Source organism: Kaistia soli DSM 19436, from assembly GCF_900129325.1.
Taxonomy (GTDB): Bacteria; Pseudomonadota; Alphaproteobacteria; order Rhizobiales; family Kaistiaceae; genus Kaistia; species Kaistia soli.
On record NZ_FQUP01000002.1, the window covers coordinates 415,184 to 529,745 of the forward strand.

Sequence of the window (114,562 nt, forward strand, 5' to 3'; positions counted from 1 at the left end):
CGCCGTCGCGGTTGCCGGCGTGCTCGCCGTCGGTCCGGACCGGATCGGGGCCCGCTCGTCGCCGCACGTGGCGCGCATCTCGATCGACGGCTTCATTTCCGACGACCGGGCCGAGCTTGAGCTCATCGATCGGCTCGCCAAGAGCGATGCCGTGCGCGCGGTGATCGTCTCGATCGATTCGGGCGGCGGCGCCACGGTCGGCGGCGAATCGCTCTACGACGCGCTCCGGCAGCTTTCGGCCAAGAAGCCGACAGTGGCCTCCATCAAGACGCTCGGCGCGTCGGCGGCCTATATGACGGCGATCGCGACCGATCAGATCTTTGCCTACCGCACCTCGATCACCGGCTCGATCGGCGTGCTCTTCCAGTCGCCGGAGGTCAGCGAGGCCATGGCCAAGCTCGGCATCAAGCTGACCGAAGTGAAATCCTCGCCGCTCAAGGCCGCGCCCTCGCCCTTCACGCCGCCCTCCCCGGAATCGCTCGAGGTGGTCAAGAGCCTCATCGACGACAGCTACAACTGGTTCGTCGACATCGTCGCCGAGCGACGCCGCCTCGACCGGCCGACGGCGCTGAAGCTCGCCGACGGCCGTGTCTATTCCGGCCAGCAGGCGAAAGCGGCTGGCCTTATCGACGGCATCGGCGGCGAAGGCGAGGCGCGCGACTGGCTATCCAAGGAAAAGGGCATCGATCCGGCGCTCTCCGTCATCGAATGGAAGAAGGAAGAGCCCTCGCGCGGTATTTCCTTCGCCGATGTCGCCGTTCGCCTCGTGGCGCGGCAGCTCGGATTCGCGCCCGACGCGCTCGATGCCGGCGGAATCGCGCCTTGGTTGCCCCGGCTTAATCTTGACGGTCTGCTTTCCGTTTGGCAGGCTCCCCAGGAGTTCAACGCTGGGGGGTCGGCGCGATGATCAAATCAGAGCTGGTCCAGCGGATTGCCGAGCAAAATCCTCACCTCTATCAGCGTGACGTCGAGCACATCGTCAACTCGATCCTCGACGAGATCGTCGATGCGCTGGCGCGGGGCGACCGGGTCGAGCTGCGCGGCTTCGGCGCCTTCTCGGTCAAGAACCGCCCCGCCAGGCAGGGTCGCAACCCGCGCACCGGCACCAAGGTCGATGTCACTGAAAAGTTTGTGCCTTTCTTCAAGACTGGCAAGGAGATGCGTGAGCGTCTCAACGACAGCGACTGACAGAGGCAGGGACACCGCATGAAGCGCGTGATCGCGATCATCATTCTCGTTCCGCTGGCGGTGCTTCTCGTCGCGCTGGCCGTTGCCAACCGCCACGGCGTCGTGCTGTCGCTTGATCCCTTTAATGGCGATGCGCCGGCTGCCGCGATCACGCTGCCGCTTTACTTCGTCGTCTTCGCCGCGATGGCGTTCGGCGTTCTGCTGGGCGGCGTCGGCACCTGGCTCGGCCAGGGCCACTGGCGCCGACAGGCGCGTCGGCTGAAGCGCGAGGCGAGCGGCCCGCGCCGCGAGAAGGATGGCTACCGAACCGTCGCCGTTACAGGTCCGACCGCCGGACTGCCTGCCCTGCGCCGCGACGCAGCCTGACATGCGCCTTATCGACGGCGCGGCGCTTGATGCCGTGCTCTCGCGGCAGGAGCTGGTCGAGACGCTTCGTGAAGCCTTTCGTGCCGATATCACGGTGCCGCCGCGCCAGCATCACGCGCTCGATTCGTCCGGCGACGCTGCATCGCTGTTGCTGATGCCGGCCTGGTCGGGCCCGTCAGCAGCTGGATTCGGCCATGTCGGCGTCAAGATCGTCACTGTATTCCCCGGCAACGCCGCCAAGGGCCTCGCGACGGTAGCGGGTGTCTATCTGCTGCTCTCAGGCGAGACCGGCGTACCGCTCGCAATGATCGATGGCACTGCGCTGACGCTCTGGCGCACAGCGGCGGCCTCTGCGCTTGCCGCCTCTTATCTTGCCCGACCTGATGCCGCGCATCTCCTGATGATCGGGGCCGGCGCGCTGGCGCCACATCTTGTTGCCGCCCATGCCGCCATGCGGCCGATCACCCGCGTGACGCTCTGGAACCGGGACAGGGCCCGCGCCGACCATCTGGCGACGCGGCTCGCCGATGGCGGCTTCGACGTCCGTGTCGCGACCGATCTGGTCCGCGCCCTGCCTGAGGCAGACATCATCTCCTGTGCGACCTTGTCGAGCGAGCCGCTGGTGCGTGGCGACCTCGTCAAAAGTGGCGCCCATCTCGATCTCGTCGGCGGCTTCACGCCGTCGATGCGCGAAGCCGATGACGCGACCATCCGACGTTCGCGCATCTACGTCGATGGACCCGGCGCGATCGTCGAGGCGGGCGATATCGCGGTGCCCCTCGCAGCCGGAGTGCTCGCGGCCGCCGATATCGCGGGTGATCTCGCGGGGCTCTGCGGCGGCACCGCGTCCGGACGGCAGGCGGCGGACGAGGTGACGCTGTTCAAATCGGTGGGGATCGCGCTCGAGGATATTGCCGCCGCGTCACTGGTCTGGCGCAAGCACGGCAGCTGACAAGGCGCGCATTGCAGCGGTTGGACTCCGGCCGCCTTTCATGGCAAAGCTCACCGCACATGACCGAACGAACGACATTGGCAACCGGACGCAGTCCCGTCCTCGTGAAGATCTGCGGCCTTTCAACCGCGGAGACGCTTGAGGCTGCGCTCGATGCCGGCGCTGACATGATCGGCCTCAACTTCTTTCCGAAAAGCCCGCGCTCCGTTTCGATCGAAACCGGCGCGGCTCTGGCGGCCCAGGTGCGCGGCCGGGCCGAGATCGTCGCGCTCACCGTCGACATGGACGATGCCGGCCTCGCCGCCATCGTCGAGGCCGTGCGGCCCGACTGGCTGCAACTGCATGGTCATGAGGATCCCGACCGGGTCGCTGCTTTGCAGCGTCAGTTCGGCCTCGGCGTCCTGAAGGCGATCGGTATCCGGACAGCTGACGATCTTGCCGAGGTCACACGGCATGCGGGCATTGCCGATCACCTTTTGATCGACGCGAAGCCGCCTGCCGGCGCGGTGCTTCCGGGCGGCAATGGCGTGCCGTTCGATTGGGCTTTGCTGGATGGCATCGAGCCAGGCCTGCCCTATATGCTCTCCGGCGGGCTCAATCCGGGCAATGTGGCCGAGGCCATCGCGCGCACCGGCGCGCGCGGGATCGACGTCTCCTCGGGTGTCGAGGCGGCGCCCGGCATTAAGGATGCGGCGCTGATCCGGGCCTTCATTGCTGCGGTGCGCGGCGGATCAGAGAACGAGGATGGCCGGTCCGTTCCGGCGAGAGGATAGTGACGTGACCGCTCCGATACTGCCCAATTCCTTCACCACCGGCCCGGACGAGCGCGGCCATTTCGGCATCTATGGCGGCCGTTATGTTGCCGAGACGCTGATGCCGCTGATCCTCGAACTGCAGGAGGCCTATGAGGCGGCGAAGGCCGATCCGGCTTTCGCGGCCGAGCTGTCCAACCTCTCGAACCACTATGCCGGCCGGCCGTCAAAGCTCTATTTCGCGGAAGGGCTGACGCGCCATCTCGGCGGCGCGCGCATCTTCTTCAAGCGCGAGGACCTCAACCACACCGGCAGCCACAAGATCAACAACTGCCTCGGCCAGATCCTGCTCGCCCGCCGCATGGGCAAGACCCGCATCATCGCCGAGACAGGCGCCGGCCAGCACGGCGTCGCTTCCGCGACGGTCTCTGCCCGCTTCGGCTTCCCCTGCGTCGTCTATATGGGCGCTACCGATGTCGAGCGGCAGAAGCCGAATGTCTTTCGTATGAAACTGCTCGGCGCCGAGGTGAAGCCGGTCACCGCCGGCAACGCGACCCTCAAGGACGCAATGAACGAGGCGCTGCGCGACTGGGTGACCAATGTCGAGGACACCTATTATATGATCGGAACCGCGGCCGGACCGCATCCCTATCCGGAGATGGTGCGCGACTTCCAGTCGGTGATAGGCACCGAGGCCCGCGCCCAGATGCTGGAGCAGCAAGGTCGCCTGCCCGACATGATCATCGCCGCCGTCGGCGGCGGTTCGAATGCAATCGGCATGTTCCATCCGTTTCTGGATGACAAGGATGTCGAGATCGTCGGCGTCGAAGCCGGCGGGCACGGGATCGACGTCGAGAACGGTCATGCCGCCTCGATGACCGGCGGACGTCCGGGCGTGCTGCATGGCAATCGCACCTATCTGCTGCAGGATGCCGACGGCCAGATCCTCGAAGGCCATTCGGTTTCGGCCGGTCTCGATTATCCTGGTGTCGGTCCCGAGCATAGCTGGCTGCGCGATACCGGCCGCGTCAGCTATGTGCCGATCCTCGACAATGAGGCGCTCGATGCCTTCCAGGTCTGCACGCGCACCGAAGGCATCATACCGGCACTCGAATCCGCCCACGCCATTGCCGAGGCGATCAAGCGTGCGCCGAAGATGAGCCCCGACAAGACGATCATCGTCAACCTCTCGGGCCGCGGCGACAAGGACATCCACACCGTCGGCAAGCTGACGGGCATCGATATCTGACCGACTGCGCCTAACCTTGCCGGCGCATGGCGAGTTGCGACGACCCCATCGAATCGAGATTGAACGCATGACCGAGACCCGTATCGATCGACGCTTCGCGGCGGTGAAGGCCGAGGGGCGGCCTGCCTTCGTGACTTTCCTGACCGCCGGCGACCCGGACCCGGCGACCACGCTGGCGCTGCTGGCGGCCCTGCCGAAAGCGGGCGCGGACGTCATCGAGCTTGGTATGCCCTTCTCCGATCCGATGGCCGATGGCCCGGCGGTCCAGGCGGCCGGGCTGCGCGCTTTGAAGGGCGGCATGACGCTCAACAAGACGCTCGATCTCGTTCGCGAATTCCGCAAGACCGATGACGTCACGCCGATCGTCCTGATGGGCTACTACAATCCGATCTATTCGCATGGCTCGGAAGCGTTCGTGGTCGATGCCAAGGCCGCCGGCGTCGATGGCCTGATCATCGTCGACCTGCCGCCGGAAGCTGATGACGAACTTTGCCTGCCGGCATTGAAGGCGGGTCTCAACTTCATCCGCCTCGCGACGCCGACCACTGACGACAAGCGCCTGCCGACTGTGCTGACCAATACGTCCGGCTTCGTCTACTACGTCTCGATCAACGGCATCACCGGTTCGGCCGCGCCGGACGCCAGCCGCGTCGCGGAAGCGGTTGATCGCATCAAGCGTCACACGCCGCTGCCGGTGGCCGTCGGCTTTGGCGTGCGCACGGCGGAGCAGGCCGCTGCCATCGGCGCCAACGCAGATGGTGTGGTCGTCGGATCGGCGATCGTGCAGGCGGTCGCCAATTCGCTCGATGCCGAAGGCCGTGCAACGGCCGCCACGGTTCCCGCGGTCGAGGCGCTGGTATCGACACTCGCGCGCGGTGTTCGCGCCGCGCGGCGGCCGGTCGCGGCCTGACAGGAGACACTATGAGCTGGATCAACGACGTCGTTCGCCCGAAGATCAAGAGCCTCCTCAACAAGCGTGAGGTGCCCGAGAATCTCTGGATCAAGGATCCGGAATCGGGTGAGCTGGTCTTCCTTCGCGATCTCGAGGCCAATCATTATGTGGTGCCGAATTCCGGCTACCACATGCGAATGTCCGCGCCGAAGCGGCTCGCGCATTTCTTCGATGCCGGCCGCTACGAGACCATCCCGCTGCCCGAGGTCGCGATCGATCCGCTGAAGTTCCGCGACGAGCGTCGCTACACGGATCGCCTGAAGGACGCCCGCACCAAGACCGGGCTGCAGGATGCCGTGTTGGTCGGTGCCGGCTTCGTCGAGGGCGTGCCACTGGTGGCAGCGGTACAGGATTTCGATTTCATGGGCGGCTCGCTCGGCATGGCCGCCGGCGAAGCGGTGATTGCGGGCATGGAAGCGGCGCTGCAGCGCCAGCAGCCCTTCGTGATGTTCGCGGCCTCGGGCGGCGCACGCATGCAGGAAGGCATCCTCTCTCTCATGCAGTTGCCGCGGACGACGGCCGGGGTCATCGCGCTGCGCGAGGCGAAGCTGCCCTATATCGTCGTGTTGACCAACCCGACCACCGGCGGCGTCACGGCGTCCTATGCCATGCTGGGCGACATCCAGATCGCCGAACCCGGCGCGCTGATCGGCTTCGCCGGTCCGCGGGTGATCGAGCAGACCATCCGCGAGAAGCTGCCCGAGGGTTTCCAGCGCTCCGAATACCTGCACGCCCATGGCATGGTCGACATGGTGGTTCCGCGCCATGAACTGCGCCCGACCATTGCAAGGCTCTGTGCACTCCTCGGCCCCAAGGCAGAAGCCGCGCCAGAATCGCAGCGCGCCATCTCCGTGGTCGCATAGTCGAGACTGGCGCGTCCGCGCGCCAGCCGCTATCCACGCATCTGATCCTGTCTTCAGCGAGGGCCGCGGCGACGCGGCCTTCGCGCGTTCGCCTGAAGGTTCCCGTCATGGACGACAGCTCGGCAATCCTGCAGCGCCTGTTCCTTCTCCATCCCAAGGAGATCGACCTTTCGCTCGATCGCCTGTTGCCGCTGCTCGAAAAGCTCGGCCATCCCGAGCGAAAGCTCGGCCCCGTGTTCCATATCGCGGGAACCAACGGCAAGGGATCGACGACAGCCTTCCTACGCGCCATGCTGGAGGCCAGCGGCCGCACCGTGCACGTCTACACGTCGCCGCATCTGGTGACCTTCCATGAGCGCATCCGCATCGGCCGCCCGGGCGGCGGGGCCTATGTCTCCGAGGCCGAACTCGTCGAGACGCTGACGGCGATCGAGCGGCTCAATGACGGTGCGCCGATCACGCATTTCGAGATCACAACCGCAGCGGCGCTCGTCCTGTTCGCCACCCATCCGGCCGACGTGACATTGCTTGAAGTCGGCCTTGGCGGGCGCTTTGACGCGACGAACGTCATCGACACGCCCGAAGTGTCCGTCATCACCTCGATCTCGATGGATCACGAGAAGTTCTTCGGCGATTCGCTCGACCGGATCGCCTGGGAGAAGGCCGGCATCATCAAGCGCGGCCGCCCCGTGGTATCGGCGCCGCAAGTTCCAGAGGTGATGGCCGTCATCGAGCACGAGGCCGCGCGCGGGCGGGCGCCGCTCTTTGTGGGAAATCGGGATTGGGTTGCCCATGCCGAACGCGGAAGGCTGGTCTTCCAGGATGAGGACGGCCTTCTCGATCTGCCGGCACCGCGCCTGCCGGGACGTCACCAGTTCATCAACGCCGGCAATGCGGTTGCCGCGCTGCGGCGATCGACGCTCGGCGTGCCGACATCCGCGATCGAGGCAGGGCTGCAGTCGGTCGACTGGCCGGCGCGCATGCAGCGCCTCGCAGCGGGCGCGCTGGTGGAAAAGGCGCCGCATGATGCCGAGATCTGGCTCGACGGCGGCCATAATCCCGGCGCCGGCGCCGTTATCGCCGAGGCGTTCGCCGATCTCGAGGAGCGGGTTCCGCGCCCGCTCTATCTGATCGCCGGCATGCTGCAGACCAAGGACCCGGTCGGCTTCTTCCGGCCGTTCGCCGGGCTTGCGGCGCATGTCTTCACGGTTCCGATCGCCAGTTCTGCTGTCGGCCGCGATCCGGGCGAACTCGCCGAGGCTGCGCGCGCGGCCGGTCTCGAAGCCGAGCCGCAGGCCGATGTCGCAACGGCGCTCGCCGTGCTCTCGCGTCTCTTGCCGCCCGGCACGACGCCGCGCATCCTGATCTGCGGCTCGCTCTATCTCGCGGGTGATGTTCTCCAGGCCAACGGTACGCCGCCGAAATAGGCCAGCGACGAGGCGCACATGCCGGACGAGCGACGTCGAAACATCGCATCCCTCGATCTCGTTCGCGCCGCTTCGATGGCCTACCTCGTCGGCTTCTGGCACCTGATGAACTATGTCGATGGCTATCCGGGCTACCAGAACGAGGTCACGACGCGCTTCACCGTGATCGTGCTCGCGACCTTCACGATGCTGTCCGGCTATCTGCTCGGACGACGGCCGCTCGAACCGTCGCTGGCTGCCATCGGCGCCTTCTATCGCCGGCGCTTCTTGCGTGTCTATCCGCCGCTGGTCGTGGCACTGATCGTCTTCGGGGCGCTCGGCATCGCCGGCTGGACGGTCGTCCTCAAGAGCGTCGTCCTGGTCAGCCTGTTCTCCGGGCCCTCGGTCTGGACGATCTGGTATGTCTGCATGATCGCGCTGTTCTACCTCGTCGCGCCGATCCTGCTTGTCGATCGGCCAATGACACTGTTTGGCAAGCGTCTCGCGGCCTGGCTCTGGGGCGGCGTGCTGATCTGGCTGGGCCTGCTCGCAGTCGATGCGAGCGGCTGGCTGGCGATGGAACCACGGCTCGCGCTCTATTTCCCCTGCTTCATCGCCGGGATCGGACTCGCGCGTCTAGCGTACGACGTCGGCGTCACGGCCCTCGTAACTGCCGCCCTGCTGGCTTCCGTCGGTGTGGCGCTGACCTCCGGGCTGCCGCTGCCCGCAATCGAGATGTCGCTTCGTTCGGCCCCGATGGCGGTGTTCGGCGGCGCCTTCGTCATGCTGGCGGCTGTGCTGCTCCAGCACCGGATTCCGTCCCATCCGGCCGTCGCGGTCCTCGGCTATGCCGCCTTCTTCATGTATCTCGCACACCGGCCGGTCTATGTCGTCGCCACCGGGCTTTTTCCGCTTTCGGCGCCCGCGGCGCAGCTCGCCTTCATGCTGCTGGTCGCACTGCCTTGTGTCATCGCCATCAGCTGGTTGCTCCAAAGCCTCTACGATGCGGCGCTGAAGCGGCTCGGCTCGTGACAGCGGAACGGAAAACGGGGCCCGAAGGCCCCGTTCGAAAGCAGTATTGAAAGCGCTCAGATCGCGTTCTTGATCCAGTCGGCCAGCCGGTTCTTCGGCGCGGCGCCAACCTGGATCGAGGTCGGCTCGCCGTCCTTGAACAGGATCAGCGTCGGGATCGAGCGGACGCCGTATCGGACGGCGATGTTCGGATTCTCGTCGATATTGAGCTTGGCGATCGTCACCTTGCCGCCCATCTCGGTCTGAATCTCTTCGAGAGCCGGCGCGATCATGCGGCACGGACCGCACCACTCGGCCCAGAAATCGACGACGACCGGGCCCGTGGCGCCCAGAACGTCGGTGTCGAAGGAACTGTCAGTCACTTTGGCGGTCGCCATGAGAGCCTCGCGCGGATTGAGGGGGAGTTGATCCGAAGGTAGGGAGCGGGGGTCGGCGGGTCAAGCCTTGGTATGTCACGACCCGGTGATACGCGAGATATGCTCGTCCATGAGCTCGGCTGGCACCACAATGAGCCGCGGCGCTTCGGTGAAGACCAGCACCGCTTCGACCCGCCTGCCGGGATAGAGGCGGGCGATAACGGCCCGATAGAGCGCGAGCTGCGCGACATGAGCGTCGGCGACGCCGGTAATATCGACCGGCGGCGTGGCATTGGTCTTGAAATCGGCAATGACGATGCGCCCCGGCTCGGCGACCAGCCGATCGATGCGGCCTGAGATGGCGAGCCCGCCTTTCACCGTCATCAGCGTGCCCGCGATCGCCACTTCCGCCCGGCTTCCCGGCCCGAAAAGTGGCGCGAAGTCCGGCGCATCGATCATCGCGGCAAGGTCGGCCGCCAGTGCGCCGCGTTCCGCCTCTCCCCATCCGCCGGCCGCGGCGTCGAGATAGGCGCGTGCCACGTCACGTCGCGCCCCCGCTGGATGCTCGGGAAGCGCCTGCAGCAGGCGATGGACGATCACGCCACGCGCAAGAGCCTGTTCCGCGGCGGCGGCTCCCGCGCCGGACAGAGCGGCGGCGGGCGCATCCGACGGCTGGATCCGTTCTGCGACGAGGGGCGGTGCCGGCGGAGGCGAAGCGAGAAAGTCCGGCAGCGCTGCCGCCGAGCGCGTCGGGGCAACCGCGACCTCCGCCGCCGGCGTCGTGGCGATCTCCCACTCGCGGCGCCATTCGAGGCTGTCGAATGTCTCGGTGCCCAGCGTCACCGGCACGAGGCGCGCGCCGGGTTCAAGCGCAGCGAGGGCGAGGTCCTGCCAGAGCGGATCGCTGCCGGAGCGTGCTTTGCGCGTGCCGCATATGATGAGGCGGTCGCGCGCGCGCGTCATCGCGACATAGAGCAAGCGTCGATATTCCTCGCCCGCCTTGTCGCGCAGCCTTTCCAGCGCGGTGTCGATGCGCTGCGGCCGCCGCGCGCCCGGTGGGACATAGGCGAGCGGCGCCCCGCCGGCATCGTCGGGGTCGTCGGCGAGCGCCACGATCTTGGGATCATGACTCGCATGCACCGCTGCCGAGCCGGTATCGACCAGGAAGACGATCTCGGCCTCCAGTCCCTTGGCGCCGTGCACGGTCATGACGCGGATCTCGTCGCGGCCGACATCGGCATCGCGCTTGATCTCCGTTGCTGCTTCTCGCATCCAGGCTGTGAAGCCCTGCAGCGAGGGAGTCTCGCTCTGCTCGTAAGCGAGTGCCCTTGCCAGGAATTCGTCGAGAACTTCGTCGGCCTCCACCCCAAGCCGCTGCAACAGGCGTTTGCGGCCCCCGTCCGGGCCGAGGATGCGCGCGAAGAAGGCGTGCGGCCCCATGAAGTCGGCCCGGCCACGCCAGGCGTCGAGCAGCGCCGCCGCGCCGCGTGCGGCGGCCAGGGGCGCATGATGCACCGCCTGCCACAGCGATCCCGGCCGCCCATGTGCCACCGCGAACAACTCGTCCTCGGAAACACCGACCAGGGGGCTCTTGAGCAGCGCAGCGAGGGCGAGGTCATCGTCCGGCTGCAGCACGGTCTCGGCCAGCGCGACGAGGTCCATGACGGCGATATGGCCGCCAAGCTTCAGGCGGTCGGCGCCGGCGACCGGCAGGCCGGCGGTCTTCAGCGCCCGGTTGATCGCATCGGTCTGGGGCCCGCGCTTGCGGGTGAGAATCAGGATGCCGCCCGGCCGGATCGGCGCCCCGGTCGCCTCGATGCGTTCTCCCCGGTCGATCCAGTCGCGGATCGTGAGCGCGATGCGGTCGGCGAGCCGGATCTCGGGGCTGCGCGTGTCGAGCCGATCGAGCGGCGTGTGCCAGTCTTCCGGCTCCTCGGCCGGCTCGGCGACGATCGGCGGCCACAGCGTCACGCGTCCGGCCTCGCCGCGCCTCGCCGCTTCATGGGCGGTCGCCTGCATTTCCCGGGTTAGGCCGCGATGGGCATCCGGTGCAGCGAAGACGGCGTCGACCGCGGCGAGAACATCGCCCGTCGAGCGGAAGGAGAGGTTCAGCTCGAGCGCGCGGAATTCCGAGTCCGCCGCCCGTGCGGCACGGCGGAAGCGATCGCGCTGGCGGGCGAACCAGGCGGGAACCGCGCCTTGGAACGAATAGATCGACTGCTTCTCGTCGCCGACCGCGAAGAAGGTGCGCCCCTTGGCGCGCGCGCTTTCTCCGGCGAAGAACTCGTCGGCGAGTCCAGCGATGACCTGCCACTGCCGCGGGCTGGTGTCCTGCGCCTCGTCGACGAGAATATGGTCGAGACCGCGATCGAGCTTGTAATGCACCCAGCTCGACGCGCCGGAGCGGGTCAGGAGATCGGCCGTCCGCACGACGAGATCCTGAAAATCGAGCGCGCCGCGCAGTTGCTTGCCGCGTTCGTAAGCTTCCAGGACGGCCGTGCCGAGGATCAGCAGCGCTTCCGTGGCGTCGAAGGCTCGTGCCGCCGCGATCCGGTCGAGGAGGTCTTCGATGCGCAGCCGCTCCGCTTCCAGCGTGCCCTCGAGCCCCGGCCAGCCGGTCAGGACGCTCTTGGGGGCGAGGCTCGACAGTGCCTTCACCTTGCCGGTGCCGGTCAGCATATAGGCGAGCCAAGCCCCGCTGCGCCCCGCATCCGTGGTGGCAGAGAGGAATGGCGCAAGCTGTTCGCCGGCCGCCTTGTGCTTCGGTCCGCTGGCGAGCAGCGCCTCGACGAGCCGCTTGATGGCCGCCAAGGGAAGCGGAAGCGCCGTCACGATCGCGGCGCCGAGGCTTTCCTCGGTGTCGTCGCCGGAGAGTCCGAGCGCGTCGCGCAGCGCGGCAAGGCCGTTGTCCAGCGAGCCATGGCCTTCGATCAGACCGACGAGCGAGTCGCGGCGGGCAATGATCTCGCCGAGCGCGGCCTCGATGCCCTGGTCGGAAGCGGCGTCGAGCAGCCGGGCGAAGGCGCGCCCGAGCCGGCCGTCCTCATCGGCGCTGGCACGGGCGAGCACCTGGCGCTGCGCGCTCTCGATCAGGATGGCGGCCGCACGGTCGTCCAGCACCTCGAAGGCGCCTGCGACATTGGCCTCGAATGGGAACTGGTGCAGCAGCTTTTCGCAGAAGGCATGGATGGTCTGGATCTTCAGCCCGCCCGGCGTCTCCAGGGCGCGCGCGAACAGTCGCCGCGCGCGGATTCGCACGGCCTCGCTCGCAGGAACATCGTCGTAATCGGCCAGCGCCTTGTCGAGCGCCGCGTCGGGAAGCGTCGTCCATTCGGCAAGGATCGAGAAGACGCGCGCCGCCATCTCCGCTGCCGCCGCCTTGGTGAAGGTGAGGCAGAGAATCGCGCCGGGATCGGTTCCGGCGAGCAACAGACGGATGACGCGCCGCGCCAGGACGTAGGTCTTGCCCGATCCGGCATTGGCCGACACCCAGACCGACGCGGTCGGATCGGTGGCCTCGGCCTGTACGCGTCGGGTATTGGCATCGACCGTGATCACGCCTCGTCCCCCTCGCCGAGCGCCCATTCGGCGACGCGGGCCAGATGGTCATAGGGGCTGCCGAAGCGGTTTTCGAACATCGGCCGTGCCCGCGAGACATAGGCACGCTCCGGATCGGCATAGGCGGCGACGAGGGCTGCGAGCCGCGCCGCGGCATCATCGCCGAGCTCGTCGGCCGAACAATCGCGGACGGCTGAGGAGAAAGGTTCGCCCTTGCCGACGCGGCCGAGCCCGATCCAGCCGAGAACCGCGACCGAGGCACCGGCCGGAATGTCACCGAAGGCGCCGCGCCGGAGCATCGCCGCCTCCAGCGCGAGCTGCGGCGCGAGGCCCGTTGAAAGCTGTTTCGGCGAGGGCGGCGTCCCCGTCTTGAAGTCGAGGATCTCATAGCTGCCGTCGCTGCGGCGGTCGATGCGGTCGGCGCGGCCGGTCAGCATGAAGTCCGGCGTCACCACCATCCGGCCGTCGATTTCGGCGTGGCGGGCCTCGATTTCCGTCCGCGCCGCCTCCCAGCGTACATACCAGTCGGCAATAACGAGGAAGCGCGGCCACCAGAGCGCGTGCACGGCCGGGAACGCCCTGATATCGCGGAACACCTCGCGGCCGGCTTCCACCAGCGTGCCGAGCGCCGCCGCATCGAAAGGCGGCTGCCAGAGCGGCGCGAAGCGGCCGAGCGCCTCGTGGATCAGCGTGCCGCGCAGCGCGCTGTCGGGCACGACGTCGATCGGGTCGAGCGGTTCGAGCTTCAGAACGCGGCGGGCATAGATCGCATAGGGGTCTCGCACCAGCGTCTCGATCTCGGTGACCGACAGGCGCTTCGGCCGCGCCGCGACCGGCGGCTTCGGTCGCGGCCTTGCGATCGGGGCAGGCACCGAACTCGCATCAAGCGCCCGGGCCCAGTCGAGATAACGCTGGCCCCGGGCCGCAAGGGCCGCTGCCTTGGCCTTGCCGAGCCTTGCGGCGAGCCGCTGCAGCCAGCGCGCGGCGATCGTGGGTGCGCCGCCGCGTCGCTCGGCGCGGCTGATGATGACGCGAGGATTGCCGAGTGCGCTGGTGAAGTCATGCGCTGCCTGCCCGAGCCGGCGCTCCGGCGCCTCAAGTCCAAAGCCGGCGCGCATCGTGCGCGACAGCCAGGGATCTGTACGCGCCTCGGTCGGCCACACGCCCTCATCCAACCCGGCCAGGATCATGAGATCGGCAGATTGCAGCCGCGCTTCGAGCGTGCCCCAGATCACGATGCGCGGGTCGGTGCCGGGCCGGATCGATACCGCGACGCCGGCCATGGCTGCATCGAGAAAGGCCGGGAATTCCGGTCCGGTGACCGATAAATCGGCGGCGTCGCCGCTGGCGAGGCCGTCGAGCAGCGATCGCAGCGCCGTGCCGGCCTCATCAGGGGGAAAGGGAGCGGGTCCTTCGTAGTCGGTGGCAAGGACGTGACCGAGCGTCGTGGCAAGCAGGGTCGAGAGGGTCGCGACATCACTCTTCGCGCCCTCGGCGAGGAGCGCGGCGAGCGGATCGAGCACGGCGAGCAGCCTCTCGGCGAGGAATGTTGCGCCGTCCCAATCCGCTGGCTGGAGCCGCTTCACCGCCGGATGGAGCCGTTGCGACGTGTCGGCGGCATCGCGGCGCGCCTTTGCGAGGGCTGCGGGCAGGCCGCCAAGACCGCCGGCAACCAGCCGGCCGCGGAAGAGGGCGAGGTCGAGCACGCCGATGGCGTCGCGGCAGGCGGTGCGTGCCATGCCGAAGGCGGCGAGCGGATGTTTGGCGAGCGCCAGCAGATCGATCGGCGCGCCGTCGGACCGCGCCGCTGCGGTGATGAGCCGCGCCAGCGTGCCCGGCGGCGTCAGGCGCAGCGGCCGGCCGGCCGAATCATCGACGCGGAGGTCGAAACGTTCGAGCTCGATCGCCACGCGCGCCGCAATTGTCCTGTCAGGCGTCACAAGGGCGGCGGTCGCGCCTTCGGTCTCGACGGCCTCGCGCAGCGCCAGGGCGAGGGCCAAGGCCTCCTCCTGCTCGTTACGGGCGACGAGCAGGGTCAGTCCTTCGGTCGCTTCGGGTGGCACGGGCGCCGCATCCGCCCAGGCCTCGGTGGTCTCGGCGGGGCGCATGGCCTCGGAAACCAGCCTTGCGCGGGCGACGAGCGGCGGCGTGATGGCGCCGAGCGCGGCGACGTCCGCACGCGTGATCCCAGCCCGGCCGAGCCATTGCCTCAGCCCGTATTGTGGATGGCCCGGCGTCGATGCGATGCCCTCGCCGCCGCCGATCGCGGTCCAGGCCGCGTCGTCGAGAGCGGTGTCGAGGTCGGGCAGGACGACGGCGCCGTTCGGCAGCCGGGCGATCGTCGCCAGCAGTTCGGCGGTCGCGGGGATCGAGCCGGTCGAGCCGGCTGCGATGACGAGACCTCGCGGAGGCTCGCTTGCAAGCCGCCGTGCCTCGTCGCGGATCAGCCTGTCCCGCCGCGTCGCCGGATCCGCCAGATGGCGTTCATCGAGAAGCGCTGGCCACGCCTCGCCGACGATCTTCAGGAAGTCGAGCGTGATCTGCCAGTAACGCGCGAGGTCATCCGGCACCAGCTTTTCGAGCGCTTCCCACGTACAGCCGGCGGTGGCGACGTCGTCGACCAGACGGGCGAGATCGCCGGCGAGATGGAAGGCGTCGGCGGCCGAAGCCGGGATCAACACCGGCGCGCCCTCGGCGAGGCCGAGCCGGTCCGGCTTCAGCGCTTCGCCCCAGGCGCGGGTGAAGCGCGCGAGAATGAGCTGCCGGTCGAGCCGCGAGATAGCGGGCGGCAGAACGAGGCGTTCGGCGGGCTCCTCGATTGGCTCCAGCAGCAGGTCGTCCTCGTCGACATCGCCGATCGGCCGGATGCGCGGCAGGATTGCGGCATCGCTGCCAAGGCGGTCGACAAGGGCTGCGGCGAGCGCTCGCGCCGCGCGCCGTGTCGGAAGAAAGATGCGGATATCGGCGAGCGCCAGCGGATCGGCCGCTGGATCGGGTAACGCGCCGAGCCGGCCGGAAAGCAGCGCCTCGGCGAGGGTCGGCAGGAAGCGGGCGCCGGCAGGGATGGTAAAGACGCGCGGGGCCGCCGCCATCGCCGGGTCCAGTCTCCCTACGCGGCGCTCTCGGCGACCGAAAGCTCGGCCTCGCGAATCGATTCCGGCGTGCCGACATGCAGCCAGATGCCGTCCATGCGCACGCCGAACAGCCGTCCGCCGGCAATCGCGCGGTCGAAAAGCACGTTGAGGGAGAACGCGCCTTCCGGTGCGTTGTCGAACAACCGCGGCGAGAGGATAGCTGCGCCCGAATAGACGAAGGGGGCGATCGTACGCTCCGGCCTGCGGGTCAGGCGGCCTTCCTTGTCCATCAGGAAGTCGCCCGGGCCGTGATAGCCGATCGAGGCGACGGTCGGAGCCAGCATCAGCAGCGCATCCATGGTGCTGTCGTCCCAGCCGGAAATCAGCCAGTCGAGATTGGGCCGCGGCCCCTCGATCCAGAAGCTGTCGGAATTCATGACGAAGAACGGGTCAGGGCCGAGCAGCGGCAGCGCCTTGGCGACACCGCCTCCGGTTTCGAGCAGCGCGCCGCGTTCGTCAGACACCACGATTTTCGGGTTCTTGCGCTTCCTGACATGCGTTTCGAGCAGGTCGGCGAGATAGTGGACATTGACCACTACCTCCTCGACACCGGCACGGCTGAGCCGGTCGAGGGCGCGGTCGATCATCGGGCGGCCGGCGACTTCGATCAACGGCTTCGGCACCGTCGCGGTCACGGGGCGCATCCGCTTGCCGATACCGGCCGCGAGCACCATGCCCCGCCGGGGGCCGGCGGGCTTACGGAAGGGGATTGGATCGGTCATCGATCGTTCTTCTTCTTGCAAGGGCTCCCGGATGGAGCCCGGTCATTCATCGAGCGGCAGGTGGCGATCATACCAGAGCGCGAGGTCGGACAGAACCTCATGCGCCAGATTGCGCCGGAGATAGGCCCTTACACGCGGAATGTGACGGAGATATTGGGGCTTGCCGAAGGCGGTCGCGAGGCGCGCGAAGCCGCCAAGGACCTTGGTCGTGCGCTGGGCCCCCGAAATCGCATAGGCAACCGAGAAGGCGTCGCGGTCAAAGGGACCCGCAGCCTCGCGCGCGGCCACATAGGCGGCGACGACATCCGCTTCGAAAGCGGGCGAAAGCGTGATGCGGACGTCCTGCGCCAACGCAGCAACGTCATAGGCGGCGGCGCCGATCATCGCATCTTGGTGGTCGAGAACGCCGATCCGGCGAATGCCGTCGCGTTCCGGAAGCCACAGCAGGTTCGGCGAGTGATAGTCGCGCAGCAGCCAGCTCTGCTCGCTCGCCTGAAGGCGGGCATGCAGCGCGGTCCAGATCGCGGCATAGCTCTCTTCCGCCACTTCGGACAGAACAAGCCCGGCATATTCGCGCGCATACCAGCGCGGCATCAGGTCGACCTCGATGAGGAAGGCATCACGGTCGAAGGCCGGGATCTGGTAGCTGCCGCCGCCCGGCAGCGGCAGCACGTCCAGGCGCGGCACGGCATGCAGCGTTGCGAGCAGTTCGGCCGCGACACGCCAGCGCTTGGGATCGGGTTCCCCATCATGGATGATGAAATCGTCGCCGAAGTCCTCGAGCAGCAGCAGGCCGCTCGGAATGTCGGTCGCGAGCAGCGCTGGCGCCGAAATGCCGGCCGCGCGGAGCCCTTCATTCATCGCAACGAAGGGCGCGACCGTAGTAGCCCGATGCGCGACTTCGTCATAGCTGCGGCCATCCCAGACCGGCGGGCCGGGCAGGCGATCGCGCGCGTCCATCAGCACGGCGCGAATGCCGTCTGCTCCGCCGATGCGCTCGTAGCTGCGGCCCGAGGCGTCGCCGGCGAGGTGTCGCCGCGTCGCGCCGGGAAAGCCCGCCTGGTCCAACCAGGAGCGGATGGCGATAGTGCGCGCCAGGCGATCGGCCCAGCCGGCGCCGCCGAAGAGATCGGCCCGGCGGCCTTCGCCCGCGATGGCGAGGCGGATGATCAGCGCGTCCTCCGGCAGGCGGCCTGCGGCACGTTCGGGCCATTCGACGAGCACGGCCCCGGTCTCGATCGCTTCGTCGAAGCCGATCTCCTCCAGCTCATCGGGTTCGCTGATGCGATAGAGGTCGAAATGCGCGATGGCAACGCGGCCGGGATAGGTCTGGACCAGCGTGAAGGTCGGGCTCGGCACCTCCAGCGCCGCGTCGTCGGCGATCGCCCGGATCAGCGCGCGGGCGAGCGTCGTCTTGCCGGCGCCGAGATCGCCCTCGAGCGCGATGACATCGCCCGGCGCGAGCTTGGCGGCCAAGTCCTCAGCGAGGCGCATCGTTGCCGCTTCATCGGCGAGCGAGAGGCTGAGAAGCGGCGCGCTCATTCGGCGGCGACGTCGAGCGCCGTCGGACGCAGCGGCATGCGCACAGTGACGGCGGTGCCATGGCCGATCTCGGAGGCGATGGAGACCGTGCCGCCATGCAGCTCGACGAAGCTCTTGACGATCGCGAGGCCGAGGCCCGCGCCGCCGCGTGCCGCACCGGATGCCCGGCTCTCGAAACGCTCGAACACGGCGTTGATGAAGTCCGCCGAAATACCCGGACCCTCGTCGGCGACCACGAACTCGATCGCCTCGCTGCTGCGCCGCGCCGTCAGGCGGATCGTCGAGCCTGCCGTCGAGAAGCCGACCGCATTGGACAGGAGATTGTAGAGGATCTGGCGGATGCGCTTCTCGTCGCCGACGAAGGAGCCGAGATCGGGCGGCAACTGCGCCTCAAGCTTCAGCCGCGATTCGCGCAGCCGGTCGCGTACGCCTTCGGTGGCGGCGGCAACGGTCTCGGCGACATTCACCTCGCCGAGATCGAGCGTGATGATGCCCGCATCGACCGTGGCAAGGTCGAGAATGTCGTTGACGATCGCCAGCAGCGAACCGCTGGAGGAAAGGATATAGCCGGTATACTCGCGCTGCTTGTCGTTGAGCGGCCCGACCGCGACATCCGCGAGCAGCTGCGTGAAGCCGATGATGTTGGTGAGCGGCGAGCGCAGCTCGTAGCTGACATGCTGGATGAAGGCGTTCTTCAGCCCGTCCGCCGCTTCCAGTGCTTCATTGCGATCGGTCAGCGCGCGCTCGACCTGCACGCTGTCGGTGACGTCGACGAAGGTGACCATGGTCTGGCCGTTCGGAAGCGGCACCGTCGCATAGTCGATGACGCGGCGATCGCGTCGTTCCATGCGGCCATGCGTCGGCGCGCGGCTGTCGCCGAGCCCCGCCACTTCCGCCGTGAAGCGGGCCCATTCGTCCGGCGAGGCGCTGAGGGCACGGCAGGCGCGCGCGATCTCACCGACATGCGGCCGCCCCGCGAGGAGCTTCGGATCGAGCCGCCAGATCCGCGCGAAAGCCGGGTTGTCCAGGCGGAGACGACCGTCCGAGCCGAACACGGCGACGCCCTCAGCGAGATGGTCGAGCGTCTCGCCCTGCACCTGGATCAGCGCGTTGTAGCGGCTTTCGAGGTCGAGCCTGGCGGTGACGTTCTCGTAGATCCACGTCATGCCGCCCTGCGGATGCGGGTTGGCGATGACGCGCAGCGTCTGACCATCCGGTAGATGCCACCAGAATTCGCGTGCATCGACCGACTGATAGGCGGCGAAGAGCTCCTTGCGCCAGCTCTTGAAGTCGACCTGTTCCGGCAACCGCCGTGCAGCGCGCATGCGGTCTAGGACGGCGCTCTCGTCCGGAAGCTGGTCGAGGAAGGCTGCGTCGAGGCCGAAGAGTTCGCGGAAGGCCGCGTTATAGGAGCGCAGGCGGCGATCCTGCCCAAAGACGGCAACGGCCGTCGCCAGCTGGTCCAGAGTGCGGGAATGGAACTCGACCAGCCGCTTCATCTGCGTCTGGACCGCTTCAAGCTCGGTGACGTCGGCGGCGATGCCGGCGCTGCCCGTCTCGGAGGCGACATCGATGATATCGAGCATACGCCGCTCGCCGGCCATCACGACCGGTAGGCGGCGGGTGAATGCGCTCCCCTCGGCATGGCTGCGGACGATGGCCTGCCGGCCTGCGGTATCGACCAGTTCGAGCCGCCGGCGGACGGCATCGGTGGCGTCCGTGGCCTCGACGGCGCGGACATAGGCCTGGTTGACCCATTCCAGCATCCCGTCGCGGTCGCGAATCCAGCAGGGCAGTGGTGCAGCCTCGATCAGCGCCCGCATCGCCGCGACGTCCTGCATCAGCCGGCGGTGGCGCGCATCGAGCTCGGCCAGCGCCAGACGATCGCCGGAAAGGTCACGGAACCGCGCAACGGCGCGGCCGGCGGCCGTGCGGCCCGCAACCTCGACGAAATTGCCATTGGCCGTCTCGATCGCAATGGTGAACGTCTCGCCTTCGCCGCGCAGTCTTTCGAGCGCTAGGTCGAGCCGGCTGGCGCTCGCGCCGGTCAGCCAGGTGCCGAAGGCGAGGAAGGCAGCGCGGTCGTCCGGCGCGCCAGTGGTGCGCGGCAGGCGGCCCATGACAAGGGGTGGCTCCTCGGGCCCGCTCCAGGCGACGAGCCGTTGGTCGTCCGCATTGACGAGGGCCTCGGCACGGTCCGCGATGGCGCGCAGATCAGCGACGCGCCCGCGCAGGTCTGCATTGTCGGTGTCGGCCCGGTCGCGTGCCCTGAGCAGCACGGCGATCGCGACGAGCGAGAAGGTGAGGACGCCAAAAATGGCGCTGAAGCTGACGATACGATCGGGCGCCAGGAAATCGGCGGCAGCGGCCGGTCCGATCGAGAGGGCAAGGAGTGCGACGGGGGGAAGGGCGTGGCGGACGGCAGTGACGGGGACTCGCCCGGCTCGGCCGGCTCGAATCCATCCCGATATCCTGCGATGCCAAAGCATGTGGCAGGCCCTTCCGCCGTCAGAGAACTGGAATGACCCGCCTGCGACGCCGACCAACTCTTCCGGCAACGCGCTCGAATCACCCTCAATGTAACGGTTCGGGGAATCGCGAGGGAAGCCGCTGGCGACGAGAAAAGGGCCATGCGATCGAACATCGCATGGCCCCGGAGTGTCAGCCAGACATGGTTAACCCGCGGTTAAGGCGATCCTGCCTTCGGGCACCTGTCTCAGTAGCGATAGTGTTCCGGCTTGAACGGGCCGTTTTCGGCGACGCCGATATAGGCCTGCTGCTTCTCATTGAGCTTGGAGAGCTTCACGCCGATCTTGGCGAGGTGCAGCGCTGCGACCTTCTCGTCGAGATATTTCGGCAGCGTGTAGACCTTGTTCTCGTACTGGCCGGGCTTGGTCCAGAGTTCGATCTGCGCCAGCGTCTGATTGGTGAACGAGGCCGACATCACGAAGCTCGGATGTCCCATGGCGTTGCCAAGATTGACCAGGCGACCCTCCGACAGGAGGATGACGCGCTTGCCGTCCGGCAGCTCTATCTCGTCGACCTGCGGCTTGATGCTGTGCCACTTGTAGTTGCGCAGCGCCGCAACCTGAATCTCGCTGTCGAAGTGGCCGATATTGCAGACGATGGCCCGGTCCTTCATCGCGCGGACATGCTCGATGGTGATGACGTCGACATTGCCGGTCGCGGTGACGAAAATGTCGGCTTTCGGCGCGGCCTCTTCCATCGTGACGACTTCATAGCCTTCCATCGCCGCCTGCAGGGCGCAGATCGGATCGACTTCCGAAACCATCACGCGGCAGCCGGCCTGGCGCAGCGAAGCCGCCGAACCCTTGCCGACATCGCCGAAGCCGGCAACCATCGCGACCTTGCCCGACATCATGACGTCGGTGCCGCGGCGGATGCCATCGACGAGCGACTCGCGGCAGCCATAGAGATTGTCGAATTTCGACTTGGTGACGGAGTCGTTCACATTGATGGCCGGGAAGAGCAGCGTGCCTTTCTTCTGCATCTCGTAGAGACGATGCACGCCGGTGGTGGTCTCCTCGGTGACGCCGCGGATCGAGGCGGCGACGGCCGTGTACCAGCCCGGCTTGTGCTTCAGGCGGCGCTTGATCGCGGCGAAGAAGACTTCTTCTTCCTCATTGCCGGGCGTCTCGAGGAAGGCCGTGTCGCCCTTCTCGGCGCGGAGGCCGAGATGCACCAGCGCCGTCGCGTCGCCACCATCGTCGAGGATCATGTTGGGCAGCCCGCCATCGGCCCATTCGAAGATCCGATGCGTGTAGTCCCAGTAGTCCTCGAGGCTCTCGCCCTTGATGGCGAAGACCGGCGTGCCGCCATCGGCGATGGCAGCGGCGGCGTGGTCCTGCGTCGAATAGATGTTGCATGAGGCCCAGCGCACATCGGCGCCGAGGGCCTTGAGCGTCTCGATCAAGACGCCGGTCTGGATCGTCATATGCAGCGAACCGGCGATGCGGGCGCCCTTCAGCGGCTGCGACGGACCATACTCCGCCCGTACGCTCATCAAGCCGGGCATCTCGACCTCGGCGATGTCGAGTTCCTTGCGACCCCAGTCGGCAAGGCCGATATCCTTGATCGCGTAATCGTGCTGTCCGGTCATGGCGGATGATCTCCGTGAGAATGGCTGTGCCGCGCTTATAGCGGAGACAACATCTCGCGGCAATCAGGATATAAAGATATCTTTATGTGATGGCAGAGGCTGCGGTCACTCTTCTTCGCCGAAGCGATCGGCGACGAGGCGAGCGATGGCGTCCAGAGCGATCGCCGCGTCCGGTCCGTCGGCAGCCACCTGGATCGAAGAGCCGATGCCCGCGGCGAGCATCATCAATCCCATGATCGAGGTGCCGCCCACCGTGTTCTGGTCTTTGGACACCGTGATGGTGGCATCGAAGCTGTCGGCGAGCTGCACGAATTTCGCGGACGCGCGGGCATGCAGTCCTCGACGGTTCACGATCGCCAGTTCGCGGCAGAATTCGGCCTTTGTTTCCGTCGGCATGATCGAAGTCTCACTGCCCCGCCAGAACCTGGCTCGCGACATTGATATATTTGCGGCCGGCTTCCTGCGCACCCTGGATCGCGAGGGCGAGCGGCTTCTCGACGCGCACGCTGGCAAGCTTCACCAACATCGGCAGGTTGACGCCCGCGATGACCTCGATCCGCCCGGCTTCCATGACGGAAATCGCGAGATTCGACGGTGTGCCGCCAAACATGTCGGTCAGCAGGATGACGCCGCTGCCGTCGTCGACGCTCTGCACGGCATCGACGATGTCCTGGCGGCGACGCTCCATATCGTCGTCCGGGCCGATCGCGATCGTCTCGATCTGGCTCTGGCGTCCGACGACATGTTCGAGAGCGGCGCGGAACTCTATGGCGAGTTGGCCGTGGGTGACGAGGACGAGCCCGATCATGCCCTTGGTTACCTGTTGTTCTTGTTGCCGGCCCGCGCGGCCGCCTAGTCTATGTATGACGAGGATATGCCCCGACCAGAGGCTCCCTCCCCGCGGGTCCGCATCTTGACCGAACGATTCCGCAACGCAAGAAAAAAGCTCACGGCTCCTTCCTGGCATTCACGTTTCGTTGACCATGCCGAGGCCCCCAAGCAGCACCGCTCGCACGCGAATCCACCCCTCCGGATGGCCGGCAGGCAGCGTGAGCCGCGGCAGCATGACGTCTCCCAGCCATGCTGTCCGCTCGACCTCGGAAGGCAGGCGCGCGATGTCTTCGATCGGCTTGAGATCGACAACAAGCCCGATCTTCTGCGGCGCAACATAGGGCAGGTTGATAATGCCGTAGCCGCGCATCTCGATCCGCCCGGCGAGCGTTTCGGGCGGCGCCGCCGCAATGCCTCCGCCGATGCTCGTCAGGACGACGCGATCGTCCGCGACAAGACGGTTGCGCTCGGGACTGGCCATGATCAGCGCAAGCACGAGCGACGACTTGCCGCTCCCTGACGGGCCGCGCACGAGGACGCCGGTGCCGTCGACCAGCGCGGCGCTGGCATGAATGGTCGGCGGCGCCGCCGCTGTCATCCGGACAACCCGGGCAGGCGGACGGTGAAGCGCGCCCCGAGCACGACCGGCTCTGCGTCTCGGTTCGCCTTGGGCTTCAAACGGTTCTCGGCCCAGATCCGGCCGCGATGGGCCTCGACGATCTGCTTCGAAATCGAGAGGCCAAGCCCGGAATTCTGGCCGAACGCCTCCTGCTCCGGCCGGTCGGTGTAGAAGCGCTCGAAGATGCGCTCCATCTGCTCGGCCCGGATACCTGGTCCGTCGTCCTCGACGATGACATCGACGGCGGGTCCGTTACGGCGGACCAGCACATGGACGACCCCGTCCTTCGGGCTGAAGGAGCGGGCGTTCTCGATGAGATTGGTGAACACCTGGCCGAGGCGGCTGTCATGACCGAGCACGACAAAGGCGTCATCCTGGTCGACCGTGGCGACATCGAGGACGATCGACGGCCCGTCAGGGGCCGCGATCTCACGCGAGATCGAAACAACCGCGTCGACGATCCGGGCGACGTCGATCGGCACCGCATCCTGCCGCGCCAATTCAGCATCGAGGCGCGAGGCGTCGGAGATGTCACTGATCAGCCGGTCGAGCCTGCGGACGTCATGCTGAATGATCTCCGTCAAGCGCGCCTTCGCCTTGGCCGTCTTGGCCAGCGGCAGCGTCTCGACGGCGCTGCGCAGCGAGGTCAGCGGGTTCTTGAGCTCATGGCTGACATCGGCAGCGAAGCTTTCGATCGCCTCGATGCGATTGTAGAGCGAGGCCGTCATGTCGCGCAGCGCCTGTGAGAGGTGGCCGATCTCGTCCCGGCGCGAGGAGAAGTCGGGGATCTGCGGCCGCGAGGTAACGCCGCGACGCACACGGTCGGCCGCGTCGGCAAGGCGGCGCAGCGGTGCCGCGATCGTGCCGGCGAGCAGGATCGACAGCACGACGACGACAGCGGCCGAGACCAGGAACACGCGGACGATCGCCATGCGCTCGGCATGCACGATCTGGTCGATATCGCCGCCCTGGGTCGAAAGCAGCAGCACGCCGAGCACCGAACGATAGCGCTGGATCGGCACGGCGACCGAAACGATCAGTTCGCCGCGGTCGGTGATGCGCACGATCGAGGACGGGCTGCCATCGAGGGCCGTCGCGACCTCGGGATAGCCCTTGCCATTGAGGCCGCCGAGCTCGTGATAGATCGGCAGGTCGTCGCGCTGCAGATGGATCTTGACCCATTCCCAGATCCGGTCGAACAGCGCCGGTTCGTCGTCGGTTCCCGGCGGCAGGTCGAAGCGGAGAATCTGGCCGCGGGAATAGAGATGGCGCGAATCGAGCACCGGGATGCCATCGCGGTCATAGATGCGGGCCCGCGTGCGGGTCGGCGAGATGAGGCGGCGCAGAACGGGTGCGACCCGTTCTGGATTGATGGGGAAATCGAGGCCTTCGACTGAGTTGAGCCCGGGCGTCAGGCTTTCACCGGCCTGCAGTTCGAGCAGCTTGTCGGGATCGATGGTGAGATTGTTGGTCTCGACCGTGGCGGAGGCCGCGATGGCGCCCGCGATGATCTCGCCTTGCGTCAACAGGCTCTCGAGCCGCGCATCGATCAGTCCGGCCCGGAACTGGTTGAGATAAAGAATACCCGAGACGAGGACGATCAGCGCCGCGAGGTTGAGGATGACGATGCGGCGGGTGAGGCTGGAGAAGGCATGCGGCCCGATCGAGCGCACGAAGCGCGACGTCAGCCGGCGCCAGTGCCGGAGGCGGACCCGGCGCGGCGTGGCGCGCACCGGCGCCTGCTCCTCGATAATGACGGTCATCTCTCCGTCCGAACCCGCGCGGCGACCGCCGCGTCAGGCCTCCTTGAAGCGATAGCCGACGCCATACAGCGTCTCGATCATGTCGAAGCTGTCATCGGCCTGCTTGAACTTCTTGCGGAGCCGCTTGATGTGGCTGTCGATGGTGCGGTCGTCGACATAGACCTGATCGTCATAGGCCGCGTCCATCAGGGCATTGCGGCTCTTCACGACGCCGGGCCGCTGCGCCAGCGCATAGAGGATGAGGAATTCGGTCACGGTCAGCGTCACCGGCTGGCCGTTCCAGGTGCAGGTGTGCCGCTCCTGGTCCATCGACAGCGCGCCGCGATCGAGGTTGCGTGCCGCGTCGGGAACCTTGGCCGTCGCCGAAGCCTCGCGCGGCTGGAAGCGCCGCAGCACCGCCTTGACCCGCTCGACCAGGAGGCGCTGCGAGAACGGCTTCTTGATGAAGTCGTCGGCACCCATCTTGAGGCCGAAGAGTTCGTCGATCTCGTCGTCCTTCGAGGTCAGGAAGATCACCGGCAGATCGGTGCGCTGGCGCAGGCGGCGCAGGAGTTCCATCCCGTCCATGCGCGGCATCTTGATGTCGAGGATCGCGAGGTCCGGTGCCGACTGCTGAAATCCGTCCAGCGCCGAGGCGCCGTCCGTATAGGTCTGCACGCGGTAGCCTTCCGATTCGAGCGCAATCGACACGGAGGCCAGAATGTTGCGATCGTCATCGACGAGAGCAATCGTCGGCATTGAGGGGCATCTCCCAGAGTTTGGCTCTGTTCCGTGGCGCTGGTTGCGCCCGTGCCGCGTGGCTTCGAGACCCCGCGCCTTCCGTCTTAAGGTCGCAGGATTACGCGGAAAATATGGCGTGCAGTCTAGCCGAGTTCCAGAGCCGGCGCCATCGTCACTGCGGGGAGACGACAATCAAACATGACTATGTTATTCCGCTTTGCAGTCCAACTGCTGAAAGGGGAGCCCGTCTTGTCCGCCCATCCGACCGCCGAACCGACCTTTGATCCCGTCGCCGCCGCCCGTGCCGTCCTGCATTCCGCGCGCACGGCCAGCCTTGCGACCCTCACGGGCGAAGGACATCCGTTCGCCAGCCTCGTGACGTTCGCGACGCTGCCGGATCTCGCTCCTGTGCTGTGGCTGTCGGATCTCGCGGTGCACAGCCGCAATCTCGCGCGCGAGGCGCGGGCGTCGCTTCTGGTGGTCGCGCCGGGCGGTGAGGGTGGTGATCCACTGGCCGGTGCCCGCGTCACGCTGACCGGAACGGTTGCTCGTACCGAGGATCCAGCCGCGGCCCGCCGTTTCGGCTGGGTTCATGGCAGCGCCGGCCGACCCGACTTCGCCGATTTTCATGCCTATCGGATGGAGGTCGCATCGGCCCATCTGGTTGCCGGGTTCGGGCGCATCGTGACACTCACGGCCGACGATCTGCTGATCGATCTCGCTGATGCCGAGGGCCTGCTCTCCGGCGAGGCCATGGTGGTCGACCATATGAATGAAGATCATGGCGACGCCATCGGCCTCTACGCGACCGTGCTGCTCGGCCTCCCGCCCGCCGACTGGCGCCTTTCCGGCTGCGATCCCGACGGCGTCGATCTCGTCGCGGACGGGATCCGCGCGCGTCTGCCGTTCCCCGGCCGCGCGGCCACCGTCGCCGAGGCCGGCGGTCATTTGAAGAACTGGGCGAAGCTCGCGCGTGAACGCATGAGCGCGACGAAAAACTAGGCATTTGCCCTGGCCAGAGGCTTTTGTTCGGCGCAATTATTTCTTCGGCAGTCTAATTATCTGTAAAGCCGCATCCGCGTTACTTGGTCGCATCGATGTAAATCGATTAGGGCAATCCAAAGCCCTTTGGGACCGCAGCTTTTACTTGCTTGGCTGAGTAAAGCCGCCATAGGGTCGACCGTCGGCATATGTCCTGCCGGCGGATCGACGCTTCCGTTGCGTCTGAGCGAGTCTTGGTCGGGCTTCGCGCCCGCCAACTGAGGAGATTGCCCCTGTGAGCGAGACCGGCCTTCGCAACCCTTCCTTCGGTGCCGACGCCTTCGGCTTGAAGTGGCTGTCGGCGCTCTATTGGAACGATGGCGCACCGGCGCTTTACGAACAGGCGCTGCGCCGCGGCGAGGGCGTCCTGACCGCCGATGGTGCGCTCTCGGTCGAGACGGGCAGTCACACCGGCCGTTCGCCGCAGGACAAGTTCATCGTCCGCGACGCCCTCACCGAGGACCAGGTCTGGTGGGACAACAACAAGCCGTTGTCGCGGGCGCATTTCGACCGCCTCTATGAGGACATGCTGGCGCACGCCGCCAATCGCGAATTGTTCGCGCAGGACCTCCATGCCGGCGCCGACAAGGCCGAGCAGGTCAATGTTCGCGTCTTCACCGAGAAGGCCTGGCATTCGCTGTTCATCCGCAACCTGCTGATCCGGCCCGAGACGGCGGCGCTTGCAGGCTTCGTGCCGAAGCTGACGATTCTCGACATGCCGAGCTTCAAGGCGAGCGCCGATCGCCATGGCGCCCGCACGGAGACGATGATCGCCTGTGATTTCACGCGCGGCATCGTGCTGATCGCCGGCACGTCCTATGCCGGCGAGATGAAGAAGGCGGTCTTCACCTATCTGAATTTCACGCTGCCGGCCAAGGGCGTCATGCCGATGCATTGCTCGGCCAATGTCGGACCCGAAGGCGATACGGCGGTTTTCTTCGGTCTCTCGGGCACGGGAAAGACCACGCTGTCGGCCGATCCCGGCCGCACGCTGATCGGCGATGACGAGCATGGCTGGGGTGAGGCCGGTATCTTCAATTTCGAAGGCGGCTGTTACGCCAAGACGATCAAGCTCTCGGCCGAGGCCGAGCCGGAGATCTTCGCCACGACCAAACGCTTTGGCACGGTGCTGGAGAATGTCGTCCTCGATCCGGTTACCCGTCGGCCGGATTTCGACAACGGCTCCAAGACCGAGAACACGCGTGCCGCCTATCCGCTCGATTTCATCTCGAATGCGAGCGCGACCGGCTGCGCTGGCCATCCGAAGGCGATCGTCATGCTGACGGCCGACGCCTTCGGCGTCATGCCGCCGATCGCCCGGCTGACCCCGGCGCAGGCGATGTACCATTTCCTCTCCGGCTACACCGCCAAGGTCGCCGGCACCGAAAAGGGCGTGACCGAGCCGCAGGCGACGTTCTCGACCTGCTTCGGCGCCCCCTTCATGCCGCGTCATCCGGCGGAATACGGCAACCTGCTGCGCCAGCTGATCGCGGAGCACGGCGTCACCTGCTGGCTGGTCAACACCGGCTGGACCGGAGGCGCCTATGGCACCGGCCGTCGTATGCCGATCAAGGCGACCCGCACGCTGCTCACGGCGGCGCTGGACGGTTCGCTTGAGGGCGCGCGCTTCTACACCGACCGCAATTTCGGCTTCCAGGTGCCGACCGACGTCGCCGGCGTCGAACCTCATCTGCTTCATCCGCGCAAGACCTGGCAAGACAAGGCCGGCTATGACGCGCAGGCGGCCAAGCTCGTCGCCATGTTCGTCAAGAACTTCGGCAAGTTCGAGAGCCATGTCGACAAGGACGTTGTGGACGCCGCGCCCGGCATGGTGGCGTAAGTCGTTGTGCGCGATGCGGCCATGGCTGTCGCATCGCGCCGTTGCGGCATCGGTCAGCCTTCGCCGACCACGGCCGCTACCGGCCGACGCAGCGATCGCGGCATGTCGGGGCCATAGCCGATCCGAATGATCAGATCGGGGCGCTCGCTATCGGCGAGGCCGAGATCGGCTGCGAGCTCCCGCCGTATTTCGGGGACTTCGACTGCCTGGTTGACGAAGGACTGCTTCAGGCCGAGCGCGGTCGCCTGAAGCAGCAGGCGCTGGCAGGCCCGGCCTGCGTCAACCCAATGGGCGCGATCATCCTGCTCCGAGATGATGATGACCAGACACGGCGTCGTGGCGAGCTGCGCGCGATAACGTTCATTCTCGGACCCGGCGCTGACAACCCAATCGAACAGGAGATTGCCGAGCAGCGGTGGCAGGCTGGGGTTTCCGCTCGTCGCGGCGAAGAGCCCGTCGCCGGTTGCGATCGCCTGGCTGGGACTGAAGCGGAGCCAATGCTTCAGCTCGGCCCGAAAAGCCGTATCCGTCATCTGTATGGTGTTGCCGGCAATGATGCGGTCGGCAACGGCAGCGATCTTGGCCGGTTCGCTCAACGTGATCAGGCGCACGCCGGGAATCGCCGCCGACTCCACGAGGCGCTGGATCACGTCGGGTGCGAGCGGCTTGCCGTCGAAAGGCGCTCGGGTCGACCTGCGCTGCGTAATGGCGGCGAACAGCGGCGACGCGGCTGGCGGCGCCGTGGCGAACTCGAACACGACGGTCCCGTCGCCGCCGTCCTCAAAGCGGAGCGTTCCCGGCAGGCCGTTGGCCGCCGCTGCGATGGCCAGCGTTTCGGCGGCGGCGCCGAGGCTCACGAAGAGATGGTGATCGTCCGGATCGACGGCTGGCGTGCGCCGCTTGAAGTCGGGACTGATCGTGATGAGGCCATCGCCGAGCGTGAAGCGCCAAGGCTGCGTGTTGTGGCTGTTCGGCGCCAATGACGCGAGCCGTACGAGGTCGATCGCAGTGGCCGGCTGCGGAAGCGGCGCGCGCTCACGGAGCGCCAGCGCGTCATAGTCGGCCATGGAGCCGGTGCTCCGGAGAGCGAGCACGGAGCCGATACCGATTGCGGCAGCTGCGCTGCCGAGAGCCAGAACGTCCCGTCGTCTCATTGCGTTCGCTCCATCAGTGCCGTGAGGCAAAAGCATAGGCGCGTCGCGGCGGGTGCGTCGTGATCGAGATCACGCCGACACGAAAAAGCCCGGCGATCGTTCGCCGGGCTTTCTTCGTTTGACGGGCTGAGCCGGCCGATTACTCGGCGACGGGCTCGGCCTTCTCTTCCTTGATTTCCTGGCCGGTCGCCTGGTCGACGACCTTCATCGACAGGCGGACCTTGCCGCGCTCGTCGAAGCCCAGCAGCTTGACCCAGACCTTGTCGCCTTCCTTGACAACGTCCTGCGTCTTGGCGACGCGCTGGTTGGAAAGCTGCGAGATGTGGACGAGGCCGTCGCGGGCGCCGAAGAAGTTGACGAAGGCGCCGAAATCGACGGCCTTCACCACGGTGCCCTGATAGATCGCGTTCACTTCCGGCTCAGCGGCGATGCCCTTGATCCAGTTGAGCGCAGCGGTGATCGCCTTGGCGTCGGTCGAGGCGACCTTAACGGTGCCATCGTCCGAAATGTCGATCTTGGCGCCGGTCTTCTCGACGATCTCGCGGATCACCTTGCCGCCCGAACCGATCACTTCACGGATCTTGTCGGTCGGGATCTGGATCACTTCGATGCGCGGGGCATGCTCGCCGAGCGACGGACGGGCTGATGTCAGCGCCTTGGCCATCTCGTCGAGGATATGCGCGCGGCCGCCCTTGGCCTGGTCGAGGGCGACCTTCATGATCTCCTCGGTGATGCCGGCGATCTTGATGTCCATCTGCAGCGAGGTCACGCCTTCGGCGGTACCGGCCACCTTGAAGTCCATGTCGCCGAGATGATCCTCGTCACCGAGAATGTCGGAGAGCACTGCGAAGCGCTCGCCCTCGAGGATGAGGCCCATGGCGATGCCCGCCACCGGACGCTTCAGCGGAACGCCGGCGTCCATCAGCGAAAGCGAGGTGCCGCACACGGTTGCCATCGACGAGGAACCGTTCGACTCGGTGATCTCCGAGACGACGCGGATCGTGTAGGGGAACTCGTGATGCTTCGGCAGGATCGGGCGCACGGCGCGCCAGGCGAGCTTGCCATGGCCGATTTCGCGGCGGCCGGGCGAACCCATGCGGCCTGTCTCGCCAACCGAATAGGGCGGGAAGTTGTAGTGCAGCAGGAAGGTTTCCTTGTAGGTGCCTTCCAGCGCGTCGATGAACTGCTCATCGTCGCCCGTGCCGAGCGTCGCGACCACGAGGGCCTGCGTCTCGCCGCGGGTGAACAGCGCCGAACCATGCGCGCGCGGCAGGATGCCGACCTGCGATTCGATCGGGCGGACCGTCTTCAGGTCGCGGCCGTCGATGCGGCTGCCGGTGTCGAGGATGTTCCAGCGGACGATCTTCGCCTGCAGTTCCTTGAAGACGGCGCCGATCTTCTCCTTGTCGAAGCGCGGCTCCTGCCCTTCCGGGAAGAAGTGGCCCATCACCTTCGCCTTGACGGCGTCGACGGCGGCGTAGCGGTCCTGCTTGACCGTGTTCTTGTAGGCGTCGCGCAGCTCGCCTTCGGCGATGCCGAGCATCTCGGTTTCGATGGCCGAGAGATCCGGCGCCTGGAAAGCGCGCGGCTCCTTGGCGGCCTTTTCGGCGAGCTGGATGATCGCGTCGATGACGGGCTGGAAGCCGGCATGGCCGAACATCACGGCGCCGAGCATCGTATCTTCCGAAAGCTCCTGCGCCTCGGACTCGACCATCAGCACGGCGTCGGTTGTGCCGGCGACGACGAGGTCGAGCTTGGAGTCAGCGGCCTGCTCGAGCAGCGGATTGAGCACGAAGGCGCCGTCGATCAGGCCGACGCGGGCACCGCCGACTGGGCCGTAGAACGGCACGCCGGAAAGCGTCAGCGCCGCCGAGGCGGCAACCATCGCAACGATGTCGGGATCGTTCTCGAGGTCATGGCTGAGGACGGTGGCGACGACCTGCGTCTCGCAACGGAAGCCGTCGGCGAAGAGCGGGCGGATCGGACGGTCGATGAGACGCGAGGTCAGCGTCTCCTTCTCCGACGGACGGCCTTCGCGCTTGAAGAAGCCGCCGGGAATCTTGCCGGCTGCGAAGGTCTTTTCCTGATAGTTCACCGTCAGGGGGAAGAAATCGATGCCGGGCTTCGGCTGTTTGGCGGCGACGACAGTCGCCAGCACGCTGGTCTCGCCATAGGTGGCGAGCACGGCGCCGTCGGCCTGGCGGGCAATCTTGCCGGTCTCGAGCACGAGCGGGCGTCCGGCCCATTCGATCTCGACACGTTGAATGTCGAACATGACAGTTCCTTTCCGCCGCGGATGCGTCGGAGGAGCCATGGACAAGACGGCGGGAGGCTCTCTACGCTGCGCACTGGGCGGCGAAAGCATCCGGCGATCCTGCCATGGCTCGGGCGTACAACCGCGAGCACATCAGCGCGGCGACCCCATGCCGCCGCGCGCTATTATGCGTCTTCGGGGGCGGGCGCTCGGCCCGACCCGCTCAGCGACGCAGGCCGAGACGCTCGATCAGGCTCTTGTAGCGCTGCTCGTCGATCTTCTTGACATAGTCGAGAAGGCTGCGGCGCTGGCTCACCATCTTGAGCAGACCGCGCCGGGAGTGATTATCCTTGGCATGGCCCTTGAAATGCTCGGTCAGGTTGGCAATCCGCTCCGACAGAATGGCAACCTGGACTTCCGGCGAACCCGTATCATTCGGGACCGTCGCGTATTCACTGATCAGTTCCTGCTTGCGAGCAGCGGTGATCGACATCGGGGATCCTTTCGAGAGTGACTGGACCGGGCGACATGCCCGGCCGGATTGGCGCCGGCATGATCCGGAACCCTTGCCCGGTTGCGGTCGGCCTGTGCCGGGATGTCGTCCAGCACGGTCACCGCTCCATAGGGCTTTGCCCTGAGGGCCGTTCGGCCTTCAGGGCGCGGGCGACATATGCCCGAAGATCGCCGCCAAGACCAGCGGAAAGTTGCGCCGCGTCTGCTAGGCCGCCAGCGCCTTCTCGATCTCGGCTACCGTCATGCCCGTCAGGTCCTTGGCGATCTCCGCTCGAACAAGATGCGCGGTCTCCTTGGAAATCGCCTTGCGCAAAGTGCCGAGGACCAGCGGCGATGCGACGATGACCAGCGATGCCAGCGTGCCGGCCTTTGTGCCGGCATCGAGCCGCTCGGCGATCGAGGCGGCGAAGCGCTCCTTGCCGAGACGGTGCCAATCCGTCTGCTCCATGCCGCTCTGGGCGTTCGGCGAACCATTGGCGCCTGATGCACTGATGGCCCGGCCGGGCTGGTCGGTTCCCTGTTCGCGGGTCGGCGGGTTGTCGTTCTCGAGCACGGCCTCGACTTCGAGACGGTAATCATTGCTAAGGCTTCTATTGCGCAGGAACAGCGCCTTGGAGCCGTCAGCGACCAGGACAAGATGGGTCGGACGATGGGTCTTGGCGGTCATGTCGTTCTCCCTTGCTATAGAGGGAACGGCCTGCCTGCGGCCCGGTTCCGCCTATTCGCCGACGAAGACGCGCAGCGGCTGGAAGCTGCCCTGCTCGATTGAGCCGATCGCGATGAGTGTCCCGGCCTGTGTCGCGAACACGGTTTCACCTGCGAGTGGCGCGTCCCGGCCGCGCAGAATGAACGGCTGGCCGTTACGGAGCCGCGCCGCCTCGACCTCGCCGATCCGGATTTCGCGAAGGTCCGACAAGGCAGTCTCGACCGGGGCCAACATGGCGTCAGTCGCTTCAAGGCCGCCCTCCGCCTGTGCCTCGCGCAGCGCGTCGAGCTTCACCATCGAGGCCTCGTCGAAGGGGCCGACCAGCAAACGGCGGAGATTGGCAACATGGCCGCGCGTGCCGAGCAACCGTCCCATGTCGCGGGCCAGGGCCCGCACATAGGTGCCCTTGCCGCATTCGGCGGCGAAGACCGCGGTGTTGGCGTCGGGCATGTCGACGAGGTCGAGCCGGTGAACCTCGATCGGTCGCGGCTCCAGCGTCACTTCCTCGCCGTCACGGGCGAGATCATAGGCGCGCTCGCCGTCGATCTTGATCGCGGAGAAGGCGGGCGGCACCTGCATGATCGTGCCGATAAACTGCGGCAGCACCGCTTCGATCGCGTCGCGCGACGGCCGGAGGTCGGACTGTGCGACCACGGCACCCTCCGCATCATCCGTCGTCGTTTCCTCGCCCCAGCGTACGGTGAAGCCATAGATCTTGCGCCCGTCCATGACATAGGGGACGGTCTTCGTCGCCTCGCCGAGCGCGATCGGCAGAAGTCCTGTCGCGAGCGGATCGAGCGTACCGGCATGGCCGGCCTTCTGCGCACCGAAAATGCGCTTCACGACCGAGACGGCCTGCGTCGAGGTCATGCCGAGCGGCTTGTCGAGGATCAGCCAGCCGGAAACCGGCCGGCCCTTCTTCTGGCGCTGGCCCATGGTGTCTTTCCTGTTGGCTTAGTCGCGCGCGTCGTCCGGACCGTCCTCGTCCGCATCGGGCGAGGGAGCGTCGATATCCTGCCGCACGATCGGATTTGAGCGCAGCAGGGCGTCGATCTTGGAACCCTCCTCGAAGGAAGTATCGACGCGGAAGCGCAGGTCCGGCGCGAATTTCATATTGATGCGATGGGCGACTTCACCCCGCAGAAACTTGCGATGGCGATCGAGCGCGGCCACGACGCCCTCGGGATTCTGCCCGCCGAGCGGCATGACATAAGCCGTTGCGATCTTGAGATCGGGCGAGAGCCGCACTTCGGGAACGGTCACGACTACGCGTTCAAGATCGGGTTCGCGGAGGTCGCCGCGCGCCAGGATCTCCGAAAGCGCGTGGCGGACCAGTTCGCCGACGCGCAGCTGGCGCTGTCCGGGCGTTCCGATTTTCTTGCCGTTGGCAGCAGTCCTCGCCATGGGAATTCTCCTTCTCGATGCCGGAACGTCGACATCTGCCGGGTTCGGACCGGCTTCGTCTCAAATCGGATGATCGATGTGCCACGCGTCGCCCACGCCATGCGAAGGCAACTCTGGAGCCTTCCCGCGAGCGATCGCGGGGAAGATGACGGCAGGCCTTCCCGCTCCGCGAGGGAGGGGAAGGCCTGATTGCCTGTCAGGTCAGAGCGACCGCTTGATCTCTTCCACGCGGTAGCACTCGATGACGTCGCCGGCGCGCATGTCTTCGTATTTCTCGAAGGCCATGCCGCATTCCTGGCCCGCCGGCACTTCCTTGACTTCGTCCTTGAAGCGCTTGAGCGTCGAGAGCTTGCCCTCGTGGATGACGACGTTCTCGCGGATGAGGCGAACATTCGCCCCGCGCTCGACCGTGCCGTCCGTGACGCGGCAGCCTGCGACCTTGCCGACCTTGGTGATGTGGAAGATCTCGAGGATCTCCGCATTGCCAAGCATCGTCTCGCGCCGCTCGGGCGTGAGAAGGCCCGACATCGCCTGCTTCACGTCGTCGACGAGATCGTAGATCACGTTGTAGTAGCGGATCTCGATGCCGTCGCGATCGGAGACGTCGCGCGCCTGCTTGTTGGCGCGGACATTGAAGCCGATGATCGCGGCGTTCGAGGCCGCGGCCAGCGTGACGTCGGACTCGGTGATGCCGCCGACGCCGGAATGGATGATCCGGGCCACGACTTCCGAGGTGCCGAGGGCATCCAGCGCGCCGATGATCGCCTCGACAGAGCCCTGCACGTCACCCTTGATGACGAGCGGGAACTCCTTGAGGCCGGCACTCTGGCGCTGGCTCATCATTTCGGCGAGCGAGCCGCGCGCCGTCGTCTGGCGGGCAACGGACTTCTCGCGCTTCTGACGGGCGCGGTAATCAGCGATCTCGCGGGCACGGGCCTCGCTCTCGACCACGGCGAAGCGGTCGCCCGCCTCGGGTGCGGCCTGGAAGCCGAGAACCTCGACCGGCATCGAAGGCGGAGCCTCCGAAACCGTCTGGCCCTGATCGTTGATGAGCGCGCGCACACGTCCCCATTCGGAGCCGGCGACGACGATGTCGCCCGGATGCAGCGTGCCACCCTGGACGAGCACAGTCGCGACCGGGCCACGACCGCGATCGAGCTTCGCCTCGATGACGACGCCGTCGGCGACGCGACGCGGGTCGGCCTTGAGATCGAGAACTTCCGACTGCAGCAGGATCGTCTCGAGGAGACGGTCGAGATTGGCGCCGGTCTTGGCCGAAACCTCGACGTCGAGCGTCTCGCCGCCCATCGATTCGACGAACACCTCGTGCTGGAGCAGCTCGGTGCGGACCCGCGTCGGATCGGCGTCGGGCTTATCCATCTTGTTGATGGCGACGATCACCGGAACCTTGGCGGCGCGGGCGTGATTGATGGCCTCGATCGTCTGCGGCATGACGCCGTCATCCGCCGCAACCACCAGAACGACGATATCCGTCGCACGGGCACCGCGCTGGCGCATCGCCGTGAAGGCGGCGTGGCCGGGCGTATCGATGAACGTGATCTTCTGGCCGTTCTGCTCGACCTGATAGGCGCCGATATGCTGCGTGATGCCGCCCGACTCGCCTGAAACGACGTTGGTCTTGCGAATCGCGTCGAGAAGCGACGTCTTGCCGTGGTCGACATGGCCCATGATCGTGACGACGGGCGGACGCGTGATCTGCTCGGCCTCGGCATCCTGCCGGTCGAACAGGCCTTCCTCGACGTCGGACTCGGCAACACGGCGCACCGTGTGGCCCATGTCCTCGGCGATGAGCTGCGCCATGTCGGCGTCGATCACGTCGGTCGCCTTGAGGAGCTGCCCCTGCTTCATCAGGAACTTGATGACGTCGACAGCGCGCTCCGCCATGCGGTTGGCGAGATCGCCGATGCTGATCGTCTCGGGCAGGATCACCTCACGCGAGATCTTCTCGCGCGGACCCTGCGCCATGAGGCGGGCACGCTCACGCTCACGGCGACGACGCACCGAGGCCAGCGAACGCTCGCGCTCGGAATCATCGAGCGCGTTCGACAGCGTCAGGCGGCCGCGCGGCTTCGCATCTTCCTTCTTGACCGGCTTCGGGTCGATCGTCTTGGGACGCTTGGCCGTCGACGGACGCAGGCCGCCGGAGCGGTTGTCGTCCTCGTCGGCGCGCGCCGGGGCGCGGGCAGCGCCAGGCGCCGCCGTGCGGGCGGCCGGCTTCTCGGAAGCACCAGGAGCGCGTTCGCCAGCGGGAACGGCCGGAGCGCGCGGCGCCTCGTCGCCAAGGCGGCGGCGAGCCGCTTCCTCCGCACGTTCCTTGACGGCCGCTTCGGCGGCACGGCGGATATCTTCCTCGGCCTGGCGCTTGGCCGCCTCTTCGCGTTCCTTGGCGAGACGGATCTCCTCCTCGGCACGGCGCTTGGCGTCCTCCTCGGCCTGGCGACGCTCTTCCGCATCACGGACACGGGCATCGGCCAGGGCGCGGGCGCGGGCATCGAGCTCATCAGTCGAGAGCTGGCGCAGGACCATGCCGGAGCGCTGCGGCTGGGACCGCGACGGCTGCGACGGCGCGGTCGGCGTTGGCCTTGCCTGCGTGTTCGACTGAATGGTGCGCGTCTGCGACACCGGCGGGGCAGCCGGGCGTGGTGGTGCAGCCGGGCTGGCGGCAACCGGCGGAGACGCCGGCTCGCTCTTGCCCGGGATCAGCACCCGCTTCTTCTTCTCCACGACGACGGTATTGGTGCGCCCATGTGAGAAACTCTGCCTGACGGTGCCGCGCTCGAGGTCACGGCCCTTAAGGCTCAGCGTCTTCTTCGCGCCGCCAACATCCTTGTCGCCGCTATTGCTCGTATCGTTCATTCGGTCTTCTGTCCTGCGGGTCTAGCGCCCTTTCACGGCGCGGTCTTCTCGGGCACTTCCGGCGGTTCGATCTCGCGGCCGTCGTCGCCAATGCCAGCGGGCCCGTCTTCCCCCAGAAAACGGGCGAGCGCGGCGACACGCTCAATAACATTTTCGCTCGCCCGGCCGGCGAGCAGTGCAGCATGTATCACATTTGACCGGCCCAATGCCAAATCCAATTGTTCGGATCGGAAGATACGAATAACGGGAACCGCATCGGTGCGTCCGAAGCGGCGCTTCAGCGCCGCCGCGATCTTCGTTCGGCCGTCATCGGCCGCCTCGCTGGCCTGCACGATTGCAGCGAGCTGCTCCCGTGCAACGGCCGTCTCGACCTTGGTGAAGCCGGTGACGACCTCGCCTGCTTTCCGCGCGAAGGACAATGCCTGAACGGCGCCATCCTCCAGCAACATGCCGACGCGGTCGGCCAAACCGGGCTCGACCGTGACAGCGGCCTTGAAGCCCTTGGCAAACAGCCGCTTCTTTTCGGCCGCCGCCACGATCTCCTTGCGCGCCGTCACCCAGACGCCGCGGCCGGGCAAGCGCCGGCGTAAATCGGGAACCACTCGCCCCTCGGGATCGAGGACGAAGCGGATCAACTGGTCCGACGGCATAGCCAGCCGCGAAACGACGCAGCTGCGGACCGTCGGTTCGCTACGGCGCGACATGATGATCGACCCGCGACCAGAGCTCAGCTCAGGCCTCGGTCTCCTCGGTTTCGGTCTCGACTTCCGCCGCGGCCTCTTCCTCGGTGATCCAGCCGACCTTGACGCGCGCCGTCATGATCATCCGCTCGGCATCACCACGCGTCAGCCCGAACTTGTCGAGCAGACCGCCATGGCGCTTGGTCTCGCCTTCATTCCGTTCCGCCCAGCCGACGAGATCGTCGGGCACATAGCCCGCGAAATCCTCGACGGTCTTGATCCCGTCCTTGCCGAGCGCGACCAGCATCGAGGTCGTCATGCCCGGCAGTTCCTTGAGCTCGTCCGAGACACCGAGCGTCTTGCGTTCCTCGTCATGCTCGGCTTCGAGCTTGTCGAGATAATCGCGCGCGCGCTGCTGCAGCTCGGCCGCCGTCTCCTCGTCGAAACCTTCGATCGAAGCCAGTTCTTCCTGCTCGACGAAAGCAATTTCCTCGAGCGAGGCGAAACCTTCCGAAGCGAGCAACTGGCCGACGACCTCGTCGGCGTCCAGCGCGGTGTTGAACAGGGTCGAGCGCTCCTGGAATTCCTTTTGGCGGCGCTCGGACTCTTCCTGTTCCGTCAGGATGTCGATGTCCCAGCCCGTCAGCTGCGAGGCGAGGCGGACATTCTGTCCACGACGACCGATCGCAAGAGACAATTGGTCATCGGGGACCACAACTTCAATACGCTCGGCCTCTTCGTCGAGCACAACCTTGGCGACTTCGGCCGGCTGCAGGGCATTGACGATGAAGGTCGCCGGATCACCGGACCATGGAATGATGTCGATCTTCTCGCCCTGCAGCTCGTTCACGACCGCCTGAACGCGGCTGCCGCGCATGCCGACGCAGGCGCCAACCGGATCGATCGAACTATCGCGCGAGATCACGGCGAGCTTGGCGCGGGAACCCGGATCGCGGGCGACCGACTTCACCTCGATGATGCCGTCATAGATTTCCGGCACTTCCTGGGCGAAGAGCTTCGCCATGAACTGCGGATGTGTCCGCGACAGGAAGATCTGCGGGCCGCGCTGCTCGCGGCGAACGTCATAGACATAGGAACGAATGCGGTCGCCGTAGCGGAACGTCTCGCGCGGGATCAGTTCGTCGCGACGGACGATGCCTTCGCCGCGGCCGAGATCGACGATCACATTGCCATATTCGACCCGCTTGACCGAGCCGTTGACGATCTCGCCGATGCGATCCTTGTATTCGTCGAACTGCCGGTCGCGCTCGGCCTCGCGCACCTTCTGCACGATGACCTGCTTGGCCGACTGCGCGGCAATGCGGCCGAAATCCATCGGCGGCAGCGCCTCGGCGATATAGTCGCCGACACGGGCGGCCGGGTTCTGGTCGGTCGCGATCTCCAGCGAGACCTCGACGGCCGGGTTATCGACGGTCTCGACCACCTGCAGCAGGCGCTGAAGCCGGATCTCACCGGTCTTCGGGTTGATTTCGGCGCGGACATCCGTCTCGGAGCCATAGCGCGAGCGGGCCGCCTTCTGGATGGCGTCCTCCATCGCGGCAATGACGATCTGCCGGTCGATCACCTTCTCGCGGGCGACCGCATCGGCGATCTGCAAGAGTTCGAGGCGGTTGGCGCTGACTGCCATCGTCCTGTCTCCGTTACTCTTCTGAACGATCCGCCGGCTTTCAGGCGTCGGAGGATTCGTCTGTGATGTCGTCAATGTCGGAAACCTCACCGCCCGATAGTGCGGCGTGGTCCCGAAGCGTGTCGTCGATCAGCGCGTCGGTGAGGACGAGCTTGGCGTCGCCGATCGCGGCGAGCGGTATCTGCACCCGGTCCGGCGCGCCGGCCGGCGCGTCCTCGAGCTTCAGCGAGGTCGCGTCGCCCTCGACGCCGAGCAGCGTGCCGCGGAAGCGGCGCCGCCCGTCGACGGGAAGACTCGTCTCGATCCGGGCGATATGGCCCGACCAACGCTCGAAATCCGAACGGCGGACGAGCGGCCGGTCGATGCCGGGCGAGGAGACCTCGAGATGGTAGGCCTCGGTGATCGGATCCTCGACGTCGAGCGCCGGCGAGATGTTGCGGCTGATCTGCTCGCAGTCATCGACCGTCATGCTGCCGTCAGGCCGCTCTGCCATCACCTGCAGCGTCATGCCGTTGCGGCGTGAACTCTTGACCCGCACGAGGCGGTAACCGAGATCGGCGACGATCGGCTCGATGATGGCGGCAACGCGCGCATCGACGCCTGTTTCGACGACGATGCGGGGTTCGATGGCGGCTGTGGCGGGATCGGCCAAGACAATCCGTCCGAAGGTTTGATCGGCCTGGCAGGCGCCAGACAGGAAAGGAACTCGCGCGATCGGCCAAGAAGTCTTACGAGCGGGCCCCGGGGGTCCACCCTCTAACGAACCGATCGTTTGAGATGAATGAGAGGCGTATAAGCCGATGGGCCGCCAATTGCAAGCGGAGTCGCCGTTGCGCTCCCTCGGCGCGAACGAGGCGGCGTGACTGCAACGCCACCAGCCGCATTTTTTTCAACTTGGTGCCACCGTATCAATACATTGCTAAGCAGGACCTTCGCAGTCTCGGCACGTTCGATCCCCGAACATTCCGGTGTTGCGTATCATGAAGTCCATCGCCCTGCGTTTTGCCGCCTTCCTTGTCCTGACGGCGGCGAGCACCTCGCTGCTCGCACTTCCCTATCTCGTCGGTCCCTGAGGCCCTGCGCCCTTGCCGGTGATCGATCGGCGAGGGCGCGGACTGGGCGACAAGCGTGGGTCAAAACGGATCTGTGCATGCCGGTCCGCGGGAGCGATTGTGCTCACTTTGCGCGGCGCGTGGATGTTCTAGATCCGGCTGAACGTCAGATAGGTGCCGCGGCGGCCCTCGCGGATCGCCTTCTGCTCGTAGCGCGTGCCCGGCCAGCCAGGGAACGGCAGCCGCCAATCGTCGGCGTCTTCGGCCGTCCACGCGAAATGCGGATGCGCCATCACCGCGATCAGCGTCCAGTCGACATAGGACGGGATATCCGAGGCGAAGCGGAACAGCCCACCGGGCTTCAGCACGCGTGCAATGCGGTCGAGATTGGCCGGCGAGACGAAGCGGCGCTTCCAGTGGCGGCGCTTGTGCCACGGGTCGGGATAGAGCAGGTCGACGACGGAAAGGCTTGCCGATGGCAGCCAGTCGAGCAGTTCGGCCGCGTCGCGGTCGAAGAGACGGAGATTGCCCGGTCGTCCGGCGTCGATCGCGGCCGCCGCCTTTGCCATGCCGTTGACGAAAGGCTCGGCGCCGATGCGGCCGGTCGCGGGTTCCGCCGAGGCGCGATGCAGAAGATGCTCGCCGCCGCCGAAGCCGATCTCGAGCGCAACGTCGTCGACCGCGGCCTCGAACAGGTCGCGGAGATCGTGTGGTGCCGCAATCGCGGTATCGACGCGCAGGGCATCGAGCACGCGGGTGAGCGTGTCGGCCTGGCTGGCGCGCAAGGCATGACCCTTGCGGCGGCCATAGAACGAATCGCGGCGGGTCGCCGCGCCTGCCGTGCTCAAAGGAGTTTCAGCAGCGTGTCCGAGAGGTCGGTCTTCTCCCAGGAGAAGCCGCCATCCTCTTCCGGCGCGCGGCCGAAATGGCCATAGGCCGAGGTGCGCGCATAGATCGGGCGGTTGAGCTTCAGATGCTCGCGGATGCCCCGCGGCGAGAGGTCCATCGCCTTGGACAGCGCTGCCTCGACAGCGGCCTCGGACACCTTGCCCGTGCCATGCAGGTCGACATAGATCGACAGCGGCTGCGATACCCCGATGGCGTAGGAGATCTGGATCGTGCAGCGCTCGGCGGCACCCGACGCGACGACGTTCTTGGCGAGATAGCGCGCGGCATAGGCCGCGGAGCGATCGACCTTGGTCGGGTCCTTGCCGGAGAAGGCGCCGCCGCCATGCGGGGCCGCGCCGCCATAGGTGTCGACAATGATCTTGCGCCCGGTCAGGCCCGCATCGCCATCGGGACCGCCGATGACGAACTTGCCGGTCGGGTTGACGTGCCAGATCGTCGACGGCGTGATCCAGCCGTCCGGCAGCGCCTCGCTGATATAGGGCTCGACGATCGAGCGCACGTCGTTGGACGACAGGTTCTCGTCGAGATGCTGCGTCGAGAGCACGATCTGGGTGACCTCGACCGGCTTGCCATTGTCATAGCGAACCGTGACCTGGCTCTTGGCGTCCGGGCCGAGCGCATGCGTCTCCTTTGCGCGGCGCGCTTCCGACAGGCGCTTCAGGATGCGATGGGCGTAGAAGATCGGGGCGGGCATCAGCTCCGGCGTCTCGGTGCAGGCATAGCCGAACATGATGCCCTGGTCGCCGGCGCCCTCGTCCTTGTTGCCAGCCGCGTCGACGCCCACCGCGATGTCGACCGACTGCGCATGCAGATGCACGTCGATCTCGGCCGTCTCCCAGTGGAAGCCGGCCTGCTCATAGCCGATGTCGCGGATCGCAAGGCGGGCGACATGCGAGATGAGGTCGCGCGTGATCGTCGCGGGGCCCCGCGTCTCGCCGGCGATCACCACACGGTTGGTGGTCGCCAATGTCTCGCAGGCGACGCGGAGATGGCTCGGGTCCCAGCCCTGCTCCGGCCCGAGACGGAAGAATGTATCCACCACCTCATCCGAAATCCGGTCGCAGACCTTGTCGGGATGGCCTTCGGAGACCGATTCACTGGTGAAGAGATACGACGCCCTCGACACTATTACCCCCGCACTTCTGGAGTTGAGCAGGTGACCTGCAAGATGCCGGAAACGGTATTGATCGGATCGGAGGGGCGGTCAAGCGGCGATGAGCCGCCATGCGCTCGCATGACGGCTCAATGAAATAATCAACTCGAAATGCGTGCCCCGGCGAAGCGTTCAGTCCGCGACTTCTTCACCGGCGACTGCACGCACGAGGTCAACGATCTTGCGGCGGACCTTGGGGTCCTTGATTCGCACGAAGGCACGGTTAAGTTGCAGGCCTTCGGCGCTTGAAAGAAAATCGGTAACGAAGGCTGCAGGCCGCGCTTCCTCAAAGCCAACATCCGAAGGCGATCCGGGGGCGTCCTCGAAGAAGAACGAGACCGGAACCTGCAGGACCGAGGAGATATGCTGTAGCCGGCTCGCGCCGATCCTGTTGGTCCCCTTTTCGTATTTCTGAATCTGCTGGAATGTGATTCCGAGACTCTCGCCAAGTTTTTCCTGGCTCATGTTCTGCATCATGCGACGCAGTCGAACACGCCCGCCCACGTGTACGTCGATGGGATTAGGGACTTTCTTATTGACCATCGAAAGCTCTCTTTCCAGAAGCAGCTCAGGGCTACGGTGAGCTTGGTCGTTGCCATGCCCCCGCAATAAAAAATTACAATGACTGGACGGTAATATCCCGGCGCCATCCACCCGGCCCACGCCGACAAAATGAAGCGCAATACGTGGGCTGTCAATTCCGGGTTTTAGCTGGAGTGAAACCGGCAAGAACCGACAACAAAAAGCTGAAGAAAAGCGCAACCGCGAAAGGAAGATCTCCGAATCGCTCATAGGGCGTCGATGCAAGCGCCTCCGGAAGGGGGCCATCGACAATGCCTTGCTTTTCCAAGGACAGTGAGGCGACAACGCGGCCATAAGGATCGACAATCGCGGAGATGCCGGTATTGGCGGCGCGAGCGAGTGGCAACCCCTCCTCGACGGCGCGGACGATCGCCTGCTGCAGATGTTGATGCGGGCCCGGCGTGTTGCCGAACCACCCATCATTGGTGACATTCACCAACCATCGCGGCCGCAGGCGACGATCCGTCGCGGCTCCGGGGAAGATGATCTCGTAGCAGATCAGCGGTCCGAAGGAGGGCGCGCCTTCGAGTGGCAGTGTCCGCAGCCGGCGCCCGGCGTCGAAACCGCCGGGCAAGGCGACCATTTCATGCAGGCCGAGCTGCGACAGCAGGCCGTCGAACGGCAGATATTCGCCGAACGGCACCAGATGCACCTTGTCATAGGCATCGCGGATGACGCCGTCATCGTCGATGACATAGATGCTGTTGAAGACGTGCCCCGCGGCATCTTGATCCGCGGCCGGCTCGCTGCGCGCGGCACCGGTGATCAGCGTCGTGCCCTTTGGCAGCATCGCGCCGATGGCTGCCAGCGCGTTCGGCTGGTCGGTCAGGAAAAACGGCAGCGCCGTTTCAGGCCAGATCAGGATCGAGAACGGCGACGCGCCGCTGTCGGTCATGCCCTGGGCGCTGAGCGAGAGATAGCGCTGGAGCACCGCACTGTCGCGACCGGGCGACCATTTTTCGTCCTGCGCCAGAACAGGCTGCACCAGCCGCAACTTGATGCCGGGAACCAGGGCACCATCGGCCGAGGCAAGACGCGCTGCGCCATAGCCAAGATCGACGAGGAAGAGGCCGAAGATCACCAGGAAGGCGATGCGCCCGCCCCGACCGCCCATTCGATCGCCGAGAAGCAGCACGGGCGCCATGAAGACGAGGAAAGCGAGCAGCGTCATGCCCCACAGCCCGACAACCGCAGCACCCTGCATCATCAGCGGCATCGGCATCAGCGTGTAGCCGAAGGCGTTCCACGGGAAACCTGTCAGAACATGCCCGCGCAGCCATTCCGCGAGCGCGAGGCTGGCAGCGAGGACCACGACCCTTCTCCAACCCTCGGGCCAGGCGAAACGGGCAAGCGCCGTGGCAAGCCCCCAGAACAAGGCGAGGCCAGCCGGGAGCAACAGAACGGCGAACGGCATCAGGAAGACGACACCCGCGCCGGCGTCGGCAAGAAAGGCCGCGCCGATCCACCAGAGGCCGCCGAGGAAATAGCCGAAGCCGAACATCCAGCCGACCCGGAAAGCCGGCGCAAGTCGCTGCACCACGCCGGCACCGGGCCGCGGCGTCGCGCCGTCCAGAAGCAGGACGAGCACCGGCATGGTCAGGAAAAGAATCGGGAAGAGGCCGAAAGGCGGCAGCGCCAGGGCCGAGAGCGCGCCCGCGCTAATGCCGATCAGAGCGCGCCGCCATCCCCATGAAAGGAGGACGGCATCAGCGAGCGCGGAGAGCCCTGCGCGTCGGGGGCGCGATCTCGAAATGGCGTGGCTCGCGAATCAGGGCCTGAAGACGGGATGCAGCCTCGCGGCACCCCGCCGTCCGGTCAAGCCGCCGCGGCGTTTTCGCGGCTGACGCGCAGCCGCTTCACGCGGCGCTGGTCGGATTCGAGGATCTCGAAGGCGAGACCATCTGGCAGCGCGATGCGCTCGCCCGCCTGCGGAATTCGCCCGAGCAGGGTGAAGACCAGCCCGCCGATCGTATCGACATCGTCATGGCCGTCGCCAAGCCCGAGTTCCATGCCGAGCGCAGCCTCCAGCTCCTCAAGGTCGGCGCGCGCATCGGCGAGGAACGTGCCGTCCGCCTCGGGTGTGATCAGCGGCGCCTCGTCCTCATCGTGCTCGTCCTCGATCTCGCCGAACACGATCTCGACGACGTCCTCCAGCGAGACCAGCCCGTCGGTCCCGCCATACTCGTCGATGACGACGGCCATCTGCACATGGCTGGCCTGCATGGTCGAGAGCAGGGTTGCCGCCGGCATTGACGGCGGAACAAACAGCACGCTGCGAATGATTTCCGTATCGGCGAGCTTCAGCGACAAGTCGACCTTGGAGAAGTCGATGTCGCCATTGGCCATTGCCGCGCCGGTGATGAGGTCCATCAGATCCTTGATATGGACCATGCCGACCGGGTCATCAAGCGACTCACGATAGGCCGGCATGCGCGAATGGCCGGATTCACGGAAGGCGCCGATGACCCCGCCGAGCGTCATGTCGACGTCGAGCGCCAGGATGTCGGCGCGCGGCACCATGACGTCGTCGACGCGAACGTCGCGCAGCTTCAGGATGTTGCGGAGCATCAGCCGCTCTTCGGCGGTGAAGGCCGTCGCGGCTCCGTCGCCTTCGAGCGCCTCCTCCATCTCCTCGCGCAGCGAACCAGTCGGCTTGAAGCCGACGGCATGCCGCAATCGGTCGAACCAGCTCTCCGAAGTTTTCTCCCCCTCGCGCGAATCCGGCGCGAAGGCGGAGATACTTGGGGGTTCCTGGGCGTTCTCGGCGCCCGTGCCGGGCGTGTCTGTGTCAGTCATCGGTCCAGATATTCGTGTGAGCAGCGCCTGCCCCGATACTCAAGGGGCGCGTTCGGCATAGGGGTCGGCAATTCCGAGCCTGCCGAGAATGGCTGTTTCCAGCGCTTCCATGCGTTCGGCTTCCACGTCCTCTATGTGATCATGCCCGAACAAGTGAAGCAAGCCATGGACGAGAAGATGGGTGAGGTGATCGTCAAATGAAATCCCCTCGGCGTCCGCCTCGTTGCGAACCGTCTCCACGGCCACGACGACGTCGCCGAGCATTGGTCCGAAGCGGCCGCGCCCGGGCGGGCTGCCGGGAAAAGACAGCACGTTCGTGGCCTTGTCCTTCTGCCGCCAGGCGTCGTTCAGCTCGCGGATATGCGCGTCATCCGTGAAAACGACCGAGAGCTCGGAGCCCTCGACGGCCTCGAGCCGCCCTTCGGCGAAGCTGGCCTCGACGGCTCGGGCGAGCAGGGCGGCAAGGGCCTCTTCAGCCGGCCACGAACCCGCCTCGATCATGATGTCAATCGTGATCGGCAGGGCGGAAGGCGCTCGTGTGTCCGGGGCGGCCTTCACGGACCGCTCCCGTGACGGGGCGGGCGCGGCTGCTGCTGGGCAGTCTTGGGTGCGCTGTCATAGGCGCGGACGATCCGGCCGACTAACGGATGGCGGACCACGTCGACATCGGTGAAGCGGATCTGCACGATCCCCTGCACGTCGCGCAGAAGATCAGCGGCTTCCGCAAGGCCCGAAACCTGGCCGGCCGGAAGATCGACCTGGGTCGGATCGCCGGTGATGATCATGCGCGAGCCCTCGCCGAGGCGGGTCAGGAACATCTTCATCTGCATCGAGGTCGTGTTCTGGGCCTCGTCGAGGATGACGACGGCATTGGCCAGCGTGCGGCCGCGCATGAAGGCGAGCGGCGCGACTTCGATCATGCCGGATGTCAGCCCGCGTTCGACCTTGTCGGGCGGCATCATGTCGTAGAGCGCGTCATAAAGCGGCCGGAGATAGGGGTCGACCTTCTCCTTCATGTCGCCAGGCAGGAACCCGAGCCGCTCGCCCGCCTCGACAGCCGGTCGCGACAGGATCAGGCGCGAGACGTCGCCCCGCTCGATGAGTGCCGCCGCATAGGCGACGGCGAGATAGGTCTTGCCGGTGCCGGCGGGGCCGATACCGAACACCATCTCGGCGCGGTCCATTGCGCGGATATAGGCATCCTGCGCTGGGTTGCGGGCCATGATCGTGCGCCGGCGCGTCGAGATCTGCGCCATTGCGAGCCGGCCCTTGGGTTCGAGGCTTGGCAGGGTCAGCTGTTCATCGGCCGTCTCGGCCATGCGCACGGCACCCTCGACATCGGCGGGTCCGATCTCGTGGCCCTGCTGCAGGCGCAGATAGAGAAGGTCGAGCGCCAGCCGCGCCTGCGCGCAGGCCTCGGGCCGGCCGCGGATCGTCAGTTGATTGCCGCGGGCCACCGCCTCGATGCCGAGGCGCTTCTCGATGATGGCGAGGTTCTGGTCGAACTGACCGAACAGTTCGCTCGCCAGGCGGTTGTCATCGAAACCGACGACGACATGGGCAAGGTCTGAGGCGTGCGACATTTCGGAAACGCGCCCGGCGGGCGAGCCCCCCGGAGTCGTCGAGCGTGCACTCAAGGGGCGGTCTCCGCTGCTGTTGCGTTGCGTGCCATCGGCGCCTCCGGGCGTGGCTGCGCGCCGGCAAGGCTGCCGAAGAGGGAATTCGTGCCGAGGCCATCGATCGCGACACGGCCTATGGTGCCGATCCGCTCGGGCCCCGCCTCGACCGCCACCGCCTGAAGATAGGGGGTGCGGCCCATGATCTGGCCCGCCATGCGCCCGGGCTTCTCGAAGAGGACATCGACGACCGTGCCGACGGCCTGGCGGTTGAAGGCGGTCTGCTGCGCGGCAACGAGGGCCTGCAGCCGCTGCAGCCGCTCCGACATCACAGCTTCGCTCACCATGTCGTCGCGCAGCGCAGCCGGCGTCCCCGGGCGTGGGCTGTATTTGAACGAATAGGCCGCCGCATAGCCAACCGTCTCGATCAGCCGCATGGTCGCCTCGAATTCCGCATCGCTCTCGCCGGGGAATCCGACGATGAAGTCAGAGGAGAGAGCGATGTCCGGCCGCGCGGCGCGGATGCGATCGACGAGACGGAGATAGTCGTCGGAGCCATGTTTGCGGTTCATGGCCGCAAGAATTCGATCGGCGCCTGACTGCACCGGCAGATGGAGATAGGGCATCAGCGCCGGCAGGTCGCCATGGGCCGCGATCAGCGCCTGGTCCATGTCGCGCGGATGGCTGGTCGTGTAGCGGAGGCGATCAAGCCCCGGGATTTCGGCAAGCCGATAAAGCAGTTCGCCGAGTCCCCAGGAACGGCCGTCCGTTCCGTCACCATGCCAAGCATTGACGTTCTGGCCGAGCAGCGTCAGTTCGCGCACGCCGGCATCCCCCAGCCGCTGCGCCTCTTTGAGGATGGCTTCAGCGGCTCGCGAGACCTCGGCACCGCGCGTATAAGGCACGACGCAGAACGTGCAGAACTTGTCGCAGCCTTCCTGAATGGTAAGGAAGGCGGTGACGCCGCGGGCGCGTGTCTGCGCTTTCGTTGCGGCCGGCAGGGTGTCGAATTTCTGCTCGATTGCGAATTCGGTCTCGATCGCGCGGCGGCCGCTTGCTGCCTCCTTCAGGAGGCGCGGCAGGTGCTGATAGGATTGTGGCCCGACGACGAGATCGACGACCGGTGCGCGGCGGGCGATTTCCGCCCCCTCCGCCTGCGCCACACAGCCTGTGACGCCCACCATCACCTGGCGACCGGAACGCGCCGCATCTTCCTTCATCACGCGGATGCGGCCAAGCTCGGAATAGACTTTCTCGGCCGCCTTCTCGCGAATATGACAGGTGTTGAGGAGAACGAGATCGGCCTCCTCGACCTTTTGCGTCGACACATAGCCGTCAGCCGCCAGCGCGTCCGTCATCCTCTCGGAATCGTAGACGTTCATCTGGCAGCCATAGGTCTTGATGAAGACGCGCTTCTTTTCTTCTGCTGCGGCCATTGATCCCGCTGGGGGCTTGCGGCAGCTCCGGCTTCGGCCGTGCCGCCACGCGGTTTGGAATCCTTTCCTACCCTCTTTCGGCTGCGCTGAGAAGCGTGGCCAGACCAAGCTCAGGTCGGCGTTGCCGCCATGCCACGCGCAGCGCGGATCTGCCTGACCATGGCGCGCACCTCGCGTTCGGCTGTGGCCGTCGCCGCCTTCCTGTCCGCACCGGGTGTGAAGACGATCGGCGAGCCGAAGGCCACGACCGCATCGATTGCTCCGATGCGCACCAGATTGGAGAGATGCGGCGCGAGATCCATGTCGCCATGCCAGGCGACATCGGCTGTCCTGAGCCGGCCGATCGGCAGGCCGTGCAGCCCGACATAGACGAGCGCCACCGGCTGGATGGTGATCGAACCTGCCAAGCTTTCTCCGGTTTCGTCCTCAGCTGCCGCGCTTGCCTTCGCGGCGGCGCCGACAAGCGCGCTGCGGAAGGGCAGCACCGAGACGCCGTCGCCGGTCGTGCCCTCGGCGAACAGCACCAGTGCGTCCCCGCCTGCCAGCCGCGCGGCGATCGCCTCACCGGCTTCCGAGGTTGCCGTGCGGCGGGCGCGATCGATGAAGACGCTGCGCTGGAGGCGGGCCAGGCGCCGCACCACCGGCCATTCCGACACTTCGCGCTTCGCGATGAACGACATCGGCATCAAGCTGCCGAGTGTCACGATGTCCAGCCAGGAAACATGATTGGAGACCAGCAGCAGCGGCCGGTCAGCGGCCGGGGTCCCCTCGACGCGGACCTTGAGGCCCAGCATCGCGGCGGCGATGCGCTGCCAGAGCAGTGGCAGAATCCCGGCATGGCGCGGGGAAAAAGCCATTGCGAGAAGCTGGAACGGAAGAAAGAGCAGCGTCGTCACTGCAAGGACGACCACCAGCACGACGAGCCGTCCCGAGAATTTCAAGATGACGAAGCTTTCACGAGCGGTCCTTGTCCTTCGCATCGATCGGAACGGCATAGAGCTCCAGCCGGTGATCTACCAGCCGGTAGCCGAGCCGTTTGGCGATCACCTCCTGCAGCGCCTCGATTTCCTCGCTGCGGAATTCGATCACCGCGCCGCTGCGCAAGTCTATCAGATGATCGTGATGTTCCTCAGACACCGTTTCGTAGCGGCTGCGGCCGTCGCGAAAATCATGTCGCTCGATGATGCCGGCATCCTCGAACAGCTTCACGGTGCGGTAGACCGTGGAAATCGAGATGCGCGGATCGATCGCCGAGGCGCGGCGGTAGACTTCCTCAACGTCCGGATGATCAGTGGCAGCGTCCAGCACCCGCGCGATCGTGCGGCGCTGGTCGGTCATCCGCATGCCCTTGGCGGCGCAGGCTGCCTCGAGCGTCTGGTTCTCATCCGTCACTAGCTGACTCATGCCGCATCCCCCGGACGCCACAACTGGCCGATCGCCGCTTAGCGAAGTTGCAGGCGCATGACAAGCGCAGTGCCGCCTTGCCCGCCATCGGCATAATAGCCCTTGCGGCGGCCGACTTCACGAAAGCCCAAACGGCGATAAAGCGCGAGCGCCGGCGGATTGCTCTCGCTCACTTCGAGGAACATTTCGCTCACCCCTTCGGCATAAATGCGGCGCAGCGCCTCTTCGAGCAGCTTGCGGCCATAGCCATGGCCGCGTCGTGCAGTGGCGACCGCGATCGTCAGCACCTCGGCCTCTCCGGCGACGCTCCGCATCATGATAAAGCCGAGGATCCGGCGCGTGCCAAACACCGTCTCGCGGCGCAGCAGAAGGCAGCGAACCGTGCGATCGGCCAGCAGCTTCTCGATCTCGTCAATGCCCCAGCCGCGGCGAAAGCCCTCGGCGTGGATGGCTACCATCGCTTCGATGTCGGTTTCGCCTCGCACCTCGTCGAACATGAGCCGCGACTGTGGAAACAGCGAGATCATGGAATAGATCATCGGCGCGCAATCCTCGCCCCCGCCTGCGGCACGGCGTCCGGCGCCTTGACATAAAGCGGCTTCGGGGGATGGTCCGCTGGATCGAGCACGGCGCCCAGCGTCAGCAATGTCGAGATGTCCGGGGCTGAATCGAGATGAAGCGGCGAAAATCCGGGCCCGAGCAGCGCGGCGCCGGCGCCGGCGACCGCGAAATCCTCCGCTGAGGCGCGCGCCGCGAAATCTGTGACGGCGCCGTTCGACGCAGCTTCGAGCGGTTCGGCTGCAGCTGAAAACAGCTGCCCGAAAGCCTCCCCGCCCCGCCCCGGCAGGAGCGTCAGGATCGGCCGGCCGTCCTGCGACAAGAGGCTCGCCCGATAGGCATGGGCGGCAAGGGTCGAAATGCCGACAACTGGAAGATGGCGGACGAGGGCGAGCCCGCGCGCTGCCGCGATCCCGACGCGAAGGCCAGTGAACGATCCGGGTCCGACGGAGACGGCGATGCGATCGAGCGCATCCGGCCGGATTCCCGCCTCGTTGAAGAGCGCGGCGATCTCGCCCATCAGGATTTCGGCATGGCCTCGCCCGATGGTCCGGACACGCGAGAATGTCGTGCCGCCTGCCGAAAGGCCGACGGAGCAATTCTCAAGCGCGGTGTCGATGGCGACGAGGTTCATCATGCCCGAATAGAGCGGCGGCGCGGCGCTGTCGAGAGCGGCGGCGGGTGCCGTGGTTTGCGTGAGCGCACGGCCGGTCTATGACAGAAGGCGGAAGGGCCACGAGCCCCGCGCGAAGGAGCAGGACCAGGCGATGAAATCGGCAACGCTGATGCAGGTCGCGGAGCGCGCCGGCGTCTCGACGGCGACGGTTGCGCGCGTGCTGAAGGCGAAAGGCTATGTCTCGGAAGAAGCACGCGCGCGTGTCGAGGCGGCGGTCAAGGCGATCGGCTACCGGCCGAATGCCATGGCGCGGGGCCTTCGCCAGCGGCGCAGCTTCACCATCGGCCACATGCTCGACGCCATCATCGTCAATCCCTTCTTCGTCAATGTCGCGCACTGGGCCGAGGAGGAGGCTCTCGATCACGGCTACAAGACCTTCCTCTTCAACCATAACGGCCTTGCCGAGCGCGAGCGCATCGGTATCGAGCGCTTCATCGAACGCCGGGTCGACGCCGTCCTCTTCACCAATGCGGTTTCCACCGAGAATGTACGCCTTCTCGCGGCGGCTGGCATCCCGGCTTTGCAGCTGGAGCGCAGCCGGACACCGGCCGCGCCTGCTATCCGCGTCGACAACACCGTCGGCGCTCTCCAGGCCATGGCGCATCTCGCAGGGCTTGGTCATCGCCGCATCGCATTCATCGGCGGCGATCCCGAACTGATCGGCCGTGGCGATACCGCCGGTCCGACGGTCGAGGACGAGCGGCTTGCGGCCTATGGCGCCGGCCTCGCCGCCGCAGGGCTTGCCTTCGATCCGGCGCTGCTCCGGCTCGGCAAATATTACAGCCTCAGCGAGAGCGGATCCGGCAGTGAGGGCTATCGCCACACCCGCGCGCTGCTGGCGCTGCCCGAGCGGCCGAGCGCGATTTTCGCCACGTGCGATATCCTCGCCGCCGGTGCCCTGCAGGCCATCTATGAGGCTGGGCTGCGCGTGCCCGACGATATTTCCGTTATCGGCTTCGACGATACCCTCGCCGCCAATTTGACGCCCCAGCTCACCACCGTGGCCCAGCCGATGGAGGAACTCGGCCGCATCGGCTTTCGCGCCGTGCTCTCCGCGATCGAAACGGGGACATGGCCGGACCAACCGCTGCTGCCGAGCCGTCTCGTTCAGCGCCGTTCGACGGGGCCGGCGCCGACCTGATCGCCACCGAATAGGATTGACCAGACCGGCCGGCGAATGGTATCGCTGGCATGTGTCATCGATGACATATCGCGATCAGAGCCAATTTGGCGCGATTCGGCCCGCGTGAATGTCGGGCCATTCAGGAAACGCCGCCGCCGCGCCTCGCTCGCGGCCCAGATCCATTTCGGAGGGACAATCATGCGCATCAAGGCGCTTCTCGCAGCCACAGTCCTGGCAACGAGCGTCATGGCCGCCGGCCTTGCTTCAACGCCGGCTCTGGCCGAGACCAATGTCACGTTCTGGCAGTTCTCGACCCGCGACGCCGATATCGCTGCCTGGAACGAGGCCATCGCCGCCTTCGAGAAGGCGAACCCGGACATCAAGATCAACATGGAGATCGTGCCCTGGTCGGAGCAGCAGCAGCGCCTCGTCAGCGCGCTGTCGGCCGGCGGGTTGCCCGATGTCTCGATGCTCGGCAACAACGTGGTCGCGCAGTTCCAGGCCGCCGGCGCACTCGCGCCACTCGACGACTATATTGCAGCCTATGACAAGGAAACCGGCACCGACTTCGCCGCCGAGGTTTGGCCGGGCGACAAGGGCTACTACAACCTTGCCGGCAAGTGGTGGGCCTCGCCCGTCAATGTCGAGACGCGGGCGCTCTATTATCGCAAGGACCTGTTCAAGGCCGCCGGGCTGGATCCCGACAAGCCGCCGCAGACTTGGGCGGAGTTCGCCAAGGACGCAAAGACGCTGACGCGCGACGGCGTTTATGGCGCCGGTCTTTCAATGAGCCTCGACTACTTCACCGTCCAGAATTTCATGAGTGCCTATCTCGGCTATGGCGCCCGGATGATCGGCGACGATGGGAAATGCGGCTTCGACACGCCGGAATTCAAGGCGGCGCTCGATACCTATGTCAGCGTCTACAAGGAGAAGGCGACCCATCCGGATGCGCCGACGATGAACGGCGACACGTTCCGCAAGGGTTTCCGCGACGGTAAGTTCGCGATGATCCTCTCGGACCCCGGTCTCTACAAGGATCTCCAGAACGACAAGGCGCCGTTCCTCAACGATGTCGGCATCGCCTTCGTCCCGGCGGGTGAGAAGAATCGCTCCGGCTTCCTCGGCGGCTGGCCGCTGGTGCTGTGGGACGCGTCCGAGAACAAGGAAGCGGCGGCGAAGTGGATCCTGTTCGCCACCCATGGCGAGGCGCTGAAGAACCTCGCGACCAAGGGCGGCTTCATTCCCGGTAGCGTCTCGCTCGCCAAGAATGCGCCCTGGACCGAGTTCCCCTATCCGCTGTTCGTCGAGCAGTTGAAGGACGCCAAGCCCTATCAGTATCCGGGCGAAGCGATCCCGCAGATGGGCCAGCTTGAGGTCGATACGATCCAGAAGGCCGTCCAGGCGGTCGCGCTCGGTCAGCAGACGACCGATCAGGCGACGGCGCAGCTCTGCACGACCATCAACGAAGTCCTCGCCCGCTAAGCGGAAGGCGATGACCGTGGCATTCGAGACGACGACACGGCTGGCCCCGGCGCGCCCCCGGCGCCGAAGCATCGTGCCCGATTTCCTCCTCCCGTACGGCATGATCGGGCCAGCCGTGTTCGTCGCGTTCGCGATCGCCATCGTCCCGCTCACCTACGCATTCTGGCTGTCGCTGCAGGACTGGTACATGCTGCGGCGGCCAACCCCGACCTTCGGTGGCCTGATCAATTACAAGCAACTGCTTCAGGACGGGCCGCTCTGGGCCGCCTTCGGCCGCACCTGGATCTGGACGATCGGCACCGTTTTCGTCGAGCTGGTGCTGGCGCTGCCGATCGCCCTTCTGCTCAACCGCGAAAGTGCGGTGGCGCGGGCGGCCTCGGCCCTCATCCTGCTTCCCTGGGTGACGCCGTTCATCGTGCTTGGCTTCGGGTGGCGCTTCCTGCTGGACAGCGATGTCGGCCCTGTTCACGCCTTCCTCCATGCCATCGGTCTGGCCGGCGACAGCTCGATCCTCAATGATCCCGTCGGTGCGTTTGCCATCATCATCTTCATCTCCGGCTGGAAGGGCACGCCGTTTCTCGTCATCGCTCTGCTCGCGGCGCTGAAGTCGATTCCTGAGGAGCTCTACGAGGCCGCAGAGGTCGATGGCGCAGGCCCGATCTCGCGCTTCATCCATGTGACGATGCCCGAGATCTGGAATACAGCGATCACTGTCGGCCTCGTGCTGGGCATCCTCGCCTTTTACTCGTTCGACTTGCCCTGGATCATGACCAAGGGTGGACCGCAGGACGCCACGACCCTCGTCGGCATCGCGATGTACAAGGCGGTTTTCCTTGATCTCCGACCGGCTTATGCAGCGGCAATCTCGATCGTCATGCTGGTGCTGCTCTTCATCGCCTCGCTCTTCGTCCTGAAGCTCCGGAGGCGAACCTGATGCGTCACCGTTCCGCCATCCGCGAAGTCTCGCTCGATCTGGTCACCATCGTGGTGCTGTTCCTGCTGCTGGTGCCAATCCTCTGGGTGTTCGTCGCATCTGTTCGGCCCGAAACCGACATCACCGGCGGCGGATTGCTGCCGACACGCTTCACCTTCGATCACTACGCGGCGATCCTCGCCAAGAAGCCGTTCCTGATCGCGCTGAAGAACAGCCTCATTGTCGGCATCGTCGTTGCGATCGTCACAACGGCGCTTGCGATGCCGGCGGCCTATGCCTTGTCGCGCTTCACATTTGGCGGCCGCAACTTCTTCGCGCTGCTGATCCTCGGCACGCAGATGCTGCCGAGCCTCGCCGTGCTGGTTCCGCTTGTCGTCATCATCCGCCAGATCGGCCTTACCAACACGCTGACGGCGCTGATCTTCACCCATCTCGCGCTCGGCATGCCGATCGCGGTGTGGATGCTCAAGGGCTATATCGACGCGATCCCGAAGGAGCTCGAGGAGGCGGCGCTGATCGACGGCTGCAGCCGGCTCGGCGCGCTGTGGCGCATCGTCGTTCCGCTGATCCGCCCGGCCATCATCGCCGTTGGCACCTTCGCCTTCGTGCTGTCCTGGGGCGAATATCTGATGGCGCTTGCCCTCATCTCTAAGTCGGATGTCAAGACACTGCCGCTCGCGCTGCAGGGCCTGTTCGATCCCTATTCCTTCTCCTGGGGCCAGGTCATGGCCGGCGGCACGATCATCGCGATGCCTGCCATCCTGCTCTTCCTCATTTTCCGCAGGCAACTGGTCGGCGGCCTCCTCGCCGGCGGCGTGAAAGGATAATCCATGGGCGCCTCAACCCGCTCGCTCTACTTTACGGGTCCGCGCGATCTCGAAATCCGCGATGAGCCGCTTGCCGAGCCCGGCCCCGAGGACATTGTCGTCGCGGCGCTCGTCTCCGGCATTTCGGCCGGCACCGAGCTCAATGTGTTCCGCGGTCTCGCGCCGCAATGGCGCCAGCACATGGATCCGGCGACGCGGCTCTTCCTTGACGGCGGCTCCGACTGGTCATGGCCGGCCCGCTATGGCTATGCCATGGTCGGCCGTATCGAGCGCGTCGGTTCGGCGGTCACCGATCGCAAGGAGGGCGATCTCGTTTTCGCCTACGCGCCGCATGGGGCCCACGCCGTTCTGCCCGCAAGAGCGGTGGTGCCGCTCGGCGCCCTCGGCGACGCGGAGGTCGGCATCTTCTTCGCCAATCTCAACACGGCCTATAATGGTGTGCTCGACGCCAATATCCCGCTCGGCGCCGATGTCGTCGTCAGCGGGCTCGGCGTCATCGGCCAACTGGTCGTCCGCCTTTTGCGGCGGAACGGTGCCCGCACCGTCATCGGCGTCGACGGCATCGATCTACGCCGCGAACTGGCGCTGGCAGGTGGCGCCGATCATGTCCTTGCGCCAGGCACCGACAAGGTGGCGGAGACGGTCCGCCGGCTCACCGATGGTCGCGGCGCCGACGTCGTCATCGAGGTTTCGGGTGCGGCGCCTGCGCTCAACGAGGCGATCCGCACTGCCGGCTATAACGGCACCGTCGTGGCGATGTCCTGGTATGGCGGCACGTTCGAGAGCCTCAGCCTGTCCGGCGAGTTCCATCACAATCGCCCGCGTATCATCTCCTCGCAGGTCGGCAATGTGAACCCGTTCCTCGGCCCGCTCTGGTCGACGGCGCGGCGCGGCGCGATCGCGCGCGAATTCATGGATGCCTATGCCGGCGATCTGAAAGGCTTCGTGACGCATCGTGTCCCTCTGGACGAGGCGGCGCGCGGCTATAGGCTGCTGGACCAGGGTTCGCCCGAAGTTATGCAGGTTCTCATCGACTATCGCGCCTGATCGCCAGCGAAGGATTGTCCCATGCGCTATTCCGCCTGCCTCGAATGGCTCTTCGCCGCTGAGGCGCCTGATTTTGCCGACCGCATTCGCCTTGCCAAGAAAGCGGGGCTCGACGGTGTCGAATTCTGGCTCTGGAGCAATAAGGACATCGCCGCGATCCGCACCGCGCTGGACGAGACCGGCATGCCGCTCACCGGCTTCGTGGCCGAGCCGATGGTGCCGCTGACCGACCCGGCCAAGCATGCCGAATTCCTGGAAGGCCTGAAGCGCTCGATCGAGGTCGCGCAGCAACTCGGCGCTCCGATGCTGATCGCGCAAGCCGGCTCCGATCTGCCGGGCCGCACGCGGACGGAACAGCGCTCCGCACTCACCGATTGCCTGCGCAAGGCGGCCGACATCCTTGCGGGGTCAGGCGTCGTGCTGGCCGTCGAGCCGCTCAACACCCTGGTCGATCATGTCGGCTATTTCCTGCCCTCGACCGAAGAAGGTCTGGACATCATTGACGATGTCGGCCGGCCGGAAATCCGCATTCTCTACGACATCTATCATTCGGCCGTCATGGACGAGCAGATCGCCAAGGTGCTCAGCGGCCGGCTCGACCGGGTCGCCCATGTCCATCTTGCCGACATGCCCGGCCGGCATGAGCCCGGCACCGGGCGACTCGATTGGCAGGCGCGTGTCGGCTGGCTGGAGGCCAATGGCTATCGCGGCATGGTCGGCCTCGAATACAAGCCGACTGTCGCAACCGAAGCGAGCCTCAAGGCCGTCCTGGCCGGCTGAGTCAACGCTGAGCGCGGCGCAGCACGTTTCGATGCAAGCAGCCGGCCCGGCCTCGAGGCGGCTGCCTCACGCGTCGCGATTGGGCTCGGATGGCTTCGGCTGGAGGAAGCCGAGCGCGACGATCACTGCGAGGCAGATCGCGGTGGCCATTGCGCCGATGGCAACATAGCCGAGGCCGCAGGAAACGCCGACGGCTCCTGCGAGCCACATGGCGGCGCCGGTCGTCAATCCATGCACCTGCCCGCGGCTCTGGATGATGGCGCCGGCTGCAAGGAAAGCGACGCCCGCCGTCACGGCTTCGATGATACGAATGGGGTCGACCTGGACATGCTCCAGGCCGAGCGTATCGGAATGGAGAATTTCCAGCATCACGATCGTGAACACCGCTGAGGCCAAGGCCGTCAGCGTATGCGTCCTGAGGCCGGCTGGTCGCGAACGCCATTCCCGCTCGGCGCCGATCAGGGCGCCAAGCAACGAGGCTGCAATGAAGCGCAGCGCGATTTGAGACTTTGGCAGGTGCGTTTCGAGAAAGGCGCCATCGGCGAATTCGAGCAAGATCGTGTCTCCGATGCCGCGTCGCCTGTGCCGACTACTTGACCGCGTCTTCGACGGCGTTGCCGGTCTGCTTCACATCGGTCGCGACGCCGTGCACCGTATTGGCGCAGCCAGCAAGGCCGGCGGCGAGGGCAAGGGCGACAAGCAGGGTGGAGCGGGAGCGGATCGTCATCGTCGTTTCTCCTGGCTGGACGGTGAACAGCCAATGCGGATGTCGCATTTTCGTTCCGGCGCAGTCGGGAAATCGTCCAGGCGTGCCCAATCCAGCAAATAAGCCGCCTCACTCGGTCTGCGGCAGCAGATGGCTGAACGGCAGTTCGGGTCCGAGGGGAACGATGCGGTTCGGATTCAGCGACTTGATAGAATAGTAGCCGCGCTTGATGTGATCGATATTGACGGTCCTGGCGATGCCGGGGACGGCCAGCATGCGCTCCAGATAGGCCGAGAGGTTAGGATAGTCCGCAATACGGCGGAGATTGCATTTGAAGATGCCGAAATACGCCGCGTCGAAGCGGATCAGCGTGACAAAAGCGCGGATGTCGCTTTCGGTGAGGCGCTCCCCGACGAGAAAGTGCCGTCCCTCCAGCCGAACTTCCAGTGTATCGAGCATCGCGAACACGTCGGCGAAGGCCTCGTCATAGGCGATCTGCGTCGTCGCGAAGCCGGCGCGATAGACGCCATTGTTGAGGCGCGGATACATCTCGGCATTGATCGCGTCGATCTCCGCCCGCAACCCCTCGGGGTAGAGATCGACGCTTTGGTCTGCGAGCGCGCCGAAGCCGGCATTCAGCATGCGCACGATATCGGCCGACTCGTTGTTGACGATTGTCGCCCGCTGCGTGTCCCAAAGCACCGGCACAGTCGCTCGTCCGGTGAAGTGCGGATCGGCCTTGGTGTAGATCTCGTGCAGATGGAGCGCGCCATTGATCGGGTCTGGACGACAGACGGGATCGTCGCCAAAGCGCCAGCCCTCGTCGGTCAGCGCCGGTTCAACCACCGTGATGTCGATGACCTTCTCCAGCCGCTTGATGGCGCGGGCGATCAGCGTCCGCGAAGCCCAGGGGCAGATCAGCGCCACATAGAGGCGATAGCGGCCCGCCTCGGCCTTGAACCCACCTGTTCCGGTCGGACCCGGACTGCCATCCGGCGTGACGAAATTGCGGAAGGACGAGATCTGGCGGACGAAGCCGCCCTTGGCGTCCTTGGCCTGGACCGGATCCCAGTTGGCGGACCATTTGCCGTCGATGAGCATGGCGCATTCTCCTGCCCATCGGAGCGATGGGAAACATCCGCAGGATAAACGGGTGCCGGCGGCATGATAACCGCCGCCCGTGCGAACGGACTGTCCACCGCAGTAGGCGGCGGCCGCGACCTTCCGCCCGCGGCGGCGAGGCAGTGGATCGCTTTACAGCCGCGGGGCACGCTTCTACCTCTGGCGATCCCCCGTCCGCCGAGGTCCCCCGATGTCCCTGCCTGCTGCACCGCTTCCTGACGATCTCATCATCGAGGCCGGCGACGAGATCGCCATACGGCAGGACCTGACGCTGACGGCGCTCGGCAAGCGTCCCGCGGATCGGGTTCTCCGGGTTGGCCGGCTGCTGGATGTCCATTCGCGCAGCTGGCTCACCGACCAAGAGGTCATCATCAAGGGTCGGCGCGTCGCCTATGTCGGGCCCGCCGGCTCCTGGACCGGCGAAGCGGCCGAGCGTCTGCACGAGCCGGATCTATCCGCCGTGCCGGGCTTCGGTGAGGCGCACAAGCATATCGAAAGCTCGCATCTGACCCCGGAATATGAGACCGCGCTCGTTATGCCGCGCGGCTGCACCTGGGTCTGCGAGGCGAGCCACGAATTCTCCAACGTCAACGGCGCCAGGAACCTCGAATTCTGGCTTGAGGCGCGCAGGCGCGGCTCGCCGATGAAGATCTTCCCGCTGCCCGGCTCGGCCGTCCCGCCGACGGCCTATGAATGGGGCGGCGGCTGGTTCGGCTATGACGAGCAGAAGGCCTTCATGGCCGAGAGCCTGATGGTCGCCGGGCTCGACGAGGTGATGGACTGGCCGTCGGTGTGGAATCCCGACAACCCGTCCTATGACCGGCTCTGGGGCATGATCCGCGCCACGTTCGAGAAGCGTGGCGTCGTCGAGGGTCATGCGGCGGGCCTTCGCGATCTTGCGACCATCAATGCCTTCGCGGCTGCCGGCATGGCGTCCGATCATGAAGGCTGGTTTCTGGAGGAAGTCTGGGAGAAGCTGACGCATGGACTGTTCGTCGAGTTGCGGCCGCATTCGCTGCCCGACATCATCAAGGGCCTGATCGCGAGGGGTCTGGCCGATTGGTCGCAAGTTGCCTTCGTGACGGACGATCGCAGCGCGTCGGACACGTTGAAGATCGGCGCCACCGACCACAATGTCCGCCTCGCCATCGAGAGCGGCCTCGCGCCCGAGATCGCCATCCAGTGCGTGACGATCAATCCGGCGCGCCATATGCGCCTGACGCCCTGGGTCGGTTCGATCGCACCGGGCCGCTTCGCCGATATCGTGCTGCTCGACGAAGTCGAGCGGCTTTCGATCGCCAAGGTCTTCGCCGACGGCCGCAAGACGGCCGAGGCCGGCCGCTATGAGGGCCCGCTGCCGAAGATCGATTGGCCCGAATGGGCGACGCGCACCGTGCGGCTCGATAGGACGGTTGTTGCCGAAGACTTCCGCATACGGGCGCCCACTGATGCGCCGACTGCCAATGCGGCCCTGCTGAGGCCATTCCACTGGCATGACGACTTCATCACAATGGAACTGCCTGTCGAAGACGGCGCCGTGCAGCGCGATGCGGACCGCAACGTCACCAAATTCGCCATCGTCGACCGCTTCTCCGGCGAGGGAAGGATTGCGAAGATGTTCTGGCTCGGCACCGGCCCGCGTGACGCGGATACGGCGCTCGGCGCGACGCTCGGCCATGACAAGCACAATATCTGGGTGGTCGGTTCCTCGGATGCCGCCATGGCGATGGTTGCCAACGAACTCGCCGCGCAGCAGGGCGGCTGGGTACTGGTCTCGGGCGGAAAGGTCACGGCTCGGGTCCATTACGAGGTCGGGGGCCTGATGACGGCGCGGTCGGCCGAAGTCCTCGATGCCGAAATGCAGGCGCTCTATGCGGAAGGGGCGAAGATCGAATGGATGTATGAGCCGACCTTCTCGCCGCGCTGGTGGCCGGGCTTTCCCGAGCGGCTTTCCTTTGCAACGCTCACCTGCGCGCCGTGGCGCTGGGTTCTCGTTGCGCCATCGCCGCTGGCGCCCGAAGGGTTCGTCAACGTGGCGACGGGAGCGACGCATCCCATTGTGTGGTAGTCGGCACACAGAGACCGATTGCTTGTGCACATTTCGAGCGGAGACGCACGCATTTCAGGCTGGCCAAAATATGCGTATCGACTAGACCAGAGTTGAAAACGGCTTCCAAAGAGCGGGGACGACAATGTTCAAGAGATTGAAGGCGGGCCTCAAGGTCGCGCTTGCGGTGCTGCCGCTGGCGCTCGGTGGCACGGCGATGGCCGAGGCCGACGGGCTCAAGGTGGCGATGGTCCTGCCGGGGCCGATCAGCGACAATGACTGGAATTCGGTCGGCTATAACGGGCTGCAGGCTGCCGCCAAGGCGCTTGGCGTCGAGGTCGCCTATTCGGAGAACGTCTCCGACGCCGATGCGGAGCGGATCCTGCGCGACTATGCCTCGCGTGGCTATGGGCTGATCTTCGCCCACTCCTTCTCCTTCGGTGACGCGGCGCTGAACGTCGCCGAGGACTTCCCGAACACCACCTTCATGGCCGGAACGGCCAAGGAACTGGCGCCCAATCTCGGCACCTATTCCAATCCCGACTATCAGGGCGCCTATCTTGCCGGCATGCTCGGCGCCGGGGCCTCCAAGACCAAGACCATCGGCTGGGTCGGCGGCATGCCCGCGCCGAACATGCTCGCCAATCTCCATGCCTATGAAGCGGGTGCCAAGGCGATGGTGCCGGATTCGAAGGTGCTGCACACCTTCATCGGCTCGTGGTTCGATCCGCCGAAGGCCAAGGAAGCCGCGATCGCACAGGTCGAGCAGGGCGCCGACGTGCTGTCGGCGCAGGGTGTCGGCGTCATCGACGCGGCGATCGCCAAGAATGTCTTCGCGCTCGGCGCCATGACTGACCAGAACCATCTCGGCCCCAAGGTCGTGCTGACCTCGGTCACCTGGGACCTCGGCCCGCTCGTCACCGCAGTCGCCAAGGCGGTCGAGGACAAGGAGTGGAAGAGCCAAAACTGGTCCTACGGCATTGCCGAGGGCTCGGTTAAGCTTGCCGACTTCCACGGCCTCGACGCCGGCGTCCCGCCAGACGTGCTCAAGGCGGTTCAGGCGAAGTTCGAAGCGATCAAGTCCGGCGCTTTCACGGTTCCGCTCGACACGTCGAACGTCGAGTAGGAACCGTCCCGGAACCAGCGACCGTCATGGCTAGGCTCGTCCTGGCCATGACCGCGAGGCGATGGATCGCGATCAGATGCAAAGACCTTCGCCTCCTCTTCTCGACATGCGCGGCATTCGCGTCACCTTCGGCGGCTTCGTCGCCAATGATGGCGTTGACCTGGCGGTGGACGCGGGCGAGATCCATGCCCTGCTCGGCGAGAACGGGGCCGGGAAGTCGACGCTGATGCGCGTGCTGGCGGGGCTGCTGGTTCCAGCTGCGGGCGAAGTGCGCATCGCGGGAGACATCGAACCGCTCGGCTCAGCGCATGAAGCCATGCGGCTCGGCATCGGCATGGTGCACCAGCATTTCATGCTCGTTCCGACGCTGACGGTCGCCGAGAATGTCTGTCTCGGCCTCAGCAGCACGGGTCGCTTCATCCCGGATCTCAAGACGGCGGCGGCGAAAATCCGCGATCTCGCCGCCACCTACGGCCTCGACATCGATCCAAATGCCCGCATTGCCGATCTCTCGATCGCCGGGCAGCAGCGCGTCGAAATCCTGAAGGCGCTCTATCGCGGCGCCCGGATCCTCGTGCTCGACGAACCGACGGCCGTACTGACGCCGCAGGAGGCGGAGGGCCTCTTCCGTATCCTGCGTGCGCTCGCCGCAGAGGGAACGGCGATCATTTTCATCAGCCACAAGCTGAACGAGGTGATGGCGCTGACCGACAAGGTCACGGTGCTCCGCCAGGGCAAGGTCGTCGCGACGGCACTGACAGCCGAGACCGATGCGCGCGGCTTGGCGCGCATGATGGTCGGCGCCGAGATCGCCCTGCCGAAGATCGAAGACGCACCCGCTCCCGGCGTGCCCGCGGAGGCAGCGGTCGCCATTCTTTCCGTCATGGATCTCACATGCCGCGACGCGCGCGGTCTTGTCCGCGTCGATAGGGTCAGCCTTGCGGTCGGGGCTGGCGAGATCGTCGGCGTCGCCGGCGTCGATGGCAATGGTCAGCAGGAGCTTGCCGAGGCGATCGTTGGCCTCTCGATGGTCACCAGCGGCCGTATCATCCTCGCGGGCGTCGACGTCACGGCCGCTCCGATCGCCCGCCGCATCGGGCTCGGCCTTGCGCATATTCCCGAGGATCGCCATCGCACGGCGCTCGTCGAGCCGATGTCGATCCGCGACAACATTGTGCTCGAGCGCATCGGCGATCCGCCGTTCTCGCGGGGCGGTTGGATGCGCCGCGACGCGGTCGCCGGCCTTGCAGAAAAGGTGATGGCCGCCTTTGACGTTCGTGCCAGCGGTCCCTTGCAGAGCGTCGGCACATTGTCGGGCGGCAACCAGCAGAAGGTGGTGCTCGGCCGCGCCTTGTCGCGCGATCCGCGTCTCGTCGTGGCGGTGCAACCCGCGCGCGGGCTCGATGTCGGCGCCACGGCCTTTGTGCACCGCCAGTTGCTGGCGCGCCGTGCGGCTGGGGCTGGTGTCCTGCTGGTTTCGACCGAACTTGAGGAAATCCTCGCGCTTTCGGACCGGATTGTCGTGATGTTCAAAGGCGCCATCGTCGGCGAGATGACCCGGGCTGCGATCTCCGTCGAGCGGCTGGGGCTGATGATGGCGGGGCGTGCCGCATGAGTACCGTCGACCAAACTGGCGCCGCGCGTCTTCGCTTGCCGCCCGGGCTCGTCGGCAGTCTTGCCTCGGTTGCCGCCGCATTCCTGGTCGGCGCGCTGTTGATCGCCGCCGTCGGCGTCAATCCCCTTACCGCCTATGGCGCCCTGTTCGAAGCCGCGCTCGGCTCGCGGAACGGCCTCGCCGAAACGCTGGTGCGCACCGTGCCGCTTGCGCTCTGCGGTCTCGGCATCGCGCTCGCCTTTCGGGCTGGGGTCTTCAATGTCGGAGCCGAGGGCCAACTCTTTCTCGGCGGCACGGCGGCCGGCGCCATCGGCGTTCTCGGCGCCGGATGGCCGGCCTACCTGCTGCTGCCCGCGATGGCTCTCTCCGCCGCGTTCGCAGGCGCGCTGTGGTCGGGGCTTGCCGCGTTTTTGAAGCTGCGCTTCCGCGCCGATGAGCTGATCACCACGATCATGCTCAACTATGTCGCGATCCACCTCGTTTCGTTCCTCCTGCATGGGCCGCTCAAGGATCCAAACGGCGCGCTGGCGCAGACGGCCCGCCTCACGACGGATGGCCGCCTGCCGGTGCTTCTCGCGGGCACGCGCCTTCATGCGGGCATCCTGATCGTGCTCGTCGCGGCCGTCCTGGCGCATCTTTTCCTATGGCGGCGGACCAACGGCTTCCGGCTTCGTGTCGTCGGGCTCAATGCGCGCGCGGCGGAAAATGCCGGCATCGATGTCCGCCGGACCATCCTGTTTGGCTTCCTCATCTGCGGCGCGCTGGCGGGGCTGGCGGGTTTCTCGGAAGTCGCCGGCGTCCAGCGCCGGATGATCGAGAATCTGTCGCCGGGCTTCGGCTATACGGCGATCATCGTCGCGCTGCTGGGGGCGACCAACCCCTTCGGCGTCCTCGCCAGCGCCTTCCTGTTTGCGGCCTTGCAGATCGGTGCGTCGACGATGGAATCGGCAGCTGGCGTACCCTCGACCTTGACGACCGTGATCCAAGGCCTCGTCGTGCTGTTCCTGATCGGCCGCGCTGCCCTGCCGCTCCTCCGCGACTGGCTCGTCGACCGCTTCGGACGGAGGGCCTGATGCTGGCCATTCTCACGGACCCGACATTCGTCGGCTTCCTCTCCGCCTCGATGCGGCTTGCGATCCCGATCATGCTGGCGGCACTTGGCGGGCTGTTCGCCGAGCGCTCGGGGGTGCTCAATATCGGCCTAGAGGGGATGATGCTGGTCGGCGCCTTTTTCGGCTTCGTCGCGGCCTATGCCAGTGGCCATCTCGCCATCGGCGTCGCCGTGGCCGTCCTGGCCGGCCTCGTCGCCGGCCTCATCCTCGGCTTCTACACGATCACGCTGGGGGCCAACCAGGTCGTCGTCGGCATCGCGCTCAACCTGCTCGCGGTCGGCGTGACGTCATTCTTCTATCGCCTGATCTTCGGAGCGGGCACCGAGCGGCCGAGGATCGACGCGTTCGTGCCGCTTGATCTTGGGCGCCTCGCCGACATCCCGGTCATTGGGCCGCTGCTCTTTCGCCAGGATGCGCTTGCCTATGTCGCCCTCGCCCTGGTGCTCGTTACAGGGTTTGTGATGGCGAAGACGCGTTTCGGTCTCGACATCCGCGCCGTCGGCGAGCATCCGGAGGCGGCAGAGACGCTCGGCGTCAACGTTCATCGCATCCGCTATCTCGCCATCGGCCTTTCGGGCGGGATGGCGGCGCTCGGTGGCGCCTTCCTGTCGCTCTCGGCGACCGGCGTGTTCCTGGACGGCATGACCGCGGGGCGCGGCTATATCGCCCTGGCGATCCTCATTCTCGGGCGTCGTCATGCGGTCGGCGTGCTGCTCGCCTCGCTGCTGTTCGGCGCGGCGGATGCCCTGCAGCTTCGGGCGCAGATCCTGCCGACTGGCGTCCCGTTCCAGTTTCTGCTGATGCTGCCCTATGTCTTGACCATCATCGTCCTCGCCGGATTTGTCGGCCGGGCCGGCGCGCCTGCGGCGCTCGGCGTGCCCTTCCGGCGCGGTCGCTCGAACAAGGATTGACCGCATGCTCGATCTCCACGCGGCGACGTCGCCCGAAGTGAAGGCCTCCATCGAGAAGGGCGCTGTTGCCATTCTTGCGGTCGGCGCGCAGGAACAGCATGGCGCTCATCTGCCGCTCTCGACCGACACGGTGATGGCGCAAGGCGTCGCGCGGCGGATTGCCGGCGCGATCGACGGCCTGCTGCTGCCGCCAATTGCCTATGGCGATGCCTGGAACAATGAGGGATTTGCCGGAACGCTGTCGCTCTCGCCCGATACGCTGCGCGCCGTACTGATCGATCTCGGCCGCGGGCTTGCCCGCATGGGCGTCAAGGCACTCGTGATTATCAACGGCCATTTCGGCAATCGCGAGCCGATCGCACTCGCCGCACGGGCTCTGAAGAAAGAGAGCGGCTTCCCGGTCATGCATCTCGACTATCCGGGCATGGAGCGCATTGCGACCGAAATCTGCGACAGCAAGCCGGCTGCGCCGACCTTCTATCACGCGGACGAAGTCGAGACGTCGATGATGCTGGCGCTGGCGCCGGAGCTCGTGCGGATGGACAAGGCTGCGCCCGAATATCCGACATTTCCCGAGCTTTTCGGCACCGGCCCGATCGGCCTCGACAGCTTCAACCGCTCCGGCGTCTTCGGCGACCCGCGCCCCGCAACGGCCGACAAGGGTGAGGTGCTCATCGCGGGGATCGCGGAGGAGAGCGTTCGCCTCATCCGCCTGTTCCTCGTCTCGGTCGACTGACACGCCAGAACGCTTGCTTTTGCTCCATTTCCAGGGCCGCGCGCCTTGACAGCCGCCAGCCTCGGGGCGACGGTCGCAGCTTGCTTTCATCCAAGGCTTCGAGAGATCACTGCGAATGGGCGACGCGGCGTTTCTCCTCGTTTTCAACTTTGCAATCGGACTGTCTTTTGCGGCGGCGTTTCTTGCGCTGACCTGGCGCTCCAAAGTCGCGCTCGGACGCTGGTGTGCCGCCGGCTTTGTCGCGGCGGCAACAACCGTCGCGGTCGAGGGCTTCGCGTCCGCGATTCCCTCGGCGCGCCTCGTCTCGGTTCTTTCCTTCTCCTCGCTTCTTCTGGGGATGACGCTGATCGTGGCGGGATTACTGCGCCACTATCGGCCGGGCGCTTCCATTGCGTGGCTGATCATCCTCTTTCTTGCCGGTTCTTTGCTCAATGGTTTCTATCTTTTTGAGGTGCCGCGCGGCACGACGCTGAACGCCTTCGGCTATCAAGGGCCCTTCGCCCTGCTGACGCTCCTGGGCGCAATGATCGTGCTGGTCTGGTCGCCGCGCCGGCCTGCCGATCTCGCGCTTGCGGCGGTCCTCGGCCTCAGCGGGCTGCAGTTTCTTGCCAAGGCAGTGCTTGCGGCCGCGGCCGGCTCCGGACCCGGCGTACGGGACTATCTTGCCAGCACCTACGCCCAATATTCGCAGACGGCCGGCGGTATCCTTTCGCTGCTGCTTGGTCTCGCTCTGGTCGGCGTCGTCGCCGTTGAAGTCATGGCCGAGGCGGCTCGCCGGCTCGAACGTGACAGCCTTTCCGGAGCGCTCAATCGCGGCGCTTTCCTGCAGCAGGCCGATCAGGTCCTGAGGCGGACACCGCAGGGCATATGTTCCAGCCTGATCATGGTCGATCTCGATCATTTCAAATCGATCAATGATCGCTTCGGGCATGCCGCCGGTGATGACGTCATCCGCGCTTGCGGCACGTCGCTTGTCCAACTGGCCGGAACGGACGGGCTGTGCGGACGCGTCGGCGGGGAGGAGTTCTGCATCCTGCTCACCGATTGCAACATCGCGGCGGCCCGCATCTATGTCGATGCCATCCGCTCGCTGATCGGCATGACGCGGTTCCCGATGCTACCGGAGGGGTATCGCGTCACAGCGAGCTTCGGCATCGCGGTGACGGATCGCCTGGAGCCGCTCGCCGATGCGATGCATCGTGCCGACCTCGCGCTCTATGAGGCCAAGGCGGCCGGTCGCGATGGCTATCGCTTCGCCCCGCTGTCGCCGGCTGGAACCGCCGATTTCGAGCGGCCCGCTGCAGCGTTCGGGGATGGATAACGTCGTCGGGCGCGACTGCATGCTCGAAAGCGGACTATGCACCGGGCTTGTCGCGGACAAAGCTGAGAATGTCCTTGCGCAGCTTCCGCCTGGCGAAAGGCCAGAGCAGGCCGAACCCGGTACTCCATGCTGATGCCATCATTCCGCCTGACGGCTTAAGGGTCTTGTAAAGATAGTCGAGCCGCGCCTCGATCTGCACGCCGAGCTGCTTCCGGCGTGCCTCCGACAATCGCAGCGGTGCCATCTGGACCGGCTTTTTCGGCTGGTTGTTCTCATCGCGTAATGACGCCATCAGCGGGATCATCGGCACGAAGCCGGCTTCGGCAGGGTCTGCCGTTTTCGAGACATAGATGCCGGAAGTGTGGGTTGCGATCTGGCTGGGGGTCCATTCCTCGCTCAGCAACGGGTTCGCCGGATCGAAGCGGAAGTTGAGCGTCAGGAACTGAAAGGCATTGTAGCGCCCGAGCAGGAAGTCATGCTTGAGCAGCGCGGTATCGAGAAAGCCGCCGAAGGCATGCAGACCGCCGGAGGCCAGTGAGGATTCGCCACCCGCGCCTTCGGGACCTGGCGCGATCAGGAAGCGGCTGAACACCTTGCTGTTGACCGCTGAGAGGATGTCCTCGGCGCGGTAGCGCGATTGATTGAGGAAGATCGAGAGGATCAGCCCTGCCAGTCCGGGAAGCGTCGCAGGACGATCCGGCATCTTGTTCGACGCGACGAAGGGATCGACGAGGATGAGTGCGCGTGTCGCCTTGTCTGACTCGCGATCGTTGACACCGGCGAGCCCGGCGAGCTCCGTATGCGTGAGACCGATCGGCTCGTTGTTGGTCAGGCCGCCATCGACCATCGGTGCTGATGGATTGCGCGTCAGCCAGGGATCGATGAGGTCCCAACGCGGTGTCATCGGGAGACGAGGGTCGCCGCCGGGCTGGGAAACCAGGGCAACGCGGGCGGCGATCTCGGGCGGCGACCGCAAGACGTCGCGGCTGCTGAACACCAGTGGAAAGGCGCAGGTGGCGAGCGCGGCGGCCTTGAGCCGGTCCCAATTGGTTCCCGACACGCTCGAAAGCGCCATTTCCCCGATCCGTGGCCCTTCCCCGGGCGCAGCGTCGCCGCCGTCGACATGCAGGGCGAAACGCGCGGTGTCGTCATGCCGCCAGAAATCGAATCCGATATTGGGGCCGGCGGTGAAGCCGACGCGATAGGGCGTTCCAATCAGGTTGCTCATCGTCACGACGAGGCGGAGCGGATCGGCGAGATATCCGCGTTGCGGCGGCGTCGCGCCATCGGGCGAGGAGGGCAGGGGCTTGCCCTCGAACCCGATCAGCGACTGGATAGCCCTCTCGATGGCCGCGGTGTCGACCAGCGACGTTACGCCAGGAGAACGAGCGCTCGCACCCGAGAGGAGCTTGTCGATCGTGACGGAGTTCGGGCCGACCCAGGCATCGTAGAACGGGTTGCCCTCCTGTGCGCCGCGCGGAAAGTCCGAGCCTGCCGCCCGAAGGAAGATGGCGCCGTTCAGCGCGCCGCCCGAAGCGCCCACCAGCGTGCTGAGCGTCACTCTGTGCGTCGGCGCCTCGGGATCGCCGCGAAGCTTCGCAGCCTCCCAGGCATCCAGCGCTTCCATGATGTAGTCGAGGACGCCCGCGGTATAGGCGCCGGCGGAAACCGTCCCCGCAAGGGCGAAGCCGATTTCGAACGTGCCCGGTCGTTCGGCGCGGACCAGCGGGAAGGTGGTGTCGAGCTCTTCCTGGGTCAGTTCATGGGACATCGCCGTCTCCTAGCCCTCGGCCGTCTTGGTGCCTTCGCCACCGGTCGGCGGCTTCGGCCCGGACGAGCGCAGATTGATGAAGCGATTAAGCAGATCGAACCAGAACGGCGCCCCGAACGAGACGGCTATGGCCGTCAGGATCCAGCCGACAAGCGCCGAAAGTGGGCTTAATTTGCCGGCAAAGAGGTTCTGTGGCGTCACAGACCGTCCATCGCAAGCGGCGCCGCAGTCGTCCCAACCGACGGGCAGCGGTGTCGATTGAAGTGTCGCGATTTCGTCCAGCGCCTTCTTCCTTAGGGCCGAGATCTCCTCGGCCGGATCCGCAACGGTGGCCGCCGTTTCGCCACCGGAAGTCGGAGTCGCTGCGTCTGCGTGCGAGGTCGCGAAGGCGGTCGCCGCGCGGACAGTGGCCTCGAGCCGGGTCGTGTCGTGCATCAGCACATTGACGATGCGAACGGTATCGACATTGAGCAGCGCGGCCAGGACGAAGCCGATGGCGAGCAGCGTCGCCTGGGCATTGCGCTTATAGGCGCCGCCGAGCCGGTCCATCGCGTCGTCGAACCAGTGGTCGACCGAGAGCTTGAAGGCAGCCATGTCGCCACCCGCTTCGTCCAGGAGGGTGCCGAGCGCCTGCCGGACGGGCCCGTCCGGCATTTTCGCGATGGTTTCCTGCATCGCGGTGAGGCTGGTCGCCTGATTGTTGCCGATCAGCGTATCGAGGAGAGCCAGCGTGAAATTGCGAGAGGGAACATAAGCCGGCCGTCGGGTTTCGGATGTCCCGGCAATCAGCGCATGGCCATAGACGAGGCGCGCCAGCTCGCTGTGCAGAGCGCCGTTCGGGCCGTTGCCGGCGCCCACCAAGGCCTCGATCGAGGATTTGAGGCCCTTGGCACGGGATTTCAGTACCGCCACGATCAGCTCGTTGACGGTCGAGGCAGCGGAACTGAGAAGCAGATAGGCAAAGCTCAGCGAGATCGCGACGCCGAGCAAGGTCACAAGGCTCATGGCCCCTCCTTGAATCAGTCACGTTCCGCAGCCGTCCGGGGGCTGCTGCCCGTCATGCGTCCACGAGCAGGTTTCTGAGGATGCGCACCTGATAGTGGAAGGAGTTGATGCCGCTGCCGTTGTAGCGACGCGCCGCATAAGGCCAGTCGCATCCGAAATCGGAACGATCCGGGATGCGGCCATAATTGGCGCTGCTGTAGTAGGCGGTCGGCCGATAGGTCTGGCTAGAACCTGGGTAGAGCGGGACGCCGGGCTCGATCGCCACCTTGCGGGCGGCCCGCGCGCAGGCGCCACAATCGGTCATGTAGCGGTGGTCGGACGATGAATAGCGGCAAAGGCGCAGCCGAAGGCGTGGATTCTCTGCGATCCGGTCGTCGGCGGTGTCGTCCGGCCCCACCACGAACCGGTTGAACTTCACCCTGAACTCTTCGATTGCGCTGGAGATATTGGTTGCGGGATCGCCGACCAGCGACGCGATCTCGGCTGGCGTCGCCGGGTGGTGGAACAAGGTGTACTGGCCGATGCCATAGCCGCGCGAGGTGATCCGGTCGGGATGGGCGGTGTCATTGCGATCGAGGCCCATGACGAGGAAAGTGTCGCGTCCGCCCGGCGCCGGCACATTGAAGTGCCTGCGGCCACTTTCCTGTTGCATCATCGCCAGCAGGAACGGCATCGGCACGCCGACGCCGGCGATTCCCTGCAGCAGCGCGATGGCACGCGCATTCTCAGCAGCGGGATTCTCGGCGGACGGTATTTTCGGAAAGGCCGGGTCGGCCATCATCGTCGTGATGATCCGGGCGAGGCGATCATCGATGCTGCCATCGACGACGAACCGCTCGCCTTCGGCATAGTCGCGCACGGCAACCGGCGCGCGACCATCCCGGCCGCGCGAACCGCCGTCATTTTCGTTGAGGTCGATCTTGAGCGCCCGGACAGCGCGGGCCGTGCCGTCGCCAAAAACGCCGTCGATGCCGCTTCCGAGATATCCGAGAGCGCGAAGAGCGACCTGCAGCTCAAGAACCGATTGCCGGAAGCCGTCTCTAGCCGTTCCCGTGATATTGGCCGGTGAAGTCATGGCGCGCATCCCCCCGGATAGCCACCTCACCTAGGATGGTGGGAAGATCAGGGAGAATGCAAGCAAAAAGTGTGTTATACGCTTCAGTTGCAACCTTGGAGAGTTAGGGTGCTTTCGGGGTGGCCGGCGTCTCGGGTTTGACGCCTTTCACACGCTCGCGGATGCTCTGGAACGTGACGTAAAGCGCCGGAATGGCGAAGATGCCGACGAGCGAGGCGGCGAGCATGCCGCCGAAGACAGGTGTCGAGACGTTGCGCCGGGCCAGCATGGCGGCGCCGGTGCCGAACACCAGCGGCGCAAGGCCGAGAATGAAGGCGAACGACGTCATCATCACAGGTCGGAAGCGCAGTCGCGCGCCTTCGGTCGCCGCCTCCAGCAGCGGCATCCCCTGTTCGCGCCGCTCTTTGGCGAATTCAACGATCAGGATGCCGTTCTTGGCGGCAAGGCCGATCAGCACGATCATGCCAATCTGGCCATAGAGATCGAGCGTCAGGTGGCCGACGACGAGGGCGAGGAAAGCACCGAGAATGCCAACCGTGACCGAAAGCAGCACCGGGACCGGGATCGTCCAGCTCTCATAGAGCGCGACGAGGAACAGGAAGGCGAACAGCACCGCGAAGCCGAGGATCATCCCCATCTGGCCTTCGGCGCGCTTCTCCTGGAACGAGATGTCGGTCCATTCGCCGCCATAGCCCGAAGGCAGCGACGTCGCGGCCACGCCTTCCATCGCGGCGAGCGCCTGGCCGGATGAGACGCCCGGCGCCGGGCTGCCCTGCACCGTGACGGCCAGCTTGTTGTTATAGCGGATCAGCGCCTGCGGCCCGAGCACGATGCGCGTTTCGACAAGGCTGCGCAGCGCGATCATTTGGCCGCTCTTGCTGCGGACATTGATGCGGCTGATATCGTCAATCGACTTCCGGTCGCTTGCTTCGGCCTGTGCCTGCACCTGCCAAGTACGCCCGAACAGGTTGACGTCGTTCACATAGGCGCCGCCGAGCGAGGTTTGCAGCGCGGCGAAGATGTCGCTGATCTCGACGCCGAGGATCTGGGCCTTGTCGCGATCGATATCGAGGAACACCGACGGATTGCTGGCCGAGAAGGTGCTGAAGACGTTCGAGAGCTGCGGATCCTGGTTGGCCGCAACGAGCAGGCCGCGCAGAACCTGCGCCAGCGCTGCCGGATCGTTGTTGCTGAGGGCGCGCAGCACATAGCTGAAGCCGCCGCCATTGCCGAGGCCGATGATCGGCGGCGGCGCCAGCGGCAGCGCGCGTCCGCCGGTGACGGTGGCCAGCTTGCCCCGCAGCCGGCCCATCACGGCCGCCGCCGAATCGTCCGATGCGGTGCGCTCGTCGAACGGCTTCAGCGAAACGATGACGAAGGCAGCATTTGGCTGCGAATAGTTGTCGACGAAATTGAGCCCGATGATCGAGGAATAGTCGGCGATCGCCGGTTCCTCCTTGAGGATCGCCTCGACCTGCGAGACGACCGCGCCGGTGCGGCCGATCGAGGCGCCATCGGGGGTCTGCACCACCACGAAGAACGCACCCTGGTCCTCTTCCGGCAGGAAGCCCGTAGGCGTTACCTTGTTGAGTGCCACGATGCCGAAGCCGGATGCGACCACCATGACGAGACCGATGATCGCGATGCGCACCAGCCGCGCGACGACGGCGCCATAGGCGTCGCGCACGCGGTCGATGCCGCGCATGACATAGCCGATCGGCCCGCGCCGCGGCCCGTGATGCGGCTTCAGGAGGATGGCGCAGAGTGCCGGCGAGAGCGTCAGCGCATTGATCGCGGAGAGCAGCATCGCGACCGCGACGGTGACGGCGAACTGGCGGAACAATTCGCCGGTGATGCCGCCGAGAAAGGCCACCGGGACAAAAACCGAGAGCAGCACCAGCGTGATGCCGATGATCGGCGCGGTGATCTCCGTCATCGCCGCCTTGGTCGCCTCCTTCGGCGACATCTCGGGATGGTGTTCCATCTTCGCCTCGACCGCCTCGACCACCACGATGGCGTCGTCGACGACGATGCCGATGGCAAGGATCAACGCCAGCAACGAGACGGTATTGGCTGAATAGCCGATGGCGTTCAGCACGATGAAGGTGCCGATCAGGCTGACCGGCACGGCGATGGTCGGGATCAGCGTCGCGCGGAAATTGCCGAGGAACAGGAAGACGACGAGGACGACGAGGACGAAGGCTTCGATGAGCGTGTGCTCGACGACCTCGATCGTCGCGCTGACGAAGGTCGTCGGGTCGTAGGTGACCTTCCAGTCGAGATCCTCGGGGAAGTTCCTTTTCGCTTCGTCAAGCTTGGCCTTGACGGCGGCAAGCGTCGAAAGCGCATTGGCGCCAGGCGCCTGATAGATGCCGATCAGCGTCGCGGGCGAACCGTTGAGCCGCGTCGATCGGTCGAGATTGGCGGCGCCGAGCTCAAGCCGCGCCACGTCGGCCAGGCGAAGCACCGAGCCGTCGGCATTGGTGCGGACGATGATCTTGTTGAACTCGTCGATCGAGGACAGCCGGCCCTTGGTCTGGATGTTGAGCTGCAGTTGTTGGTCGTCCGAAATCGGCTGCGCGCCGATGCGCCCGACCGCTGCCTGCACGTTCTGGCTCTGGATCGCCTTGATGACATCGGCGGTCGTCAGCCCGAGGCCCGTCAGCCGGTCGGTCTGCATCCAGGCGCGGATCGCATAATCCTGCGGCCCGAACAGCCTCGCGTCGCCGACGCCCGGCGTCGAACGGATGTCGTCGACCAGGTTGATGGTGGCGTAGTTCGAGATGAACAGCTCGTCATGCGTCTCCTTCGGCGAGGAGAGCGCAATGACGCCGAGGAGCGCGGACGATTGCTTCTTGACCGTGACGCCCTGCTTCTGGACGTCCTGCGGCAGCTTCGACAGCGCCACCTGCACGCGGTTGTTGACGTTGACGGCGTTGATGTCGGGATTGGTGCCGAGCTCGAACGACACCAGCAGCGAATAGCTGCCGTCATTGCCGCTGACGCTCTTCATGTAGATCGACTTGTCGACGCCGACGATCTGGCTTTCGAGCGGCTGCGCGATCGTCGCCTCGACGACGGCCGCCGATGCGCCCGGATAGAAGGTCGTGACCGAGACCTGCGGCGGGACGATATCGGGATATTGCGCCACCGGGATCGCCAGCAGCGAGACAAGGCCGGCGATGACCGTCACCAGCGCGATGACGATGGCGAAACGCGGGCGGTCGACGAACAGGGAGGAGATCATGGGCTCAGCCCGCGCCCGGCAAGGTCGCAGCCGGCGTGGCGGTCACCGGGACGCCGGGTCGCAGCGCCTCGATGCCCTGCACGATGACCTGGTCGCCCGCCGCGAGACCGTCATCGACGATGGCGCTCGTGCCGCTTTCACCGCCGAGGGTCAGGCGGCGTGTCGCCGCCTTGCCGTCCTCGACTACGAAGACATAGACGCCCTTCTGATCGGCGATCAGCGCCGACTGCGGCACCAGGATCTTCTCGACCGGCTGTTCGAGCTGCAATGCGACCTTGACCAACTGGCCGTCGATCAGGAGCCCGTTCGGATTGGCGACCTCGGCGCGGACGAGCACGCTGTCCGTCGCGCGGTCGACCGAGACGTCGACAAAGTCGATCTTGCCCGGAAATTCATAGGCGGTGCCGTCCGAGAAACGGATGAGCACCGACAGCGCGCCTGTGCCCGTCATGCGGTCAGCGCTTTTCAACGTCAGGAATTCGCGCTGGCTGATCGGCATGGACACGAACATCGGATCCTGGCTGACGATCGTCGTCAGCACGCCGCTGTCAGGCCCGACGACATTGCCCTTGGTGACGCTGGTCCGGCCGATCAATCCGGTGATCGGCGACTTGATCTCGGTGTAGCCGAGATTGATCTCGGCGGTCTTCAGGTTCGATTCCGCGATCTGGACGTCGCCCCTGGCGGTGAGTTGCTCGGCCTGGCGCTGATCGCGGGTCGCTTGCGTGCCGGTCTGCGTCTTCAGCAATTCCTGGGCGCGGGCAAGCTGGGCGTCCGCGAAGGCGGATTGGCCGCGCGCCTTGTCGAGCGCACCCTGGGCCTGTGAGACGGCCGCCTCGAAAGGCGCCTGCTCGATCCGGTAGAGGAGGTCACCCTCCTTCACCTGCTGGCCTTCCTTGAACAGGACCGCGTCGAGATAGCCGGTGACGCGCGCGCGGATCGACACGCGCTGCATCGCCTCGATTCGCCCGACAAACTCCTTGGCCGGGTTGATCGGCTGCGCCTCCACAACGACGGTGCCGACGCGCACCGGCGCGGCGTCCTGCGCTCTCGCCGGGGGAGAAGCGGGCAGAAGCACCAGCGCCAGCAGCGCCGCGGAAACCAGACGGAGCGCCGGACGGTCACCGCCCCTGATCCATGCTCGATTGTTCAAGCTCGCCATCCCCCGAAAGCAACGCGCCGCACGATCCTGTGCCGCGCTTCAGCGCAGCGGCATGGCGACCACATGTTCATCCATAGCCGAGAATTGCTGTCGCGACACCCCGTATCGCGGCGGTGTTGCTTGACAGATTCGCGAGCGGAAGTCATCGAGCCGGCGCGGCGCCATCTGGTGAAGGGCGGGGGAGAATTCTGGAAAAGACGATTACCATCGCGGCGGCGCTGATCCTGCGCGAGGACGGAAACGTGCTTCTGGTGCGCAAGAATGGGTCGCCGGTCTTCATGCAGCCGGGCGGCAAGATCGAGCCCGGCGAGACCGCGGCCGAAGCGCTCCGGCGGGAACTGAACGAGGAACTCGGCCTGACGATCGCGGTGGACGAGCCCATTCCGCTTGGACGTTTCGCGGCGGCGGCGGCCAATGAGCCCGGCTATCGCGTCGAGGCTGAACTTTTCCTGCTGGCCGCGACGGACGATGCGCAACCGGGCGCGGAAATCGCCGAGATGCGCTGGGTCGATCCCGACGTCCTCGGCGCGCTTGAGATTGCCACTTTGTCGCGCGATCACATCCTGCCGCTGAGCCGGCCGCCGCAGCGCCTTCTGGCACTGCTCGGCCGGCATCGAAGGGGCGCCTGACCGGTCAGGCCGGCTCAAAGTTCATGGCGACGCCGTTAATGCAATAGCGCAGATAGGTCGGCGCCGGTCCATCCTCGAAGACATGCCCGAGATGGCTGCCGCATTGCGCGCAGTGGCATTCGGTCCGCACCATGCCGTGGCTGCGATCGACAGTCGTCTCGACGGCGCCCTCGATCGGGTCATTGAAGCTCGGCCAACCGGTGCCGCTCTCGAACTTGCCGTCGGCCGCGAAGAGGGCCTGGCCGCAACCGGCGCAGAAGAATGTGCCGGGGCGCTTCTCGTGTAGCAGGGCGCAACTGCCGGGATACTCCGTGCCATGCTGCCGCATGATCCGGTACTGCTCCGGCGTCAGCAGCTTCCTCCACTCGTCGTCGCTGCGGGTGACGGGAAACGGCGTCGTCAGCATGATGGTCTCCTCGATACTGGGTTTCGCTTATATGGGGCGGAATGGCCGTCGCGGCATCAGTCCTCGCTCTGCAGCCTCAGCGCATCGCGCAGCGCCGACACGGCGACTGTGAGGCGGCCGATTTCGGCGATATCGAGCCCCGCCTTTTCAGCGATGCAGGCCGGAACGGCCTCGGCCTCGCGACGCAGGCTCCGGCCACGTTCCGTCAGGTGAATCCGAACCTGGCGCTCGTCGGAAGCATCGCGAAGGCGCGTGACGAGGCCATTCGCCTCGAGGCGCTTCAGCAGCGGCGTCAGGGTGCTCGATTCAAGCAGAAGCCGATCGCCGAGCGCGCTGACGGTTTGCCCATCCTGCACCCACAAGACTGTCATGACGAGGAACTGGGGATAGGTAAGGCCGAGCGGCTGCAAGAGCGGGCGATAGATCTTGTTGAACGCGTGGCTCGCGGAATAGAGCGCGAAACACACGAAATCATCGAGGCGCGGCACCGGGCCCGATGAAACAGCTTCTCCGCTCGTGGTCATGCCAACACTCCGTGCCGATCCACCCTTCAGATAGATCGTGCACGAGACAATCGCAAGCGGACTATCCTCCCGCCACTGTCCCGTCTAGCTTGGAGGCTTGGCCGGAACGAGCCGCAGCAGGCGGCCTGGATCGTCGTCCTCGATCAGCCAGAGCGCCCCATCCGGCGCCACTGCGACATCGCGGATGCGGGCGCCCATCTCCCAGCGCTCCGTTTCATTCGCGTTGCCCTTGCCGTCGAACGTGACGCGCACCAACGCGTCCACAGCGAGGCCGCCGATGAAAGCTGACCCGCGCCATTGCGGGAACATGCTGCCCTCGTAGAAGACGAGACCCGCCGGTGCGATGACGGGATTCCAGTAGAGCGCGGGCGCCGCGAATTCAGGACGCGTCGCATGGCGCGGGATCGCCGTGCCATTGTAGTTGTCGCCGTTGGAAACGATCGGCCAGCCATAATTCCGGCCCGGCTCGATCAGGTTCAACTCGTCGCCGCCGCGCGGGCCCATTTCGTTCAGCCAGAGCGCGCCATCGGGCGCGAAGGCGAGGCCATAGGGGTTGCGGTGCCCGGTGCTCCAGGTCTCGCCGCGCACCCCGCCCGCCGCGGCATCGGGATTGTCCGGTGCGGCCTTCCCGTCAAGCGTCACCCGTAGCACCTTGCCGCGCGCCTCATCCGGGTTCTGCGCGCTTTCGGGCCGCATACGGTCGCCAACGGTCAGGAAAAGGTGAGTTCCTGCGGGATCGAAGGCGATGATCCCGCCCGGCTGCCCTCCGCCGCCTTCCGGCGTCTGGCGCCATATGACGACAAGATCGTCGAGGCGCCCTCTCCCGTCCACCTCCTCGAGGCTCAGCTTCGCGCGCGCCAGCATCAGAGTGCCGCCGCTGCCCTCGGGCGCGACATAGGTCAGGTAGACGATCTGGTCGCGCGTGAAATTCGGCGACGGCGCGATGTCGAGCAGGCCGTTCTGGCCCTTCGCCGCGACCGCCGGCACATTGCCGATCGGCATCTTCTGGCCGCCCTCCGTTACCAGGAAGAGGTGGCCCGGCTTCTCGGTGACGAGCATCCGTCCGTCCGGCAGGAAAGCGAGGGCCCAGGGCGTATCGAAGCTCGCGACTTCGGTCGCCGCGAAAGGCTTGGTCGTGCTCGGCTTGTGATCGCCGGCGTTGACGCTGGCGGCATGGGCGCTCGTCGTGAGCAGGAGCAGCAGGGCGGCGGTCGCGATCGGTTTCATGGGATATCAATGCGTCGGACGACGGTCGGTTCACGCGATATAGGCGGGGCCGTCGAGGACGAAGGCTACGCAGCAGCGTTTTCCGAACACATTGACGTTACGCTGCGCTCAGCGGGCGGCGCGGCGCTCGCCAAGCACGACATAGACCATCGCGGCCGCAAGCAGGGCCGCCATGCCGAACCAGGTCAGCGCATAGATGAGGTGGTTATTGGGGAAGGCAATGACGGTGAGCCCGCCGATCGGCAAGCCGCCCGGATTCTCCGTCGCGTCGGCATCGACGAAATAAGGCGCGACCGGACCGAGATCCTTAGCCGCTGCGATAGCCGCGACATCGCGCGAATACCAGCGATCGGCTGCCGGATCATTGGCGCGCAGGAAGCCGCCGCCCGGCTCCGAAATGCGCATCAGCCCGGCAAAGGCCGTGTCGCCGGCGATCTGGCCCTCGGACCTAGTCGAGGCATCGCGCCGGTCGCCGGGCACGAAGCCGCGGTTGACGAGCACGGTGAATCCCCAATCAGTCGCAAAAGGCGTCATGACCCAGAAGCCGCCTCCACGTTCGGTGACGGCCTGGACGAGCGTCTCGCGATCATTGAGGAACTGGCCGGACAGCGCGACGCGGCGATATTCGTCGTCGCGCGCGTTGATCGTCGGCCACTCCGGGGGGCCGGGCGCGGCGACCGGTGCCGCGTCGACGCGCTCCTCGACCTTTTGGATGAGGTCGAGCTTCCAGCTGCGACGCTGCAACTGCCAGGCGCCGAGCGCCGTCAGAAGAACCACCGCGCAGCAGCCCACGGCGATCAGGGCGGTCAGCCGCCATCGTGGTTGCGCGACCTCAGGTGACGCCTGCGGTCCCACGCCCCCGCCGGGAGCGCCGGTTCCGCTCATGGGCGCTGGCTCATGGCAACTGGCTCATGTCGTGGCCGGGCATCATATTGGTGTTGAGATGATACATGACCCACAGCGATCCGGTCAGCGCGATGACGACCAGGATCAGCGTGAAGAGCAGCGCCATCATCGACCAGCCGCCCTCGGCCTTCATGTTCATGTGCAGGAAGCAAATCATGTGCACGAAAATCTGCGCCACGGCAAAAGCGATGATCGTGATCGCCGTGACCTGCGTCGGCAACGTGCCGCTCATCACCAGCCAGAACGGGATCGCTGTCAGGATCACCGACAGCACGAAACCGACGGTGTAGCTCTTCAGCGTACCCTGCGGATGCGCGGCATGATCGTGGTCATGGTCATCGCCATGATGGTGGCCGGCAGGCGCAGCGGCGTCGGCAGTCGAGCTCATCGCAGCATCCCCATGAGATAGACGAATGTGAAGACGCCGATCCAGATGACGTCGAGGAAGTGCCAGAACATGCTGAGGCAGGCGAGCCGGCGCTGGTTTGCAGCGATCAGCCCGCGCCGCTTGACCTGGACCATCAGCGTCACCAGCCAGATCAGGCCGAAGGTGACGTGCAGGCCATGCGTCCCGACCAGCGTGAAGAAGGACGACAGAAAGGCACTGCGCTGCGGCGTCGCGCCTTCATGGATCATATGGGCGAACTCGTAGAGTTCGATCGACAGGAAGGCGAGGCCGAACAGCCCGGTCACCGCCAGCCAGGCCTGCAACTGGCCCGTACGGCCACGCTGCATCGCCAGCATGGCGAAGCCATAGGTGATCGAGGAGAGCAGCAGCATCGAGGTGTTGAGCGCCACGAGCGGCAGGTCGAACAGGTCCTTCGGCGAAGGACCCGCGGCATAGCTGCCGCCGAGCACGCCGAAGGTCGCGAACAGGATCGCAAAGATGAGGCAGTCGCTCATCAGATAGATCCAGAAGCCGAGCGCGGTGCTGCCGCCCTCTTCGTGCTCGTGCTCATCGGCGAGATAAAAGCGCGGCGCGCCTTGCGTCGTCGTCAGGGCGGCGTCGCTCATTTCGTCACCTCCGCGGCCAGAAGGCGCGTGCGTGCGGTCTCGGTCGCGAGGATGGCTTCCGCTGGAATGCGGAAGTCGCGCGCATAGTTGAAGGTGTGGCCGATCGCGACCGCCAGGAGGCCCACGAAGCTCACGGCCGCCAGCCACCAGATATACCAGATCAACCCAAAGGCGAGCGCGATGCTGAGGCCGGCGAGGATCACGCCGGTGCCGGTGTTGCGCGGCATCAGGATGGGCTTGAAGCCAGTTTGCGGCCGCGTATAGCCGCGATGCTTCATGTCCCACCACGCGTCATTGTCATAGACAACAGGCGTGAAGGCGAAGTTGTAGTCCGGCGGGGGTGACGAGGTCGCCCATTCCAGTGTTCGGCCGTCCCAGGGATCGCCGGTCGTATCGCGGAGGCTCTCGCGACGGCGGATGCTGACGGCGAGCTGGATCAGGAAGAACAGGATGCCGAATGCGATCAGGACGGCGCCGAAAGCTGCGATGACGAACCAGATTTGCAGCGCGGGATCGTCGAAGACCCTGAGGCGACGCGTGACGCCCATCAGCCCGAGGACATAGAGCGGCATGAAAGCGAAGTAGAAGCCGACGACCCAGAACCAGAACGACAGTTTGCCCCAGAACGGATCGAGCTTGAAGCCGAACGCCTTCGGGAACCAGTAGTTGATGCCGGCGAAGAGCCCGAACAGCACGCCGCCGATGATGACGTTATGGAAGTGGGCGATCAGGAACAGCGAGTTGTGCAGCACGAAATCGGCCGGCGGCACGGCAAGCAGCACGCCGGTCATGCCGCCGATGACGAAGGTCAGCATAAACGCCATCGTCCACATCATCGGCAGTTCGAAGCGAATGCGGCCGCGATACATCGTGAACAGCCAGTTGAACATCTTCGCCCCTGTCGGGATCGAGATGATCATGGTCGTGATGCCGAAGAAGGAGTTCACGCTGGCTCCCGAGCCCATCGTGAAGAAGTGGTGCAGCCAGACCAGATAGGAGAGGACGGTGATGACGACGGTCGCATAGACCATCGACGTGTAGCCGAAGAGACGCTTGCGCGAGAAGGTCGCGGTGACTTCCGAGAAGATGCCGAAGACCGGCAGGATCAGGATGTAGACCTCGGGGTGGCCCCAGATCCAGATGAGGTTCACGTACATCATCGGGTTGCCGCCGAAGTCGTTCGTGAAGAAGTTCGTGCCGACATAGCGGTCGAGGGTCAGGAGCGCGAGCACGGCCGTCAGAACCGGGAAGGCCGCGACGATCAGCACATTGGTGCAGAGCGCGGTCCAGGTGAAGACCGGCATCTTCATCATGGTCATGCCTGGCGCGCGCATCTTCACGATCGTGCAGATGAGGTTGACGCCCGACAGCAATGTCCCGACGCCCGCCACCTGCAGCGCCCAGATGTAATAGTCGACACCGACATCGGGGCTGTAGCCGATATTGGACAGCGGCGGATAAGCGAGCCAGCCGGTGCGCGCGAACTCGCCGATGAACAGCGACATCATGACGATGACGGCGCCGGCCGCGGTCATCCAGAAGCTGAAATTGTTGAGGAAGGGGAACGAGACGTCGCGCGCGCCGATCTGCAGCGGCACGATGAGGTTCATCAGCCCCGTGACGAGCGGCATCGCCACGAAGAAGATCATGATCACGCCGTGCGCCGTGAAGATCTGGTCGTAGTGATGGCTGTCGAGATAGCCCTGGCTGCCGCCGAACGCGATCGACTGCTGCAGGCGCATCATGATGGCGTCGGCGAAGCCGCGCAGCAGCATGATGATGCCGAGCACCATGTACATGATGCCGATCTTCTTATGGTCGACGCTGGTGAACCACTCGCGCCAAAGGTAGCCCCAGAGCTTGAAATAGGTAATCGCGCCAAAGACGGCGAGGCCGCCCAGCGCGACGACGATGAACGTGCCGACGACGATCGGCTCGTTCAGCGGCAGGGAATCGAGCGTCAGGCGGCCAAAGACCGCGTGCAGGACAGGAGCATTGTCGGACATGGGCGCGGGGGTCACGAGTTCGACGGCCGGCGCTCGCCGGTCAGGAGAGTGAGCGAGGGGGTGCGGACCGGCGTGAAGCCGGGAACGGCCGTGCCGGGAAGCTGCAGGCCCGAGCCGATCAGCGGGCTGCCAGCAGGAACGGAGGCCGGCAGGGACCGGCTCGCCATCATCGCGGCCGCCTCTTCGGGCGTGCAGATGCTGGCCACATAGCCGGGTTCGGCGCCGAGCACGCTGCCGCGACGTCGGTACTTGTCATATTCGAGAGGCAGGACATTGTAGACGCCGGCCATGCCGAGGCCGCCCTTGGCGTCGATCGCCATCATTTCGCTCATGCACATCTTGCCCGGCTCGACGCAGCGATTGAGGATGCGGCGGTAGAGATCGGGATCGACGGAGGCGAAACGCTGGACGGGAACGGCCTCGCTCGGCCGTTCGATCTGAAGATAGGCCGCACGATCGAGACCGCCCTGACCCTTCTTGCCATCGGCAATCCAGGTGTCGAAATCGGCGGTGCTGAGCCCGTGGAAGGCGAACTTCATCTGCGAGAAGCCGGCGCCGCTGTAATTGGCCGAAAAGCCTTCATAGGTGCCGGCCCTGTTGATGACGGCGTGCAGCTTGGTCTGCATGCCCGGCATCGCATAGATCTGGCCTGCCAGCGCCGGGATGAAGAACGAGTTCATCACGGCGGAGGAGGTGATGCTGAAATCGATCGGCCGGTCGACGGGCGCGGCGAGTTCGTTGACCGTGGCGATGCCGTAGTCCGGGTAGATGAACAGCCATTTCCAGTCGAGCGCCACCACCTCGACCCGAAGCGGCGCCACCTCCTGCGTGACGGGCTGGCCGGCGGCGAGACGATCGAGCGGGCGATAGGGATCGAGCAGATGCGTGCCCATCCAGGTGACGGCGCCGAGGCAGATGATGATCAGAAGCGGCGCGGCCCAGATCACGAGCTCGAACTGGGTCGAGTGATCCCAGTCGGGCTGGTAGTTCGCTTCCTTGTTCGAGTGCCGGTAGCGCCAGGCGAACAGGACCGTCAGCGCCATGACGGGGACAATCACCAGCAGCATCAGCACCGTCGAGACGATGATGAGGTCGCGCTGCTGGACCGCCACGTCGCCGGCCGGCGCGAGGACAACCATGTTGCAGCCGCCGAGCAGCACCGCCGCCGGCAGCAAGGCTAGGGAACGAAATCGGTTCACTGTTCGGACCTGTCCCGGGGAGCATCGCATGACCGAGACAACTAGATGCAGAGCCGCAAAGGCGGCACTGGACAATTTGTCCAATGCCGGTCGAGGCCGTCAGGGAAGAGAAAGTCTGCGGGGAAGTGCGGACTCCGTCCGATCCTGACTTAAGATTGGCGCTGGCCCAGGATCGGCGCCCACCAAGGAGCGCATGCGAGATGACTGCTGAGACGGCGACGTCACCGCCGACCGCGACGCCGATGGCGACGGAAGCCGAAAACGACGCGGTGCGCATCCACGGACGTCACGGCTCCGTCGAGCCTGGCGAGATCGCGATCGGCGTTGTCATCGGCCGCGCTTCGGAGTTCTTCGACTTTTTCGTCTATGCCATCGCGTCGGTCGTGGTCTTCCCGAAGCTGGTCTTCCCGCAGTTCGATCCGCTGACAGGGACGCTCTATTCCTTCGCGATCTTCGCGCTCGCCTTCATCGCCCGTCCGGTCGGCACGGTGATCTTCACCGCGATCGATCGCCGCTATGGCCGAGGCCTGAAACTGACGCTGGCGCTGCTTCTGCTTGGCATTTCGACGGTGGCGATTGCCTTCCTGCCCGGCCATGCGCAGATCGGCGTTGCCTCGGCCTGGGTGCTCGCCGGGCTTCGCATTGGCCAGGGCCTCGCCTGGGGCGGCTCCTGGGACGGGTTGGCTTCGCTGCTGGCGCTGAATGCCCCCGACACACGCCGCGGCTGGTATGCGATGATCCCGCAGCTCGGCGCGCCTGTTGGCCTCATCATCGCGAGTGCGCTGTTCGCCTTCTTCGTCGGCCATCTTTCAGCAGCGGACTTCTTCGACTGGGGCTGGCGCTATCCGTTCTTCGTCGCCTTCGCGATCAATGTCGTGGCGCTGTTCGCCAAGCTCCGCATCGTCGTAACACCGCAATATGCGGCGCTCTATCAGACGCGCGAGCTGCAGCCGGCCCGCATCCGCGCGACCCTGCAGGCCGAAGGGCGCACGGTTCTGATCGGCGCGTTCGCCCCGCTTGCCAGCTTCGCCCTGTTCCACATGGTGACCGTGTTCCCGCTGTCCTGGGTATTCCTGTTCACGCGGGAGACGCCGGCGCGCTTCCTCTATATCGAGGCACTCGCTGGGATCGTCGGCGTCGCCTCGATCTTCGCTTCGGGCTTCCTGGCCGACAGGTTCGGCCGCACGGCGCTGCTCGGAACCTGCGCCGTGGCGATTGCGGTCTTCAGCGGCTTCGCACCGCAACTGCTCGACAGCGGCCTTGTCGGCGAGGCTGTCTTCATGGTCGTCGGCTTCCTGCTGCTCGGCCTTTCCTTCGGCCAGTCGTCAGGCGCGCTCGCCTCGAATTTCTCGCCCGCCTATCGCTATACGGGCGCGGCACTGACGGCCGATCTTGCCTGGCTGTTCGGCGCGGGCTTCGCGCCCTTCGTGGCACTCTATTTATCGAGCCATCTCGGCCTGATCTCCTCGGGCCTCTATCTGCTGTCCGGCGCCGTCTGCACGTTGCTGGCGCTGGGCGCGAACCGACGGCTGGAAATGGCCGCGCCGCGCTAGCAAGTCACCTCACGCGGGACTTCTCGAGCTTTCGCGCGAGCGTCCGGCGATGCATGCCGAGCCGGCGCGCCGTTTCCGAGATATTGAACCCGGTCTCGGCGAGCGTTTCGTGGATACGCTCCCATTCGAGATTCTTGATCGAGGTCGGCCGCTGCGTCAGCGCGACCGAGCTGTCGCCGTCGGCCCGTTCGAAGGCGGCGATGATGTCGTTGGTGTTCGACGGCTTTGGCAGATAGTGGCACGCGCCGAGCTTGATCGCCTCGACGGCGGTCGCGATGCTGGCAAAGCCCGTCAGGACGACGATGCGCATCTCAGGATCGTGTGCATGCAGCAGCGCGACGCATTCGAGCCCGGAGCCGGAATTGAGCTTGAGGTCGACGACGGCATAACGCGGCGTCACGGTTTCGAGCAGCGTGCGAATGCCGTCGAGACCATCGCTTTGATGCACGACGAAGCCGCGCCGCTCGAGCGAACGGCGCAGTGCGCGGGCAAAGGATGCGTCGTCTTCGACGATCAGCAGCGGCTGTTCAATGTCCAGGATCGCCTCCTGTCGCGAGCGAGGCGAGCGGCAGCGCCAGCGTCACGCACGCGCCGCCATCCGCGCCGTTCTCGGCTGACACGGTGCCGCCGAGCTTGCGGATAACATTCACCACCAGGAAGAGGCCGAGGCCGCCGCCCGGCCGCCCCTTGCTGGAGCGGTACGGCTTTCCGAGCGTCTCCAGCATCGCAGGCTCGAAGCCGGGCCCGGCATCGGAGACGGCGATGACGATCGTGTCGGCCTGCCGTCCCGCGACGACGCCGATCCATCCGGGCGATGCCTCCAGTGCGTTGTCGAGAATGTTGAAGATCACCTGCTTCAGGGCCGTGTCGGAAATGATGGCCGCGTCTGGCTCGATCAAACTCGAATAGTCGATCACCGCCGGCGAGCGCGTCTCGCGCCATTCGCTGACCGTGTCGTCCAGGAAACGCGTCGCCGTGGTGCGGATCGTACCCTCGCCACGCGCATCGCCCGACGAGATCAGGATGCCCGAGACGATCGCCTTGCAGCGATCGAGTTGCGATTGCATCTCGGCGATTTCGCCCGCGATCTCGGGGTCCGCGCCAAGCTGCGGCATCCGCTGCCAGTCGCTGAGGATCACCGAGAGCGTCGAAAGCGGCGTCCCGAGCTCATGCGCCGCACCTGACGCGAGCAGGCCCATGCGCACGATGTGATCCTCCTCTACCGAGCGTTGCCTGAGCTCGGCGAGCCGGGCATCGCGTGCCTTCAGATTGTGCTGGATGCGGGTCACGAAGAACACCAGCAGCGTTGCGGCCAGCACATAGCAGATGAACATGCCCTGGATATGGAGGCCGAGCAGCTCGCCACTATGGGCCTGTGGCATGTCGAGGGCGCGGAAGCTGAAGGTCAGGAACAGGAAGCACCCGGATGTGACGAGCACCAGCATCCAGGCCGACCACGCATCGACGAGCACGGCGCCGAGGATCACCTGCAGGAGATAAAGTGACACGAAGGGGTTCGAGGCGCCGCCGCTCAGATAGAGCTGCAGCGTGAGCGCGCTGACATCCAGCATCAGCTCAAGGAAGAGCTCGGAATTGGAGATCGCCTGTCGTCGCATCTGACGCAACAGGCTGACGATATTGAGCAGCACCAGAAAGCCGAGCACGGCAGCCATCTCGGCCAGCGGCAAGGCGATCGCCAGCACGAAATGCACATAGACGATGGTCAGTATCTGGCCGATGACCGCGAGCCAGCGGAGCTGGACCAGCAGAAGCAGGTTCTTCTTGTTGGTGAGGTCGCGGCGGTCGGTAATCTCGCTTGTCTGAATGACCCTGCTCCATGCTCCGGTCGCCCCGAAGATGATGCGGACCAGACCGCCGGCAAGCCGTCCGACCGATCAATTCGCCGAGGGGTTCGAAACGTTGACCGGGGAAGTCGCCATAGCGGCGCCCCATGTCAAGAGCGAGGCGGACGGCGGGCGGAAGGCGCAGTCGCGGTCGATCCCCTATCTCGGCCTCCGTTTCACGGCGCTGATGGATCGCTCAGTCGCCCTCAGGACGCCGTTCTCCGGTGCGTGTTCCAAGCAGGACCAAGGGGACCGCAGCGAGATTGACCGCGGCGACCAGAAGCCAGATGGCGCCAGGCCAGGAGGACTGAACGGCGACGTAGAAGGTCGAAAAGCCAAGCGGTGCGACAATCGAGGCAAGGCTGACGATCGAGGCGAGAACGCCCTGGAACTGGCCCTGCCTGCCCTCCTCGACGCGGCGCGTGGCGAGGGCTTGCAGCGCGGGAACGCCGATGCCGCCCAGCGCGAAGAACGGCATCACCGCGAAGACGACCCAACTCCGGCTGGCGAAGGCCATAATGAGGAGTGCAGTTGCAGAGCAGCAGATCCCGAGGAGAACGGCGCCGCGTTCGCCGAGCCGCCGCGCTGCCGGCCCGGGCAGGAACGCCTGAACCAGCGTCTGGCAGATCCCGAAGGCGCCGAGCGAGAGGCCGATCCAGACACCATTCCACGCAAACGTGTCGCTGCCCCAAAGCGCCCAGCAGATTCCATAGGCCTCTCCACCGCCCGCCAGGACGAAGAAGACGAGGATGATGGGCAGAAGGGTCTTCATCGAAAGGAGCCAGCGCAAGGGGGAAAGAGGATTGAGCGTGGCGATCGAAAGTGTCTGTCGGGTCGGGACACGCGATTCCGGCAAAATCACCAGGGCAAGCAGGAAGTTGCCGGCCGTCAGCACGGCAGCCGCGATGAAGGGAAGCCGCAGCCCGATGTCGCCGAGCAATCCGCCCAGAACCGGCCCGATGATGAAGCCCGCGCCGAAAGTCGCGTTGAGCAGGCCGAAGCGTCGGGCGCGTTGGTCGCTGGTGGAGACGTCGGTGAGATAGGCCGAGGCGACGGAGACATTGGCGCTGGTAAGGCCGGCGATGGCGCGACCGAGAACGATCATCCAAAGCTGCGGCGCCACCGCCATGACAAGATAATTGATCGCGGCGCCGCCCAGCGAAATGAGCAGCACTGGCCGGCGTCCAAGCGTATCGCTCAACGAACCGAGCACCGGGGCGAAGACGAATTGCATGGTCGCATACAGCGCGGCGAGGATCCCGATAAAGGGCGCGACGTCGGCAGTGTGGGTCACGTCGACCAGCAGCCGCGGCAGGATCGGAAAGATCAGGCCGATCCCGATCGCATCGAGACAGACAGCGGCGAAGATCACGACGAGAGACCGGTTCATGGCGACCATCAGCTGTTCGCGAGGAGCGGCGCAGGCGCGACGGGCCCACAGTCACCGATCTCGCCCTGCGGCCACCCCGCTAGATCACCCCAGTTCACGATCCGCTCATCCCTCATCGCATGCTCCCGCTAACCGAACTCATATACTCACTATAAAAATATACTGAGTACATATTCGTTACCGCGCGAGCCAAACCGGGTCAAGCGAAACTTGTACCGGGTACAGAATCGATGCTATCCGGAGCGCATGTCCGAGCCGACCGACCGCCGCAGCCGCAAGCGCCTGGCCACCCGACAGGCCATTTCAAACGTCGCCACGAAACTTTTCTGGGAGCGGGGCTTCGATGCCGTGACGGTCGACGAGATTGCCGAAGCCGCCGATGTCGGGCGAATGACGGTGTTCAATCATTTCCCCCGCAAGGAGGACATGTTCTTCGACCGCGAGGCTGAGGGTCGGGAAGTCCTGCGCACCGCATTGCGAAGCCGGGATAACGGTGTCGCGCCGATCGAGGCGCTCCGCGACTTGGCGCACCGCCTGGTCGCGGACCAAGCGCCTTATGTCGTGTTTTCCGGCGAAAGCCAGAGCTTCGTCAGGACGATCGAGGCGAGCGAGACCTTGAAAGCGCGGGCCCGGGCGATCCGCGACGAACTCGCGGAAGTCGTAGCGTCGGCGCTGGCCGAGACGGTCGGGCGCGATGCCGGCGATCGGGATGCGCATCTCGCGGCCGCCATGCTGCTGGCGATCTGGGCCACGGCGTTCACTGAGGCGCACCGGATATACGAGCGGAGTCAGAATTCCGAGGCCGCGCGGTCTTCGCTTCTTGCGATCATCGATCAGGGAACGATCGGTGTGGTCGCTGCGATGGCTGGGACGCCTTACGCATAGTCGGCGTCCCGCAGATGTCATTGAGGGCTCCGATCCGGAGATCGAAGCCCTCGCACTGATGAGACCTGTGCCTCAGACCTGCGCCAGCCCTCCGTCGACGAAAATCTCGCCGCCGGTCATGAAGCTGCTATCCGCAGACGCCAAGAAAGCTGCCACGGCGCCCGTCTCCGACGGAACGCCGATGCGCCCGATTGGCGTGGTCGCGCCCAGCGCATTCATCGCGTCCTCGCCCACGACCTCGAACGAAAGCTCCGTCGCTGTCGGTCCGGGCGAGAGCACATTGACACGGATACCCGTACCGCGCAGGTCGAGCGCCCAGCTGCGCGCCAGGTTACGAATGGCCGCCTTGGTTGCGCTGTAGACGCTGAACTGCGGGGTGCCCATGACGCTGGTGGTCGATCCGGTCAGGATGATCGAGCCACCGGCCTTCATCAGCGGAAGCGCCTTCTGGACGGTGAACAGCACCCCCTTCACATTGACGCCGAAGGTATGGTCGATCTGCTCGGCGGTGATCTCTCCAAGCGGCGCCAGGCTTCCTGTCCCGGCATTGGCAAAGACGATGTCGACGCCGCCCCGCTCTTCCCTGACGGTCTGATACAGCCTATCGAGATCCGCCGGTTCCGTCACCGACCCCTGGACGGCGCGCGCCGACGAACCGAGCTGCGCCAGGGCCGCGTTGAGTGCCTCTTGTCGCCGTCCGAAGATGTAGACGAACGCGCCTTCCTCGATGAACCGCTTGGCGGCTCCAAGCCCAATACCACTTCCGCCCCCCGTTACCACCGCTGTCTTGCCTTGCAGTCTGCTCATGATGTGCTCCTTCAATGAGGTTGCACTCAGGTGGCTGGCCACCCACTTATCAGCAAGTATGCACCTTTTGGTAAGTGCCAAGAAATGTCACACGAACCTCTCGACCCCGTTTTGCCGCAGCCCGAGGGCCGCATGCCGTCACTGCCGGGCTTCACTTGCGGGCTTGACGCCACGCTCCGTGTCGTCTCCGGCAAGTGGAAGCCGTTGATCATCTACTTCCTCGCCCAGGAGGGTCCCATTCGCTACGGCGAGTTGCGCCGCGCGGTGCGCGACGTCAGCGACAAGATGCTGATCCAGCATCTGAAGGAACTCGAGGCCGACGAACTCGTGAAGCGGACCGATTTCCGGGAGATACCCCCGCGGGTCGAATACAGCCTCACTCCGCTCGGCCGAAGCCTGGCAGAAGCGCTCGTGCCGCTCTGCAATTGGGGGGTCGAGAATATGGTCGAGGTCAAAAGGGTGTTCGAGCAGCGTCAGGCCGGGGACGCCAAGGGTCGCTAGACGACCCCGTCGACGCGCCCACGCGGTTCCGGTGCAGACCGCATTGCTGATGCGCGATCGTCAGGGCCGCACTCGCACGAAGCGCTGTTCCAGCACCTCGCTGCCCCAGCGGCTGCCGCGCCGCTCCTCGGCAAGCACGAAGCCGTTCTGCTCATAGAGATGCCGCGCCGCATGAAGGCCGCCGAACGTCCAGAGATTCGTTTCGGCAAAATCGTGGACGTCTGCGAAGCCGAGCGCGGTTGCGAGTAGCCGCCGCCCGACGCCCCCACCGCGGACCGTATCGTCGACGATGAACCAGCGCAGATGGGCGACGCTGGGTTCCGCAACATCTGCCTCGATGGCGATCGAGCCGATCATGCGATCATCCTGAATGGCGGCCCAGACGTCGTTCCCCGGCGCATCGAGCTGGTCGCAGAATGCGGCGAGGCCTCCGGCGACCATGCTTTCGAAGCGTCGGCCAAAGCCGGCGGTGCGCGCATAATAGAGCGCGTGCATTTCGGTGATGCGGGCGACGAGGCCCGGGCGATAGCCGGCGACGATTTCGGTCGCTGCTGCCGCGCGCGGAGTCACGGGCGCTGCTGCAAGAGCATCGGCGTAAAGACTGAGACCGTTAAGGACGGTCGGGTGGTGTTTCGAGGGTAGCCGTTCCAGCGCGCTTGCGACCTGCTTACGCGCAAAGGCATGGATTTCGGCAACGCGCGCGCGTCCGGCGGCGCTGAGCGTCAGCTTCTTGCTGCGCGCATCCCCTTCGTCCGGCGTCTCCTCGATGTCGCCGGATATGACGAGCTTGCGCAGCATCCGGCTGATGCTCGACTTCTCGAGGCGAAGAAGCCCGCCGAGCTCGCGCGCCGAGATCCCGTCTCGGGCGTCGATCTCGATCAGCGCGTGGACAGCCGATGGTGGCAGGTCGGTTCCGGCGAAAGGACCGCCCATGAAGCCGAGTTCGCGGACGAGCTGCCGCGAGGCGGCGCGGATGTGATCAACGGCGATCTGCGATACAGGCATCGGTCGAACATCATATTGGTTGCATAATACAACGAAATTGACGCTCTGCGTTACCGGGGTCAAGTGGCGCCTGCCGATCGATGGACTTTCTCTCGGGCGCGGTGAGCGGAAGCCGGTACTGCCGTCTCGCCTAGGCTGAAATGGTCAGACGCCGCTGATCCGATTGCTACGCCCGGCGGAAAGAGATCACGAATATCTCCAGCCTATTGGCGGGCAACACATGAATGGGCGTTCTATCCCCATCGGTCAGAAGGCAATCGAAAGTCCGCGCTTCCCAACGCTGGTCGCCTGTAACGAGCCGGGCCGGACCTCCGAGAAAAATCGCCCCGTCGTCTCCCTCCGGCGCCAGCGTGCATTGGTCCTTGATCATCACGCGCGTCAGCGAGTGCCGCCACGCTGGTCGCCGGGTCATGACATTGAGGTCGACGGTTTCTCCATCGAGACAGTCGGCATGGATTTCGTCTTCGCCGGCGAAGGCGAACGGGTCTGCGCCCGGCCGCAGCACCGCCCCGCGCCCGTCGGCGAAGGTGAGCCTTATTCCACCGCCGGCTAGGCAGGACAGACTTCGGTCGACGCCCGCGAAGCGGGAGAACGGTCCGGAGACCGAAACGGTCGCGAGGCTGATGCGCCACAGGAACGCACCGGCGCTGCTTCCTTCCGGGAAGACGGCAATCTCCTGTGTCGTGCCGCCGCCATTCTTCCAGGGCATGGCGCGATAGGTCTCGAAGCGCAGCAATCGCATGGCGTCAGTTGCCGAGAATAGCCGGGAGTCGGAGGCCCTGCTCGCGGGCGCAATCGAGCGCGATGTCATAGCCGGCGTCGGCATGGCGCATCACGCCGGTGGCTGGATCGTTCCACAGCACACGTTCGATGCGCCGCGCCGCGTCGTCCGTGCCGTCGCAGCAGATCACCATGCCGGAATGCTGCGAGAAGCCCATGCCGACACCGCCGCCGTGATGCAGCGACACCCAGGTCGCGCCGGATGCGCAATTCAGAAGCGCGTTCAGCAGCGGCCAGTCGGAAACGGCGTCCGAACCGTCCTTCATCGCCTCGGTCTCGCGATTAGGGGAGGCGACGGAGCCGGAATCGAGATGATCGCGGCCGATCACGATGGGAGCCTTCAGCTCGCCGTTCCGCACCATCTCGTTGAAGGCAAGGCCGAGGCGATGGCGATCGCCGAGGCCGACCCAGCAGATGCGAGCCGGCAGTCCCTGGAAGGCAATGCGCTCACGGGCCATGTCGAGCCAGTTATGCAGGTGCGTGTTGTCGGGAAGCAGTTCCTTGACCTTGGCGTCGGTCCTGTAGATGTCCTCCGGATCACCCGAAAGCGCGGCCCAGCGGAACGGCCCGATGCCGCGGCAGAAGAGTGGGCGGATATAGGCGGGCACGAAGCCGGGGAACGCGAAGGCGCGCTCCAGGCCCTCATCCTTGGCGACCTGGCGGATATTGTTGCCATAGTCGAGCGTCGGGACACCGGCATCCCAGAAAGCCAGCATGGCTTCGACATGAGCGCGCATGGAGGCTCGTGCCGCCGCTTCGACGGCTTTGGGATCCGTCTCGCGCCGCGCCTTCCATTCGGAGAGTGTCCAACCCTTGGGCAGGTAGCCGTTGATCGGATCATGCGCCGAGGTCTGGTCGGTGACGATGTCGGGACGGATGCCGCGCCTTACCATCTCGGGCAGGATTTCCGCGGCATTGCCGAGAAGGCCGACCGACTTTGCCTCGCCGGCCGCCGTCCAGCGATGGATCATCGCCATCGCCTCGTCCAGCGTCTCGGCCTTTTCGTCGAGATAGCGGGTGCGGAGGCGGAAATCGATCGAATCGGGATTGCACTCGACGGCGAGGCAGCAGGCACCGGCCATCACGGCGGCGAGCGGCTGCGCGGCGCCCATGCCGCCAAGCCCGCCGGTCAGGATCCACTTGCCCTTGAGATTGCCGCCATAGTGCCGACGCCCGGCCTCGACGAAGGTCTCATAGGTGCCCTGAACGATGCCCTGCGAGCCGATATAGATCCACGAGCCGGCCGTCATCTGGCCGTACATCGCGAGCCCCTTTTTATCGAGCTCGTTGAAATGATCCCAGGTCGCCCAGTGGGGCACGAGGTTGGAGTTGGCGATCAGGACGCGGGGGGCATCTTTGTGCGTCCTGAAGATGCCGACCGGCTTGCCGGACTGGACCAGAAGCGTCTCGTCCTCCTCGAGATCTCTCAGGCTCGCGACGATGCTGTCGAAATCGGCCCATGTGCGTGCGGCCCGGCCGATGCCGCCATAGACCACAAGCTCGTGCGGGTTCTCGGCCACCTCCGGATCGAGATTGTTCATCAGCATGCGAAGCGGCGCTTCCGTCATCCAGCTCTTCGCGCTGAGCGCGGTGCCGCGGGACGCCCTGATGTCGCGGATGTTGTGACGAGGATTGGTCATGCTTTCCCCTAGGGTCTGGCGGCGAGCGCGATCGCTTCGATGCGCTGCAGGATGTCACGGAGATGCGGGCGCAGGCGCGCGGCCTTGGCCGTGTCATAGCCGAAGGGCGTCGCCTCGCTTGCGAGGTGGGTCGACTGGGCGAGTTCCATCTGGATCGCATGAACGCCCTCAAGCGGGCGCCCATAATGACGCGTCGTCCATCCGCCTTTGAAGCGGCCGTTGACGACATGCGTATAGCCCGCTGCGCTGGCGACGACGCTTGCCGCCGCGGCCTCAATCGCCGGGGTGCAGCTGGTGCCCGCATTGGTACCGATGTTGAAGTCCGGCAGCGTCCCCTCGAAGAGGAACGGGATCACCGACCGGATCGAATGGCAGTCATAGAGTACCGCGACGCCGTGCAGCGCCTTGACCCGCGCGATCTCGGCGGCGAGCGCCGCATGATACGGAATGTGGAACAATGCCGTTCGCGCGGCGATCGCGTCGGCGCCGGGCGCCTCGCCATCGTTCCAGATCGGCTGGCCGTCGAAATCCGTGATCGGCACCAGCCCGGTCGTGTTCTGACCCGGATAGAGACTGCCGCCCGCCGGATCGCGATTGGCGTCGATGACATAGCGGTGGAAAGTCGCGCGCACCATGGTGGCGCCGTCCAGCAGCCCGTCATAGAGCCGCTCGATATGCCAGTCGGTGTCGGCAAGGCACCGGCCATTGTCGTTCAGCCGCGACCAGATCTCACGAGGCACGTCGGTGCCGGTATGCGGAAGGCCAAGAATGACGGGCGACGTCCCGCGCGCGATGTCGACAACGCTCATATCAGCCCTCGAGACCCGGCAGGATGCCGGCGTTGATCGAGGCTGAGAGCGCGCCGCTCGCCACCAGCTGACCCGCGGCCGCGAGATCGTCCGCCATGTAGCGGTCTTCCTCCAGCGCCGGCACGACGGCGCGGATCGCGTGAATCGCCCTGGCCAGTTCCGGGCTGGTGGTCAGTGGGGCGCGGAAGTCGATCCCCTGCGCCGCCGTCAGGGCTTCGATGCCGATGATCGCGAAGAGGTTCTCGGTCATGGCGAGCAGCCGGCGGGCGCCATGGCAGGCCATCGAGACATGGTCTTCCTGATTGGCCGAAGTCGGCGTCGAATCGACCGAGGCCGGATGCGTCATCTGCTTGTTTTCGCTCATCAACGCCGCCGACGTCACTTCGGCGATCATCAGGCCGGAATTGAGCCCGGGCTTTCGGGCGAGGAAGGCGGGAAGGCCGAAGGAGAGCGCCGGATCGACGAGCAATGCGATGCGGCGCTGCGCGATCGCTCCGATCTCCGAAACCGCGATGGCGAGCTGGTCCGCGGCAAAAGCCACCGGCTCCGCGTGGAAATTGCCGCCCGAGACGACGGAATAGTCGGAGAGAACGAGCGGATTGTCGGTGACGGCATTGGCCTCGATTTCGAGCGTCCGTGCCGCCATGCGCAGAAGATCGAGACAGGCGCCGTCCACCTGCGGCTGGCAGCGGATGCAATAAGGGTCCTGGACGCGCTCGTCGCCTTCCCTGTGGCTCTCACGGATGGGCGAGCCTTCGAGGAGGCCACGCAAGGCGGTTCCCGCATCGATCTGGCCCTTATGGCCGCGCAGCGCATGGATGTCGGGATGGAAGGGCGCAGACGACCCCATGGCGGCATCGGTGGAAAGCGCCCCGGTGATCAGTGCTGCCTGTGCGGCCCTGTGGGCGCGGAAGAGGCCGGCCAGCGCCAGCGCCGTCGATGTCTGGGTGCCGTTGATGAGCGCGAGCCCTTCCTTGGCGGCGAACTCGATCGGCTTCAACCCCGCGCGCTCCAGCGCGGCGGCGCCGCTCATGCGCTCGCCGCCGAGGAAGGCCTCGCCCTGGCCCATCATGACGGCGGCCATATGCGCCAGCGGCGCGAGATCGCCGGACGCTCCGACCGAGCCTTTCTCGGGGATCAGCGGGACCACGCCGCTCTCCAGCATGTCCTCGATCAGCCTGACAACCGCGAGCCGCACGCCCGAGGCGGCGCGGCCGAGCGAGATCAGCTTCAGCGACAGGATCAGGCGAACGATATTCTCCGGCAGCGGCGCGCCGACGCCGCAGCAATGCGACAGGATGAGGTTGCGCTGCAGCGTGGCGACATCGGCCGCATCGATCTTGATCGAGGCCAGTTTTCCAAAGCCGGTATTGATGCCGTAGACAGGTTCGTTGCCGGCAGCGATCTCCGCGATGCGCGCAGCAGCCCGCTCGATGGCGGCATCGCATGACGGCTCGATCCGGACGGGCTCGCCGGTCCAGTAGATCATCTCCAGTTGCTGGAGCGTGACATGACCGGGTTTCAGAACGATGGTCATCTTGGGATCCATTCCCCCTTGAAAATCCGTGCATGCAGCGGGTTAAAGCCGATGCGGTAGACAAGCTCCGCGAGGCTCTCGATGTCCCAAACGGCGAGGTCGGCCGACTGGCCAGAGACGATCGTTCCCGTGCGGGCGCCCAGCCCGAGGGCCCGTGCCGCTTCCGACGTGACGCCCGCGATGCATTCGTCGACCGTCAGCCCGAACAAGGTTGCCGACATGTTCATGGCCAACAGCAGCGAGGTCAGCGGCGAGGTGCCGGGGTTGCAGTCCGTCGCGATGGCGATCGGCACGCCGGCCTGGCGAAGCAGGTGGACCGGCGGCGTCTGCTTTTCATTCAGCGTGTAGAAGGAGCCGGGAAGGAGGACTGCCACCGTCCCCGACCTTGCCATGGCATCGACGCCGCCCTGATCCAGATATTCGAGATGGTCGGCGGAAAGTGCCTGATAGGATGCCGCGAGCTCGGCGCCGCCCAGATTGGAAAGCTGCTCGGCGTGGAGCTTAACCGGAAGGCCAAGCGACCGCGCGCGGTCGAAGACGCGGGCGATCTGCTGCGGCGAGAAGGCGATGCCTTCGCAGAAGCCATCGACGGCATCGACCAATCCCTCCGCATGGGCTTGGTCGAGCCCGGGCAGGACCACCTCGGAAATGTAGTCGTCGCTGCGGCCGGAATAGTCGGCCGGCGTGGCATGGGCCCCGAGATATGTCGTCACCACGCGGACGGGACGGATGCGTTCCAGCGCGCGGGCGGCGCGCAGCATGTCGCATTCAGCCTCGATCGAAAGGCCGTAGCCCGACTTGATCTCGATCGTAGAAACGCCTTCGGCGAGGAGATGATCAAGTCTTGGCAAAGCGGTCTCGACCAGCGCGTCGACGCTCATTGCGCGGGTGGCATTAACCGTTGAGACAATGCCGCCGCCCGACCGCGCGATCTCTTCATAGCTCGCGCCTGCAAGGCGCAATTCGAATTCTCGTGCGCGATTGCCGCCGAAGACGAGATGCGTGTGACAGTCGATCAGCGACGGCGTGACGAAGCGGCCGTCCAGCTTGACCGTGTCGGCGCCGCGCGCCATGTCCGCTGGCAGATCGCTTTCTTTGCCGGCGAACAGGATGGCCCCGCCTTCCGTCAGGATTGCTCCCCTCTCGACAAGGGCAAGCCCAGAGGTGCCGGCACGTGCCGTGGCGTAGCGGAGGTCGCGATAGAGGTGTCGTCGCTTCACAGTCTCGGTCACGATGGATGAACTCCGCCGGAAAAGGGAGCGCTACCCTTTCAATCTCAGAAATAATGTATATACATAGAGTGGTGCCTGCAAGCCGTTTCTCTGGGCTGTGGCCGACACGAGAGGGCGTGGATGAGTGCGATCTTTGCGGAACTGGCCCTCGTCGACGGTGCCTGGCGACGGGATGTGCTGCTCTCGATCGAAGGCGGCGTGATCACCGCTATCGAGGAAGGCGGCTCCCCAGCCGATGCGTCCGATAATGCGGCGATCCTCGTTCCGGGCATGCCGAACCTGCACAGCCACGCCTTCCAGCGCGCGATGGCGGGACTTGCAGAAGTGCGGGGGCCGGCTGCCGACAGCTTCTGGAGCTGGCGGACCGTGATGTACCGTTTCGCGCTCGCCATGGAGCCCGAAGATGTCGAGGCCGTTGCCGCCGCGCTCTACATGGACATGCTCGAGGCCGGCTTCACCCGCGTCGGTGAGTTCCACTATCTCCATCACGGCCGCGATGGCGCACCCTATGCCGATATCGCAGAACTCGCCGCGCGCATCGTCGCCGCGAGCCGGACGAGCGGCATCGGGCTCACGCTCCTCCCGGTGTTCTATGCCTATGGCGGCTTCGGCAAGGCCGGCCCTCAACCCGGCCAGCGGCGCTTCATCAACACGCTCGACAGCTTCGCCGATCTGATGGCGGCGTGCCGAAAGCTGGTTGGCGGCGAACCCGGCGCCACGCTCGGCGTCGCGCCGCATAGCCTCCGCGCCATCAGCCCTGACGAATTGCCGGCGTTGATCGCACTTGGCGAGCGCGGACCTGTTCATATGCATATCGCCGAGCAGATGCGGGAGGTCGAGGACTGCCTCGCTTGGTCGGGTGCGCGGCCGGTGGAGTGGCTGCTCGCGCATACTCCCGTCGACGCGCGCTGGTGCCTGATCCATGCGACCCATATGACCGAGGCCGAGACAATCGCCATGGCTCGCTCGGGCGCGACGGCTGGCCTTTGCCCCATCACGGAAGCCAATCTCGGCGACGGCGTCTTTTCGGCACCCAGCTTTCTGCGGGAAGGCGGGTGCTTCGGCATCGGCTCGGATTCGAATGTCTCGATCTCTGTTGCTCATGAACTCCGTCAGCTCGAATATTCCCAGCGCCTGTTCCATCAGGCGCGCAACGTGATCGCAGAGCCCGGCGGCTCCACTGGACGCCGGCTGTTCGATGGGGCGATCGCGGGCGGAGCCGCCGCACTTGGCGTCCGCGCGGGGCTTTCAACCGGGGCCGACGCCGATATGGTATCGCTGGATGCCGGTCGCCTCGCCGGGGCGACTCCGGACCAAATCCTCGATCGCTGGATCTTCGGCGACGGGGTCGCTGTGGATGGCGTCTGGACGCGGGGCAAGAGGCTGGTATCCGGCGGAAGACATTGCAATCATGACGCAATACGCCGTGAATTCCGTTCAGCCATGGCAAGGCTTGTGGAGTGCGCCTGATTAGTCAGCCTGCTGGAAGCCCGATGGACGCCAAAGACACACCAAGCCTGACCCTGCATCAGAAGATCCTCGGAGACATCGAGCGCAAGATCGTATCGGGCGAATGGCCGCCCGGTCATCGGCTGCCATTCGAGGTCGATCTGGCGAAGTCCTATGATGTCTCGCGCATGACCGTGAACAAGGTCATGACGCAGCTCGCGCGGTCCGGGCTCATCGAGCGTCGCAAGCGTTCGGGATCGTTCGTTTCCCTGCCGCGTGTACAGGCAGCCATCCTGGAGATCAGCGACATCGAGGCCGAGGTCCGTTCTCTGGGGCGGCCTTACTCCTATGCGATCCTCTCCTCTTCGGTCCGCCGCATGGAAGATACCGACGTCGCGGACTGCGATATTCCCGAGACTTCGGAGGTGCTCGACGTGACCTGCGTCCACTATGCCGGCGGCGTGCCCTTTTGCATCGAGGAGCGGCTGATCAATCTTTCCGTCGTTCCCGAGGCGCGGGCGGGCACGTTCGAGACCAGTCCGCCCGGCGCATGGCTGCTCAAGCAGGCGCCGTGGAGCACGGCCGAGCACCGGATCTTCGCAGTCAATGCGGTGGGAGGCCTGCCGAAGCTGCTGAACATTCCCAAGAACGCGGCCTGCCTCGTCGTGCAGCGCCGCACATGGAGTGAACTCGGCCCCGTCACCCATGTCCGCCTGACCTATCCGGGCGAACAACACTCGATCGTCGCGCGTTTCGCGCCGGCCGGGCCCTCGTCGGATCGCTCCTGAGGCCGGCTTGACAGTTGGAAAGGATCCCGCCCGATGGGCAGGATCAGAGTTTCTCGTCCTTCGAGCCTGCTCGGATGGCTGCGAGCACGTCCTTCTGCAAGGCAATAAACGCGCTGCTGGCGATCATGTCCTGGTTACGCGGGCGGGAAAGACCGACATGGAACTCGGCGTGGATCCGGCCGGGGCCGATCGCCATCGCAATGATCCTGTCCGAGAGGTAGACCGCTTCCTCAACGTCATGCGTCACGAACAGCACCGTCAGCCGATGCTCCTCCCAGATCTGGGTGAGCAGTTCCTGCATCTCGTGCCGCGTCAGGGCGTCGAGCGCGCCGAACGGCTCGTCCATCAGCAGCATTTTCGGCCGATAGGAGAGCGCACGGGCGATTGCCACCCGTTGCTTCATGCCGCCCGACAGCTGAGACGGATAGGCGTCGGCGAAGCGCGTGAGCTTCACGAGCTCGATATGGGCCCGCGCAATGTCGCGGCATTCACCAGCCGACATCCCGGCGGCCTTCAGCGCAAACTCGACATTTTCCTGCGCCGTCAACCAGGGCAGCAGCGTGTAGGACTGAAAGACGACACCGCGGTCGAGGCCCGGCCCGACGATCGGCGCCCCGTCAGTCAGCAGCACCCCCTTATCGAAGCCCTGCAGCCCGGCGACGATCGACAGCAGCGTGCTCTTGCCACAGCCCGATGCACCGACGAGCGAGACGAATTCGTTGTCGGCCAGCTTCAAATCGATATCGGCAAGCGCGTGCATGGGGCCGCGCTTGCCCGGATACCATTTGTTGAGACCCGCGATCTCGAGCTTCGGCACGCTCATCTCACTGCCTCGACTGATAGCGGAACAGGACGCGCTCGAGCGCCTTCATCGACTGGTCGGTGATGAGGCCGAGAATGCCGAGGAACAGGATGTAGCCGATGATGGTCTGGGTCTGGAAATAGCGCTGCGAGACTGTGATCCGATATCCGAGCCCCGAAGTCGCGGCGACGAGCTCGGCCAGAACGAGCCAGGTCCAGGCCCAGCCGAGGCTGATCCTGAGCGTGTCCCAGATTCCCGGCAGCGCTGATGGCAGGACGATCCGGGCCAGGATCTTCGATTCGGACAGTCCCAGTGTCCGGCCAAGCCCGACAAAGTCTGGCGGGACGCGCTTGACGTTGTCCATCACCATCAGGACCTGCTGGAAGAAGGTGCCGATCCAGATGATGACGAATTTCTGCCCGTCGCCGGTGCCCGCCCAAAGGATGGACAGCGGCACGAAGGCGACGACCGGCATGTAGCGCACGAAGTCGACGAAGGGCTCGATCGCCGCTTCCCAGACACGGAAGCAGCCGATGAGAATACCGATCGGGATCGCCATCAAGGAGGCGAGGGCGAACCCGATCAGCATGCGATAGACGCTGATGCTGGCGTCCTTCCAGAGCGTCCCGTCCGCCGACAGCTCCAGCATCCGCGACCAGACGGTGCCGGGCGAGGGGAGGAAGATCGGCTTGACCAGACCCGAGGTCGTGGCCGCCCACCAGACAACCAGGAGGCCGGCGAATACGGCGATGGCGATCGCCAGAAAGGTCCTGCCATCAAGGCCCGACCCGATCCGGAACGCGCCGGGCGGCCGGCCGACGCCTGCCCGCGTATGCGGAAGGGCGTTGCGGCCGGAGGTGCTGGTTTCAACGGGCGAGGACATCTCTGGACTTTCGCCGCTTCACCATCCCTTACTTGGCTGCGGCGGCTGCGAAGGACGGATCGATGATCGCCTCGGGTGCGATATCTTTCGTCACCAGCTTGGCCTGCTTCGCGGCCTTCAGCACGTCGGCGAAGGTCTTGGAAGAGAAGCTGCCGGTAAGGGCATCATTGGCTTCCTTGACCGAATAATAGGTGACGCCGTCGAACGCCGTCGTCAGCTCGTCCGGCGAAGCGCCGACCGCTTCGGCGATGATCTTGCGATCCTCGTCGGTGTTCACGCGGTAGTCCGCGAGCGCCGCGTCCCAGGCCTTGAGCATGGCGACGACCTGGCCGGGCTTCGACTTCAGCACCTCGTCGCGCACGACGAAGACGTCCGAGATGAGGCCCGGATCCTCGCCAGCGGTGTAGAGAAGCTTCACGGCCTTGTCCTGGGCGCGGGCGGCCGAGATGTAGGGCTCGTAGGTGACGGCAACCGGGACCCGGCCGGCGATCAGCGCGCTGCCGGCATCGGAAGCGGGCATCGGCACGCGCGTGATGTCGTCCATCGTCATCCCGTTATTGGCGAGCGCGTAGTTGAGGAGGATGTCGCTGGTGGTGCCTTCCTCGAAGGCGACTTGCTTGCCCTTCAGATCGGCGATCGAATTGATGCCTTCACCGGCGACGATGGCGTCGGCGGTCAGGCTGAAGTCGAGCAGCATGACGATCTTCACCGGCAGGCCGGCCTCGACCATCCCGATCGCGGTATGGGTCGCGATATTGGCGGCGTCGAGCTGGCCACTGGCGAGGGCAGCGTTGATATCCTTGTCCTCGCTGAAATTCACGATCTCGACGTCGTTGAGGCCCTGCTTCGCGAAAAGGCCCTTCTTGGCCGCGACGTGCCACTGCCCATAGCCAAGCCACGGTTCGATGCCGAGCTTGAAGGAGCCCGGTTCCGGCGTCGTCGGCAGGGGCTCGGCCGCATGGGCAGCGCTGAGGCTACCGATCAGCGCCGCGGCCATGGCGATGGCACGGGTCGAGCGGGCGACGGTGTTGAGGTTGAGCATCCAAACAATCCCTCTGGTTCGGCGGAGTCGAAGTTCTCCGGTTCCATCCGCCTTTGTTGTCGTTTTCTGGTGGCTTGCGCGCAAGTTTGTTCTTGTTGTCCGATTATAAGTATAGATTTATTGCGCGTGTCGTTTCAAGCAGACTGATGGCTGGCGAGGCCGGGAAGCGCCATTTCAGGCCCTGGGCGCATCGAGGAAACGGACCGCCGAACGCCCGTTTCGCCGCAACGCGTCGACGGAATCGAGACCCATCAGGGCAAGGTTTATTGTCAGCTCCGTCCTGAAGATGTTGAGCAGCTTTGCGACGCCGGCCTCACCGCCAGCCGCCAGCGCGAAGGCATAGGAGCGGCCGAGCATGACGCCGGACGCGCCGAGTGCCAGCGCCTTGATGACATCAGAGCCACGCCGAAAGGCGCCGTCGATCAGGATGTCGATCTCGCCGCCGAGTTGTTCGGCGATCTCGGGCAGCGCCGATATCGTGGAGGGCGCGGCGTCGAGCTGGCGGCCGCCATGGTTGGAAATCACGATGGCGTCGGCGCCGGTTGACCTGGCCAGTTGCGCATCGGCTGCCGTCAGGATGCCCTTGATGACGAGCTTGCCATTCCATCGCTCACGCAGCCATGCGACGTCGGCCCAGCTGAGCGTCTTGTCGATCCGCCGCGACAGGTTCGCCGCCTGCTCAAGAGCGCCGCGGCCGAATTCGGCGCGGTGATCGACAGCTTCGACCGAGGGCGTTCCCTTGCCGAGAACGTCGAGGCACCAAGCCGGTCGCGTCGCCATGTTCATCAGCATGGCCGGGGTCAGACGCGTTGCGGCGCGAAAGCCGTTGCGCACATCCTTTTCCCTTATGCCGGTGATCGCCGTGTCGACGGTCACAAAGAGGGCGCCAGCACCGGCGCGCTCGGCACCGGCCAGCAGCTCCTCGGTGAGCCCGCGGTCGTCCAGGATATAGAGTTGGAAATAGCCTTCGCCGCCAGCCGCTCGCGCCACCGACCCGATTGAGCGGATCGAGAATGTCGAGAGGCACCAGGGGATGCCCGCGGTCGCCGCCGCACGGGCGGCTGCGATCTCACCGTCGCGCCGATAGAGGCCGAGAAATCCGACCGGCCCCAGCATCAGCGGGAGGGCCGCGCGATGACCGAGGATATCGGCGCAAAGATCCTGCTGCATCGACCCGCGCAGGACGCATTGCTCGAGCGCCCAGCGGTCGAAATCGTCGCGGTTGCGGCGGAGCGTGGTCTCGCCGAAGCTGCCGCCATCGATATAGTCGAAGAAGATCTTCGGCAGCCGTCGCCGCGCGGCGTCCCTGAAGTCATCGGCATTGACGATCATCGTGCTGCCTCGCGCGAGTCAGGCTGGGTCAATGGAGTCGAAGAACGCCGTCATCAGATCGCTGCCTCTATCCGGCTCAGACCCCACCATGACCGCAACACCGAAGGCGATCGCCGAGGACGACGGATTGTGAGTGGCCGCGCCGGCCCGGAGGTTCATCACCAGCGTCGGGCACAGGAAGAGGGCGTTGCGGATCACCTGCCGCCAGTCGCCCGGCAGTAGCCCGCGCGTTCGCAGCAAGGCAAGCAGCGGCCGCCAAACCTCCGCCGCCTTGGCATGCAGCAGCCGCTTGCGCACCGCCGAGAGATCCCAGTCTGTCTCGATGGACAGGATACCATCCCGATAATTGGCGCGCGTCTGGTAGCGGCGCTCCGCCTCAGCCGGCTCATAGAGCCAGAACGGATGGGCAAGGCAATTGTGAAACGTGGCCTTCACCTCCGCCAGGAGGGCGGGGACGTTCTCCCCTGCGAAAGCCGGGTCGAAATACATGAGCCGCGGCTGCAAAGCGTCATCGAGGTACCAGACATTGGCATTGTGGGCGTCGCCATGGGCGATCACGCCGCCCGCATCGGCGAGGTGGCGCGGATCAAGGCGGTGAAGCGCATCTTCGAACAACGCTCCCACCGACCGGCGATAGGTCGTCCCGTTGAAGCAGATCCTTGCACTGGAGAACTCGTCCCATGAGAGGTCTGCGCCGGGAAAGCGGAAGCGCTGGCCGATATAGAACTGCCGGTACCGCCCGCCTGGAGCCAGTCCCGTGGAGGGATCGATCATGCGTTGGTGAAACAGCCGGTGGACCGGTTCGGCCTCGGATTCTGCCGCGGTGATCGGATGAAGGCTCCGTTCGAAGACCCTGAAGATCTCGCCGTTGAGAGCCGTTTCGGCCGCGATTGCGCGATCCTCGGCCGCATCGTCCAGTCCTATATCAAGACGGCGCAGGACATCTGAAAAGCGTGGGTCGGTCCGGCGGCGATAGATCAGGATTTGCTCGCCGGCCATCACCGACTTGTAGACGGGCAGATCGATCGGCAGCCCCGCTTCGGCAAGAATGTCGGCGCGATAATATTCGCCCGCCATCGCCTCTTCACCTTCCTCTTGGTGAAACTTGAAGAAGTAGTCGGCACCGGCGGAGGTCAGGAAGCCGTTGAGCGAGTTGAGGCTGTACTGGTCGCGATTGATGATGACATCGGTGATGGGAATCTTGAAGAGATCGGCAATCAAGGCGGCGATCAGCCGCCGTGCCTCGCCGTCGTCTTCGCGGGCCATGGCCCTGATCGCGGCCGTGCGGCTGTCGGCTTTGGCTGTGTTCATCAACTGGGGCTGATCTGTCATCGTGATAGCGTCACCGGTGTGGCAGGACGATTGACTTCAGGCCCGTCGCGGCGCCGGCAATGATCCGCTCATAGGCGCGTGGAACATCGTCGAGCGCATATTCCGCATCGATCCACCGAAGCAGAATGTCGGCATGCCGGCCGGCCAGTACGGAGGCTTCGATGAGATCGTCGGTGGTGAAGGCGTGGCATCCGTAAAGCGTCGTCTCCTTCTCGACGAGGAGGTTGGGGTCGAGCGCGACGGTGCCATGCGAAATGCCGACCAGCGCCAGCCCGCCACCCGAACGCATGCCCCGAATGACGGTCTCGATCACAGCCACATTGCCACTGGCGTCGAAGACATGTCCGATCGTGGCAAGCAGCTCCTCCGTCAACTCGACGACGCGCGCGCCGATGCTGTCGGCGACCAGCGCGGCGCGAGCCGCGTTGCGGTCTGTGATCAGGATCGGCCCGTCATGGGCAGTGGAGAGAATCAGCGCAATCAGGCCGCCGATCGTGCCGCATCCGACGACCAGGACGGGCTCGCCTTGCGGAGGGGCGAGCCGCCTGACGGCATGGAGTGCGACGGCCAGCGGTTCGGTCATGGCCGCGGCGCGCGCATCAATGGACGGATCGATCCTGTGCAGCAGGGATGCGGGCAGCACGACCTCTTCGGCGAAGCCGCCGTCGCAGGCCTCGCCGACGAAGCCGAGCGACCGGCAGATATTGTTGCGCCCGGCTCGGCAATGATCGCATGTGCCGCAATAAAAGCGGGAATCGACAGCGACGCGATCGCCGATCGCGAGGGTCGCGACCCCCTCACCGAGAGCCAGCACTTCGCCGGTGAGTTCGTGCCCGGCGATGTGAGGCGGGCCGCTCAGCCAGCGTCCCGTGAGATAGTTATGGATATCGGAACCGCAGATTCCGGCGGCCAGCACCTTGAGATGGGCCTCCCCGGCTCGTGGCGGGGGCGGGGGGCCGACCGCCTCCACCGAGAGCGTGCGAATGCTATGCAGCCTGACTGCCTTCATCACGATCAGCGCTTCAGATAGGCGTCGCGCATCTCGGACACCGCGTTGTAATGCGACGAGAAGCCTTCATAGCGGGCAAGCGTTCGCGCGTGGCGGGCGAAGAGCGGATAGGCGTCGGCCGTCACATAGCCGATCGATGAGCGCTTGACGAAGTCGTGGACCGAGAGCGGACCCCAAGTGCGTGCCCAGCGGCTCGTCGGAAGGACCGCGTTCGGCCCGAGGCCGAAATTGGCGATGGTGACGGGCGTGTGCGGCCCCATCAGGATTTCTGCTGCCTCCGTGATCCGGCCGAGATAGGCGAAAGGGTCGGTCGAGAGGATCTCGAGATGCTCCGGCGCATAGTTGTTCACAAAAGCGATGCTCTCCTCGGCGCTCGCGGTCAGCACGATGCCGCCATAGCGTCCGGTCAGCACCGCCTTCGAGAACGCGACGCGCTGCTCGGTCATCCGCGCCCAATGATCGGGAAGCGCGGCGAGAGCCTCCTCCGCGACCCTTCGGCTATGCGTGACCAAAAACGCTGACGAATCCGGCCCATGCTCCGCTTCGACCAGGAGATCGAGGGCCGCGAGGCCGCCATGGACGGTGTCATCGGCCAGGATCACCGCCTCGGAGGGCCCGGCCGGCAGCCCCGCATCGATGACCCCGGCCAGCACGCGCTTGGCGGCGACCACCCAGGGACTGCCGGGGCCGACGATCTTGAGCGCTTTCCGCACGGTCTCGGTGCCATAGGCCACCGCAGCCACCGCCTGCGCGCCGCCGCATTTGTAGACCGTGTCGACGCCCGCGATGCGCGCGGCCACCAGCGTCGCCGCATCGACAGAGCCATCCGCCGTTGGCGGTGTGATGATGGAGATCTCGGGCACGCCAGCGACAACTGCCGGCACCGCTGTCATCATCGTCACCGAGGGAAAGGCGCCCTTGCCGCGCGGAATATATAGGGCAACCGACCGGATGGGCGTGTAGCGATCGCCGGCAAAGCCGCCCGGCCGGATCTCCTTCAGCCACATCGCCTCCGGCTTCTGCTCCTCGTGAAAGAGGCGGATGTTCTCGACGCCGAAACTGATCGCCTCGATGACCTCGGGATCGACGGTCTTGAAGGCACGATCGAACTCTTCCTCGGTCGCTTTCAGCCGGCCCGACTCCACGGACGCCTTGTCGAGTTCCCGCGCGAAGCGCACCAGCGCCGCGTCGCCCTCGACCCGAACGGCCTCGATGATCGGTTTGACCTTCTCGACGAAGACGGAAAGGTCGGATTCCGATCGCTTCAGAAGCGCCTCACGGGCTGCTCCATCAAGGTGTGCCAACTCGTGGAAGGAGACATTGGACATCGTGTTCTTCTCTGGACTGTGCTTGGGGCGCCGACCGCTGATGCCAAAGCCCGATTCAGGTTCAGATGCTGGCGAGATAGCCGCCGTCGACGGGCAGGCACTGGCCGGTGATATAGGCGGAAGCCTCGCTCGCGAGAAAGACGGCGACGCCCGCCAGGTCTTCAAGCTTGCCGAAGCGCCGCAGCGGAATCTTGGCGATCATTGTCTCTCGCCAGCTCTCGGAGGCGTAGAAGCCGTCGGTCATCGCCGTATGGAAATAGCCGGGCGCAATCGCGTTGACACGGATATCGAGCGATGCCCATTCCGCAGCCAGGGCGCGTGTCATGCCGAGCAGGCCCGATTTGGACGACGTGTAGGGCGCGGCGGTGGGAATGCCGACATAGGAGGTGAGCGAGCAGAGATTGATGATCGAGCCGCCGCCGCCCGTCTTCATCTCCCTGGCCGCCGCCTGAGCGGCGAAGAACGCGCCTTTGAGATTGGTATCGACGATAGCGTCCCACTGCGCTTCTTCGATATCAAGCGAAGGACAGACCTCTTCGTAGCCGGCATTGTTCACGAGAATGTCCAGCTTGCCGAATTTGACGGCAGCATGGTGCACGGCCGCCCGACAGGCGCCCGTATCGCGCACGTCGAGCGCAATGGCGAGTGCATTGCGGCCTGTCGCCTCGATGGCGGTTCGGGTTGCGTCGAGATCCGCGATGTTCCGCGCAGAGATGGCGATGTCGGCGCCTGCCCCGGCCAGCGCCTCGGCGATTTCCCGACCGATGCCCCGGCTTGCGCCGGTGACGAAGGCGTATTTCCCCATCAAGGCGAAACTGACAGTCAAGCTCTGTCTCCCTCGTTGGCAATCACCGAATCCCCTCGGGGGACTTGCTCGACATCCCGTCGAATATGTATAGACATACATCCATAGGCGTCTGGGCCTGTCAACTGCGAATTTTCGGCTGCGGCGCTCGGAACGGGAAGCATATCGATGCATAAACTCATTCGAAGCGAAGTGCGCGAATTGTCCCCCTACAATGCGGGACTGACCATCGACGAGGTGCAGGCGCGCTATCATCCGCCGCGGATCGCGAAGCTCGGATCCAATGAAAATCCGCTCGGCGCGTCGCCTCATGTGACAACCGCGCTGGCATCGCTGGCGAAGGCAGTTGCCCTTTATCCGGACCCATCCGCTCGAACGGTTCGTGTCGCCTTGGCCAAATCGCTCGACATCGATGCAGAGGCGATCATTCTCGGCAACGGTTCCGAGGAACTGATTGCCGCGGCATGCCGCGCCGTCCTCGATCCTGGTGACAGGATGGTGACGTTCTATCCCTCGTTCCCCCTGCATGAGGACTATGCCACGACGATGGGCGCGAATGTCGAGCGCGTCAGCGTCGAGGCCGATTTCTCCGTGCCGCTCGACCGGCTGATCGCGGCGGGTCGCGGTGCCAAGATGATGATGTTCTCCAATCCAATGAACCCAGTCGGCACTTGGCTGGAGACCGGAGCGTTTCGCAAACTGGTCACGACTCTCTCGCCGGAGACGCTGCTTGTGGTCGACGAGGCCTATTTCGAATATGCAGCAGGCGAGGTTGATTTCCCTTCTGCCATCGACATGCTTCGCGGTTCGGACCTCAATTGGCTGGTGCTGCGGACTCTCTCGAAAGCCTACGGCCTCGCCGGCCTGCGCGTTGGCTACGGCGTATGCAGCAGTCCGGAACTGAGATCTTTCCTTGATCGCGTGCGGACACCGTTCAACAGCAATGCGGCAGCCCAGATGGCGGCGCTCGCGGCGCTTGCCGACCTGGATCATCTCGAGCGGGGCGTTGTGCATAATCGAAGCGAGCGTGTGCGGATCCGGTCTCTCCTCGCCGACAATGGATTTCGCGTCGCCCCATCCAAGGGCAATTTCCTGTTTGTCGACGTGCGCCAGCCGGCGAGCGTGGTCGCGGAGGCCTTGCTCACGCGGGGTGTCATCATCAAGCCGTGGCGACAGGCCGGCTTCGATCATTTCATCCGGGTGAGTATCGGATCGTCCGACGACAACGACTTCTTCGTCCGGTCGCTATTGGAGGTCGTTTGAGCCGAGTTGGCCGCCGCGATCGATCATGGCATCAGTATCGATGACGACTTCAATGATCACACCGAGCTATGTCCCGACATCATCTGTGGATTCCCGCGCCAATGCCTGATCGAGCGAGCTGATGCGCTACCGCGTCGAGCACCGGGCCATGCCCATCGTCGGCTATGTCGAGCCGTGGACAGGGCCTCCGGGAACACGCTCGCTCAGCGCTTCGTCCGATCGCCCTATCGACGCCGTGAGAATCCGGCGGCTGGACCGTGACGACATGCCGGCGATCGATTGGCCGGTGCGGACGGCCAGAGCCGCAGAGCATCAAGTGTTTGCGCGCGGCGCCTGGGCCTCCATCGAACGCTACGAACACCTTGGCGCGATTGCCAATCTCAGTTTCGAGATTCTCCTGACCCGCAATGTGGGCCGCAAGGTTCTCTTGGACGGGGGCACCTTCCAGCTCGTCATCAAGGGCGGGGCGCTGGAGCTCGAGGTGGGCGGCCACAAGACCCAGTTGGTTGAATTGCCTTCGCGCGAATGGTTGCGTCTTGAGCTGAACTGGCACGAGGGGAGATTGACGGCGAGCAGCCTGAATGCCTTCAAGCCTCATCTCTCGAGCGCAGCATTCGATGCGCCGCGACCCATGATCATCGCCTTGTTTTCCGATGTGAAAGAGTCCGTCGCTACCCTCAACGCGCGACTGGGAAGGATCCAGCTTTCAGGCGCAGACGGCGTCGCCGACTGGGTGTTTCCAACTCTGTTCACTGAGGCGCCGATGATCGCTGCCGGAGCGGCGCTCCGCCTTCGTGGAGGCCCAACCTTCTGCGTCTGCTCGGCGCGCTGGGATGGCAGCGTGCTCGATCCGCGTCTTGCTCCGGACCATTACGACGCCTTACATTTCCACGAAACGGATATGGAGGGGTTGGATTGGCCGGTAAACTATACAGTCGAGATTCCGGATGGCGCTGAAAGCGGCGTCTACGCATTCGAACTGATTTCGGCAGACATCAGCGAGCGCATTCCATTCTTCGTTGCCACAAGCCATCCCGCCGCCGCGCTGTTGTTCGTGGTCCCGACCTCGACCTATCTCGCTTATGCCGACGAATACCTTCCTCCCCATCTCTATGAGTGGATAGGAACGGACGGGGGTCATGTCTTCGCGCGGGACAATGAGCTTCGGTCGCTCTACGACTTTCACGCCGACGGCAGTGGCGTGTCGCTGGTGTCGACGCGAAAGCCCAAGGCGACCCTGCGTGATGATTATAAATACCCGCTTTGCGGTGATCCGCACAATCTCCCGGTCGATCTGCATTTCCTGAAGTTCTGCGCGCGTCATGGCATTGCTGTCGATGTCGCGACCGATGCCGATCTTCATCGCGAGGGCGCCGCGCTCCTCGGCCGCTATCGTGGCGTGATCACAGGCAGCCACCCTGAATACCTTTCGGTCCGAATGGAGCAGGCCTATCGCGGCTATGTGGCGGGCGGCGGACGGCTCGCCTATCTCGGCGGCAATGGTTTCGCGGCCGTGGTGGCTTACCGTGATGAATGGATGGAACTCCGCCGCGGTCCCACACAAGCCGGCCGCACCTGGGACGGACCCTTGGCCGAGATGAGCCTCGCCCTGACCAACGAGCCAGGCGGATATCTCAGAGACCGCGGCAAAGGCGAACATCGCCTTGTGGGGGTTGGCATCTCCCTGATGGGGTTCTCGTCGGCCTTGCCGTTTCAACGCAGGGAAGCCAGCTTTGCGAAAGGCTTCGAATGGTTGTTCGCGGGCGTCGCAGATTGTTTCGGCGATTCCGGGATCGTGCTGGGCGGTGCCGCGGGCTACGAGGTCGATTCGGTCAACTACCCCTTGGGCAGTCCGCTCGATATCGTCATTCTGGCTACGGCGACGGGCTTTCCGGACGACTATGTCGATGATCCTGGCAGGTGGTTTGAGGCAGGGAACGAAGACCGGCGATCGCAACGGCGCGCCGATATGACGTTCTGGAAGCATCCGTCCGGCGGCATCATATTTTCCGCCAGTTCCGTGTCCTTTCTCGGCGCGCTTCCCGGCCAGGGCGAGAACAATGACGTGGGCACGCTGACGATCAATTTGCTTCGAGGACTTGAGCAACGGGACGTCTTATGATTGCGAGAGGCCGAAGTGTCGAAGGTCACCCAATGAAAGCTTTCATGGCTCATGACTAAGGCCAACCGGAAAATATCTCGCGGCCATCTAGTCGTGTTTACTGTCGGTTAATAAATTCGTCGATCAGGGCGAATGTCGCCTCCGGTTGTTCAATATGCGGGAGGTGACCGGCTCTATCCACCAAAGCGAACCGCGCATTCCCGAATGCCTGGGCCATCGCGCGCCCATAGGCTGGCGTTGCTATGCGATCACTTTCCCCCCAAATCACCAGAGCCGGGACCATGACGGCGCTTAGGCGCCCGAGCAGATCTGGATCGGCCATACGAGTCCCAGCCAACACTCGTAGCGTCGCGATATTACCTTGCGTCGAGGCTCGCCGCTCGGGCGGCAAAGACAGCGGATCGACAAAGAACCGATCAGGGTCGTGATACGAATGCTCAGCGATCTGACGAGGCGTCAGGCTGAAAAAGTTCACAACCGGCTGTCCCGGAACTTCCACCCCGACACTATTGATGAGCACCACCCGATCAATTCGTCGTTGAGCATCGCGGAGAGCCATTTCGGCCGCAATCCAACCGCCCATCGACGAGCCAATCACCTTGACGTTGCTCAAGTCCCGCTGTTCCAGCTCCCGCAGATATAGGTCCGCCAGATCAACCACGCTGGAAATCGAGGTGGGCCGCGATGTGCCGTTCCAACCAGGATGAGTCGGCGTCAGCACCAAGCCCGTCGAAGACAGATGCGTTGCCAAGCCAGCCACGGTCGACGGTCCTCCACCGCCATGCAGCACGAGGACAGGCGCGCCATGACCCTGTTCGATCATCGTGATCTCCATTTTCGGCGTGGTCATCATCCACTCATTGCTTGATATCAACATATTTATATAACTACTCTTATATCAAGCGGATGGCAAGTGTGGAGAACGCGATATGTCGAT

103 protein-coding genes (2 of these 103 cut by a window edge) are annotated in these 114,562 nt (G+C 65.4%); 34 read left to right on the plus strand and 69 right to left on the minus strand.

Annotated features, from left to right (window positions below):
• The 10 genes from sppA to BUB39_RS11525 form a co-directional block, all read left to right on the plus strand.
• On the plus strand, nt 1-907 hold the 3' portion of the coding sequence (gene sppA, locus BUB39_RS11480) for a signal peptide peptidase SppA (protein ID WP_073053277.1). It extends 92 nt beyond the left edge of the window; only the last 907 of its 999 coding nucleotides appear in the window; its start codon lies off the left edge, out of view; it ends in the stop codon at nt 905-907.
• Nucleotides 904-1,188, plus strand: a complete 285-nt coding sequence (gene ihfB, locus BUB39_RS11485; RefSeq protein ID WP_073053279.1) for an integration host factor subunit beta — start codon at nt 904-906, stop codon at nt 1,186-1,188. Before sppA ends, ihfB begins: the two co-directional genes overlap by 4 nt.
• Nucleotides 1,189-1,206: 18 nt before the next feature.
• Entirely contained in the window at nt 1,207-1,554 is a 348-nt protein-coding gene (locus BUB39_RS11490; protein ID WP_073053281.1) for a LapA family protein, read from the plus strand.
• Between the two features lies 1 nt (nt 1,555).
• Nucleotides 1,556-2,506: a bifunctional Delta(1)-pyrroline-2-carboxylate/Delta(1)-piperideine-2-carboxylate reductase gene (gene lhpI / locus BUB39_RS11495; RefSeq protein WP_073053283.1), complete on the plus strand. Its 951-nt coding sequence runs from the start codon at nt 1,556-1,558 to the stop codon at nt 2,504-2,506.
• 59 nt (nt 2,507-2,565) lie between these two features.
• Complete coding sequence (locus BUB39_RS11500; protein ID WP_073053286.1) at nt 2,566-3,279, plus strand: phosphoribosylanthranilate isomerase; 714 nt, start codon at nt 2,566-2,568, stop codon at nt 3,277-3,279.
• Nucleotides 3,251-4,507 carry a tryptophan synthase subunit beta gene (trpB, locus tag BUB39_RS11505; protein WP_073053289.1) on the plus strand — a complete coding sequence of 419 codons (1,257 nt, stop codon included), beginning with the start codon at nt 3,251-3,253 and terminating at the stop codon, nt 4,505-4,507. The genes BUB39_RS11500 and trpB overlap by 29 nt, the downstream gene beginning before the upstream one ends.
• Before the next feature lie 67 nt (nt 4,508-4,574).
• On the plus strand, nt 4,575-5,417 hold the full coding sequence (gene trpA / locus BUB39_RS11510; RefSeq protein ID WP_073053292.1) for a tryptophan synthase subunit alpha: 843 nt from the start codon (nt 4,575-4,577) through the stop codon (nt 5,415-5,417).
• 11 nt (nt 5,418-5,428) lie between these two features.
• Nucleotides 5,429-6,322, plus strand: a complete 894-nt coding sequence (accD, locus tag BUB39_RS11515) for an acetyl-CoA carboxylase, carboxyltransferase subunit beta (protein ID WP_073053294.1) — start codon at nt 5,429-5,431, stop codon at nt 6,320-6,322.
• Between the two features lie 107 nt (nt 6,323-6,429).
• Nucleotides 6,430-7,749, plus strand: a complete 1,320-nt coding sequence (locus BUB39_RS11520; protein ID WP_073053297.1) for a bifunctional folylpolyglutamate synthase/dihydrofolate synthase — start codon at nt 6,430-6,432, stop codon at nt 7,747-7,749.
• Nucleotides 7,750-7,767: 18 nt separating this feature from the next.
• Nucleotides 7,768-8,760: an acyltransferase family protein gene (locus tag BUB39_RS11525; RefSeq protein WP_073053300.1), complete on the plus strand. Its 993-nt coding sequence runs from the start codon at nt 7,768-7,770 to the stop codon at nt 8,758-8,760.
• Nucleotides 8,761-8,816: 56 nt separating this feature from the next.
• On the opposite strand, the gene trxA is transcribed toward BUB39_RS11525, so the two are convergent.
• The 12 genes from trxA to BUB39_RS11585 all read right to left on the minus strand — a co-directional run bounded on the left by trxA (nt 8,817) and on the right by BUB39_RS11585 (nt 26,143).
• The gene (gene trxA, locus BUB39_RS11530) at nt 8,817-9,137 is read right to left on the minus strand and encodes a thioredoxin (protein WP_073053302.1); all 321 of its coding nucleotides are present in this window, start codon (nt 9,135-9,137) and stop codon (nt 8,817-8,819) included.
• A gap of 75 nt (nt 9,138-9,212) precedes the next feature.
• Nucleotides 9,213-12,674: a double-strand break repair helicase AddA gene (addA, locus tag BUB39_RS11535; protein WP_175561835.1), complete on the minus strand. Its 3,462-nt coding sequence runs from the start codon at nt 12,672-12,674 to the stop codon at nt 9,213-9,215.
• The gene (gene addB / locus BUB39_RS11540; protein WP_073053305.1) at nt 12,671-15,766 is read right to left on the minus strand and encodes a double-strand break repair protein AddB; all 3,096 of its coding nucleotides are present in this window, start codon (nt 15,764-15,766) and stop codon (nt 12,671-12,673) included. The genes addA and addB overlap by 4 nt, the downstream gene beginning before the upstream one ends.
• Before the next feature lie 17 nt (nt 15,767-15,783).
• Complete coding sequence (locus tag BUB39_RS11545; protein WP_073053307.1) at nt 15,784-16,530, minus strand: nucleotidyltransferase family protein; 747 nt, start codon at nt 16,528-16,530, stop codon at nt 15,784-15,786.
• Between the two features lie 42 nt (nt 16,531-16,572).
• Nucleotides 16,573-18,072, minus strand: coding sequence for a tRNA (adenosine(37)-N6)-threonylcarbamoyltransferase complex ATPase subunit type 1 TsaE (gene tsaE, locus BUB39_RS11550; RefSeq protein WP_073053310.1), 1,500 nt, complete (start codon nt 18,070-18,072; stop codon nt 16,573-16,575).
• Entirely contained in the window at nt 18,069-20,561 is a 2,493-nt protein-coding gene (locus BUB39_RS11555; protein ID WP_084527255.1) for a PAS domain-containing sensor histidine kinase, read from the minus strand. The genes tsaE and BUB39_RS11555 overlap by 4 nt, the downstream gene beginning before the upstream one ends.
• A gap of 227 nt (nt 20,562-20,788) precedes the next feature.
• Nucleotides 20,789-22,192, minus strand: coding sequence for an adenosylhomocysteinase (ahcY, locus tag BUB39_RS11560; RefSeq protein WP_073053313.1), 1,404 nt, complete (start codon nt 22,190-22,192; stop codon nt 20,789-20,791).
• Between the two features lie 105 nt (nt 22,193-22,297).
• The gene (locus BUB39_RS11565; protein ID WP_073053316.1) at nt 22,298-22,588 is read right to left on the minus strand and encodes an HPr family phosphocarrier protein; all 291 of its coding nucleotides are present in this window, start codon (nt 22,586-22,588) and stop codon (nt 22,298-22,300) included.
• A 10-nt stretch (nt 22,589-22,598) separates the two neighbouring features.
• On the minus strand, nt 22,599-23,000 hold the full coding sequence (locus BUB39_RS11570; protein WP_073053318.1) for a PTS sugar transporter subunit IIA: 402 nt from the start codon (nt 22,998-23,000) through the stop codon (nt 22,599-22,601).
• A 159-nt stretch (nt 23,001-23,159) separates the two neighbouring features.
• Entirely contained in the window at nt 23,160-23,621 is a 462-nt protein-coding gene (locus tag BUB39_RS11575; RefSeq protein WP_073053319.1) for an HPr kinase/phosphorylase, read from the minus strand.
• Nucleotides 23,618-25,405: a sensor histidine kinase gene (locus BUB39_RS11580; RefSeq protein WP_073053320.1), complete on the minus strand. Its 1,788-nt coding sequence runs from the start codon at nt 25,403-25,405 to the stop codon at nt 23,618-23,620. Before BUB39_RS11580 ends, BUB39_RS11575 begins: the two co-directional genes overlap by 4 nt.
• A 33-nt stretch (nt 25,406-25,438) precedes the next feature.
• Entirely contained in the window at nt 25,439-26,143 is a 705-nt protein-coding gene (locus tag BUB39_RS11585; protein ID WP_073053321.1) for a response regulator transcription factor, read from the minus strand.
• Between the two features lie 231 nt (nt 26,144-26,374).
• Between BUB39_RS11585 and BUB39_RS11590 the strand changes: the two genes are divergently transcribed.
• Both BUB39_RS11590 and BUB39_RS11595 read left to right on the plus strand, forming a co-directional pair.
• Nucleotides 26,375-27,127, plus strand: a complete 753-nt coding sequence (locus tag BUB39_RS11590) for a HugZ family pyridoxamine 5'-phosphate oxidase (protein ID WP_073053322.1) — start codon at nt 26,375-26,377, stop codon at nt 27,125-27,127.
• Nucleotides 27,128-27,401: 274 nt separating this feature from the next.
• Nucleotides 27,402-29,006, plus strand: coding sequence for a phosphoenolpyruvate carboxykinase (locus BUB39_RS11595; protein WP_073053323.1), 1,605 nt, complete (start codon nt 27,402-27,404; stop codon nt 29,004-29,006).
• Nucleotides 29,007-29,059: 53 nt separating this feature from the next.
• Here the strand turns inward: BUB39_RS11595 and BUB39_RS11600 are convergent, their stop codons facing one another.
• The 22 genes from BUB39_RS11600 to tsaB all read right to left on the minus strand — a co-directional run bounded on the left by BUB39_RS11600 (nt 29,060) and on the right by tsaB (nt 52,385).
• Entirely contained in the window at nt 29,060-30,160 is a 1,101-nt protein-coding gene (locus BUB39_RS11600; protein WP_073053324.1) for an Acg family FMN-binding oxidoreductase, read from the minus strand.
• A 139-nt stretch (nt 30,161-30,299) separates the two neighbouring features.
• Entirely contained in the window at nt 30,300-32,435 is a 2,136-nt protein-coding gene (gene pnp / locus BUB39_RS11605; protein ID WP_073053325.1) for a polyribonucleotide nucleotidyltransferase, read from the minus strand.
• Nucleotides 32,436-32,637: 202 nt separating this feature from the next.
• Complete coding sequence (gene rpsO / locus BUB39_RS11610; protein ID WP_073053326.1) at nt 32,638-32,907, minus strand: 30S ribosomal protein S15; 270 nt, start codon at nt 32,905-32,907, stop codon at nt 32,638-32,640.
• A 225-nt stretch (nt 32,908-33,132) separates the two neighbouring features.
• Nucleotides 33,133-33,594, minus strand: coding sequence for a baeRF12 domain-containing protein (locus BUB39_RS11615; RefSeq protein ID WP_073053328.1), 462 nt, complete (start codon nt 33,592-33,594; stop codon nt 33,133-33,135).
• 51 nt (nt 33,595-33,645) lie between these two features.
• Nucleotides 33,646-34,569, minus strand: a complete 924-nt coding sequence (truB, locus tag BUB39_RS11620) for a tRNA pseudouridine(55) synthase TruB (protein ID WP_139251444.1) — start codon at nt 34,567-34,569, stop codon at nt 33,646-33,648.
• 18 nt (nt 34,570-34,587) lie between these two features.
• Nucleotides 34,588-35,037: a 30S ribosome-binding factor RbfA gene (gene rbfA, locus BUB39_RS25215; RefSeq protein ID WP_139251445.1), complete on the minus strand. Its 450-nt coding sequence runs from the start codon at nt 35,035-35,037 to the stop codon at nt 34,588-34,590.
• 201 nt (nt 35,038-35,238) lie between these two features.
• Nucleotides 35,239-37,914: a translation initiation factor IF-2 gene (gene infB, locus BUB39_RS11625; protein ID WP_073053330.1), complete on the minus strand. Its 2,676-nt coding sequence runs from the start codon at nt 37,912-37,914 to the stop codon at nt 35,239-35,241.
• 32 nt (nt 37,915-37,946) lie between these two features.
• Nucleotides 37,947-38,618, minus strand: coding sequence for an RNA-binding protein (locus BUB39_RS11630; protein WP_073053333.1), 672 nt, complete (start codon nt 38,616-38,618; stop codon nt 37,947-37,949).
• 28 nt (nt 38,619-38,646) lie between these two features.
• The gene (gene nusA / locus BUB39_RS11635; protein ID WP_073053335.1) at nt 38,647-40,242 is read right to left on the minus strand and encodes a transcription termination factor NusA; all 1,596 of its coding nucleotides are present in this window, start codon (nt 40,240-40,242) and stop codon (nt 38,647-38,649) included.
• Between the two features lie 40 nt (nt 40,243-40,282).
• The gene (rimP, locus tag BUB39_RS11640) at nt 40,283-40,894 is read right to left on the minus strand and encodes a ribosome maturation factor RimP (protein ID WP_073053338.1); all 612 of its coding nucleotides are present in this window, start codon (nt 40,892-40,894) and stop codon (nt 40,283-40,285) included.
• Between the two features lie 549 nt (nt 40,895-41,443).
• On the minus strand, nt 41,444-42,142 hold the full coding sequence (trmB, locus tag BUB39_RS11645) for a tRNA (guanine(46)-N(7))-methyltransferase TrmB (protein ID WP_073053340.1): 699 nt from the start codon (nt 42,140-42,142) through the stop codon (nt 41,444-41,446).
• Entirely contained in the window at nt 42,139-43,329 is a 1,191-nt protein-coding gene (gene metK / locus BUB39_RS11650) for a methionine adenosyltransferase (protein ID WP_073053343.1), read from the minus strand. Before metK ends, trmB begins: the two co-directional genes overlap by 4 nt.
• A gap of 159 nt (nt 43,330-43,488) precedes the next feature.
• Nucleotides 43,489-43,899 (minus strand): helix-turn-helix domain-containing protein, encoded by a 411-nt coding sequence (locus tag BUB39_RS11655; protein ID WP_073053344.1) that lies wholly within the window; start codon nt 43,897-43,899, stop codon nt 43,489-43,491.
• A 151-nt stretch (nt 43,900-44,050) separates the two neighbouring features.
• Nucleotides 44,051-45,691, minus strand: coding sequence for an apolipoprotein N-acyltransferase (gene lnt, locus BUB39_RS11660; RefSeq protein ID WP_073053346.1), 1,641 nt, complete (start codon nt 45,689-45,691; stop codon nt 44,051-44,053).
• Between the two features lie 62 nt (nt 45,692-45,753).
• Nucleotides 45,754-46,734 carry a hemolysin family protein gene (locus BUB39_RS11665; RefSeq protein WP_073053348.1) on the minus strand — a complete coding sequence of 327 codons (981 nt, stop codon included), beginning with the start codon at nt 46,732-46,734 and terminating at the stop codon, nt 45,754-45,756.
• 39 nt (nt 46,735-46,773) lie between these two features.
• The gene (gene ybeY / locus BUB39_RS11670; RefSeq protein WP_073054184.1) at nt 46,774-47,235 is read right to left on the minus strand and encodes an rRNA maturation RNase YbeY; all 462 of its coding nucleotides are present in this window, start codon (nt 47,233-47,235) and stop codon (nt 46,774-46,776) included.
• A 53-nt stretch (nt 47,236-47,288) separates the two neighbouring features.
• Nucleotides 47,289-48,317, minus strand: a complete 1,029-nt coding sequence (locus BUB39_RS11675; RefSeq protein ID WP_073053350.1) for a PhoH family protein — start codon at nt 48,315-48,317, stop codon at nt 47,289-47,291.
• Nucleotides 48,318-48,367: 50 nt separating this feature from the next.
• On the minus strand, nt 48,368-49,786 hold the full coding sequence (gene miaB / locus BUB39_RS11680; protein ID WP_073053352.1) for a tRNA (N6-isopentenyl adenosine(37)-C2)-methylthiotransferase MiaB: 1,419 nt from the start codon (nt 49,784-49,786) through the stop codon (nt 48,368-48,370).
• 110 nt (nt 49,787-49,896) lie between these two features.
• The gene (gene olsA / locus BUB39_RS11685; protein WP_084527259.1) at nt 49,897-50,727 is read right to left on the minus strand and encodes a lyso-ornithine lipid O-acyltransferase; all 831 of its coding nucleotides are present in this window, start codon (nt 50,725-50,727) and stop codon (nt 49,897-49,899) included.
• A 13-nt stretch (nt 50,728-50,740) separates the two neighbouring features.
• Entirely contained in the window at nt 50,741-51,190 is a 450-nt protein-coding gene (locus tag BUB39_RS11690) for a Fur family transcriptional regulator (RefSeq protein WP_425292907.1), read from the minus strand.
• Between the two features lie 38 nt (nt 51,191-51,228).
• Complete coding sequence (gene rimI, locus BUB39_RS11695) at nt 51,229-51,729, minus strand: ribosomal protein S18-alanine N-acetyltransferase (RefSeq protein WP_084527260.1); 501 nt, start codon at nt 51,727-51,729, stop codon at nt 51,229-51,231.
• The gene (gene tsaB / locus BUB39_RS11700) at nt 51,726-52,385 is read right to left on the minus strand and encodes a tRNA (adenosine(37)-N6)-threonylcarbamoyltransferase complex dimerization subunit type 1 TsaB (RefSeq protein WP_084527262.1); all 660 of its coding nucleotides are present in this window, start codon (nt 52,383-52,385) and stop codon (nt 51,726-51,728) included. The genes rimI and tsaB overlap by 4 nt, the downstream gene beginning before the upstream one ends.
• 130 nt (nt 52,386-52,515) lie before the next feature.
• Between tsaB and BUB39_RS11705 the strand changes: the two genes are divergently transcribed.
• From BUB39_RS11705 to BUB39_RS11735, 6 genes are all read left to right on the plus strand, one after another.
• A complete protein-coding gene (locus BUB39_RS11705) occupies nt 52,516-53,565 on the plus strand; it encodes a LacI family DNA-binding transcriptional regulator (protein ID WP_073053358.1) in 1,050 nt (349 codons plus the stop codon).
• Nucleotides 53,566-53,745: 180 nt separating this feature from the next.
• On the plus strand, nt 53,746-55,032 hold the full coding sequence (locus tag BUB39_RS11715; RefSeq protein ID WP_073053362.1) for an ABC transporter substrate-binding protein: 1,287 nt from the start codon (nt 53,746-53,748) through the stop codon (nt 55,030-55,032).
• A 10-nt stretch (nt 55,033-55,042) separates the two neighbouring features.
• A complete protein-coding gene (locus BUB39_RS11720) occupies nt 55,043-55,966 on the plus strand; it encodes a carbohydrate ABC transporter permease (protein WP_073053364.1) in 924 nt (307 codons plus the stop codon).
• Nucleotides 55,966-56,793, plus strand: coding sequence for a carbohydrate ABC transporter permease (locus BUB39_RS11725; RefSeq protein WP_084527266.1), 828 nt, complete (start codon nt 55,966-55,968; stop codon nt 56,791-56,793). Before BUB39_RS11720 ends, BUB39_RS11725 begins: the two co-directional genes overlap by 1 nt.
• 3 nt (nt 56,794-56,796) lie before the next feature.
• Nucleotides 56,797-57,840 carry a zinc-dependent alcohol dehydrogenase gene (locus tag BUB39_RS11730; RefSeq protein ID WP_073053368.1) on the plus strand — a complete coding sequence of 348 codons (1,044 nt, stop codon included), beginning with the start codon at nt 56,797-56,799 and terminating at the stop codon, nt 57,838-57,840.
• 21 nt (nt 57,841-57,861) lie between these two features.
• Nucleotides 57,862-58,620: a hydroxypyruvate isomerase family protein gene (locus BUB39_RS11735; protein ID WP_073053370.1), complete on the plus strand. Its 759-nt coding sequence runs from the start codon at nt 57,862-57,864 to the stop codon at nt 58,618-58,620.
• A gap of 66 nt (nt 58,621-58,686) precedes the next feature.
• Here the strand turns inward: BUB39_RS11735 and BUB39_RS11740 are convergent, their stop codons facing one another.
• The 3 genes from BUB39_RS11740 to BUB39_RS11750 all read right to left on the minus strand — a co-directional run bounded on the left by BUB39_RS11740 (nt 58,687) and on the right by BUB39_RS11750 (nt 60,427).
• Nucleotides 58,687-59,175 (minus strand): MgtC/SapB family protein, encoded by a 489-nt coding sequence (locus BUB39_RS11740; RefSeq protein WP_073053372.1) that lies wholly within the window; start codon nt 59,173-59,175, stop codon nt 58,687-58,689.
• Between the two features lie 34 nt (nt 59,176-59,209).
• A complete protein-coding gene (locus BUB39_RS25485) occupies nt 59,210-59,347 on the minus strand; it encodes a hypothetical protein (RefSeq protein WP_175561836.1) in 138 nt (45 codons plus the stop codon).
• A gap of 108 nt (nt 59,348-59,455) precedes the next feature.
• Nucleotides 59,456-60,427 carry a glutathione S-transferase family protein gene (locus BUB39_RS11750; RefSeq protein ID WP_073053377.1) on the minus strand — a complete coding sequence of 324 codons (972 nt, stop codon included), beginning with the start codon at nt 60,425-60,427 and terminating at the stop codon, nt 59,456-59,458.
• A gap of 211 nt (nt 60,428-60,638) precedes the next feature.
• Here BUB39_RS11750 and BUB39_RS11755 point away from each other — a divergent pair, with 211 nt between their 5' ends.
• The 7 genes from BUB39_RS11755 to BUB39_RS11785 all read left to right on the plus strand — a co-directional run bounded on the left by BUB39_RS11755 (nt 60,639) and on the right by BUB39_RS11785 (nt 69,316).
• Nucleotides 60,639-62,516, plus strand: a complete 1,878-nt coding sequence (locus BUB39_RS11755) for an adenine deaminase (RefSeq protein WP_073053379.1) — start codon at nt 60,639-60,641, stop codon at nt 62,514-62,516.
• 124 nt (nt 62,517-62,640) lie between these two features.
• Entirely contained in the window at nt 62,641-63,621 is a 981-nt protein-coding gene (locus tag BUB39_RS11760; protein WP_073053381.1) for a BMP family protein, read from the plus strand.
• Between the two features lie 76 nt (nt 63,622-63,697).
• Nucleotides 63,698-65,236, plus strand: coding sequence for an ABC transporter ATP-binding protein (locus BUB39_RS11765; RefSeq protein WP_073054190.1), 1,539 nt, complete (start codon nt 63,698-63,700; stop codon nt 65,234-65,236).
• Nucleotides 65,233-66,309, plus strand: coding sequence for an ABC transporter permease (locus BUB39_RS11770; protein WP_084527268.1), 1,077 nt, complete (start codon nt 65,233-65,235; stop codon nt 66,307-66,309). The genes BUB39_RS11765 and BUB39_RS11770 overlap by 4 nt, the downstream gene beginning before the upstream one ends.
• The gene (locus BUB39_RS11775) at nt 66,309-67,259 is read left to right on the plus strand and encodes an ABC transporter permease (RefSeq protein WP_073053383.1); all 951 of its coding nucleotides are present in this window, start codon (nt 66,309-66,311) and stop codon (nt 67,257-67,259) included. The genes BUB39_RS11770 and BUB39_RS11775 overlap by 1 nt, the downstream gene beginning before the upstream one ends.
• A 4-nt stretch (nt 67,260-67,263) precedes the next feature.
• Nucleotides 67,264-67,995, plus strand: coding sequence for a creatininase family protein (locus BUB39_RS11780; RefSeq protein WP_073053385.1), 732 nt, complete (start codon nt 67,264-67,266; stop codon nt 67,993-67,995).
• Between the two features lie 115 nt (nt 67,996-68,110).
• Nucleotides 68,111-69,316, plus strand: a complete 1,206-nt coding sequence (locus BUB39_RS11785) for a GGDEF domain-containing protein (protein ID WP_073053386.1) — start codon at nt 68,111-68,113, stop codon at nt 69,314-69,316.
• Between the two features lie 34 nt (nt 69,317-69,350).
• Here the strand turns inward: BUB39_RS11785 and BUB39_RS11790 are convergent, their stop codons facing one another.
• From BUB39_RS11790 to BUB39_RS11810, 5 genes are all read right to left on the minus strand, one after another.
• Nucleotides 69,351-71,087 (minus strand): patatin-like phospholipase family protein, encoded by a 1,737-nt coding sequence (locus tag BUB39_RS11790; RefSeq protein ID WP_073053387.1) that lies wholly within the window; start codon nt 71,085-71,087, stop codon nt 69,351-69,353.
• Between the two features lie 9 nt (nt 71,088-71,096).
• Nucleotides 71,097-72,092: a hypothetical protein gene (locus BUB39_RS11795; protein WP_073053388.1), complete on the minus strand. Its 996-nt coding sequence runs from the start codon at nt 72,090-72,092 to the stop codon at nt 71,097-71,099.
• A 52-nt stretch (nt 72,093-72,144) separates the two neighbouring features.
• Nucleotides 72,145-73,167, minus strand: a complete 1,023-nt coding sequence (locus BUB39_RS11800; protein WP_073053393.1) for a peptidoglycan-binding domain-containing protein — start codon at nt 73,165-73,167, stop codon at nt 72,145-72,147.
• A 103-nt stretch (nt 73,168-73,270) separates the two neighbouring features.
• Nucleotides 73,271-76,414, minus strand: a complete 3,144-nt coding sequence (locus tag BUB39_RS11805; protein ID WP_073053395.1) for an efflux RND transporter permease subunit — start codon at nt 76,412-76,414, stop codon at nt 73,271-73,273.
• A 4-nt stretch (nt 76,415-76,418) separates the two neighbouring features.
• Nucleotides 76,419-77,567, minus strand: coding sequence for an efflux RND transporter periplasmic adaptor subunit (locus tag BUB39_RS11810; protein ID WP_342168984.1), 1,149 nt, complete (start codon nt 77,565-77,567; stop codon nt 76,419-76,421).
• A gap of 125 nt (nt 77,568-77,692) precedes the next feature.
• Between BUB39_RS11810 and BUB39_RS11815 the strand changes: the two genes are divergently transcribed.
• The gene (locus tag BUB39_RS11815; RefSeq protein ID WP_342168985.1) at nt 77,693-78,205 is read left to right on the plus strand and encodes an NUDIX hydrolase; all 513 of its coding nucleotides are present in this window, start codon (nt 77,693-77,695) and stop codon (nt 78,203-78,205) included.
• 4 nt (nt 78,206-78,209) lie between these two features.
• Here BUB39_RS11815 and msrB read toward each other — a convergent pair whose 3' ends face one another.
• The 8 genes from msrB to cyoA all read right to left on the minus strand — a co-directional run bounded on the left by msrB (nt 78,210) and on the right by cyoA (nt 85,487).
• Nucleotides 78,210-78,611, minus strand: coding sequence for a peptide-methionine (R)-S-oxide reductase MsrB (gene msrB / locus BUB39_RS11820; protein ID WP_073053397.1), 402 nt, complete (start codon nt 78,609-78,611; stop codon nt 78,210-78,212).
• Nucleotides 78,612-78,667: 56 nt separating this feature from the next.
• Nucleotides 78,668-79,135 carry a MarR family winged helix-turn-helix transcriptional regulator gene (locus BUB39_RS11825; RefSeq protein ID WP_073053399.1) on the minus strand — a complete coding sequence of 156 codons (468 nt, stop codon included), beginning with the start codon at nt 79,133-79,135 and terminating at the stop codon, nt 78,668-78,670.
• Between the two features lie 84 nt (nt 79,136-79,219).
• On the minus strand, nt 79,220-80,362 hold the full coding sequence (locus BUB39_RS11830; RefSeq protein ID WP_073053402.1) for a PQQ-dependent sugar dehydrogenase: 1,143 nt from the start codon (nt 80,360-80,362) through the stop codon (nt 79,220-79,222).
• Nucleotides 80,363-80,470: 108 nt separating this feature from the next.
• Nucleotides 80,471-81,247: an SURF1 family protein gene (locus BUB39_RS11835; protein ID WP_073053404.1), complete on the minus strand. Its 777-nt coding sequence runs from the start codon at nt 81,245-81,247 to the stop codon at nt 80,471-80,473.
• A gap of 10 nt (nt 81,248-81,257) precedes the next feature.
• Nucleotides 81,258-81,656: a cytochrome o ubiquinol oxidase subunit IV gene (cyoD, locus tag BUB39_RS11840; protein WP_073053406.1), complete on the minus strand. Its 399-nt coding sequence runs from the start codon at nt 81,654-81,656 to the stop codon at nt 81,258-81,260.
• Nucleotides 81,653-82,282, minus strand: coding sequence for a cytochrome o ubiquinol oxidase subunit III (gene cyoC, locus BUB39_RS11845; RefSeq protein ID WP_073053408.1), 630 nt, complete (start codon nt 82,280-82,282; stop codon nt 81,653-81,655). The genes cyoD and cyoC overlap by 4 nt, the downstream gene beginning before the upstream one ends.
• Nucleotides 82,279-84,288, minus strand: a complete 2,010-nt coding sequence (gene cyoB, locus BUB39_RS11850) for a cytochrome o ubiquinol oxidase subunit I (RefSeq protein ID WP_073053411.1) — start codon at nt 84,286-84,288, stop codon at nt 82,279-82,281. The genes cyoC and cyoB overlap by 4 nt, the downstream gene beginning before the upstream one ends.
• Nucleotides 84,289-84,299: 11 nt before the next feature.
• Nucleotides 84,300-85,487 (minus strand): ubiquinol oxidase subunit II, encoded by a 1,188-nt coding sequence (gene cyoA / locus BUB39_RS11855; protein ID WP_073053413.1) that lies wholly within the window; start codon nt 85,485-85,487, stop codon nt 84,300-84,302.
• Nucleotides 85,488-85,729: 242 nt separating this feature from the next.
• Between cyoA and BUB39_RS11860 the strand changes: the two genes are divergently transcribed.
• Nucleotides 85,730-87,040 carry an MFS transporter gene (locus BUB39_RS11860; RefSeq protein ID WP_073054198.1) on the plus strand — a complete coding sequence of 437 codons (1,311 nt, stop codon included), beginning with the start codon at nt 85,730-85,732 and terminating at the stop codon, nt 87,038-87,040.
• A 4-nt stretch (nt 87,041-87,044) separates the two neighbouring features.
• Here BUB39_RS11860 and BUB39_RS11865 read toward each other — a convergent pair whose 3' ends face one another.
• The 3 genes from BUB39_RS11865 to BUB39_RS11875 all read right to left on the minus strand — a co-directional run bounded on the left by BUB39_RS11865 (nt 87,045) and on the right by BUB39_RS11875 (nt 90,274).
• Nucleotides 87,045-87,578, minus strand: coding sequence for a response regulator transcription factor (locus tag BUB39_RS11865; protein ID WP_073053415.1), 534 nt, complete (start codon nt 87,576-87,578; stop codon nt 87,045-87,047).
• Nucleotides 87,568-88,752 (minus strand): ATP-binding protein, encoded by a 1,185-nt coding sequence (locus tag BUB39_RS11870; protein WP_425292908.1) that lies wholly within the window; start codon nt 88,750-88,752, stop codon nt 87,568-87,570. The genes BUB39_RS11865 and BUB39_RS11870 overlap by 11 nt, the downstream gene beginning before the upstream one ends.
• Nucleotides 88,753-89,080: 328 nt before the next feature.
• The gene (locus BUB39_RS11875) at nt 89,081-90,274 is read right to left on the minus strand and encodes a TCR/Tet family MFS transporter (RefSeq protein ID WP_073054200.1); all 1,194 of its coding nucleotides are present in this window, start codon (nt 90,272-90,274) and stop codon (nt 89,081-89,083) included.
• 246 nt (nt 90,275-90,520) lie between these two features.
• On the opposite strand from BUB39_RS11875, the gene BUB39_RS11880 reads away from it, so the two are divergent.
• Nucleotides 90,521-91,159, plus strand: a complete 639-nt coding sequence (locus tag BUB39_RS11880) for a TetR/AcrR family transcriptional regulator (RefSeq protein WP_073053420.1) — start codon at nt 90,521-90,523, stop codon at nt 91,157-91,159.
• A 72-nt stretch (nt 91,160-91,231) separates the two neighbouring features.
• On the opposite strand, the gene BUB39_RS11885 is transcribed toward BUB39_RS11880, so the two are convergent.
• On the minus strand, nt 91,232-91,966 hold the full coding sequence (locus tag BUB39_RS11885) for an SDR family NAD(P)-dependent oxidoreductase (protein ID WP_073053428.1): 735 nt from the start codon (nt 91,964-91,966) through the stop codon (nt 91,232-91,234).
• A 132-nt stretch (nt 91,967-92,098) separates the two neighbouring features.
• On the opposite strand from BUB39_RS11885, the gene BUB39_RS11890 reads away from it, so the two are divergent.
• Nucleotides 92,099-92,467, plus strand: a complete 369-nt coding sequence (locus BUB39_RS11890; protein WP_073053430.1) for a winged helix-turn-helix transcriptional regulator — start codon at nt 92,099-92,101, stop codon at nt 92,465-92,467.
• Between the two features lie 60 nt (nt 92,468-92,527).
• Here BUB39_RS11890 and BUB39_RS11895 read toward each other — a convergent pair whose 3' ends face one another.
• From BUB39_RS11895 to hutI, 6 genes are all read right to left on the minus strand, one after another.
• The gene (locus BUB39_RS11895; RefSeq protein WP_073053433.1) at nt 92,528-93,472 is read right to left on the minus strand and encodes a bifunctional helix-turn-helix transcriptional regulator/GNAT family N-acetyltransferase; all 945 of its coding nucleotides are present in this window, start codon (nt 93,470-93,472) and stop codon (nt 92,528-92,530) included.
• 166 nt (nt 93,473-93,638) lie between these two features.
• Nucleotides 93,639-94,214: a HutD/Ves family protein gene (locus BUB39_RS11900; protein WP_073053435.1), complete on the minus strand. Its 576-nt coding sequence runs from the start codon at nt 94,212-94,214 to the stop codon at nt 93,639-93,641.
• 4 nt (nt 94,215-94,218) lie between these two features.
• Nucleotides 94,219-95,892, minus strand: a complete 1,674-nt coding sequence (gene hutU / locus BUB39_RS11905) for a urocanate hydratase (protein ID WP_073053437.1) — start codon at nt 95,890-95,892, stop codon at nt 94,219-94,221.
• Nucleotides 95,893-95,900: 8 nt separating this feature from the next.
• Nucleotides 95,901-96,701 carry an N-formylglutamate deformylase gene (gene hutG / locus BUB39_RS11910; RefSeq protein WP_073053439.1) on the minus strand — a complete coding sequence of 267 codons (801 nt, stop codon included), beginning with the start codon at nt 96,699-96,701 and terminating at the stop codon, nt 95,901-95,903.
• Between the two features lies 1 nt (nt 96,702).
• Nucleotides 96,703-98,238 (minus strand): histidine ammonia-lyase, encoded by a 1,536-nt coding sequence (hutH, locus tag BUB39_RS11915; RefSeq protein ID WP_073053441.1) that lies wholly within the window; start codon nt 98,236-98,238, stop codon nt 96,703-96,705.
• Entirely contained in the window at nt 98,235-99,470 is a 1,236-nt protein-coding gene (hutI, locus tag BUB39_RS11920) for an imidazolonepropionase (protein WP_425292909.1), read from the minus strand. Before hutI ends, hutH begins: the two co-directional genes overlap by 4 nt.
• Nucleotides 99,471-99,590: 120 nt before the next feature.
• Here hutI and BUB39_RS11925 point away from each other — a divergent pair, with 120 nt between their 5' ends.
• Together BUB39_RS11925 and hutC are read left to right on the plus strand one after the other, a co-directional pair.
• A complete protein-coding gene (locus BUB39_RS11925; protein WP_073053445.1) occupies nt 99,591-100,940 on the plus strand; it encodes a formimidoylglutamate deiminase in 1,350 nt (449 codons plus the stop codon).
• A 23-nt stretch (nt 100,941-100,963) separates the two neighbouring features.
• Nucleotides 100,964-101,707, plus strand: a complete 744-nt coding sequence (hutC, locus tag BUB39_RS11930; RefSeq protein WP_073053447.1) for a histidine utilization transcriptional repressor HutC — start codon at nt 100,964-100,966, stop codon at nt 101,705-101,707.
• Nucleotides 101,708-101,750: 43 nt separating this feature from the next.
• Here the strand turns inward: hutC and BUB39_RS11935 are convergent, their stop codons facing one another.
• The 8 genes from BUB39_RS11935 to BUB39_RS11970 all read right to left on the minus strand — a co-directional run bounded on the left by BUB39_RS11935 (nt 101,751) and on the right by BUB39_RS11970 (nt 110,240).
• On the minus strand, nt 101,751-102,530 hold the full coding sequence (locus BUB39_RS11935; protein ID WP_073053450.1) for an ABC transporter ATP-binding protein: 780 nt from the start codon (nt 102,528-102,530) through the stop codon (nt 101,751-101,753).
• Nucleotide 102,531: 1 nt separating this feature from the next.
• A complete protein-coding gene (locus BUB39_RS11940) occupies nt 102,532-103,392 on the minus strand; it encodes an ABC transporter permease (RefSeq protein WP_073053452.1) in 861 nt (286 codons plus the stop codon).
• 28 nt (nt 103,393-103,420) lie between these two features.
• The gene (locus tag BUB39_RS11945) at nt 103,421-104,389 is read right to left on the minus strand and encodes an ABC transporter substrate-binding protein (protein WP_425292912.1); all 969 of its coding nucleotides are present in this window, start codon (nt 104,387-104,389) and stop codon (nt 103,421-103,423) included.
• Nucleotides 104,390-104,608: 219 nt separating this feature from the next.
• Nucleotides 104,609-105,766: an alpha-hydroxy acid oxidase gene (locus BUB39_RS11950; protein ID WP_073053456.1), complete on the minus strand. Its 1,158-nt coding sequence runs from the start codon at nt 105,764-105,766 to the stop codon at nt 104,609-104,611.
• A gap of 18 nt (nt 105,767-105,784) precedes the next feature.
• Nucleotides 105,785-107,032 (minus strand): hypothetical protein, encoded by a 1,248-nt coding sequence (locus BUB39_RS11955; RefSeq protein ID WP_210187076.1) that lies wholly within the window; start codon nt 107,030-107,032, stop codon nt 105,785-105,787.
• Nucleotides 107,033-107,108: 76 nt separating this feature from the next.
• Nucleotides 107,109-108,107, minus strand: coding sequence for a zinc-dependent alcohol dehydrogenase (locus BUB39_RS11960; protein WP_073053460.1), 999 nt, complete (start codon nt 108,105-108,107; stop codon nt 107,109-107,111).
• Nucleotides 108,108-108,112: 5 nt separating this feature from the next.
• Complete coding sequence (hisD, locus tag BUB39_RS11965; RefSeq protein WP_073053463.1) at nt 108,113-109,435, minus strand: histidinol dehydrogenase; 1,323 nt, start codon at nt 109,433-109,435, stop codon at nt 108,113-108,115.
• Nucleotides 109,436-109,496: 61 nt separating this feature from the next.
• Nucleotides 109,497-110,240, minus strand: coding sequence for an SDR family NAD(P)-dependent oxidoreductase (locus BUB39_RS11970; RefSeq protein WP_073053466.1), 744 nt, complete (start codon nt 110,238-110,240; stop codon nt 109,497-109,499).
• A gap of 168 nt (nt 110,241-110,408) precedes the next feature.
• On the opposite strand from BUB39_RS11970, the gene hisC reads away from it, so the two are divergent.
• Nucleotides 110,409-111,503: a histidinol-phosphate transaminase gene (gene hisC / locus BUB39_RS11975; RefSeq protein WP_073053468.1), complete on the plus strand. Its 1,095-nt coding sequence runs from the start codon at nt 110,409-110,411 to the stop codon at nt 111,501-111,503.
• Nucleotides 111,504-111,624: 121 nt separating this feature from the next.
• Nucleotides 111,625-113,625, plus strand: a complete 2,001-nt coding sequence (locus BUB39_RS11980) for a N,N-dimethylformamidase beta subunit family domain-containing protein (RefSeq protein WP_073053470.1) — start codon at nt 111,625-111,627, stop codon at nt 113,623-113,625.
• Between the two features lie 97 nt (nt 113,626-113,722).
• On the opposite strand, the gene BUB39_RS11985 is transcribed toward BUB39_RS11980, so the two are convergent.
• Nucleotides 113,723-114,478, minus strand: coding sequence for an alpha/beta fold hydrolase (locus BUB39_RS11985; protein ID WP_210187061.1), 756 nt, complete (start codon nt 114,476-114,478; stop codon nt 113,723-113,725).
• Between the two features lie 76 nt (nt 114,479-114,554).
• Between BUB39_RS11985 and BUB39_RS11990 the strand changes: the two genes are divergently transcribed.
• Nucleotides 114,555-114,562, plus strand: the 5' portion of a protein-coding gene (locus tag BUB39_RS11990) for a MarR family winged helix-turn-helix transcriptional regulator (RefSeq protein ID WP_073053472.1). Its footprint extends 448 nt past the window's final position; the window shows 8 of its 456 coding nt (coding positions 1-8); it begins with the start codon at nt 114,555-114,557; the stop codon falls past the right edge of the window.

What these genes read in the sequence shown, in the direction of transcription:
- BUB39_RS11805 (WP_073053395.1), bottom strand. Translation starts at nt 76,414, where the DNA reads ATGATCTCCTCCCTGTTCGTCGACCGCCCGCGTTTCGCCATCGTCATC.
- BUB39_RS11860 (WP_073054198.1), top strand. Translation starts at nt 85,730, where the DNA reads ATGGCGACGGAAGCCGAAAACGACGCGGTGCGCATCCACGGACGTCAC.
- BUB39_RS11785 (WP_073053386.1), top strand. Translation starts at nt 68,111, where the DNA reads ATGGGCGACGCGGCGTTTCTCCTCGTTTTCAACTTTGCAATCGGACTG.
- BUB39_RS11880 (WP_073053420.1), top strand. Translation starts at nt 90,521, where the DNA reads ATGTCCGAGCCGACCGACCGCCGCAGCCGCAAGCGCCTGGCCACCCGA.
- BUB39_RS11795 (WP_073053388.1), bottom strand. Translation starts at nt 72,092, where the DNA reads ATGAGCCTTGTGACCTTGCTCGGCGTCGCGATCTCGCTGAGCTTTGCC.
- BUB39_RS11945 (WP_425292912.1), bottom strand. Translation starts at nt 104,389, where the DNA reads ATGGCCGCGGCGCTGATCGGTAGCCTCAGCGCTGCCCATGCGGCCGAG.
- hutU (WP_073053437.1), bottom strand. Translation starts at nt 95,892, where the DNA reads ATGACCAATCCTCGTCACAACATCCGCGACATCAGGGCGTCCCGCGGC.
- BUB39_RS11775 (WP_073053383.1), top strand. Translation starts at nt 66,309, where the DNA reads ATGCTGGCCATTCTCACGGACCCGACATTCGTCGGCTTCCTCTCCGCC.
- BUB39_RS11715 (WP_073053362.1), top strand. Translation starts at nt 53,746, where the DNA reads ATGCGCATCAAGGCGCTTCTCGCAGCCACAGTCCTGGCAACGAGCGTC.
- BUB39_RS11835 (WP_073053404.1), bottom strand. Translation starts at nt 81,247, where the DNA reads ATGAGCGGAACCGGCGCTCCCGGCGGGGGCGTGGGACCGCAGGCGTCA.
- BUB39_RS11755 (WP_073053379.1), top strand. Translation starts at nt 60,639, where the DNA reads ATGTCCCTGCCTGCTGCACCGCTTCCTGACGATCTCATCATCGAGGCC.
- hutC (WP_073053447.1), top strand. Translation starts at nt 100,964, where the DNA reads ATGGACGCCAAAGACACACCAAGCCTGACCCTGCATCAGAAGATCCTC.
- BUB39_RS11760 (WP_073053381.1), top strand. Translation starts at nt 62,641, where the DNA reads ATGTTCAAGAGATTGAAGGCGGGCCTCAAGGTCGCGCTTGCGGTGCTG.
- BUB39_RS11900 (WP_073053435.1), bottom strand. Translation starts at nt 94,214, where the DNA reads ATGCGATTGCTGCGCTTCGAGACCTATCGCGCCATGCCCTGGAAGAAT.
- msrB (WP_073053397.1), bottom strand. Translation starts at nt 78,611, where the DNA reads ATGCTGACGACGCCGTTTCCCGTCACCCGCAGCGACGACGAGTGGAGG.
- BUB39_RS11720 (WP_073053364.1), top strand. Translation starts at nt 55,043, where the DNA reads ATGACCGTGGCATTCGAGACGACGACACGGCTGGCCCCGGCGCGCCCC.
- infB (WP_073053330.1), bottom strand. Translation starts at nt 37,914, where the DNA reads ATGAACGATACGAGCAATAGCGGCGACAAGGATGTTGGCGGCGCGAAG.
- cyoC (WP_073053408.1), bottom strand. Translation starts at nt 82,282, where the DNA reads ATGAGCGACGCCGCCCTGACGACGACGCAAGGCGCGCCGCGCTTTTAT.
- BUB39_RS11655 (WP_073053344.1), bottom strand. Translation starts at nt 43,899, where the DNA reads ATGGTCAATAAGAAAGTCCCTAATCCCATCGACGTACACGTGGGCGGG.
- BUB39_RS11575 (WP_073053319.1), bottom strand. Translation starts at nt 23,621, where the DNA reads ATGACAGCGGCGGCGCCGCCGACCATTCATGCCAGCGCCGCGCTGGTC.
- BUB39_RS11885 (WP_073053428.1), bottom strand. Translation starts at nt 91,966, where the DNA reads ATGAGCAGACTGCAAGGCAAGACAGCGGTGGTAACGGGGGGCGGAAGT.
- hisD (WP_073053463.1), bottom strand. Translation starts at nt 109,435, where the DNA reads ATGTCCAATGTCTCCTTCCACGAGTTGGCACACCTTGATGGAGCAGCC.
- tsaE (WP_073053310.1), bottom strand. Translation starts at nt 18,072, where the DNA reads ATGAGCGCGCCGCTTCTCAGCCTCTCGCTCGCCGATGAAGCGGCAACG.
- ahcY (WP_073053313.1), bottom strand. Translation starts at nt 22,192, where the DNA reads ATGACCGGACAGCACGATTACGCGATCAAGGATATCGGCCTTGCCGAC.
- BUB39_RS11665 (WP_073053348.1), bottom strand. Translation starts at nt 46,734, where the DNA reads ATGACTGACACAGACACGCCCGGCACGGGCGCCGAGAACGCCCAGGAA.
- rimI (WP_084527260.1), bottom strand. Translation starts at nt 51,729, where the DNA reads ATGATCTATTCCATGATCTCGCTGTTTCCACAGTCGCGGCTCATGTTC.
- BUB39_RS11570 (WP_073053318.1), bottom strand. Translation starts at nt 23,000, where the DNA reads ATGATCGGGCTCGTCCTCGTCACCCACGGCCAACTCGCCATAGAGTTC.
- BUB39_RS11825 (WP_073053399.1), bottom strand. Translation starts at nt 79,135, where the DNA reads ATGACCACGAGCGGAGAAGCTGTTTCATCGGGCCCGGTGCCGCGCCTC.
- BUB39_RS11940 (WP_073053452.1), bottom strand. Translation starts at nt 103,392, where the DNA reads ATGTCCTCGCCCGTTGAAACCAGCACCTCCGGCCGCAACGCCCTTCCG.
- BUB39_RS11675 (WP_073053350.1), bottom strand. Translation starts at nt 48,317, where the DNA reads ATGTCGCACGCCTCAGACCTTGCCCATGTCGTCGTCGGTTTCGATGAC.
- hisC (WP_073053468.1), top strand. Translation starts at nt 110,409, where the DNA reads ATGCATAAACTCATTCGAAGCGAAGTGCGCGAATTGTCCCCCTACAAT.
- accD (WP_073053294.1), top strand. Translation starts at nt 5,429, where the DNA reads ATGAGCTGGATCAACGACGTCGTTCGCCCGAAGATCAAGAGCCTCCTC.
- BUB39_RS11525 (WP_073053300.1), top strand. Translation starts at nt 7,768, where the DNA reads ATGCCGGACGAGCGACGTCGAAACATCGCATCCCTCGATCTCGTTCGC.
- cyoB (WP_073053411.1), bottom strand. Translation starts at nt 84,288, where the DNA reads ATGTCCGACAATGCTCCTGTCCTGCACGCGGTCTTTGGCCGCCTGACG.
- cyoD (WP_073053406.1), bottom strand. Translation starts at nt 81,656, where the DNA reads ATGAGCTCGACTGCCGACGCCGCTGCGCCTGCCGGCCACCATCATGGC.
- BUB39_RS11800 (WP_073053393.1), bottom strand. Translation starts at nt 73,167, where the DNA reads ATGACTTCACCGGCCAATATCACGGGAACGGCTAGAGACGGCTTCCGG.
- BUB39_RS11750 (WP_073053377.1), bottom strand. Translation starts at nt 60,427, where the DNA reads ATGCTCATCGACGGCAAATGGTCCGCCAACTGGGATCCGGTCCAGGCC.
- BUB39_RS11500 (WP_073053286.1), top strand. Translation starts at nt 2,566, where the DNA reads ATGACCGAACGAACGACATTGGCAACCGGACGCAGTCCCGTCCTCGTG.
- BUB39_RS11985 (WP_210187061.1), bottom strand. Translation starts at nt 114,478, where the DNA reads ATGATGACCACGCCGAAAATGGAGATCACGATGATCGAACAGGGTCAT.
- BUB39_RS11895 (WP_073053433.1), bottom strand. Translation starts at nt 93,472, where the DNA reads ATGCCTGTATCGCAGATCGCCGTTGATCACATCCGCGCCGCCTCGCGG.
- BUB39_RS11790 (WP_073053387.1), bottom strand. Translation starts at nt 71,087, where the DNA reads ATGTCCCATGAACTGACCCAGGAAGAGCTCGACACCACCTTCCCGCTG.
- ihfB (WP_073053279.1), top strand. Translation starts at nt 904, where the DNA reads ATGATCAAATCAGAGCTGGTCCAGCGGATTGCCGAGCAAAATCCTCAC.
- trpA (WP_073053292.1), top strand. Translation starts at nt 4,575, where the DNA reads ATGACCGAGACCCGTATCGATCGACGCTTCGCGGCGGTGAAGGCCGAG.
- ybeY (WP_073054184.1), bottom strand. Translation starts at nt 47,235, where the DNA reads ATGATCGAGGCGGGTTCGTGGCCGGCTGAAGAGGCCCTTGCCGCCCTG.
- BUB39_RS11935 (WP_073053450.1), bottom strand. Translation starts at nt 102,530, where the DNA reads ATGAGCGTGCCGAAGCTCGAGATCGCGGGTCTCAACAAATGGTATCCG.
- BUB39_RS11770 (WP_084527268.1), top strand. Translation starts at nt 65,233, where the DNA reads ATGAGTACCGTCGACCAAACTGGCGCCGCGCGTCTTCGCTTGCCGCCC.
- BUB39_RS11490 (WP_073053281.1), top strand. Translation starts at nt 1,207, where the DNA reads ATGAAGCGCGTGATCGCGATCATCATTCTCGTTCCGCTGGCGGTGCTT.
- miaB (WP_073053352.1), bottom strand. Translation starts at nt 49,786, where the DNA reads ATGGCCGCAGCAGAAGAAAAGAAGCGCGTCTTCATCAAGACCTATGGC.
- BUB39_RS11735 (WP_073053370.1), top strand. Translation starts at nt 57,862, where the DNA reads ATGCGCTATTCCGCCTGCCTCGAATGGCTCTTCGCCGCTGAGGCGCCT.
- BUB39_RS11705 (WP_073053358.1), top strand. Translation starts at nt 52,516, where the DNA reads ATGAAATCGGCAACGCTGATGCAGGTCGCGGAGCGCGCCGGCGTCTCG.
- addB (WP_073053305.1), bottom strand. Translation starts at nt 15,766, where the DNA reads ATGGCGGCGGCCCCGCGCGTCTTTACCATCCCTGCCGGCGCCCGCTTC.
- BUB39_RS11615 (WP_073053328.1), bottom strand. Translation starts at nt 33,594, where the DNA reads ATGACCGCCAAGACCCATCGTCCGACCCATCTTGTCCTGGTCGCTGAC.
- BUB39_RS11580 (WP_073053320.1), bottom strand. Translation starts at nt 25,405, where the DNA reads ATGACCGTCATTATCGAGGAGCAGGCGCCGGTGCGCGCCACGCCGCGC.
- rbfA (WP_139251445.1), bottom strand. Translation starts at nt 35,037, where the DNA reads ATGGCGAGGACTGCTGCCAACGGCAAGAAAATCGGAACGCCCGGACAG.
- rpsO (WP_073053326.1), bottom strand. Translation starts at nt 32,907, where the DNA reads ATGTCGATCACCGCTGCTCGCAAGCAGGAACTGATCAGTGAATACGCG.
- BUB39_RS11725 (WP_084527266.1), top strand. Translation starts at nt 55,966, where the DNA reads ATGCGTCACCGTTCCGCCATCCGCGAAGTCTCGCTCGATCTGGTCACC.
- BUB39_RS11765 (WP_073054190.1), top strand. Translation starts at nt 63,698, where the DNA reads ATGCAAAGACCTTCGCCTCCTCTTCTCGACATGCGCGGCATTCGCGTC.
- BUB39_RS11970 (WP_073053466.1), bottom strand. Translation starts at nt 110,240, where the DNA reads ATGGGGAAATACGCCTTCGTCACCGGCGCAAGCCGGGGCATCGGTCGG.
- tsaB (WP_084527262.1), bottom strand. Translation starts at nt 52,385, where the DNA reads ATGATGAACCTCGTCGCCATCGACACCGCGCTTGAGAATTGCTCCGTC.
- BUB39_RS11890 (WP_073053430.1), top strand. Translation starts at nt 92,099, where the DNA reads ATGCCGTCACTGCCGGGCTTCACTTGCGGGCTTGACGCCACGCTCCGT.
- BUB39_RS11875 (WP_073054200.1), bottom strand. Translation starts at nt 90,274, where the DNA reads ATGAACCGGTCTCTCGTCGTGATCTTCGCCGCTGTCTGTCTCGATGCG.
- BUB39_RS11730 (WP_073053368.1), top strand. Translation starts at nt 56,797, where the DNA reads ATGGGCGCCTCAACCCGCTCGCTCTACTTTACGGGTCCGCGCGATCTC.
- BUB39_RS11925 (WP_073053445.1), top strand. Translation starts at nt 99,591, where the DNA reads ATGAGTGCGATCTTTGCGGAACTGGCCCTCGTCGACGGTGCCTGGCGA.
- hutG (WP_073053439.1), bottom strand. Translation starts at nt 96,701, where the DNA reads ATGAGCGTTGTCGACATCGCGCGCGGGACGTCGCCCGTCATTCTTGGC.
- BUB39_RS11960 (WP_073053460.1), bottom strand. Translation starts at nt 108,107, where the DNA reads ATGAAGGCAGTCAGGCTGCATAGCATTCGCACGCTCTCGGTGGAGGCG.
- BUB39_RS11600 (WP_073053324.1), bottom strand. Translation starts at nt 30,160, where the DNA reads ATGAGACGACGGGACGTTCTGGCTCTCGGCAGCGCAGCTGCCGCAATC.
- lhpI (WP_073053283.1), top strand. Translation starts at nt 1,556, where the DNA reads ATGCGCCTTATCGACGGCGCGGCGCTTGATGCCGTGCTCTCGCGGCAG.
- BUB39_RS11955 (WP_210187076.1), bottom strand. Translation starts at nt 107,032, where the DNA reads ATGGCCCGCGAAGACGACGGCGAGGCACGGCGGCTGATCGCCGCCTTG.
- truB (WP_139251444.1), bottom strand. Translation starts at nt 34,569, where the DNA reads ATGGGCCAGCGCCAGAAGAAGGGCCGGCCGGTTTCCGGCTGGCTGATC.
- BUB39_RS11545 (WP_073053307.1), bottom strand. Translation starts at nt 16,530, where the DNA reads ATGACCGATCCAATCCCCTTCCGTAAGCCCGCCGGCCCCCGGCGGGGC.
- trxA (WP_073053302.1), bottom strand. Translation starts at nt 9,137, where the DNA reads ATGGCGACCGCCAAAGTGACTGACAGTTCCTTCGACACCGACGTTCTG.
- trpB (WP_073053289.1), top strand. Translation starts at nt 3,251, where the DNA reads ATGGCCGGTCCGTTCCGGCGAGAGGATAGTGACGTGACCGCTCCGATA.
- BUB39_RS11555 (WP_084527255.1), bottom strand. Translation starts at nt 20,561, where the DNA reads ATGCTTTGGCATCGCAGGATATCGGGATGGATTCGAGCCGGCCGAGCC.
- BUB39_RS11780 (WP_073053385.1), top strand. Translation starts at nt 67,264, where the DNA reads ATGCTCGATCTCCACGCGGCGACGTCGCCCGAAGTGAAGGCCTCCATC.
- BUB39_RS11565 (WP_073053316.1), bottom strand. Translation starts at nt 22,588, where the DNA reads ATGCCGACGGAAACAAAGGCCGAATTCTGCCGCGAACTGGCGATCGTG.
- BUB39_RS11830 (WP_073053402.1), bottom strand. Translation starts at nt 80,362, where the DNA reads ATGAAACCGATCGCGACCGCCGCCCTGCTGCTCCTGCTCACGACGAGC.
- nusA (WP_073053335.1), bottom strand. Translation starts at nt 40,242, where the DNA reads ATGGCAGTCAGCGCCAACCGCCTCGAACTCTTGCAGATCGCCGATGCG.
- pnp (WP_073053325.1), bottom strand. Translation starts at nt 32,435, where the DNA reads ATGTTCGACATTCAACGTGTCGAGATCGAATGGGCCGGACGCCCGCTC.
- BUB39_RS11585 (WP_073053321.1), bottom strand. Translation starts at nt 26,143, where the DNA reads ATGCCGACGATTGCTCTCGTCGATGACGATCGCAACATTCTGGCCTCC.
- BUB39_RS11520 (WP_073053297.1), top strand. Translation starts at nt 6,430, where the DNA reads ATGGACGACAGCTCGGCAATCCTGCAGCGCCTGTTCCTTCTCCATCCC.
- BUB39_RS11980 (WP_073053470.1), top strand. Translation starts at nt 111,625, where the DNA reads ATGCGCTACCGCGTCGAGCACCGGGCCATGCCCATCGTCGGCTATGTC.
- BUB39_RS11690 (WP_425292907.1), bottom strand. Translation starts at nt 51,190, where the DNA reads ATGAGTCAGCTAGTGACGGATGAGAACCAGACGCTCGAGGCAGCCTGC.
- hutH (WP_073053441.1), bottom strand. Translation starts at nt 98,238, where the DNA reads ATGACCATCGTTCTGAAACCCGGTCATGTCACGCTCCAGCAACTGGAG.
- BUB39_RS25485 (WP_175561836.1), bottom strand. Translation starts at nt 59,347, where the DNA reads ATGACGATCCGCTCCCGCTCCACCCTGCTTGTCGCCCTTGCCCTCGCC.
- BUB39_RS11630 (WP_073053333.1), bottom strand. Translation starts at nt 38,618, where the DNA reads ATGTCGCGCCGTAGCGAACCGACGGTCCGCAGCTGCGTCGTTTCGCGG.
- BUB39_RS11950 (WP_073053456.1), bottom strand. Translation starts at nt 105,766, where the DNA reads ATGATCGTCAATGCCGATGACTTCAGGGACGCCGCGCGGCGACGGCTG.